This window comes from Arthrobacter sp. SIMBA_036 (assembly GCF_046535135.1).
In the GTDB taxonomy this organism is placed as follows: domain Bacteria; phylum Actinomycetota; class Actinomycetes; order Actinomycetales; family Micrococcaceae; genus Arthrobacter.
Genome location: NZ_JAWRXG010000006.1, coordinates 57672 through 173014 on the forward strand (window position 1 = coordinate 57672; position 115343 = coordinate 173014).

The 115343-nt window shown below is 62.8% G+C and carries 106 protein-coding genes, 3 tRNA genes and 1 riboswitch (2 of these 110 cut by a window edge); of the genes, 59 read left to right on the forward strand and 50 right to left on the reverse strand.

Annotation, left to right across the window (positions count from 1 at the left end):
- On the reverse strand, positions 1-172 hold the beginning of the coding sequence (locus SB659_RS09810) for a phosphoenolpyruvate carboxykinase (GTP) (RefSeq protein ID WP_284979087.1). The gene continues 1655 nt to the left of window position 1, outside the view; the window shows 172 of its 1827 coding nt (coding positions 1-172); the start codon lies at positions 170-172; its stop codon lies off the left edge, out of view.
- Positions 173-455: 283 nt separating this feature from the next.
- Between SB659_RS09810 and SB659_RS09815 the strand changes: the two genes are divergently transcribed.
- Positions 456-529, forward strand: a tRNA-Arg gene (locus tag SB659_RS09815).
- Positions 530-747: 218 nt separating this feature from the next.
- Here SB659_RS09815 and SB659_RS09820 read toward each other — a convergent pair.
- A complete protein-coding gene (locus tag SB659_RS09820; RefSeq protein ID WP_410550266.1) occupies positions 748-1476 on the reverse strand; it encodes a FadR/GntR family transcriptional regulator in 729 nt (242 codons plus the stop codon).
- Positions 1477-1868: 392 nt separating this feature from the next.
- On the opposite strand from SB659_RS09820, the gene SB659_RS09825 reads away from it, so the two are divergent.
- From SB659_RS09825 to SB659_RS09845, 5 genes are all read left to right on the forward strand, one after another.
- Complete coding sequence (locus tag SB659_RS09825) at positions 1869-3326, forward strand: dihydrolipoyl dehydrogenase family protein (protein ID WP_410550267.1); 1458 nt, start codon at positions 1869-1871, stop codon at positions 3324-3326.
- 91 nt (positions 3327-3417) lie between these two features.
- The gene (locus tag SB659_RS09830) at positions 3418-4149 is read left to right on the forward strand and encodes an ABC transporter ATP-binding protein (RefSeq protein WP_410550268.1); all 732 of its coding nucleotides are present in this window, start codon (positions 3418-3420) and stop codon (positions 4147-4149) included.
- On the forward strand, positions 4146-6182 hold the full coding sequence (locus tag SB659_RS09835) for a YhgE/Pip family protein (RefSeq protein ID WP_410550269.1): 2037 nt from the start codon (positions 4146-4148) through the stop codon (positions 6180-6182). The genes SB659_RS09830 and SB659_RS09835 overlap by 4 nt, the downstream gene beginning before the upstream one ends.
- Positions 6179-6841 (forward strand): TetR/AcrR family transcriptional regulator, encoded by a 663-nt coding sequence (locus tag SB659_RS09840; protein ID WP_410550270.1) that lies wholly within the window; start codon positions 6179-6181, stop codon positions 6839-6841. The genes SB659_RS09835 and SB659_RS09840 overlap by 4 nt, the downstream gene beginning before the upstream one ends.
- A gap of 147 nt (positions 6842-6988) precedes the next feature.
- Entirely contained in the window at positions 6989-7546 is a 558-nt protein-coding gene (locus SB659_RS09845; RefSeq protein WP_410550271.1) for a hypothetical protein, read from the forward strand.
- 50 nt (positions 7547-7596) lie between these two features.
- Here SB659_RS09845 and SB659_RS09850 read toward each other — a convergent pair whose 3' ends face one another.
- The gene (locus tag SB659_RS09850) at positions 7597-8559 is read right to left on the reverse strand and encodes an EamA family transporter (RefSeq protein WP_410550272.1); all 963 of its coding nucleotides are present in this window, start codon (positions 8557-8559) and stop codon (positions 7597-7599) included.
- Positions 8560-8580: 21 nt separating this feature from the next.
- Between SB659_RS09850 and SB659_RS09855 the strand changes: the two genes are divergently transcribed.
- Positions 8581-9468: a LysR family transcriptional regulator gene (locus SB659_RS09855; RefSeq protein ID WP_284979095.1), complete on the forward strand. Its 888-nt coding sequence runs from the start codon at positions 8581-8583 to the stop codon at positions 9466-9468.
- Here SB659_RS09855 and SB659_RS09860 read toward each other — a convergent pair.
- The 3 genes from SB659_RS09860 to SB659_RS09870 all read right to left on the reverse strand — a co-directional run bounded on the left by SB659_RS09860 (position 9465) and on the right by SB659_RS09870 (position 12505).
- Positions 9465-9989 carry a SixA phosphatase family protein gene (locus SB659_RS09860; protein ID WP_284975645.1) on the reverse strand — a complete coding sequence of 175 codons (525 nt, stop codon included), beginning with the start codon at positions 9987-9989 and terminating at the stop codon, positions 9465-9467. The two genes, SB659_RS09855 and SB659_RS09860, sit on opposite strands and share 4 nt — an antisense overlap.
- An 81-nt stretch (positions 9990-10070) precedes the next feature.
- Positions 10071-10937 carry a winged helix-turn-helix domain-containing protein gene (locus tag SB659_RS09865; protein WP_284979096.1) on the reverse strand — a complete coding sequence of 289 codons (867 nt, stop codon included), beginning with the start codon at positions 10935-10937 and terminating at the stop codon, positions 10071-10073.
- Between the two features lie 614 nt (positions 10938-11551).
- The gene (locus tag SB659_RS09870; RefSeq protein WP_410550273.1) at positions 11552-12505 is read right to left on the reverse strand and encodes a hypothetical protein; all 954 of its coding nucleotides are present in this window, start codon (positions 12503-12505) and stop codon (positions 11552-11554) included.
- Positions 12506-12706: 201 nt separating this feature from the next.
- On the opposite strand from SB659_RS09870, the gene SB659_RS09875 reads away from it, so the two are divergent.
- The 6 genes from SB659_RS09875 (at position 12707) to SB659_RS09900 (ending at position 21658) form a co-directional block, all read left to right on the forward strand.
- Positions 12707-13447, forward strand: a complete 741-nt coding sequence (locus tag SB659_RS09875; RefSeq protein ID WP_284975648.1) for a response regulator transcription factor — start codon at positions 12707-12709, stop codon at positions 13445-13447.
- A 3-nt stretch (positions 13448-13450) separates the two neighbouring features.
- Positions 13451-14944 (forward strand): ATP-binding protein, encoded by a 1494-nt coding sequence (locus SB659_RS09880; RefSeq protein WP_410550274.1) that lies wholly within the window; start codon positions 13451-13453, stop codon positions 14942-14944.
- 108 nt (positions 14945-15052) lie between these two features.
- A riboswitch (cyclic di-AMP (ydaO/yuaA leader) is annotated at positions 15053-15236 on the forward strand.
- 4 nt (positions 15237-15240) lie between these two features.
- The gene (locus SB659_RS09885; RefSeq protein ID WP_284979099.1) at positions 15241-16119 is read left to right on the forward strand and encodes a hypothetical protein; all 879 of its coding nucleotides are present in this window, start codon (positions 15241-15243) and stop codon (positions 16117-16119) included.
- 171 nt (positions 16120-16290) lie between these two features.
- Positions 16291-17619 carry a glycosyltransferase gene (locus SB659_RS09890; RefSeq protein ID WP_284979100.1) on the forward strand — a complete coding sequence of 443 codons (1329 nt, stop codon included), beginning with the start codon at positions 16291-16293 and terminating at the stop codon, positions 17617-17619.
- A complete protein-coding gene (locus SB659_RS09895) occupies positions 17616-19646 on the forward strand; it encodes a glycosyltransferase family 39 protein (RefSeq protein ID WP_410550275.1) in 2031 nt (676 codons plus the stop codon). Before SB659_RS09890 ends, SB659_RS09895 begins: the two co-directional genes overlap by 4 nt.
- A gap of 2 nt (positions 19647-19648) precedes the next feature.
- Entirely contained in the window at positions 19649-21658 is a 2010-nt protein-coding gene (locus SB659_RS09900) for an ArnT family glycosyltransferase (protein WP_410550276.1), read from the forward strand.
- A 17-nt stretch (positions 21659-21675) separates the two neighbouring features.
- On the opposite strand, the gene SB659_RS09905 is transcribed toward SB659_RS09900, so the two are convergent.
- From SB659_RS09905 to upp, 3 genes are read right to left on the reverse strand one after another with little or no spacing between them, the layout of a single operon-like run.
- On the reverse strand, positions 21676-22371 hold the full coding sequence (locus tag SB659_RS09905) for an HAD-IA family hydrolase (protein WP_284979103.1): 696 nt from the start codon (positions 22369-22371) through the stop codon (positions 21676-21678).
- A gap of 41 nt (positions 22372-22412) precedes the next feature.
- A complete protein-coding gene (locus tag SB659_RS09910; protein WP_284979104.1) occupies positions 22413-22790 on the reverse strand; it encodes a glyoxalase superfamily protein in 378 nt (125 codons plus the stop codon).
- Positions 22791-22850: 60 nt separating this feature from the next.
- Entirely contained in the window at positions 22851-23486 is a 636-nt protein-coding gene (upp, locus tag SB659_RS09915; protein ID WP_284975656.1) for a uracil phosphoribosyltransferase, read from the reverse strand.
- 22 nt (positions 23487-23508) lie between these two features.
- Between upp and SB659_RS09920 the strand changes: the two genes are divergently transcribed.
- The gene (locus tag SB659_RS09920; protein ID WP_410550277.1) at positions 23509-24057 is read left to right on the forward strand and encodes a nucleoside deaminase; all 549 of its coding nucleotides are present in this window, start codon (positions 23509-23511) and stop codon (positions 24055-24057) included.
- Here the strand turns inward: SB659_RS09920 and SB659_RS09925 are convergent.
- The 4 genes from SB659_RS09925 to SB659_RS09940 are packed head-to-tail and all read right to left on the reverse strand — an operon-like array spanning position 24004 to position 27718.
- On the reverse strand, positions 24004-25224 hold the full coding sequence (locus SB659_RS09925) for a DNA glycosylase AlkZ-like family protein (RefSeq protein WP_410550278.1): 1221 nt from the start codon (positions 25222-25224) through the stop codon (positions 24004-24006). The genes SB659_RS09920 and SB659_RS09925 overlap by 54 nt on opposite strands.
- Before the next feature lie 40 nt (positions 25225-25264).
- Positions 25265-26269: a glycosyltransferase family 4 protein gene (locus SB659_RS09930; RefSeq protein WP_410550279.1), complete on the reverse strand. Its 1005-nt coding sequence runs from the start codon at positions 26267-26269 to the stop codon at positions 25265-25267.
- The gene (locus SB659_RS09935) at positions 26270-26668 is read right to left on the reverse strand and encodes a 6-pyruvoyl trahydropterin synthase family protein (protein ID WP_284979108.1); all 399 of its coding nucleotides are present in this window, start codon (positions 26666-26668) and stop codon (positions 26270-26272) included.
- 3 nt (positions 26669-26671) lie between these two features.
- Positions 26672-27718 carry a zinc-dependent alcohol dehydrogenase gene (locus SB659_RS09940; protein WP_410550280.1) on the reverse strand — a complete coding sequence of 349 codons (1047 nt, stop codon included), beginning with the start codon at positions 27716-27718 and terminating at the stop codon, positions 26672-26674.
- A 107-nt stretch (positions 27719-27825) separates the two neighbouring features.
- Between SB659_RS09940 and SB659_RS09945 the strand changes: the two genes are divergently transcribed.
- Positions 27826-27915: transfer RNA gene (locus tag SB659_RS09945), tRNA-Ser, on the forward strand.
- Positions 27916-28018: 103 nt separating this feature from the next.
- Here SB659_RS09945 and SB659_RS09950 read toward each other — a convergent pair.
- Positions 28019-28222: a helix-turn-helix transcriptional regulator gene (locus SB659_RS09950; RefSeq protein WP_410550281.1), complete on the reverse strand. Its 204-nt coding sequence runs from the start codon at positions 28220-28222 to the stop codon at positions 28019-28021.
- Between the two features lie 148 nt (positions 28223-28370).
- Positions 28371-29150 carry a hypothetical protein gene (locus SB659_RS09955; RefSeq protein WP_284979113.1) on the reverse strand — a complete coding sequence of 260 codons (780 nt, stop codon included), beginning with the start codon at positions 29148-29150 and terminating at the stop codon, positions 28371-28373.
- A gap of 110 nt (positions 29151-29260) precedes the next feature.
- Between SB659_RS09955 and SB659_RS09960 the strand changes: the two genes are divergently transcribed.
- Genes SB659_RS09960 through SB659_RS09975 form a run of 4 tightly spaced genes read left to right on the forward strand, consistent with a single transcriptional unit; the run spans position 29261 to position 36889 of the window.
- Entirely contained in the window at positions 29261-30415 is a 1155-nt protein-coding gene (locus SB659_RS09960; RefSeq protein ID WP_284979114.1) for a cation:proton antiporter, read from the forward strand.
- Between the two features lie 47 nt (positions 30416-30462).
- Positions 30463-31128 (forward strand): DUF4232 domain-containing protein, encoded by a 666-nt coding sequence (locus SB659_RS09965; RefSeq protein WP_410550282.1) that lies wholly within the window; start codon positions 30463-30465, stop codon positions 31126-31128.
- 57 nt (positions 31129-31185) lie between these two features.
- Positions 31186-36066, forward strand: coding sequence for an ATP-dependent helicase (locus tag SB659_RS09970; RefSeq protein ID WP_410550283.1), 4881 nt, complete (start codon positions 31186-31188; stop codon positions 36064-36066).
- Positions 36059-36889 carry a DNA-formamidopyrimidine glycosylase family protein gene (locus tag SB659_RS09975; protein ID WP_410550284.1) on the forward strand — a complete coding sequence of 277 codons (831 nt, stop codon included), beginning with the start codon at positions 36059-36061 and terminating at the stop codon, positions 36887-36889. The genes SB659_RS09970 and SB659_RS09975 overlap by 8 nt, the downstream gene beginning before the upstream one ends.
- Here SB659_RS09975 and SB659_RS09980 read toward each other — a convergent pair.
- Entirely contained in the window at positions 36886-37500 is a 615-nt protein-coding gene (locus SB659_RS09980) for a YczE/YyaS/YitT family protein (RefSeq protein ID WP_410550285.1), read from the reverse strand. The genes SB659_RS09975 and SB659_RS09980 overlap by 4 nt on opposite strands.
- A 59-nt stretch (positions 37501-37559) precedes the next feature.
- Here SB659_RS09980 and SB659_RS09985 point away from each other — a divergent pair, with 59 nt between their 5' ends.
- Positions 37560-39023 (forward strand): PLP-dependent aminotransferase family protein, encoded by a 1464-nt coding sequence (locus SB659_RS09985; protein WP_410550286.1) that lies wholly within the window; start codon positions 37560-37562, stop codon positions 39021-39023.
- 17 nt (positions 39024-39040) lie between these two features.
- Here the strand turns inward: SB659_RS09985 and SB659_RS09990 are convergent, their stop codons facing one another.
- On the reverse strand, positions 39041-39547 hold the full coding sequence (locus SB659_RS09990) for a DUF4188 domain-containing protein (RefSeq protein WP_410550287.1): 507 nt from the start codon (positions 39545-39547) through the stop codon (positions 39041-39043).
- Positions 39548-39628: 81 nt separating this feature from the next.
- Here SB659_RS09990 and SB659_RS09995 point away from each other — a divergent pair, with 81 nt between their 5' ends.
- Positions 39629-40204, forward strand: coding sequence for a TetR-like C-terminal domain-containing protein (locus tag SB659_RS09995; protein WP_410550288.1), 576 nt, complete (start codon positions 39629-39631; stop codon positions 40202-40204).
- A gap of 12 nt (positions 40205-40216) precedes the next feature.
- Here the strand turns inward: SB659_RS09995 and SB659_RS10000 are convergent, their stop codons facing one another.
- Both SB659_RS10000 and SB659_RS10005 read right to left on the reverse strand, forming a co-directional pair.
- Entirely contained in the window at positions 40217-40909 is a 693-nt protein-coding gene (locus SB659_RS10000; RefSeq protein ID WP_410550289.1) for an SRPBCC family protein, read from the reverse strand.
- 42 nt (positions 40910-40951) lie between these two features.
- The gene (locus tag SB659_RS10005) at positions 40952-41554 is read right to left on the reverse strand and encodes an ArsR/SmtB family transcription factor (RefSeq protein WP_410550290.1); all 603 of its coding nucleotides are present in this window, start codon (positions 41552-41554) and stop codon (positions 40952-40954) included.
- Between the two features lie 149 nt (positions 41555-41703).
- Here SB659_RS10005 and SB659_RS10010 point away from each other — a divergent pair, with 149 nt between their 5' ends.
- Entirely contained in the window at positions 41704-42630 is a 927-nt protein-coding gene (locus SB659_RS10010; protein ID WP_410550388.1) for an RluA family pseudouridine synthase, read from the forward strand.
- Here SB659_RS10010 and SB659_RS10015 read toward each other — a convergent pair.
- Positions 42627-43169, reverse strand: coding sequence for an O-acetyl-ADP-ribose deacetylase (locus tag SB659_RS10015; protein WP_410550291.1), 543 nt, complete (start codon positions 43167-43169; stop codon positions 42627-42629). The genes SB659_RS10010 and SB659_RS10015 overlap by 4 nt on opposite strands.
- Positions 43170-43222: 53 nt before the next feature.
- Between SB659_RS10015 and SB659_RS10020 the strand changes: the two genes are divergently transcribed.
- Positions 43223-43855, forward strand: coding sequence for a DedA family protein (locus SB659_RS10020; protein ID WP_410550292.1), 633 nt, complete (start codon positions 43223-43225; stop codon positions 43853-43855).
- Between the two features lie 29 nt (positions 43856-43884).
- Here SB659_RS10020 and SB659_RS10025 read toward each other — a convergent pair whose 3' ends face one another.
- The 4 genes from SB659_RS10025 to SB659_RS10040 all read right to left on the reverse strand — a co-directional run bounded on the left by SB659_RS10025 (position 43885) and on the right by SB659_RS10040 (position 49755).
- Positions 43885-44190, reverse strand: coding sequence for a hypothetical protein (locus tag SB659_RS10025; protein WP_410550293.1), 306 nt, complete (start codon positions 44188-44190; stop codon positions 43885-43887).
- A gap of 17 nt (positions 44191-44207) precedes the next feature.
- Positions 44208-47006 carry a phosphoenolpyruvate carboxylase gene (gene ppc / locus SB659_RS10030; protein WP_410550294.1) on the reverse strand — a complete coding sequence of 933 codons (2799 nt, stop codon included), beginning with the start codon at positions 47004-47006 and terminating at the stop codon, positions 44208-44210.
- 136 nt (positions 47007-47142) lie between these two features.
- A complete protein-coding gene (locus SB659_RS10035; RefSeq protein WP_410550295.1) occupies positions 47143-48045 on the reverse strand; it encodes a hypothetical protein in 903 nt (300 codons plus the stop codon).
- A 138-nt stretch (positions 48046-48183) separates the two neighbouring features.
- Positions 48184-49755 carry a sigma-70 family RNA polymerase sigma factor gene (locus SB659_RS10040; protein ID WP_410550296.1) on the reverse strand — a complete coding sequence of 524 codons (1572 nt, stop codon included), beginning with the start codon at positions 49753-49755 and terminating at the stop codon, positions 48184-48186.
- A gap of 318 nt (positions 49756-50073) precedes the next feature.
- On the opposite strand from SB659_RS10040, the gene SB659_RS10045 reads away from it, so the two are divergent.
- The 3 genes from SB659_RS10045 to SB659_RS10055 all read left to right on the forward strand — a co-directional run bounded on the left by SB659_RS10045 (position 50074) and on the right by SB659_RS10055 (position 53167).
- Entirely contained in the window at positions 50074-50691 is a 618-nt protein-coding gene (locus SB659_RS10045) for a hypothetical protein (protein ID WP_284979130.1), read from the forward strand.
- Positions 50692-50784: 93 nt separating this feature from the next.
- The gene (locus SB659_RS10050; protein WP_410550297.1) at positions 50785-52071 is read left to right on the forward strand and encodes an Ig-like domain-containing protein; all 1287 of its coding nucleotides are present in this window, start codon (positions 50785-50787) and stop codon (positions 52069-52071) included.
- A 268-nt stretch (positions 52072-52339) separates the two neighbouring features.
- Positions 52340-53167: a DUF1684 domain-containing protein gene (locus tag SB659_RS10055; RefSeq protein WP_284979132.1), complete on the forward strand. Its 828-nt coding sequence runs from the start codon at positions 52340-52342 to the stop codon at positions 53165-53167.
- A gap of 18 nt (positions 53168-53185) precedes the next feature.
- Here the strand turns inward: SB659_RS10055 and SB659_RS10060 are convergent, their stop codons facing one another.
- Both SB659_RS10060 and SB659_RS10065 read right to left on the reverse strand, forming a co-directional pair.
- Complete coding sequence (locus tag SB659_RS10060; RefSeq protein WP_410550389.1) at positions 53186-54454, reverse strand: acyl-CoA dehydrogenase family protein; 1269 nt, start codon at positions 54452-54454, stop codon at positions 53186-53188.
- Positions 54454-55266: an SDR family NAD(P)-dependent oxidoreductase gene (locus tag SB659_RS10065; protein ID WP_410550299.1), complete on the reverse strand. Its 813-nt coding sequence runs from the start codon at positions 55264-55266 to the stop codon at positions 54454-54456. The genes SB659_RS10060 and SB659_RS10065 overlap by 1 nt, the downstream gene beginning before the upstream one ends.
- Positions 55267-55358: 92 nt before the next feature.
- Between SB659_RS10065 and SB659_RS10070 the strand changes: the two genes are divergently transcribed.
- Complete coding sequence (locus tag SB659_RS10070; RefSeq protein ID WP_284979135.1) at positions 55359-56534, forward strand: glycoside hydrolase family 76 protein; 1176 nt, start codon at positions 55359-55361, stop codon at positions 56532-56534.
- A 33-nt stretch (positions 56535-56567) separates the two neighbouring features.
- On the opposite strand, the gene SB659_RS10075 is transcribed toward SB659_RS10070, so the two are convergent.
- Positions 56568-57164 (reverse strand): YdeI/OmpD-associated family protein, encoded by a 597-nt coding sequence (locus SB659_RS10075; protein WP_410550300.1) that lies wholly within the window; start codon positions 57162-57164, stop codon positions 56568-56570.
- Between the two features lie 185 nt (positions 57165-57349).
- On the opposite strand from SB659_RS10075, the gene SB659_RS10080 reads away from it, so the two are divergent.
- From SB659_RS10080 to tgt, 5 genes are all read left to right on the forward strand, one after another.
- Complete coding sequence (locus SB659_RS10080) at positions 57350-58126, forward strand: hypothetical protein (protein WP_410550301.1); 777 nt, start codon at positions 57350-57352, stop codon at positions 58124-58126.
- Complete coding sequence (locus SB659_RS10085; protein ID WP_284975688.1) at positions 58107-58646, forward strand: NUDIX hydrolase family protein; 540 nt, start codon at positions 58107-58109, stop codon at positions 58644-58646. Before SB659_RS10080 ends, SB659_RS10085 begins: the two co-directional genes overlap by 20 nt.
- Before the next feature lie 73 nt (positions 58647-58719).
- On the forward strand, positions 58720-59664 hold the full coding sequence (locus SB659_RS10090) for a DUF6707 family protein (protein WP_410550302.1): 945 nt from the start codon (positions 58720-58722) through the stop codon (positions 59662-59664).
- 78 nt (positions 59665-59742) lie between these two features.
- A complete protein-coding gene (locus SB659_RS10095; protein WP_410550303.1) occupies positions 59743-60453 on the forward strand; it encodes an SRPBCC family protein in 711 nt (236 codons plus the stop codon).
- A 237-nt stretch (positions 60454-60690) separates the two neighbouring features.
- On the forward strand, positions 60691-61920 hold the full coding sequence (gene tgt / locus SB659_RS10100; RefSeq protein ID WP_410550390.1) for a tRNA guanosine(34) transglycosylase Tgt: 1230 nt from the start codon (positions 60691-60693) through the stop codon (positions 61918-61920).
- A gap of 1 nt (position 61921) precedes the next feature.
- Here the strand turns inward: tgt and SB659_RS10105 are convergent, their stop codons facing one another.
- Both SB659_RS10105 and SB659_RS10110 read right to left on the reverse strand, forming a co-directional pair.
- Positions 61922-62632, reverse strand: coding sequence for a queuosine precursor transporter (locus SB659_RS10105; protein ID WP_410550304.1), 711 nt, complete (start codon positions 62630-62632; stop codon positions 61922-61924).
- A 192-nt stretch (positions 62633-62824) separates the two neighbouring features.
- Complete coding sequence (locus SB659_RS10110) at positions 62825-63754, reverse strand: cytochrome b/b6 domain-containing protein (RefSeq protein ID WP_284979141.1); 930 nt, start codon at positions 63752-63754, stop codon at positions 62825-62827.
- 302 nt (positions 63755-64056) lie between these two features.
- On the opposite strand from SB659_RS10110, the gene SB659_RS10115 reads away from it, so the two are divergent.
- The gene (locus tag SB659_RS10115; RefSeq protein WP_284979142.1) at positions 64057-64674 is read left to right on the forward strand and encodes a TetR/AcrR family transcriptional regulator; all 618 of its coding nucleotides are present in this window, start codon (positions 64057-64059) and stop codon (positions 64672-64674) included.
- Between the two features lie 26 nt (positions 64675-64700).
- Here the strand turns inward: SB659_RS10115 and SB659_RS10120 are convergent, their stop codons facing one another.
- Positions 64701-66209 carry a helix-turn-helix domain-containing protein gene (locus SB659_RS10120; protein ID WP_410550305.1) on the reverse strand — a complete coding sequence of 503 codons (1509 nt, stop codon included), beginning with the start codon at positions 66207-66209 and terminating at the stop codon, positions 64701-64703.
- 154 nt (positions 66210-66363) lie between these two features.
- Between SB659_RS10120 and aceA the strand changes: the two genes are divergently transcribed.
- Together aceA and aceB are read left to right on the forward strand one after the other, a co-directional pair.
- A complete protein-coding gene (aceA, locus tag SB659_RS10125) occupies positions 66364-67695 on the forward strand; it encodes an isocitrate lyase (RefSeq protein ID WP_410550306.1) in 1332 nt (443 codons plus the stop codon).
- 207 nt (positions 67696-67902) lie between these two features.
- On the forward strand, positions 67903-69564 hold the full coding sequence (aceB, locus tag SB659_RS10130; protein ID WP_410550307.1) for a malate synthase A: 1662 nt from the start codon (positions 67903-67905) through the stop codon (positions 69562-69564).
- A gap of 148 nt (positions 69565-69712) precedes the next feature.
- Here the strand turns inward: aceB and SB659_RS10135 are convergent, their stop codons facing one another.
- From SB659_RS10135 to SB659_RS10155, 5 genes are all read right to left on the reverse strand, one after another.
- A complete protein-coding gene (locus SB659_RS10135) occupies positions 69713-70909 on the reverse strand; it encodes a CynX/NimT family MFS transporter (RefSeq protein WP_410550391.1) in 1197 nt (398 codons plus the stop codon).
- Between the two features lie 131 nt (positions 70910-71040).
- Positions 71041-71880, reverse strand: coding sequence for a carbohydrate ABC transporter permease (locus SB659_RS10140; RefSeq protein WP_284975696.1), 840 nt, complete (start codon positions 71878-71880; stop codon positions 71041-71043).
- Positions 71873-72847 (reverse strand): carbohydrate ABC transporter permease, encoded by a 975-nt coding sequence (locus SB659_RS10145; RefSeq protein WP_284975697.1) that lies wholly within the window; start codon positions 72845-72847, stop codon positions 71873-71875. The genes SB659_RS10140 and SB659_RS10145 overlap by 8 nt, the downstream gene beginning before the upstream one ends.
- A gap of 73 nt (positions 72848-72920) precedes the next feature.
- Positions 72921-74252 carry an extracellular solute-binding protein gene (locus tag SB659_RS10150; protein WP_284979146.1) on the reverse strand — a complete coding sequence of 444 codons (1332 nt, stop codon included), beginning with the start codon at positions 74250-74252 and terminating at the stop codon, positions 72921-72923.
- A 204-nt stretch (positions 74253-74456) separates the two neighbouring features.
- On the reverse strand, positions 74457-75692 hold the full coding sequence (locus SB659_RS10155; RefSeq protein ID WP_410550308.1) for an ROK family transcriptional regulator: 1236 nt from the start codon (positions 75690-75692) through the stop codon (positions 74457-74459).
- 195 nt (positions 75693-75887) lie between these two features.
- Between SB659_RS10155 and SB659_RS10160 the strand changes: the two genes are divergently transcribed.
- The 8 genes from SB659_RS10160 to SB659_RS10195 are packed head-to-tail and all read left to right on the forward strand — an operon-like array spanning position 75888 to position 83505.
- Positions 75888-76619 (forward strand): sugar phosphate isomerase/epimerase family protein, encoded by a 732-nt coding sequence (locus SB659_RS10160; RefSeq protein ID WP_410550309.1) that lies wholly within the window; start codon positions 75888-75890, stop codon positions 76617-76619.
- Entirely contained in the window at positions 76619-77740 is a 1122-nt protein-coding gene (locus SB659_RS10165; RefSeq protein ID WP_284979149.1) for a Gfo/Idh/MocA family protein, read from the forward strand. The genes SB659_RS10160 and SB659_RS10165 overlap by 1 nt, the downstream gene beginning before the upstream one ends.
- A gap of 10 nt (positions 77741-77750) precedes the next feature.
- Entirely contained in the window at positions 77751-78977 is a 1227-nt protein-coding gene (locus SB659_RS10170; RefSeq protein WP_284979150.1) for a Gfo/Idh/MocA family protein, read from the forward strand.
- A 1-nt stretch (position 78978) separates the two neighbouring features.
- Positions 78979-79980 carry a sugar phosphate isomerase/epimerase family protein gene (locus tag SB659_RS10175; RefSeq protein WP_284979151.1) on the forward strand — a complete coding sequence of 334 codons (1002 nt, stop codon included), beginning with the start codon at positions 78979-78981 and terminating at the stop codon, positions 79978-79980.
- Positions 79981-79987: 7 nt separating this feature from the next.
- Positions 79988-80860: a TolB family protein gene (locus tag SB659_RS10180; protein WP_284979152.1), complete on the forward strand. Its 873-nt coding sequence runs from the start codon at positions 79988-79990 to the stop codon at positions 80858-80860.
- 28 nt (positions 80861-80888) lie between these two features.
- Positions 80889-81899 carry a Gfo/Idh/MocA family protein gene (locus tag SB659_RS10185; RefSeq protein ID WP_410550310.1) on the forward strand — a complete coding sequence of 337 codons (1011 nt, stop codon included), beginning with the start codon at positions 80889-80891 and terminating at the stop codon, positions 81897-81899.
- Positions 81896-82483 (forward strand): TMEM175 family protein, encoded by a 588-nt coding sequence (locus tag SB659_RS10190; protein ID WP_284979154.1) that lies wholly within the window; start codon positions 81896-81898, stop codon positions 82481-82483. The genes SB659_RS10185 and SB659_RS10190 overlap by 4 nt, the downstream gene beginning before the upstream one ends.
- 53 nt (positions 82484-82536) lie before the next feature.
- A complete protein-coding gene (locus tag SB659_RS10195) occupies positions 82537-83505 on the forward strand; it encodes a magnesium transporter CorA family protein (protein WP_410550311.1) in 969 nt (322 codons plus the stop codon).
- A 38-nt stretch (positions 83506-83543) separates the two neighbouring features.
- Here SB659_RS10195 and SB659_RS10200 read toward each other — a convergent pair whose 3' ends face one another.
- Positions 83544-84701 carry a hypothetical protein gene (locus SB659_RS10200; protein WP_284979156.1) on the reverse strand — a complete coding sequence of 386 codons (1158 nt, stop codon included), beginning with the start codon at positions 84699-84701 and terminating at the stop codon, positions 83544-83546.
- A gap of 144 nt (positions 84702-84845) precedes the next feature.
- Here SB659_RS10200 and SB659_RS10205 point away from each other — a divergent pair, with 144 nt between their 5' ends.
- Positions 84846-85376, forward strand: coding sequence for a GNAT family N-acetyltransferase (locus SB659_RS10205; RefSeq protein WP_284979157.1), 531 nt, complete (start codon positions 84846-84848; stop codon positions 85374-85376).
- Here the strand turns inward: SB659_RS10205 and SB659_RS10210 are convergent.
- Positions 85320-87482, reverse strand: coding sequence for a glycogen debranching N-terminal domain-containing protein (locus SB659_RS10210; protein WP_410550312.1), 2163 nt, complete (start codon positions 87480-87482; stop codon positions 85320-85322). The genes SB659_RS10205 and SB659_RS10210 overlap by 57 nt on opposite strands.
- Positions 87483-87665: 183 nt before the next feature.
- On the opposite strand from SB659_RS10210, the gene SB659_RS10215 reads away from it, so the two are divergent.
- Entirely contained in the window at positions 87666-88364 is a 699-nt protein-coding gene (locus tag SB659_RS10215) for a DsbA family protein (RefSeq protein ID WP_410550313.1), read from the forward strand.
- 84 nt (positions 88365-88448) lie between these two features.
- Here the strand turns inward: SB659_RS10215 and SB659_RS10220 are convergent, their stop codons facing one another.
- From SB659_RS10220 to SB659_RS10240, 5 genes are all read right to left on the reverse strand, one after another.
- On the reverse strand, positions 88449-89987 hold the full coding sequence (locus SB659_RS10220) for an alpha-N-arabinofuranosidase (RefSeq protein ID WP_410550314.1): 1539 nt from the start codon (positions 89985-89987) through the stop codon (positions 88449-88451).
- A 54-nt stretch (positions 89988-90041) separates the two neighbouring features.
- Entirely contained in the window at positions 90042-90947 is a 906-nt protein-coding gene (locus tag SB659_RS10225) for a carbohydrate ABC transporter permease (RefSeq protein WP_410550315.1), read from the reverse strand.
- Between the two features lie 2 nt (positions 90948-90949).
- Positions 90950-91852 (reverse strand): carbohydrate ABC transporter permease, encoded by a 903-nt coding sequence (locus SB659_RS10230; protein WP_410550316.1) that lies wholly within the window; start codon positions 91850-91852, stop codon positions 90950-90952.
- Positions 91853-91886: 34 nt separating this feature from the next.
- Positions 91887-93221, reverse strand: coding sequence for an extracellular solute-binding protein (locus SB659_RS10235; protein WP_410550317.1), 1335 nt, complete (start codon positions 93219-93221; stop codon positions 91887-91889).
- Between the two features lie 236 nt (positions 93222-93457).
- Positions 93458-94459 carry a LacI family DNA-binding transcriptional regulator gene (locus tag SB659_RS10240; RefSeq protein ID WP_410550318.1) on the reverse strand — a complete coding sequence of 334 codons (1002 nt, stop codon included), beginning with the start codon at positions 94457-94459 and terminating at the stop codon, positions 93458-93460.
- A gap of 125 nt (positions 94460-94584) precedes the next feature.
- Here SB659_RS10240 and SB659_RS10245 point away from each other — a divergent pair, with 125 nt between their 5' ends.
- Positions 94585-95310 (forward strand): TetR/AcrR family transcriptional regulator, encoded by a 726-nt coding sequence (locus SB659_RS10245; RefSeq protein WP_410550319.1) that lies wholly within the window; start codon positions 94585-94587, stop codon positions 95308-95310.
- Here SB659_RS10245 and SB659_RS10250 read toward each other — a convergent pair.
- Together SB659_RS10250 and SB659_RS10255 are read right to left on the reverse strand one after the other, a co-directional pair.
- Positions 95270-95938 (reverse strand): LytR C-terminal domain-containing protein, encoded by a 669-nt coding sequence (locus SB659_RS10250; RefSeq protein ID WP_410550320.1) that lies wholly within the window; start codon positions 95936-95938, stop codon positions 95270-95272. The two genes, SB659_RS10245 and SB659_RS10250, sit on opposite strands and share 41 nt — an antisense overlap.
- The gene (locus SB659_RS10255) at positions 95931-96230 is read right to left on the reverse strand and encodes a type II toxin-antitoxin system VapB family antitoxin (RefSeq protein ID WP_144661451.1); all 300 of its coding nucleotides are present in this window, start codon (positions 96228-96230) and stop codon (positions 95931-95933) included. The genes SB659_RS10250 and SB659_RS10255 overlap by 8 nt, the downstream gene beginning before the upstream one ends.
- A 135-nt stretch (positions 96231-96365) precedes the next feature.
- On the opposite strand from SB659_RS10255, the gene SB659_RS10260 reads away from it, so the two are divergent.
- Together SB659_RS10260 and SB659_RS10265 are read left to right on the forward strand one after the other, a co-directional pair.
- Positions 96366-97286: a hypothetical protein gene (locus tag SB659_RS10260; protein ID WP_284979167.1), complete on the forward strand. Its 921-nt coding sequence runs from the start codon at positions 96366-96368 to the stop codon at positions 97284-97286.
- A gap of 106 nt (positions 97287-97392) precedes the next feature.
- Positions 97393-98937 carry a stealth family protein gene (locus tag SB659_RS10265; protein ID WP_410550321.1) on the forward strand — a complete coding sequence of 515 codons (1545 nt, stop codon included), beginning with the start codon at positions 97393-97395 and terminating at the stop codon, positions 98935-98937.
- Here SB659_RS10265 and SB659_RS10270 read toward each other — a convergent pair.
- Positions 98915-99844, reverse strand: coding sequence for a phosphodiesterase (locus SB659_RS10270; RefSeq protein WP_410550322.1), 930 nt, complete (start codon positions 99842-99844; stop codon positions 98915-98917). The two genes, SB659_RS10265 and SB659_RS10270, sit on opposite strands and share 23 nt — an antisense overlap.
- Before the next feature lie 151 nt (positions 99845-99995).
- The gene (locus SB659_RS10275; RefSeq protein ID WP_410550323.1) at positions 99996-101465 is read right to left on the reverse strand and encodes a M23 family metallopeptidase; all 1470 of its coding nucleotides are present in this window, start codon (positions 101463-101465) and stop codon (positions 99996-99998) included.
- Between the two features lie 185 nt (positions 101466-101650).
- On the opposite strand from SB659_RS10275, the gene SB659_RS10280 reads away from it, so the two are divergent.
- Positions 101651-102574: an oxygenase MpaB family protein gene (locus SB659_RS10280; RefSeq protein ID WP_410550324.1), complete on the forward strand. Its 924-nt coding sequence runs from the start codon at positions 101651-101653 to the stop codon at positions 102572-102574.
- 92 nt (positions 102575-102666) lie between these two features.
- On the opposite strand, the gene SB659_RS10285 is transcribed toward SB659_RS10280, so the two are convergent.
- A complete protein-coding gene (locus SB659_RS10285; RefSeq protein ID WP_410550325.1) occupies positions 102667-106140 on the reverse strand; it encodes a bifunctional proline dehydrogenase/L-glutamate gamma-semialdehyde dehydrogenase in 3474 nt (1157 codons plus the stop codon).
- A 123-nt stretch (positions 106141-106263) separates the two neighbouring features.
- Between SB659_RS10285 and SB659_RS10290 the strand changes: the two genes are divergently transcribed.
- Positions 106264-107178 (forward strand): LysR substrate-binding domain-containing protein, encoded by a 915-nt coding sequence (locus SB659_RS10290; protein WP_284979446.1) that lies wholly within the window; start codon positions 106264-106266, stop codon positions 107176-107178.
- Positions 107179-107206: 28 nt separating this feature from the next.
- Entirely contained in the window at positions 107207-107647 is a 441-nt protein-coding gene (locus SB659_RS10295; protein WP_284979173.1) for a VOC family protein, read from the forward strand.
- A 127-nt stretch (positions 107648-107774) separates the two neighbouring features.
- Here the strand turns inward: SB659_RS10295 and SB659_RS10300 are convergent.
- Both SB659_RS10300 and SB659_RS10305 read right to left on the reverse strand, forming a co-directional pair.
- Positions 107775-107839 (reverse strand) — tRNA-OTHER (locus SB659_RS10300).
- Between the two features lie 584 nt (positions 107840-108423).
- On the reverse strand, positions 108424-108948 hold the full coding sequence (locus tag SB659_RS10305; RefSeq protein WP_410550326.1) for a helix-turn-helix domain-containing protein: 525 nt from the start codon (positions 108946-108948) through the stop codon (positions 108424-108426).
- A gap of 123 nt (positions 108949-109071) precedes the next feature.
- Here SB659_RS10305 and SB659_RS10310 point away from each other — a divergent pair, with 123 nt between their 5' ends.
- From SB659_RS10310 to SB659_RS10345, 8 genes are all read left to right on the forward strand, one after another.
- Positions 109072-109314 carry a helix-turn-helix domain-containing protein gene (locus SB659_RS10310; protein ID WP_410550327.1) on the forward strand — a complete coding sequence of 81 codons (243 nt, stop codon included), beginning with the start codon at positions 109072-109074 and terminating at the stop codon, positions 109312-109314.
- 62 nt (positions 109315-109376) lie between these two features.
- On the forward strand, positions 109377-110177 hold the full coding sequence (locus tag SB659_RS10315) for a phage antirepressor (RefSeq protein WP_410550328.1): 801 nt from the start codon (positions 109377-109379) through the stop codon (positions 110175-110177).
- Positions 110174-110404, forward strand: a complete 231-nt coding sequence (locus tag SB659_RS10320) for a helix-turn-helix domain-containing protein (protein ID WP_410550329.1) — start codon at positions 110174-110176, stop codon at positions 110402-110404. The genes SB659_RS10315 and SB659_RS10320 overlap by 4 nt, the downstream gene beginning before the upstream one ends.
- Positions 110405-110480: 76 nt before the next feature.
- Complete coding sequence (locus tag SB659_RS10325) at positions 110481-110855, forward strand: hypothetical protein (RefSeq protein WP_410550330.1); 375 nt, start codon at positions 110481-110483, stop codon at positions 110853-110855.
- Positions 110852-111265 carry a hypothetical protein gene (locus SB659_RS10330; RefSeq protein WP_410550331.1) on the forward strand — a complete coding sequence of 138 codons (414 nt, stop codon included), beginning with the start codon at positions 110852-110854 and terminating at the stop codon, positions 111263-111265. Before SB659_RS10325 ends, SB659_RS10330 begins: the two co-directional genes overlap by 4 nt.
- Positions 111258-112334, forward strand: a complete 1077-nt coding sequence (locus SB659_RS10335; protein ID WP_410550332.1) for a hypothetical protein — start codon at positions 111258-111260, stop codon at positions 112332-112334. Before SB659_RS10330 ends, SB659_RS10335 begins: the two co-directional genes overlap by 8 nt.
- Positions 112331-113641, forward strand: a complete 1311-nt coding sequence (locus SB659_RS10340) for a replicative DNA helicase (protein ID WP_410550333.1) — start codon at positions 112331-112333, stop codon at positions 113639-113641. Before SB659_RS10335 ends, SB659_RS10340 begins: the two co-directional genes overlap by 4 nt.
- Positions 113638-114249 (forward strand): hypothetical protein, encoded by a 612-nt coding sequence (locus tag SB659_RS10345; RefSeq protein WP_410550334.1) that lies wholly within the window; start codon positions 113638-113640, stop codon positions 114247-114249. The genes SB659_RS10340 and SB659_RS10345 overlap by 4 nt, the downstream gene beginning before the upstream one ends.
- 596 nt (positions 114250-114845) lie before the next feature.
- Here the strand turns inward: SB659_RS10345 and SB659_RS10350 are convergent.
- Positions 114846-115343: the 3' portion of a hypothetical protein gene (locus SB659_RS10350; protein ID WP_410550335.1), read on the reverse strand. The gene runs 96 nt beyond the window's last position; only the last 498 of its 594 coding nucleotides appear in the window; its start codon lies beyond the right edge, outside the window — the gene reads right to left on this strand; its stop codon occupies positions 114846-114848.

Sequence of the window (115343 nt, forward strand, 5' to 3'; positions counted from 1 at the left end):
TCCCGGCTTCGACGAGTTCGTCCGTTAGTTTCTTGTTTTCTGCTTCACTACCGTCAACCCAGTGGATTCGCTCGGGCTGGGTCAGTTCGGCAACTTCCTCTACCCAAGCCAGAAGGCCAGCATGCGTAGTAGGTGCCTTCTCAAGCAGCGGCAGTCGCGCCAGATCGCCCATTGCGGTTCCCTTCCTCGGGTTCAGTGGTGTGTCCTAAACGATAGGGGCCGCGGACCAGACCAATCCGTTGTCAGACATATGACGTCCACCTACGCAAAAAGCAAAAACCTCTAGAAATCAAGGGAGCGGACGCAGAAACGCGACATTTAAGTGACTAAGGTCACGTAGACCGGTCTAGTCGGCTAGGTAACACCAGTTGGATTTGGAACTTCACATGAACTTCTGTAAAGTTTATTGAGGTTCGAGGGGGTCTGAGAAACAGACTGCCGCGAAACACGAAAATGCGCCCATAGCTCAGCTGGATAGAGCGTCTGTCTACGGAACAGAAGGTCAGGGGTTCGAATCCCTTTGGGCGCACAAATCAAGACCCGCATCGGTTAGCCGATGCGGGTCTTTTTGTTTCTCCACCAGGACAATTTCTCCCGGCCCGCGCAAGCCCGCCAGAGGCAATGCGCAAGCCTACCTAAGGCAATGAGCAGCAGCGCGCGTGGGCACCCCGGGCCTGCTCTGCGGCTACTCAGTAGGGCGCGGGAGGGAGACCTGCCCCCACTCGCGCCCCAATTAACCGTCCCCAACTAGTCGCGCACGGCCTCTCCGATACGGCGCCGAATACCGTCAAAATGCCGGTTAAGCAGCTCGGCGGCCAGGACTTTATTGCCCGCCGCCACTGCCGCGTAAATGCTGCGATGGTTCGCGGCGGTCTTGATCAAGTCCTCATTGCCGGGCCCGATCTCCAGATGGATCTTTCGGTACACCTTCCAGAACACGCCCATCAGGTTGATGAGGAGTTCATTGTTGAGGGGTTCGAATAGTCTGCGATGGAACTCGGCGTCGGCCATGACGAAGTTTTCCCCGGCACCCGCCAGCTCCTCCATCTGCTTGACCGACTCTTCAATGCTGGCCAGCTGTTCTTTGGTCATGACATCGATGGACGAGCCGATAAGTCCCGACTCAAGTGCTTGACGCACGTCAACCAGCTGCAACGCTTCGAGCCCCTGGTGACGAAGCGATAGTCTTCCCCGGAACGTGAGTCCGTCTGCGAGCGCGTCGAAGTTAGTGGGCGCCACGAACATGCCGAAACCGTGGCGGATCTCGATGACGCCGAGCGCCTGCAGGACTTTGAGGGATTCACGTAGCGTGTTGCGGCCGACGCCGAGTGCCACGGATAGCTCATTCTCTGTCGGCAAGGGATCGCCCGCCTCGAGCTCACGCTCCAGGATCAGTTCCATAATGTCCGACTGCAAGGCTCGCAGCCTGGTCTGTGCGCTGAACCGCGCTTGCGGGACCACACCGGAAGTTGTCATGGCGCTCTCCTTGCAAATGCACCAACCGGGAGTTCGGAGGGTTCGGATGCTCCAATTCCGGACGGTGCAGCGTTAATGTTGAGGCGAGCTTATTACCCGCCGCAGAATCGTGACAATATCGGATGTCCCACCTCCTTCATAGGTCATGTGGCCAAATCCGTCGAGATTTCGCCTGCCCGCACAGCCTCCGTTCTGCTGGATCATTCAAACGCGTCCACGCGGAAGGGCTGTCGTGAGGGGGTTCTGCACGGGTTGACCTGCCGATGATCCAGCAGAACGTAGCGATGCACGAGTAGCCCTTCGTTGCGGGGCCCGCTCTGCACCCCTAAACACGCTCAAACCCGGCAAAGCGGGCCCCGCAACGCAGGGGGAAGCGGCGGTAGGCTTTCCACATGACTGCCGAGAACTCCCGCGAATTTGATGTCATTGTGATCGGCGCCGGCGCCGTAGGAGAAAACGTTGCGGACCGGGTGGTTCGAGGCGGCCTGTCTGCCGTGATCATAGAGAACGAACTGGTGGGCGGCGAGTGTTCCTACTGGGCATGCATACCTTCGAAGGCACTCCTGAGGCCGGGCAGCGTGCTCCACGCAGCCCAGGGAATTCCCGGCGCAGCGGAAGCTGTCACCGGAACAATCGACGCCCACTCCGCGCTGCAGCACCGGGATTGGTTTACCAACAACTGGCAGGACAGCAGCCAAGCGGAGTGGTTGGACAGCGCACGCATCGAACTCATTCGCGGCCGGGCCCGCATCACCGGCCCGCGCGAGGTCCTTGTCGATGGGCTCGACGGCAACAGCTATGCGCTCAAAGCACACCACGCAGTGGTGGTGGCTACCGGCTCCACCCCCTCCATACCAGACATCGATGGCCTCAGCGACGTGCCCTTCTGGACCACGCGCGGAGCTACGGCAGCCAAGGAAGTTCCGAAGCGATTGGTGGTCCTCGGCGGTGGGGTCGCCGGCGTCGAACTGGGCCAGGCCTTCTCTCGACTCGGATCCGAGGTGGCCGTGGTGGCCCGGGGTCGGCTACTGAGCAGCTACCCGGAGGAGGCCGCCAGCCTGGTGTTGGCCGGGCTTCGGGCCGACGGCATCGACGTCCGCCTTCACACGGACGTCGCGAAAGTCGAGAAGAACGACGACGGTTCCATCACTGTGACCCTCGACGGCAAGAACCTCACAGCGGACCAACTCCTGGTCGCATCCGGACGCCACCCCGCGCTGGCCAATCTTGGCCTGGAAAACGTTGGCATTGAGGCCCCTGACGGCAAGCCCCTCCGGCTGACTACTGATCCCAGCGGGCTGGTGGATGGCCCTGCCAGCGACGGCACCAGCGGGCTCTGGCTCTACGCGGCCGGAGATGCCGCCGGCAAGGTCCTCCTGACCCACCAGGGAAAGTACGAGGCCCGCGCCACGGGTGATGCAATCGTCGCCAGGGCCAACGGCAAGCTCCACGGAGCACCGCAACCGTGGAGTCCCTGGGCCCACACGGCCAATGAACATGCGGTCCCCAGCGTTGTCTTCACCGACCCGGAGGTGGCCTCGGTGGGTCTCAGCCTGGAACAGGCGCTGTTGCAGGGCAGGAACGTCACCGGCGTGGAACTCCCCATTGATGTCTCCGGGGCGCAGCTGTACTCCCCCGATTACAAGGGCTGGGCCCAGATGGTGGTGGATGAGGACCGTAAAGTGATCATTGGGGCAACTTTCGTGGGCCCGGGCGTCGCCGAGTTGCTGCACTCCGCCACGATCGCGATCGTTGGCGAAGTGCCCTTGGACCGCCTCTGGCACGCGGTTCCTTCCTATCCCACTATCAGCGAGGTCTGGCTCCGCTTGTTGGAAAAGTACGGCCTCTAGGCACCCTGTCTCGAGCGCACCACCCTATTTGAACTGACCAGTCAGTTCAGTTAGACTTTCAGCAGACACCATTTCTGCGAAAGGCTTCATTGTGCTGTCCGTACAGCAACTCCAGATCACGGGCCGCCGGGGAGACCTCCTTCCAGCTACCTCCCTCCAAGTCCATCGTGGCGAACTCCTCCTCATCTCCGGCGAGGGGCAGGACCAGCGGACCGCGCTGGCACTGGCCCTGAGCGGCCGCATGAAGCCCAGCAACGGGGCGCTGAGCTGGGATAACAAGACCGCAACCAAGAAGATCCGGCTTGCAAGCGCACTGGTGGACTCTCCTGGCGTGAATGAGCCTGAGCAACACCTCAGCGTGCGGGACCTCGTGACCGAAGATCTCTCCCTGATACCCCGCCGCTACCGGGGCGCGCTGTTGAGCAAGCCGTGGTTGAAGGTCCACAGCTTCGAAGACATCGCAGGGCTCTGGATCGAACAAGTTCCGCCCGCGCGTCGGCTGGAGCTACTCACTGCCCTCGCACTGGCAGATCCCGCCACGGACCTCTTGGTGGTGGACTCCCCCGACCGGCACAGCGCCAACCCCACCACCTGGTTGCCCCGGCTTGAGGCTTTGGCGGCCGACGCCGGGCGGCCGCTCGCCGTCGTCGCCGTCGTCGCCTCCTTGCCCGAGAGCTGGGCCGGTGCAGCCGCGGTGATCGGCAACTCGGTGATCCACGCTCCTGAGCCGGAACCTGAGCCCGCCGAGATACCTGAAACCGAACCGGCAAACGAACGTTCAAATGAACGCGAATCCCAAGAACTCCAAAGGATTGAAAAGTGACTGTTCTGCGGCTGGCCCGCTCCGAACTCAAGCGTATGACCGGCGGGCTTTTGCCCAAGCTGACGATCCTTGCGCTGACCATGGTGCCGTTGTTGTACGGCGCCGTGTACCTCTACGCCAACTGGGACCCTTACGGCAACCTGGACCATATTGATGCCGCGCTGGTCGTCGAAGATTCCGGTGCCACGTCAGCGAACGGAACCCAACTCCAGGCGGGCAAGAAGGTAGCGGACAGCCTGGTTGAGGGCCACGTTTTCAATTGGAAGCAGGTCTCCAGCGCGGCCGAGGCCGACGCCGGCGTCCGTACCGGCGAATACGCCTTCGCCCTGCGCATTCCTAAGGACTTCTCGGCGAACCTCGTCTCCCCCGGTAGTTTCGACGCCGCCAACCAGGCCATGCTCCACGTGACCACCAACGATGCCAACAACTACCTGTTGAGCACCATCGTGGACAAGCTGACCACGGCCGTCCACTCAACCGTGGCCAAGGAAGTGGGCGAGGAAACAGCCAACCAGCTCCTCACGGGGTTTGGCACCATTCATTCCTCCATCGTCAAGGCCGCGGACGGGGCATCGGACCTGGCCACCGGCGTCGGGCAACTCAGCGATGGAGCGGCGACGCTGCACAACGGCACCAGCCAGCTTGTCACCGGAGCCGATCAGTTGGTGGCCGGCCAGACCCGGCTCCGTGACGGCGCCAACCAGCTCAACAGCGGTGCTGGCCAGTTGAGCTCCGGGCTCAACCAGCTCAAAAGCAAAACCGCTGCCCTCCCCGCACAGTCCCAACAGCTCGCAGCTGGAGCAGCCCAGGTTGCCGCCGGAAACGCCGAGTTGAACACCAAGGTCCAAGACGTTGCGGCGCAACTTGACGCTGCCGACAAGGGCCTGCGCGTGCGGCTGGTCCAGTCCAACGCGCAGCTCGTCGCCTCCGGCGTGTTGACCCAAGCTCAAGCCGACAAGGTGATGGCGGACTTCGATGCTGCCGCCGCCTCCACCCCGGTCACGGACGCCAAGGCGAAGCTTTCCGGTGACGCTGCCAAGATCCAGCAACTCTCGGACGGCTCAGCTGCCGTCAGCGCCGGAGCCGCCCAGCTCGCAGGTGCGACGCCGGCCCTGACCGATGCCATCTCGCAAGCCGCTGCCGGGGCCGGCCAAGTGAGCAGCGGAGCGGCCACCCTCGCTGCCGGCCAGCAGACAGCACTGGACGGCGCCGCCAAGCTCGACGACGGCGCCCACCAGCTCGATACCGGCGCTGCACAGCTGGCTTCCGGCGCTTCCACAGCGTCCGACGGCGCCCACACCTTGGCCTCGGAACTCGCCAAGGGCGCCGGCCAAGTCCCGAATCCCAACGATGCGCAGAAGAGCAGCGTCTCCAAGGTCATTGCCGATCCCGTAGCAGTGGATAACGTTTCGCAGGCCAAGGCTGGCTCCTATGGTGCCGGGCTTGCTCCCTTCTTCATGACGTTGGCACTCTGGATCGGCGTCTTCATGTTGGTCCAAGCCATGCGCCCCATCACCCAACGGGCACTTGCCTCGAACGCGGCGTCCTGGAAAATCGCCGTCGGAGGCTGGCTGCCGTTCTTCGTAGTGTCAGTCGTCCAGGCAAGCATCCTCACTCTTGTAGTGGACCTCGGCCTCGGCTTGAAGCCCTCGCATCCGATCGGGATGTGGCTCTTCATGCTGGCTGCAGTGATGGCCTTCAGCGCTATCATCCAAGGCATCGTGGCGCTCATGGGGACCCCCGGGAAGTTCGTGGTCCTGGTCCTGTTGGTCCTCCAGCTTGTGTCCTCCGGAGGCACCTTCCCTTGGCAGACCACACCGATGCCGCTCCACGTGGTGCATGAGGTCTTGCCTATGGGCTACGTGGTGACCGGCATGAGACACCTGATCTACGGCGGGGAGCTCAGCATGATCTGGCCCACCGTACTGGGCTTGGTTGGTTACACTTTGCTGGGAGCGGCGTTGTCAACGCTCGCAGTCCGCAAACATAAGGTGTGGACCCTCAAGACCCTGAAACCGGAGATCGCAGTATGAGCACCACCGAGCCGGTCGCTACGGATTCGACGTCGGATTCAACCGCCGGTTCCGCTTCCGGGAGCAAGAAGCTCCGGCCGGAACGAACCAATGCCACCAAGCAGCGCTTGTTCGAGGCCTCCATGGACCTTATTGGGGAGCGCGGCGCGGCCGGCGTTACCGTGGACGAAATCGCCGCAGCCGCTGGCGTATCCAAAGGCACCGTCTACTACAACTTCGGCAGCAAATCTGACCTGATCGCGCAGCTGCTGCGCCACGGGGTGGACATTATGCTCGCGCGACTCCAAGCCATTGAAGGCCAGACGAATGACCCCTTGGAATCGATGACGAACATGGTGGACCAAGCCATGGTCTTCATGGACAAGTATCCGTCCTTCGCCCGGCTTTGGGTGAGCGAGAACTGGCGTATGCCCGGCGAGTGGAGCTCCGTGTTCACAGAGCTACGGGCTGAGCTTTTGGCAGTCATTGGCGCGGCAGTGGAGCGCGTGGCAGCGGGATACCAGGTGGACACAAGCATCGCCCGGGGCAGCCTTGAAGCCGCGATTTTCGGAGCCATCTTCGTGGTGGGCCTGGACCGCCAGACCTACAACCCCGAAAGGTCGCGCGAGCAATGCGTCGCGGCGGTCATGACCATCATGCACGGGTACGTGATCAAGTAGCCCGCCCTACACTCACGTTGCGAGGCCCGCTCTGCGGGGTATCGGGCACTCCTAGCCTGCAGAGCGGGCCCCGCAACGGTATCCAACTGCAATCTACGACGGCGTGGCGCGGCGCCGCCGTCGTAGATGATTAACCTCATGCGTCACATGGGGAACAGCGGAAAGCTTGCGGTAGTGGCCGCGTTCGTGTCACTTGGTCTCCTGGCGCTGGCCGCCACTCTGCTCGAAGAAGTGCTCCTATACCTCTTCTTGGCCGCCGTTGCGGTCTGCTACCTGGCCTCGATGGTGCAGGTCTTCAACCGGCGGCGGTACGTCATCGTTTTTCTCGGCGCGGCCGGAACCAGCTTGTTCATCGGTTTCACCATTGCATTCCTGCGCATATGGGGGCTGGCCTTCAGGCAGGACGGGGACGCGATGGGGAGCGCCGTGAGCAGCACGGACTCCGACATCTACTTCTACTTGGCGGCCCTGGCAGGCTGCGGAACCCTGGCTCTGATGTTCCTTGGGGCCGTGCTGCCATCGTTCGGTTCGCGCGCCGCTGCTGCCCCCAAAAGGGCCGTCCCTGCGGCCAAGCGAACGCCCGCTGCCCGCAAGCCCGCCGCACGCTCGACGTCGGGCAAGTCAACGACGTCGGGCAAGTCCCCGACGTCGTCCAGGCCCACCAATCGGCCCGCAACTCCACGTAAGACAGCCTCCAAACGCTAACCGGCCTCCCCACCCACTTGCGGGGCCCGCTCTGCAGGCTTCGCGGGCTTCTATGGGTGCAAAGCGGGCCTCACAACGGGGGCGGCGGGCCGGTTTCGGGTGCCGCCCAGAACCGCGGTGGCTACGCCTAGAAGCAAAATCAGGCCGCCGGCGATTTCAGGCAGCGACGGAACTTCGTTGAGGACCAGCCACGCGGCAGTCATCCCCACCACCGGAACCAGCAGCGTGAAAGGCACGACGTCGGAGCTCGGGTAGAGCGTCAGAAGACGATTCCAAATCCCATAACCCACCAACGAGGCGAAAACGGCCGTGTAGACGGCGCTGAGAATAGTCGCAGGCTGCAGATCGGACACAGTTGCCCATACCGTGTCCGGCCCATCAACCATCAGCGACAGCCCAGCCAACGGAAGCGGCACTACGGCACCGGACCAGACCACCAAGCCCAGCCCGGAAGCTGCCTTGGTGCGGCGCGCGATCACATTACCCACAGCCCAGGACAATGCGGCAGCCAACACGATCATCAGCGGCACCACGGGAGCCACCGCGCTCCGCCCCAGCGCCACCACGCCCAGCCCCGCAATGCCGAGAACCACGCCGGTCAGTTGCTTGCGGCTTGGCCGTTCGTCGAGGACACGCGCGGCAAGGAGAACCGTGAAAAGCACCTGCGCCTGAAGCACCAAGGACGCGAGCCCGGCCGGCATGCCCAAAGCCATTCCCAGATACAACAGGCCAAATTGTCCGGCGCTCATGAAAAGTCCGACGCCGGCAATCGCCTTCCAGCCCACGTCGGGCTTCCTGACGAAAAAGATGAACGGGAAGACGACCAACAAGAAGCGCAGGGCAACGAACAACAGGGGCGGTACCTCATGGCCCTGCGGGTGCAGGCCAAGGTCGATGGCGACGAAGTTAGCGCCCCAGAGGACGGCGACTAGAACAGCGAGGAAAGAGTGGCGAATGGTCACGAGTCCACTCTGACGCGTTAGGCGATGAAGCACCAGCATTGAATTCAGCATCGAACAATGTAGATTTGCTTCATGATCGATATCATGGCGCTGCGCGCCCTTGTGGCCGTGGAGCAGCACGGCTCCGTGGTGGCCGCCTCGGAGGTGATGGGCTACAGCCCCTCGGCAGTGTCGCAGCAAATCAAGAAGCTGGAGAAGCAAGCCGGAGTTGCCGTTTTGGAACGGAACGGCCGCGGCGTCCTGCTCACGGAGAAGGGTGTTGCGTTGGCCGGATATGGCCGTCGCATCATGGGGGAACTGGAGGAATTGCAGGCAACGCTGCTCGCAGATCCAGCCAAGCCCGCAGGCCTTCTGCGGCTCGTCGCCTTCTCGACTGCATGCCGGGGTCTGGTAGGGCCCGTGCTCGGACGTATCGCAGAATCACATCCGGACTTGGAAGTCACCGTGCTTGCCGAAGATCCCCGCGAGGCCGTCCAACGGGTAGCCTCTGGCGAAGCAGAGCTTGCCGTAGTGCACAACTGGAATTCCGTACCCCTGGTGATTCCGGAGAACCTGGTCCACGAGGACCTCTGCGTAGACCAGGCCGATGTCATCGTGAACACCGCGCACGCACTCGCCGGCCGAACCGCCGTCGAGCCTGGAGACCTGCTGAACGAAACCTGGATCAGCACCCCCGCCGGTGCCATCTGCAACGAAGCGCTACTTCTGATTTTCGCTGGGCTTGGCCGTGTGCCTGACATTCGAATCTACGATCCCGACTTTTCCACCCATATCGCCATGGTGGAACAGGGTGTGGCCGTGGCGCTCGTTCCGCGGCTTGGCCGCCCGGCCCTGCCGTCCAACGTCGTCGCTGTTCCAGTGATCAACCCAGTCCAACAACGTTCCGTAGGCATCGTGTACAGGAAGACGATGGCACAGAGCCCGAATATCCGGCTGGCCATTGAGCTGCTGCGGGGCTAGGGACGTGGCACTTTGAAATGCGTCAGGCGAGCGTCCTGCCCGTCCAGTTCCGCCCAAGGCTTCTCGGTTTCCATGACCGTCAGCGCGCTCGTGGGGTAATGGGAAGCAGCATCCATGTAGGCGTCGTGATCTGATTCCCGGGACGCCAGGTGCATGGCCAAGTCCTGCACGCCGGGCATGTGCGAAATCACCATCAGGGTGGTCACCGTCTCCGGAACGTGGTTGAGTACCGCCAACATACGGTTCGCGGAGGCTGAGTACAGGCCATCCTCGAGTTTCGGCGTCGGAGCCTTATCGCCCAGTTCGCTGCACACCCACGTGCACGTTTGCCGGGTTCTGAGCGCCGAAGAGCAGAGAATGAAGTCCGGGACAACGCCGTGCTTGAGCAACCACTTCCCGGCCAGGGGCGCTTCCCGGTGGCCGCGCTCCTCCAAAGGACGGTCATGGTCGGGCACCCCTGTGGGCCAGTCCGCCTTCGCATGGCGCATGATCACCAAGCGCTTGATGTGGTGGTCGCTCATCCTCCAACCCTATAACCGCGAAGGCACAAGCAACGCAGAAGCGCCCGCCCCTTCTGGGGACGGGCGCTATCGCAGTGAAAGCTAGATGGAGTATTCCGGAGCAGCCCAGACAATGACTTCGGGGTGCTCGTAGAACCGGTAACCCTGGCCGCGGACGGTGCGCACAGTGTTTGCCAAACGTCCCAACTTGGAGCGGAGCCGGCGAATGTGAACGTCGATGGTGCGCTCGTTCGGCACCTCTTCGGCGTTGCGCCACAGGCCTTCAAGCAGTTCATCGCGGCCCACGGTGCGGGTCCCGTTTTCGACGAGGTAGTTAAGGAGTTCGAATTCCTTGAAGGTCAGATTCAGCGATTCGCCGTCCAAGTGCACTTCGCGGCGGGCAAGGTCGATCAGCACGCCGGACGGGCGGGCCTCCTGCTGCGGGGCCGGGCGGGATGCCTCCGAGCGCTGCCGGGTGGCCACGGTTGGGTCACCGAACGTGGAACGGACGACGTCGAGTGCGGACCCTGGCGCGCCGGCCGGGGCAACCGCGACGGCTGCGTAGCTTTCGGCTCCCGACACGAGGGACTGCGCGTAGGCCCGAATTTCCTGGGCGAGCTTGGCAATGGACGTCCCCGCTGCAGCGGCAGTCTCCTCGTCAATACCCATGTAGAGGACAAAGCCACGGGCCACGGTGTCGTTGGCAACCGGGCGCAGCCTGTCAGACTGAGCGATCACTGGAGTGGGCGCCGTCATGGGAGCGGGCTCACTTGCCGGGACGGCGCGCAGTTGTCCATACGAGTTGGGGTTGTAGCCCTGCGGAACGTAACCGGGGGCCTGCTGACCGGAGCCCTGCGGGGCGGGAGCGTAGGCCGGGCGGTTACCAAAACCGGGGCGAAGCCCTGCGTTCGATGCAGCCTTGTTGGCGTTACGGACGGAGATGTGGACGTATCCAGATGCAACTGACATGGAGTGCTTACCTCAAAGTGAATAGCCGTCATCGCGGCTTCGAATGCTGGTTTGTCCCCGCACTGATTCTGGGGATGGCGCCCATCGCTGGGCTGGGGGGCGAATGCCTGAAACTTTTTGGGGTGGAAAGTTAGGCTTGCATTCGACAACAGCGGGTCTCGTCGCCAGCGGGTGCGCTGGGCCAGATTGCTGCGGCTGCAGGTGCTGTTGAGTTCTTGTTCACATTGGAAGTGTGCAACGTAACAATGGCAACACGCAAGTAACAAAGCGTGAAAACGTCCACATTTTGAGACTCGGAGGTCTAGTGTGCTCTAAATCACCATTCAGCCAGACCGAAGATGAGCATCCTTACATTCGTCAGGTCGACCGATTCAGACTCCTTTTTCGAACATTATTCGGATCGCTAGCGTCTGTGCGGACATCCATTTGACTGCACCCGTTCAACTCTGAATCTCACGATCTGAAACAGATGCTGCCTAATCAACGTGGGAGGCCGGAGCGCATTTTTTGCACGAGTGGGGGTCACTTGGGCTATGTTCGCCCGGCCGAAGTCCTCGCTACTCCGCTGCTCGAGGTCGCGCCGACCTCCGCCGGCACGACGCCAACCTCACCCCCTAGGAGGTTCCTTGGCCCGACGTCGTGCCTTGCCCGGATGTTGTGGCGGTGGTCAGCCTCAGGGCCGTGGCCGTGTAGGTGTCTCCGTTTTTGGTGGCTGTCACCCGGAGGGTGGAACCTACTTTGACGTCAGCCAGTGTCAGGGTGCTGGTGGTGCCGCCACGTTGCCGCGTGGCCGCACCCACAGTGGTGCTCGAGTTGAGGACGTAGGCCTTGGTATAGCCGTCCGCGCTTTTGACCGTCACGGAGGTGGCAGAGACGTCGGTGACGTCGCCAAGCTGGTCGGCCATGGTCACATAGGTGGATCCGTTGAGGATCACGTACTCCGAATGGATGGACGCCGCGAGCCCGCCTCCCAGGCCCGCGCCGTTGCCCCCGCGCAACCCCGATCCTCCCCCGGCTTGGCCAGGTCCGCCCGGGACTTGGCCTCCTCCTGGCTGACCGTTGAGTCCCGAATTCCCGTTCTGGTTCTGTGCCACGTTTGCCGCGTCCGCCGTTCCCGCTCCCCCGCCGAGGGTGTAGATCCCTGCCGCCGTTCCGGCAGCGACCACCACTGCCACGCCGGCAACCACAAGGATTCGCCGGGGAGTCCACGGCTTTGCGTCCTTACCGAAACCCGGGCGCTGGGAACCGTAGCGTTGGGGGCCCGACGGCGGCGCACCCCACCCTGCAGACGGCGCGTTGGTCTGCTGTGGGACCTGTTGCGTGGTGTCTTGCGGCGCGCTCCCCCCAGCCGACGGCGGCGCACCCCACCCCGCGGACGGGGGGCTGTAAGGGGTGTTGTGGCCCTCTTCCGGGGATGACCACGCCCATCCCGAGCCTGCGTTGGACGACCCACCCGGCGCCGGGTTTGCCGGGCCCGGGTTAACCGGTGGCTGGTTTGCCGGGCCCGGGTTAACCGGTGGCTGGTTTGCCGGGCCCGGGTTAACCGGTGGCTGGTTCTGCTCGTTCATGGTGCTCTCCATCTAGCGTGTGATCAGGAACTACGCCCAGCATCGGACGTTTGGCTGTGCGGATCCTGTGTGGCACTGAAGGCTTCCCTGTGACCTGTGGATAAGAGTGCTTCGGGGTTCCCACCTCGCTAGTCTTGAGTTCACAGCGTCCTCACAGGGCGGGCAAAGCGCGGGCAAACCCGCAGACTGGAGAGTAGTCCCATGGCCACACCGCACTCCATGACCAATAACCTCCCCCAGTTGTCCCATCCGGACGGTTCCCCCATCCGCGCCTTGGTAGTGGATGACGAGCCCAGTTTGGCCGAACTTATGAGCATGGGGCTTCGGATGGCCGGCTGGTCAGTGGCCGTCGCCGTGGACGGTCCGGACGCTGTGAAAACCGCCAAGGAATTTCGTCCGGATGTACTGGTGTTGGATGTCATGCTTCCCGGATTCGACGGCGTCGAGGCCCTCGGCCGCATCCGTGCCTTTGCCCCTGAGGTGCCGGCGTTGTTCCTGACGGCCAAGGATGCGGTTCAGGACCGCATCGTGGGCCTAGCTGCCGGCGGGGACGATTACGTGACAAAGCCTTTCAGCATGGAAGAAGTTCTCCTTCGACTTCACCGACTGATCCAGCGTTCGGGGGTCGCGGCGATGGACACGGCGGAACTGGTGGTGGGAGACCTGCGGCTGAACGTTGACACCCGCGAGGTCACCCGTGGCGGCGAGGACATTCCCCTCACCGCAACGCAGTTCGACCTGTTGCGTTACCTCATGGAAAATCCCAAAAGGGTGGTCAGCAAAGCCCAAATCCTGGACAGGGTGTGGGACTACGATTTCGGTGGCCAAGCCAACATCGTGGAACTGTACATCTCCTACCTGCGCAAGAAAATCGAAGCAAACCATCCTCCAATGATTCACACCGTGCGTGGCGCGGGGTACGTCATCAAGCCCGCGGACTAAGAATTGACCACACTCTCAGGAGTAGCCAAGACCCCGCACCGTAGCTGGCTCAATCCATCGACCTGGCATTTGCGCACCCGCTTGGTCCTCGTAGCCATGGTCCTTTTGGTCGCCATTTGCGGTGCCGTGGGGCTGGTGAGCTACGCGTCCATGGACTTGGTTTTCAATAAGCAGCTCGACATGCAGCTGGCACAAGCCTCGGGCCGCGCGAACGACTTCGGAAGGGCGCCGTCGAACTTTCCCTCGTCCGGAAGGCCTGACCCGCTGGAAGCGCGTGGCCAAGGCGCAGGAACGCTCAACGCCCGCATCAGCGGAACCACGGTCAGCAGCTCCGGGCTCATCGATGCCGGCGGCAACCGGGTGGCGTTGTCCTCCGCGGATCAGCAAGTACTTTTGTCACTCCCCCGCGGGAACCTGCCCGTGGACCGTTCGCTCTCCAACGGCGACTACCGCCTGGTCGCCGTCGAAACCCCCTACGGAGACGTGATCGTGACAGGCCTGCCGCTGGCTGACAAACAAAGCACAGAGGCTTCGCTGGTATGGACCATGGTCCTTGTGTCGTTGGGTGGCCTTGTCTTGATTGGCCTCGCAGGCACCGTGGTCATTCGACGGACCATGCGTCCGCTCGAGCAACTGGCCGACGTCGCCACCAAAGTATCCCGTCTGCCGCTCGACGCCGGTGAGGTGGCACTGGGCGTACGGGTGCCGCCTTCGGCCGCGCATCCAGGGACGGAAGTGGGCAGCGTCGGCTATGCCCTGAATCAGATGCTGGACAACGTAGCGAACGCCTTGGAAGCCCGACAGCAAAGCGAAACCAAGGTCCGCCAATTCGTCGCGGACGCTTCCCACGAACTGCGCACGCCGCTCACTGCCATCCGTGGCTACACAGAGCTGCTGCGGATGACGGAAACTTTCACCGATGACGGCCGCAAATCGTTGGCCCGCGTCCAAAGCCAGTCGGAGCGCATGACCACGCTGGTAGAGGACCTGCTGCTGCTGGCCCGCTTGGATGAGGGACAACCCCTGCATGTCACCGATGTGGACCTCACGCAGTTGGTCATTGAGACCGTCAATGACGAGAAAGTCATGGCACCGGACCATCACTGGCAACTGCGGCTTCCCGATGAACCGATCTCCGTCCGGGGAGATGCGACGCAACTGCATCAGGTGATGGCCAATTTGCTCTCGAACGCCCGCAAACATACCGATCAGGGCACTACCGTGGTGACCGGTGTATCGCTTTCGGCAGACGGCAGCGCCGTGGTCTCCGTGACGGACAACGGCCCTGGCATACCCGAGGACTTTCAACGCCGCATCTTCTCGAGGTTTGCCCGTGCAGACGCTGCCAGGTCGGGGTCCGAAGGTACCTCGGGGCTGGGTCTGTCCATCGTCGAGTCCATAGTCCGAGCACATGGGGGGAACGTGGAAGTGACATCCCGTCCGGGACGGACGGAGTTCGCCTTGCGTCTTCCGTCAATGAACACCGGACTGACGTAACGAAACGAGCAAGCCGACTCTCCGCAATCGTGATCTCTGTTACCTAAATGTGACTTTGGGCGAAGGGTCCTGTACCGTCGAAAGGGTGGGTCGCTCCAACTGGCCCACTTCCGGGATGCGCCGAGCTCTGCCACTTCCCGGAGTCCGTTCTTCTTTGAGGCAGAGACGGGGGACCCAGAGTCTCCGGGCCAGGCCTAGTGCCGGCCCTTGGGGTGAAGCCGCAGCGTGATGCGCGGCCGGATGACCTCATCCGAACCCGACAGCTAACTCCGCAGGCGCTGAGAGGCAATCAAACCATGTCTGAATTTAACGATCAGGCGCGCCCTTCCGCGCGCCACCGTGACGAACACAGCACACCCCTGACCAAGTCGCAGTCCGTCCTAAAGAACGCTGCCCGCCGGGGTAAAAGCGGCTACCGCATGTCGGTAGTGGCCGGCGTTATCGCCGCAGGGCTGGGTGTTGCATCGCTGGGCCAGGCCGCGAATGCGGCGTTCACTCTTCCTGAAATGAGCAAGGCAGCGGAGACCCAGTCGTCCGCACAGTCTGACAGCAAGGCTAAGGACGCTGTGGCACAAGCTGTAGCAAAGGCCGACGCCGCCAGGCAGGCCGCTGCAGACAAGGCCGCTGCAGACAAGGCCGCTGCAGACAAGGCAGCAGCTGACAAGGCTGCGGCAGATAAGGCAGCAGCGGACAAAGCTGCTGCCGACCAAGCAGCAGCAGCGAAAGCAGCAGCTGACAAGGCCGCTGCGGACCAAGCCGCTGCCGCACAAAAAGCTGCTGCCGATGCTGCCGCCAAGCAGGCGGCTGACGCTGCCGCCGCCAAGACCGCTGCTGCCGCGCAGGCTGCCGCCACCCCCGTGGCTGTAGACGATCCTGCCGGCGCCAAGGCCTATGCAGCAAGCATTCTCTCCAGCTACGGCTGGAGCCAGGGCGAAATGACCGCCTTGGACGCCCTGTGGGAAAGGGAATCAGGATGGCGGACCACCGCGACCAACGCTTCCAGCGGTGCCTACGGCATTGTCCAGTCCCTTCCCGCTTCCAAGATGGCTACTGCCGGCGCTGACTGGCAGACCAACTACCAGACCCAAATCAAGTGGGGGCTGGACTACATCAAGCAACGCTACGGCTCCCCCTCGGCTGCCCTCGCGTTCCACTTGGCCAATAACTGGTACTAAACCACCACGGCTAACCATCGCCGCACTGGCCCTGATTGCCGCACTGTCCCTGCATGTCCACTACAGCATCCGCTGCAGTAGGCACTGGGGACGGTGCGGCAATTCCGGTTTCACAGTCACATCACAGCTTCCGCCTAAAGCACTCATACGAGGCTGCCCCACGCTGGATACATGACGCTCACAGATCCGGCAACAGGCGCACCACCAAGCCCACGTCAATGGGACCCGGCATCCTCCGCTGTACCGCTTGCGCAAGCGCGGCGCTCTCCGGTTGATACCCACACCGCCGTTCCGGTCCTTGACGTGACAATCCCGGTCCACAACGAGGAAAGCGACGTTGAAGCCTGCCTCCGCAGGCTGCACGCGCACCTTGCGGACACGTTCCCCCACAGCTTCCGCATCACCGTGGCCGATAACGCAAGCACGGACAACACCCTCCGGATCGCGGAAAGACTTGGCCGGGAAATCCCGGAAATCGCGGTGATGCGATTCGAGGAAAAAGGCCGTGGAAACGCGCTGCGGCAAGTATGGCTGGCTTCGCCCTCGCCGGTCTTGGCCTACATGGACGTCGACCTCTCCACCGACCTGGCCGCCCTTGCCCCGCTCCTTGCGCCCCTCATTTCGGGTCATTCAGACCTCGCCATCGGCACCCGCCTTGCCCGCAACTCCCGGGTGGTCCGCGGTCCCAAAAGGGAATTCGTCTCCCGCAGCTACAACATGCTGCTGCACACCTTGATGGGGGCCCGCTTCTCCGATGCGCAATGTGGCTTCAAAGCCATCCGCGCAGACGTTGCCCATCGGCTGCTCCCGCACACCTTGGATAACGCGTGGTTCTTCGACACCGAATTGCTGGTAGTAGCCGAGCGTTGCGGCCTCCGGGTCCATGAAGTCCCGGTTGACTGGACGGACGACCCCAACTCGAGTGTCGACGTCGTACGTACCGCTTTAGCCGACCTTCAAGGGATGGCGCGCCTCACGCGTGACCTGGTGACCGGGCGAATCCCGGTCCCCGAGCTCCGCGCCGCATTAGCCCGCGGCCCGCTCCCCGCTTCCTCGCGAACTGCCGAGCTGACGCCAAAAAGCAGCCTCTTCGGCCAACTGGTCCGGTTTGGCGCGATCGGCGCCGCTTCCACTGTGGCGTACTTGGCAATTTTCCTCTTTTGCCGAGGTTTCATGGACCCGCAGCTCGCCAACTTCCTGGCGCTCCTGATCACAGCGATCGCCAACACGGCCGCCAACCGGCGCTTCACCTTCGGCATCCAAGGCGGCAACCCTGCCCGGCATCACTTTGAAGGCCTGATTGTCTTTGGCATCGGGCTGGCCCTCACCTCCGGAGCGCTTGCCTTAGTGCACGGAACCACGACGCCGACCGCTTGGGTGGAGGTGGGCACCGTCGTGGCTGCCAACCTCCTCGCGACGGCCGCACGGTTCCTGCTGTTCCGCCTCTGGGTCTTCCGTAAGCCAACCACCGAATCAGTCGCCGAGGAGTCCGCATCATGAGCACCGCCCTGATTTCGCCGCAAGTCCAAGCCACTCCCGCTAAAGCCGGCGGCGACCACACCCGGTGGGAGCGTATCGCCTTTGGCGGTCAGCCCCGTTGGGTCCGGCCGTCCGCCGCAGGCCTGCTCGTAGCCACCGCGTTCCTGTACCTGTGGAACCTCGCCGCCAGCGGTTACGGCAACTCGTTCTACGCCGCAGCCGTACAAGCCGGTACCAAAAGCTGGACTGCGTTGCTTTTCGGTTCGCTCGACGCCGGCAATGCCATTACCGTGGACAAGCCGCCGGCGTCGTTATGGATCCCGGCACTGGTGGGTCGCGTCTTTGGCTTTTCCCCCGCAAGCATGTTGGTGCCGCAGGCACTCATGGGAGTTGCCGCCGTCGGCTTCCTTTATCTGGCCGTCAAACGCGTGACCGGGCCGGCAGCAGGGCTGATCGCAGGAGCCGCCTTGGCTCTGACACCGGTTGCAGCACTGATGTTCCGGTTCAACAATCCCGACGCCATGCTCACCCTTTGCTTGGTTCTGGCGGCCTACCTGACCACCCGGGCCATCGAAAAGGCCGGCTGGAAGTGGCTCGCGGCCGCTGGCGCCGTCATCGGCATGGCATTCCTGAGCAAGATGCTGCAGGGCTTCTTGATCGTTCCGGGCCTTGCTCTGGCGTACGTGTGGGCCGCTCCTACCACCCTGCGGAACAGAATCCTCCACTTACTCGGCGCAGCGGGCGGCATCGTGGTGGTCGCAGGGACTTACATCGCACTCTTCCAACTGACTCCAGCTTCCGCTCGGCCGTATATGGCGGGCTCTGAAACCAATAGCTTCCTGGAGCTCACATTTGGCTACAACGGCCTGGGCAGGATCACCGGCTCGGGCGACGGCGGCGCAGGCGGCGGTGCGGCAGGCGGCGGCCCCGGGGGCGGTGGTTTCGGCGCGGGCGCTGGCGGCGGGGGGAACACCGGTTTCGGTGGAGTTGCCGGCATAGGCCGCATGTTCGGCACGAGCTTTGGCGGCGAAGTCTCCTGGCTCCTGCCTGCTGCCCTGATCTTGCTGGCGGCTGGGTTTTGGTTCACCCGCCGCGAGCACAGGACATCACGCAGTAGGGCTGCCCTGTTGATGTGGGGCGGCTGGTTGCTGGTCACTGCAGGGATTTTCAGCTTCATGACGGGCATCATCCATCCGTACTATGCAGTGGCCTTGGCTCCAGCCATCGCCGCACTGATCGGCATAGGGAGCGTTGAACTCTGGCGTGGACGCTCCTTCTGGGCCGCCCGGATAACGCTGTCCGTTGTTTTGTTGGGCAGCGCCCTGTGGTCCGCAGTGCTGCTGGGTCGCGACGCTTCCTGGATGCCATGGCTGAGGGTTGCCGTGGTGGTGCTGGGCGTACTGGCTGCCGCGGGGCTCCTGCTCCGGGTGGATACGATGCGGCTACGCGGTGGAACCAACCGCTGGGCGCAACGGGTTCCGGCAGCCGCCGTCGTCATCATTTCGCTCCTGGCGGGCGGCCTGGGCACTACCGCCTGGACTCTTGCTACCGCCGCAACACCACACACGGGCTCAATCCCGATGTCCGGACCCTCCGGTGCCCAAAACGGCGCCTTCGGTGGCCGCGCCGGATTTGGTGGCATCGCCCGGGATGGTTTGGGCGACGCCGCCGCGTTCCCCGGCGGCCAGGCCGGCCCGGGTGGCGAAGGCACCGCCAACGCGGATCTGGCAACACTCTTGAAGTCCACCAACACCAAATGGTCGGCGATCGTTTCAGGAGCGAGCCAAGCAGCGAGCTTGGAACTGGCATCGGACACCAGCGTGATCGCACTGGGTGGTTGGAATGGCGGCGACCCCTACCCAACATTGGCCGAATTCCAGGACATGGTGAATAAAGGCCAAATCAGTTACTTCATCTCCGGCGGTGGCGCCGGTGGTGGTGGGGGCTTTGGCGGCCGTGGCGGCAACTCCGAGGTAGCGACTTGGGTAGCCGCGAACTACACCGCCCAAACTGTTGGCAACTCCACCGTTTACAAGTTGGTGGGCTAACTGTGACAGCATCCACCGCCCAGGGAACCGACCACTCCACTAATCCAGGCAACCGCGACCGGGACCGCATCCGGGACACGAACGGTAACGGAAGCGCCTTCCACAGGTTCGGTCAAGGATCCCTGCGGCAGCGGCTGGAGTTGGCCTCGCTGCTGGTGGGCACCGCACTTCTCTACTTATGGGGATTGGGAGCCTCGGGCTGGGCAAATGCCTTCTACTCGGCCGCTGCCCAAGCCGGTGCCCAGAACTGGACGGCCTGGTTCTTCGGCTCATCCGATGCTGCAAACTCCATCACCGTAGATAAGCCACCCGCCGCGCTCTGGGTGACCGGGCTGTCCGTTCGGCTGTTCGGGCTCAACTCGTGGAGCATCCTGGTACCTCAAGCGCTCATGGGGGTCGCCACAGCGTGGATCCTCTACTTGGCAGTCCGACGGGCCGCTTTTCCAGCCACGGGCAGTGATCGTTTGGCCCACCGCGCCGGCCTGTTGGCTGCTGCGGTCCTGGCGCTGACTCCGGTAGCCACGCTCATGTTCCGCTTCAACAATCCCGACGCCTTGCTGGTGCTCCTCATGACCGCAGCCGCATACGGCGTACTGAGGGCTATCCAGGAGCAGCGGATGCGCTGGCTCGTGCTGGCAGGTGTCTTCTTGGGATTGGGATTCCTGACGAAACAACTGCAAGTCCTCTTGGTTGTCCCTGGCTTTGCGTTCGCTTACCTCATCGCAGCCCAACCCAAAGTGGGCAAACGTGTGATGCACCTGCTTGCCGCGGGCGGTGCCATGGCGGTATCCGCTGGTTGGTGGCTTGCCGCCGTCGAGCTTGTACCGGCCCAGCTACGGCCCTACATAGGCGGGTCGCAGGACAACTCGATCATGGATTTGACCTTCGGTTACAACGGATTCGGCCGCCTGAACGGTGACGAGACCGGCAGCGTCGGGGGCGGTAACGGTTGGGGCCAACCAGGGCTGTTCCGCATGTTCGGGGCAGAGTTCGGCGGTCAGATCGCTTGGTTGATTCCGTCGGCCCTGATCCTCGGCGGGGCCCTCCTTTGGCTCGGTCGCAGGGCGCCCCGCACGGATGTCGTCCGCGCTTCGGTGCTGGTGTGGGGTTCTTGGTTGCTGGTGACGGGATTGGTCTTTAGTTTCATGGCGGGGATCATCCACCCCTATTACGCGGTGGCGCTGGCGCCTGGAATCGCCGGGCTGACCGGTTTGGGTGGTGTCCTCCTCTGGCAGCGCCGATCCCAAGTGACCACCGCCGCGGTTCTGGCCCTGGCTGTCGTGGCCGCCGGGCTGACGGCAAACTCCGTTCTGGCCAGCGCCCCGACTTTCCTGCCCTGGCTGCGCTGGATCATTCTGCTTGGATCAATCGCCGCCGGGGCGGCCTTGCTCGTCCCGGGCGGCTGGAGTTCAGTGCTGGTGACCCGCACGACGGCGGGGCTCGCCATCGCAGCGTCCCTCACCGGGCCATTCGCCTACTCTGTAGCCACAGCCTCGGTTCCGCATACCGGCGCGATCGTGAGCGCCGGTCCTGCAGTCACTGCTGGATTCGGTCCGGGGTTCGGCGGTAATCGGCCCCCGCGAGGGATCACACGGCCCAACGCAGCGCTTGGCGGGACCGGAGCGGGTCCAGCTGCTGGTCCCGGCGGTGGCATGGGCGGCCTGCTCGACACGGCGGCGCCATCGTCCGACGTGGTGGCTGCCCTCCAAACCAACGCCGGCAGCTGTACGTGGGCCGCCGCCGTCGTGGGTTCAAACAACGCGGCCGGCTACCAACTGGCCACGGGCCTGCCGGTGATGGCCGTGGGCGGCTTCAACGGCACGGATCCGTCTCCCACGCTCGCCCAATTCCAGCAAGATGTGACGGATGGAAAGATCCATTACTTCATCGCCAGCCAGATGATGCGCGGTGATAGCGGATCCGATACCGCGACACAGATCGCTGCCTGGGTGGCGGCAAACTATGAAGCCCAAACGATCGGCAACACCACGGTGTACAGCCTCCACGGCTGAGGACGGCTGAGGGCTGCTCAGCCTAGCGCGAGGCTGAGCAGGTGGCCGCCGTCGTCGTGGGTTTGGGCGGTGACCGTCACTGCCCGATAGTCAGGGATGCGCCACATCCCTTCTTCGAGCTCGACGCCGGCCCCGCCCACCACCACCGTCCGCATTCCGGCGGCACGCGCGGCAGCGATACCTGCGGGGGCATCCTCGAAAACCACGACGTCGGCCGGCCCCACTCCCAGCAACGCTGCGGCTTTCAGGTACCCTTCGGGGTGCGGTTTACCTCGAGTAACCGCCTCCGACGTAACGGCCGTAGCGGGCATGGCCAGCCCGGCTGCCCTCATGCGGATCTCGGCCAGCACAAGGTCCGCCGACGTGACCAGGGCGACTGCTTCCGGTGGAAGCGCCGAAAGCAGTGCAGCGGCGCCAGGCAGCGCCACAACCCCATCAATTCGACTCCGCTCCATCTCCCCAAGCTCGGCAGTCAACGCGGCGATGTCTGCCCCGGCAGGTGCGTAACGGCGCACGGTATCCCCCGCTTGGACGCCATGGGACGTTCGCAAGATGTCCTCGAAGTCCAAACCGTAGCGGTCAGCGAACTCGGACCAAACCTGCTCCACGATGGCAGTTGAATCAACCAGCGTGCCGTCCATGTCGAAGAGGACGGCACGGACGGTCAGTTGCGGCGACCCGGCAGGTACGGCGTTTGCGGCAGGAAGGCTCATGCTTCCATCCTGCCGCACGTCAAGCCGGCCGTGGTCACGCCCTAGCCATTGGGCCGCTGGGGCAGGTACTGGACGGCCCACTTGTTGCCGTCCGGATCGGCGAAGTAGACAAAATGGCCCCACTCCTGGATGTCGATATCGCTCACGTCCACGCCGTTGGCTTTGAGCTGTTGATGTGCCTCGTTGATGTCGCTGACCACCATTTGTAGCGAGGGCGCGGTCCCCGGCGGGGCATCATTGAGTCCCTCGCCGATGCAGATGGAACATGCCGAGCCCGGCGGGGTGAGCTGCACGAAGCGGATACTGTCCGAGGGACGGGCATCGTAATCAGCGTTGAAACCGACTTTGTTGACGTAGAAGTCCTTGGCACGGTCGACGTCGGACACAGGGACAAACACCAGTTCAAGTTTCCAGTCCATGGGCTCAGGCTAGCTGCGTGGCCCTTGGACGGGTAGAGGAACGGCGTCGAAACCCTGAAGCTAGCCTGCCACGCCGTAGAGGCGATCGCCGGCGTCGCCCAAGCCCGGAACGATGTACGACTTCTCATTGAGCTTTTCGTCAATGGAAGCCAGGACAATGTTCACGTTGGCATCTGCCAGCTCTTCTTCCAGCTTGGCCAAGCCCTCCGGAGCGGCCAACAGGCAGATGCAGGTGACGTCCGAGGCGCCGCGCTTGAAGAGGAACTTGATGGCCTCGCGCAGCGTGCCGCCGGTGGCAAGCATGGGATCCAAGACGAAGATCTGCCGGCCCGTGAGGTCCTCCGGCAGGCGCTCAGCGTAGGTGATGATGTCCAGTGTTTCTTCGTCCCGGGCCATCCCCAGGAAGCCAACCTCAGCGGTGGGGACCAGTTTGGTCATGCCTTCGAGCATGCCCAAACCGGCGCGCAGGATGGGCACCACCAGCGGAGTAGGTTTGGTGAACGCGGTGCCGATGGTCTTGGTGACAGGTGTCTCGATCTCGACCGGCTGAGTCTTGACCTCTCGCGTGGCTTCGTAGGCCAGGAGGGTGACGAGTTCTTCGGTGAGCTGCCGGAAGACCGGTGAAGGGGTGTTCTTATCCCGCAGTACGGTGAGCTTGTGGGCGACCAGCGGGTGGTCCACGACGAATGTGCGCATCCCCCAAAACTATCATTGAGCTATGAGCCCCACCGAGCCGTATCACGCAGACCACCTGGCGTGGATGGGCCTCGCCCTGGACCAAGCCCGCTTGGCGTTGACCACGGAGGACGTGCCCATTGGCGCAGTGGTGTTGGGACCCGACGGCGTCGTGCTGGGTTCGGGGCGCAACGAACGCGAGGCGCACGGCGACCCGACGGCCCATGCCGAGGTGGTCGCGATCCGGCAAGCAGCTGCGATGTTGCAGCAGCGCGCGCTCGACGCCGGCGGTCACGGCGACGGCTGGCGGCTTGAAGACTGCACCCTTGTGGTCACCCTTGAGCCGTGCGCGATGTGCGCCGGGGCCATTATCCTGGCACGCATCCCGCGCGTGGTGTTTGGGGCATGGGACGAGAAAGCCGGGGCTGTGGGGTCAGTGTTCGACATCCTCCGCGAGCGCCGCCTCAATCACTGGGTGGAAGTTTATGCCGGGGTCCGCGAGGAAGAATGTTCTGCCCTGCTCCGGGAGTTCTTTGCTTCACATCGACTGCTTGGCAGCGGCGTCCAATGCGTCAATCCGCCGCTGGCGTGAAGCCGGCGCGTCCAGGCTGAAGGACCGGAAGTCACCGAGTTGCTGCCCGATCCACTGCTCCACCTCGCCGATCCGTTCCTTCACCGCGGCCGTAGCAGCAGCGAACGTCCAAGCTGCGATCCGTTCGGCACCGGGATCGTATTGCCAGAGCCCAATGATCCGGCCGCGGTCGAAGATGGGATGGTCCGGGAGGTCGGCTTGGAGCGCGAGCGTGGAACCGAGCACGCTCTTGCCCTTGTCCTCATCAGCGAACATGTCCGCCGAGTTCCTCCGTAGGAGCACCAGCGAATCTGTTCCCGCCAGCAGTTGGATCTGTTCTTCTTCGGGCTGTTCGAAAGCGGCCAGCTGTTCGACGTCGTCCGCCAGCATCCATAGCACGTCACCGTTCGCGGTTGGCACTTCCACCGCGCCGACGGCGGTCAACGCAGCTTTGCTCTGGGCGACAGTGAAGGCCGTGAACCACTGGCTCTGTTTCAGCGTCGCTCCCCCGGTCCAGCCAAGGTAGCGCTTCATCAGCAGGCGGCGAGCGTCGTCGTCGTCGAGGTGGCTCGCCGGCAGGCCCCATGAGGTGTAGGCATAACGTTGCTGGTCGAGGCGGCCGTTGACGGGGACGCGGCGGATGCGGCCGTCTGCCTGGAGCAGCCCGAGGGCGGTGGGTAGCGTGGTGGAGGCGCCCTTCTTCTTGCCCTCCTCGCCGAGATTGCGGACCGAGTCCCCGAGCACGTCCCGCAGTTGTTTGGGGTCCATGGGTTCTCCGGACTCTTTGAGCGCATGCTCCACTTGGTCCTCCAGGAGGGTGATCTCGCCACGGTCCACGCCGAGCCTGGCCAGGACTTTGAAAGTGGCGTTTGCGGCGTCCGCTCCAAGCTGCAGGCCCCATGCAAAGTCGTGGTGGGGCAGGACGTAGGTGCAGCCGCGGGCGGTGGGGAGTTCGTGGATCTTGAGTGCCTGTACATCCCGGTCCACCTGCTCGCGATTAATGCCCGCCCGAGCATAGAGCGTCAGGTAAGGGTTGGCGCCGCCCACGGATCGGGCCCAGCCGGCGTGGCCCAGGACGTCCTCGGACGTCTTGCCTTCCAATGAACCGTCCAGGCCTTGTTTGTGCCATGCCCACGCGCGGAGGCGCTCCGGGGTCAGGGTTTCTGCGGCTGGGATGCTGGTGGTCATGGCCCTATTGTGCACCTTGGGTCAGCTTCTGCAGCTTGCGTCACCTCGCGAGGGCCATGACGGCTTTGGCGACGACGGCGCCAGTTGCGTCCCAGCCCTGGAGTTCCTGCCGGGCGGTGCGCGCTGCGTTTCGCCAGTTTTGTTGGAGGGATGGGTCCGTGAGCCAAGCCCTGATGGCAGTGGGGAGGGCCTTTTCGCCGCTGAGATCGAGAGCAGCACCGGCCCCCGTGGTGCCGAGCGCTTCGACCGCACCGGTCCCTTGACGGACCAGGACCGGAACGCCGTGCGCCAAGGACTCGGTGACCACCATGCCATAGGCCTCCGACTTCGAGATCAAAAGGCTGAGGTTCGCTCGGTGCCATTGCTCTTCCAACGGTTCGCCGCTCAGCTCGCCGGTGATGGTCACGCGGTCCTGCAGTCCGTAATGCTCGACGGCGGCCGCCACCTCTGCCGCGTACTCCGGGTCCGCATCCAGTGAGCCGACCAAGGCTGCGGTCCAGGGTAGGTCTTGGAGTTCGCTCAAGGCTTGAACGATGCCCGTTTGGCTCTTGTTGGGCAGTAACGCAGCGACGGCGAGGAGGTGCGGAGGTTCAGATCCGGCCGAGATATCGGCGCTATCTGCACCCGGTTTGGCCACCACTATGTGAAGCGGGCCGTGCTTGCCCCGTAGCCCAGCGGCGGCATGATCGCTCGGGCAAATGATGCCAGTGGCGGCGGCAAGCGCCTTCGCTTCGAGTTCGTGGTGGTCTGCCAACGCCATGTGCGAGAGGATCCACACGTTGGTTCCGGCTTTCACTGCGCGGGCGATCTCCTCCGGCGCGCCGCTGGCGACCAAGCCGTCGGCAATGACTGTGGCTCCGCCGTCGTCGAGCAAGTCTGCCAACCGACGCCGATCCGCTACCCTGCCCACCGGCCAATCGCCGTCGGCCGTCACGGTTTGCACGTCCGCCCCCAAGGCAGCGAGGTGCTCGGCGAGCTTGGCGTTGTACTTGTTCCCGCCGGAACCGTGCCGCACGTTTCCGGGGACGATTAGGCGAATGCCCACTTACTGGCCTTGGAGCTCCAGCGAGTAACCCGCCCACGCGTCGGGGTTTTCGCGGAGCACCACGTCGATGCCCGTGAGCGCCGGGCCGTCTGCCGTGTCTTGGATGCGGGCAGCCATGGCGTCTGCGATGTGCTTGGCGAGTGCCTCGGTGGTGGAAAGTTTGCCCTTGAAGGCAGGATGTTCATCGAGGTTCTTGTAGTTCAGGTCCCCGAGTACTTCCTCAAGGAAGCCGCTCGCAGCGCCGATGTCCAGGACAATTGCGTCGTCGTTGAGATCCCGACGGCGGAAGGTGACTTCGGCGACGAAGGTGGCCCCGTGCAGGCCCTGCGCCGGGCCGAAAGCCTCGCGAGGCAGGCTGTGGGCGATCATGAAATGACGTCGGACGGTCAGGCTAAACATGTACTAATCCTCCGGGTTTGGATACGCAACCACATGGCAAAAGCCGCCGGGCTGTTCGAACAACTTAACGAGTGTGGTGGGCAGGTTCTGGAATTGGCATTCGCTGGTCAGGAACGTGTCGAAGACCGGGTCCTTGAGTTGGCTTGCCGCCAGTTGCAGCCGTTGGGCGTTGGTCCTCCGATGCCTTCTCGGCAGCGCGACCGCACCAACCTGGCTGGAACGGATGTTCAGCCGGCGGGCGTGGAAGTCTTCGCCGAGGGGCAGCGTGACTTCCTTGTCCGCGAACCAGGAAAGCTCGATCACGTCCGAATCATCGCCGGCAAGCTGCAGGCTCAGTTTGAGGCCCTCGTTGGACGCCGAACAATGGAAAACGATGTCGCAGTCCGCCTTGGCGTCCTCGGTGCTTGCAAACTCAATGCCGAGCTTTTTCGCGAGCTTTCTCTTCTCCGGATCGGCCTCCACCAGCTGGAGCCGTCCGAGTGGATACTTCCGCAGGAGCGTCGCCAAGACGCCGCCCACCAAGCCACCTCCGACGACGGCGACCCGGTCGCCCAGCTTCGGCCCGGCTTCCCAGAGTGCATTGATGGCAACTTCCACGATGCCGGTCAGGACGGCACGGCGGGCAGGAACGTCCTCGGGAACAGCAGTGAGCTGGTTGGCGGGGATGACGTAGAAATCCTGGTGCGGGTGGAGGCTGAAAACTGTTTTGCCGATCCACTCCTGCGGGCCTTGCTCCACTACGCCGACGTTCAGGTAGCCGTATTTCACCGGGCCCGGGAAGTCGCCCTCCTGGTGCGGGGCTTGCATTCGTTCTGCCACGCGTTCGGGGACTCGCCCTTCGTGGACCACCCGCTCCGTGCCGCGGCTGACGCCCGAGTACAGGGTCCTGATAAGAGCCTCTCCGGGGCCGGGAGTGGGCATGGACTCACCGCGCAGCTCGCCGCCCCCCGACTCTGTGACCCAGTAGGCCTGGGCTTCGCCGGGCAGGTGAGTGTGGTGCTTGCCTTGGGGCGCTGGGGGCTGTTTGTCGTGCTGCTGGGAGATCGTCATGATACTTATGAATCTATCGCTGGGGCGCTTCAGACGGAAGTTGACGCCGTTGGACCGACGAGGGCGTTTTGGGGAACACGACCTAACTCCGGTACCCTATTTCAGTTGGTGACGTGTCCGAGCGGCCGAAGGTGCAACACTCGAAATGTTGTTTGGTGTAAAAGCCAACGTGGGTTCAAATCCCACCGTCACCGCCAACGAAAACCCCCGGGAAACCGGGGGTTTTCTGCATTTTTCAGGAGCTTCGTGGTGCATTTTCGAGGGGTTACGGCCACATCTAACTTCAGCTGTGCCAGATCCTCAGCCATCAATCGTCCCCAGGCGCAGGCCAACAGCATTGGCAGCCGCGACAACCGTACGGAGTGACGGGTTCCCTGTTCCGGTTTCGATGGCGTGGATAGTGCGTGCGGACGTGCCGATCAGATCGGCGAGAGTGCCCTGCGTTATACCGGCAGCCCGCCGGGCATGCCTTATGCCCACACCGATAGCCTTGACGTCATTCATAGACAGACCCGTTTCTGAAATATGTTGCCGAATTCATCACCTTGCTAGGTCGTAGGCGGCGCCCAGTGGGAAATCGGCAAAATACTTCCGGTTTACTAAGCCCCGGGCCTCCACCGCGTACGGCGAGTCCAAGCACCCGCCGTACGCATCAGTCGAAGGGCCGTTGGCAGTTGCACCACCGCAAGGATGCAGCGCCGGACGGATGACCGTAAACAGCGTTCGCCACCGGCAGCGGGGTAAGGGTGATCCTCGTGAGCCCGGGCGCCCCTCCCCGCAGGTACTCCAGGCGCCCGTAGACGTGGAGGAGCGCAGCATAGCCCTGCTCCGAACGTGGCATAAGGATGTAAAGGTGTTGCCTGTGAACAGCAGCGGCAGCCTCAACATCCATGAATTCGACGCCGACAATCGCCCCGATCTCCGCCAGCAAAGGCATGGTCATGGTGTGATGGCAAGGCGCCCATTCCAGGTGCAGCGTCGCAATCCTGAGGCTCGATTGCCTCTCCGTGGAACTGTGCGAAAGGTCATGCACCAGCTTCTTCAAGTGTTCTATGGTGCACAGCCCTGTTGAAACGTCGGTGCAACTCAACGGAGTGACCAGTTCATGCTCTTCCGCCCACGCCTCTGCCAGGTCGAGCACCGCCTCGAAGTCCACAGGCATACCCATCGCAACGAAGTAGGCGCTGAGGTCCCGAAGGGTCTCCCTGATCCCCACTCCGCCATAAGCCCGGGCCGCACCTAAGCGTCTCAGCGCCTCGTGATAGCGCGCGAGGTCGGCGTCGCCCCCGAAGTGGACGAGGTCGGTGACCTCCGGCACGAACCAGTCGGCCGGAAACCTCCATCCAGCTTGATAGCTGCATCGTTGCCAGTCACCTACGTGGCGCAGGTCGTCGCCGTCGTCGGAAAATGCAGGACCCTTGTTATCCCCCATGTCGGTTCAGTACCAATGGCGTCCATTTTGTGACGGACTTTGGGGAGAAAAATGTTCCGCGAACGCGAGTACATTAATCTCGAGCCCGCCAACCGTGGAAGTGAGCACTCGTGACGTTCTTGCAGCTTTCCCTGATCTCGGCGGTGGCCCTCCTGGGTCCGCTCATGGCGTTGCCGCGCAAGTGGCACTTGCCCGTGGTTCTGGGCGAACTCCTTGCGGGGCTCGTCATCGGACGCTCGGGTTTCAGGCTGGTGGACTCAGGTGATCCCACGTTCACTTTGTTGGCCGATGTTGGCTTTGCGCTCATCATGTTCGTTGCCGGAACCCACGTGCCCATGCGCGACAGGAAAATTCGGGCAGCACTGGGAAGCGGTCTGGCCAAGGCATCGGCAACGGCCCTTCTGGCCGTGGGCCTGGGCGTTGGCATCGCCTACGCTTTTGGTTCTGCCCATGCTCCGTTGTATATAGTTCTCCTTTCCTCGTCCTCGGCAGCACTGGTCCTGCCGATCATCGATTCGCTTCGGCTTTCGGGACCAAAAGTGTTGGCCATGACGGCGCAGGTAGCCATCGCTGACATCGCGTGCATCGTGGCCCTTCCCCTCGCCGTCGACCCGCCGCACGCGGGTCGGGCCGCGTTGGGCGGTGCCGCCGTCGCATTGTGCGCAGCGGCGCTGTTCCTGGCCCTGCGAAAGCTGGAACGGGACGGAACGCGCAGTAAGCTGCACGACGTCTCGGAGGACCGCAAATTTGCCCTGGAACTGAGGATCCAACTTACGTTGCTGTTCGCCCTGGCGGCACTGGCCGCGTTCACGCACGTGTCGATCATGTTGGCGGGTTTTGCTTTCGGGCTGGCGGTGGCCGCTGTTGGAGAACCGCGGCGCCTGGCCCACCAGTTGTTCGCTGTCAGCGACGGATTCCTCGGCCCGGTCTTCTTTGTGTGGCTCGGGGCGTCGCTGGACCTGAGCGAGTTGGGGAGCCATCCGCAGATGATTGCCTTGGGCGTGTCTTTGGGCGTCGGGACTCTCCTGATCCACGGGGCCATGCGTTTCCTGGGCCAGCCAGGGGCTTTGGCGGTTCTCTCTGCCTCCCAATTGGGCGTCCCCGTGGCCGCGGCAACCATTGGTTCCCAGCTGAAACTCCTCGAACCCGGCGAAGGGTCGGCACTGATCCTGGGCGCACTCATCACCATCGCGGCAAGCGCCGTGGCAGGCGCGCGGGCAGCCCGCGCCAAACATCACGATCCGGCCGCCAATCCGAGTTCTTGACCGTGGCTCAATTGACTCCCGTCACGGCCGCCGCAAGGCTAGTGCGCATGTGGACTCAGCGCATTAAAACCGGCCTTCTTACGACGACGGCGGCCGCCTCGCTGCTGCTTATTGCGGCGTGCGGGGCAAGCCCCAGCCCATCCGGGACGAGCAGTGCCCCGCCCAGCTCCCCGAACTCCGCAACGCCATCGGCCTCGATGTCGACGCCCGCGACCGCCCCGGAAAACACCCCGATGGCAGAGTCTCCATCCACCACCGCGACCTCGGTGCCGACCGTACCGGCAGCCGGCGGGGCTACGAGCTGCAAGGCGGCATCCCTCAGTGCGTCCACCGATCCCACTGGAGGGGGCGCGGCCGGCAGCGTTTACGAAAAGCTGATCGTGACCAACACCGGAACCACCGCGTGCACCATCGAAGGGTTCGCGGGCGTCTCCTTGACGGCCGATGCGAACGGGGCACCGATCGGGGAAGCTGCAACACGCGAGACCACCACCCCGGTCACCACCGTCAACCTCGCTCCGGGCAAGTCCGCGTGGGCCCAAATCCGTTATACCCAGGCCGGGAACTACGGTGACTGCACCAAGGTCGCTGCAGCGGGGTTCCGCATCTACCCGCCCAACGACACAGCCTCGTTGTTCGTGGCCGAGCCCCATGGCGCATGTAGCAATGCCGGAATCAAGCTCCTGACAATCACGGCGTTCCAAGCCGTCTAATCTCTCCATCCCACGGTCCCGTCTTATTCTGTCGGGGCCGTGGGGCATGATGGAGGAATGCAGGAGCAGCAGGCGCAGGCGGGCGCCATGGGCCGTTTCAGCCAGGCAACCAGGGAATGGTTCCTCGGCGCTTTTTCGGCGCCCACCCCAGCTCAGGACGGCGCATGGAACGCAATCTCGTCCGGCTCCCACGCCTTGGTGGTGGCGCCAACAGGATCGGGCAAAACGCTCGCTGCCTTCCTCTGGGCGTTGGACAGGCTGCACTCCACCCCCTCGGACACGCTCCCAGGGCTTGAAACTGTTCCAGCCAACGGCAAGGGCCGCGCCAAGCGTCCAAAAACCAAGACCCGCGTCCTCTACATCTCGCCCCTGAAGGCACTCGGCGTCGACGTTGAACGCAACCTCCGCGCACCCTTAATCGGCATTACCCAAACCGCCAAACGCCTGGGCTTGCCCGCACCCTTGGTGACGGTCGGCGTCCGTTCAGGGGATACGACGGCGGCTGATCGCCGCACGCTGTTGACTTCCCCGCCAGACATCCTCATCACCACCCCCGAATCCTTGTTCCTCATGCTGACCTCCCGGGCGCGGGAGACCCTCAGTGAAGTGGACACCATCATCATCGATGAGGTCCACGCCGTCGCGGGCACCAAACGCGGTGCGCACTTGGCCGTTTCCCTTGAGCGCCTGGATGCACTGCTGCCAAAGCCTGCCCAGCGTATTGGGCTGTCCGCAACCGTCCAACCACGCGAGCTTGTGGCCCAGTTCCTTGCCGGACAAGCGCCCGTGGAAATCGTGGCCCCTCCGTCCAAGAAGAACTGGAACCTCACGGTCACGGTCCCTGTGGAGGACATGTCCGACCTGCAGGGTGCTGCCGGGGCGTTCGATTCGGGCCCGGCTTCAGGGTTGCAGCCGCAAGCCTCCATTTGGCCCCATGTGGAGGAACAGATTGTGGATCTGGTCCTGTCCAAACAGTCCACCATCGTGTTCGCCAACTCCCGCCGGCTATCAGAGCGCCTCACCGCCAGGCTGAACGAGATCTATGCCGAACGCCAATTGATGGCAGTAGGTGGAGGTGCATGGGCGGCCCCGGAGGAGAACCCTGGAGTTCCGGCGTCCACGGCCACCCCGGCGCACATGATGGCGCAGGCCGGGAGCACCACGGGCGCCGATCCTGTGCTGGCCCGGGCCCACCACGGCTCCGTGTCCAAAGACCAACGGGCCATGATCGAGGACGACCTCAAATCCGGCAGGCTGCGCTGCGTTGTTGCCACATCGTCGCTGGAACTCGGCATCGACATGGGCGCCGTGGACCTGGTGATCCAAGTCGAGTCGCCACCTTCAGTGGCCAGCGGACTCCAGCGGGTGGGGCGTGCCGGGCACCAGGTGGGTGAAATCTCCGAGGGCGTCTTGTTCCCCAAGCACCGCGCGGACCTCCTGCACACCAGCGTTACGGTGGAACGGATGCTCAGTGGCCAGATCGAACGGCTCAGCATCCCCACTAATCCTTTGGACATCCTCGCCCAGCAAACGGTGGCCGCCACAGCATTGGGAAGTATCGACGTCGAGAAGTGGTTCAGCACCGTACGGCGGTCGGCTCCGTTCGCCAGCCTGCCGCGCTCCGCGTTCGAGGCCACGCTGGACCTTTTGGCAGGGCGTTACCCTTCCGACGAATTCGCTGAGCTACGGCCCCGCATCATCTGGGACAGGCATGCCGGGACCATCGAAGGCAGGCCGGGGGCCCAGCGCCTTGCCGTTACGTCCGGTGGCACCATTCCGGACCGAGGCCTGTTCGGCGTCTACATCATCGGCACTGAGGTGGAGGGTTCCGCCTCTCCCGGAGCAGCGGCGGGCGGCGAACCCACCGCTTCCGCGCGAGCGGCAAAAGGTGGTCGCCGCGTCGGCGAGCTCGATGAAGAAATGGTCTACGAGTCGCGCGTGGGCGATGTCTTCGCCCTCGGAGCCACCAGTTGGAAGATCGAGGACATCACCCATGATCGGGTCCTTGTCTCCCCTGCTTTCGGCCAGCCCGGCAAGCTTCCTTTTTGGAAGGGCGACTCACTGGGCCGTCCCGTGGATCTGGGCCGCGCCCTGGGTGCCTTCATCCGGGAACTCTCCGCTGCCGACGACGCACCAGCCATGGAACGCTGCCAAGCCAGCGGCCTGGACGCTTTCGCCGCCAGCAACCTGCTCCAGTACCTCAGGGAGCAAAAGGAAGCCACGGAGATTGTGCCCAGTGACCGAACCTTGGTGGTTGAACGGTTCCATGACGAACTCGGCGACTGGCGGGTGGTCCTCCACAGCCCGTTCGGCATGCCGGTCCACGCGCCTTGGGCCTTGGCCGTCGGCCAGCGGCTCCAACAGCGTTACGGCTTGGACGGATCGGCCATGGCCGCGGACGATGGCATCGTCCTGCGCGTCCCCATGATGGAGGACGAGCCGCCCGGTGCGGAGCTGTTCCTCTTTGAACCGGATGAACTTGAGCAGATCGTCACAGCCGAAGTAGGCGGCAGCGCCCTCTTTGCGTCCAGATTCAGGGAGTGTGCTGCCCGGGCGTTGTTGCTGCCACGGCAGAACCCGGCCAAACGCCAACCATTGTGGCAGCAGCGCCAACGTTCAGCGCAACTGCTGGATGTCGCCCGTAAGTATCCCTCGTTCCCCATCGTGCTCGAGACCGTTCGCGAATGCCTGCAGGATGTTTACGATCTGCCTGCCCTCAAGGACATCGCGGCATCCGTGGAGCGGCGTGAGTTGCGGATCGTCGAAACTACAACGCAACAGCCCTCCCCTTTCGCGAAGTCCCTGCTGTTCGGCTACGTTGCGCAGTTCCTTTACGAAGGCGACTCCCCGCTCGCAGAACGCCGGGCAGCCGCCCTCGCCCTGGACTCGACCCTCCTCAACGAACTCTTGGGCCGCGTGGAGCTCCGGGAACTGCTCGACGCCGCCGTCATCGATTCCACCGAGCGGGAGTTGCAACGGCTTGCCCCGGACCGCAAGGTCCGCGGAATGGAAGGAGTCGCGGACCTGTTGCGCTTGCTGGGTCCCCTGACTGTCGCCGAGGTAGCGGAGCGGCTTGAGGAAACGCCCGACGCCGGGACGCCCGACGCCGGCGCCCACTTGGCGTCGCTACAGAAAGCCAACCGGGCGCTCAAAGTGACCATTGGCGGCGTCGTGCGCTTCGCGGCTGTTGAAGATGCTGCCCGGCTCCGTGATGCCCTTGGAGTCCCGCTTCCCATGGGCGTTCCCCTCGCTTTCATCGAGCCCGTCCATGATCCTTTGGGTGACCTTGTTTCACGGTACGCACGCACCCACGGACCCTTCACTGCCGCGGAAGCGGCCTCCCGGCTTGGGCTTGGGGTCGCCGTGGTCAACACCGCGCTGAAACGCCTAGCCGGTGACGGCCGCGTGGTGGAAGGCGAATTCCGGCCGCACGCCGTCGCGGAACCGGCGGCCACCGATGCCGTTGACGTGGAGGTCATGAGCGTTGACGCTCCGCCATCCAGTGAATGGTGCGACGCCGAGGTCCTGCGGAAACTGCGGCGTCGCTCCCTGGCCGCTCTCCGGGCTGAAGTGGAACCGGTGGACACAGCAGCCTATGGTCGTTTCCTGCCCGCGTGGCAAAACGTCACGGCGCCGGGCACGTCCCGGAGCCAGGCGTTGCGCGGGCTGGACGGCATTATCACCGCTGTGGACCAGCTATCCGGCGTTCCGGTTCCGGCGTCAGCGTGGGAACCCTTGGTGCTCGCCAGCCGTGTCGCTGACTACAAACCTGCCATGCTCGATGAGCTGATGGCCGCCGGCGAACTTCTGTGGTCCGGAGCCGGCTCCTTGCCCGGCAACGATGGGTGGATCAGCCTCCACGTCGCCGATTCTGCCGAACTGACACTCAACCCTGCACCCGACTTTGAGCCCGTCGACGCCCAACAACGGCTGTTGGATCACTTCAGCGCTGGGGGCGGCTACTTCTTCAGGCAATTGACAGACGTGGCAGGCGGCATGGACGCCGTGCTCAGCGACGAGGCCGTGGTCACCGCGCTGTGGGATCTGGTCTGGGCCGGGCGGGTCACGGGCGATACGTTCGCGCCGGTCCGTGCCATGATTTCCGGTGGTAAAACCGCCCACCGGCAAGTGGCCAAGGCTCCCCGGGCGCGGGCACCGCGCATGAGCAGGCTGGGCCGCTCCCATGGCACTGGACTTCTCGGATCACCCGGCCTCACGGGAGGACGGTTCGGCTCCGCCGCGGGCGCTGCGGCCGTGCCGCCGTCGGCCGTGGGACGCTGGGCAGCGCTACCAGCACCCGAGCTCGACCCCACCATCCACGCACGCGGCACCGCCGAGTTGCTGCTGGACCGCTACGGAGTGGTGACCCGCGGTTCCGTCATGGCAGAGAACATCATCGGCGGTTTCGGCCTCATGTACAAGGTACTGGCCCGGCTTGAAGAGGCCGGCCGCTGCCGCCGTGGCTACTTCATCGAACACCTCGGGGCGGCACAGTTCGCTGTTCCTGCCACAGTTGACCGGCTGCGGTCCTTCACTGAGGACGCCCGTGTTGCCAACGCCGAACCGGTCGCGTTGGCCCTGGCCGCTACTGATCCCGCCAACCCCTACGGGGCTGCGCTCCCCTGGCCGGCTGTATCGGTGGACGCCGGTTCGGGCCATCGTCCGGGGAGGAAGGCCGGGGCGCTGGTGGTGATGGTCGACGGCGCACTGGTCCTCTATGTGGAACGCGGCGGCAAGACGCTGCTCACTTTCAGTAACGACGACGCCGCGTTGGGAGTCGCCGCCGAGGCGCTCGTCGGGGTGGTCCGCCGCGGCGCGGTGGACAAGCTCTTCATGGAGAAGGTCAACGGACACGACCTCTTGGACACGCCCATTGCCGCGGCGCTGACGTCAGCCGGCGCTTACTCAACTCCGAAGGGACTCCGGATCCGTGCCTGAAGGCGATTCCATCTGGCGGGCCGCCGACCGGCTCAACCAGGTACTGGCAGGGCAAAAAATCACCGCCTCGGACTTCCGCGTGCCCCGTTTCGCCACGCTCAATCTGTCGGGCTGGACCATGACAGAGGTGGTTCCACGGGGAAAGCACCTGCTCATGCGGCTCACTGGGCCTGCCGACGAAGAAGCCGGTGCCAGCAGGAAGCCCCGCGCCTTGACCATCCATTCGCACCTCAAAATGGAGGGGAACTGGATGATTTATCCCCCGGGGGGCCGGTGGACCAAGCCCGGCCACACCGCTCGTTGTGTTCTCCGGACCGTCTCAGCAGATGCCGTCGGCTTTTCCTTAGGCATCCTGGAAGTGGTTCCGACCGCCGATGAGGACAAGATCGTCGGCCACCTAGGGCCGGACTTGCTCGGCCCGGATTGGGACGAGGCAGAAGCCTTGCGCAGGCTCCAGGCCGAACCGGACGTCCCGGTGGGGTTCGCTCTGTTGGACCAACGCAAGCTGGCAGGGATCGGCAACATCTACCGTTGTGAGGCCTGCTTCCTTTCCGGTGTCCATCCCACCTTGCCTGTGGGGTCGGTCCCGGATCTGGCCAAAATCGTCAACGATGCCAAGCGGCTCCTCGGCGAAAACCTTGGTCCTGGCCGACGGACCACGCTTGGGCCGCGGGCGATGCGGCCCGGCTACTGGGTGTATGGCCGGGAACGCCAGCCCTGCAGGCGCTGCGGCACCATGGTCAGGCGCGCACTTCTCGCGGCTCCCGACGGGACGGAGGAGCGGGACATCTACTTCTGCCCCCGCTGCCAACCGGTTCCCTAAGCCGCAGCAGACGTAACCTCAGCTGGCACGCGGGCCACCTCCGGCACCATGAACCTCGGCAGCAGCAATTGCACAATCGGGCCGATTGCCAGCGCGTAGACCACGGTCCCTACACCCACAGAGCCGCCCAGCAGCCACCCAATGGCAAGGACCGCCACTTCAATTCCTGTTCGCACCAACCGGACGGACCACCCGGTTCGCCGGACCAGGCCGGTCATCAATCCATCACGCGCTCCCGGGCCCAAGCGTGCCCCGATGTAGCAGGCCGAGGCGATTCCGTTGAGGATCACTGCTCCGGCGAGCATGGCGATCTGGCCGCCGAGGTGCGAAAACGCAGGAATGGCCCACAGGCCAAGGTCCGCGAAAACGCCTACAAGGACGGCGTTGGCAATGGTCCCGATGCCGGGCATCTGCCGCAAAGGAATCCACAGCAGGAGGACAACGAAGCTGACCGCGATAACGACGACGCCGATGCTGAAGCCGGTCTTTTGGGAAATGCCCTGGTGGAACACGTCCCAGGGATCAAGGCCCAGCCCGGCGCGGATAAACATCGCCAAGGAGATGCCATACATGGCGAGGCCTATCAGGAGTTGCGTAAGTCGTCGTGTCATTGAACAATCATCGTAAAAACTGGCCTTGTATTCCATAGCCAGTTTGGAATACTGGTCTTATGGTTGGCTCCTTGAATCCCACCGCGCTCGTTCGCCTCTTGGGGCCATGGAACTCCGGCGCCCTTCCCGCCTACCGCGAGCTCGCCGACGTCGTCCGCTTGCTGGTGATGGACGGGCGCATCCCGTTGGACGTTGCGCTGCCCAGCGAGCGGGCTCTTGCCCAAGCGCTTGACCTCAGCCGCACCACTGTCACCGCGGCGTATGCCGCCCTTCGCGAGCAGGGCTTTCTCACCGCTGGCCAAGGCAGTCGGGGCCGGACGTGCATCCCCCACCGGACGTCACCGGTCAGCGCGCCAGGCCTGGCCATACCGGAGGGGCTTACGGACTTTGCCTACGCCTCGCTCCCCGCGGCGGGCGAAGTGGTCCATCGGGCGTTCGCGGACGCCCTGACCGACCTACCGGCACTGCTTCCCGGCTTCGGATACGACGCCGTGGGGGTCGTGGCCCTGAGGAAGGCGATCGCGGAGAAGTACTGCGCCGAGGGCGTGCCGACCACAGAGGAGCAAATCCTTGTGACCTCGGGAGCGCAGCATGCATTGAACATCGTGCTGCGGACCCTCGCCGGCAAACAGGACAAAGTGCTCGTGGAACACCCCACCTATCCCAACGCCCTGGACGCCATTCGCGCCGCAGGCTGTAAACCGTCGCCCGTGGGACTTCCCGGGATCACTTCCAGGACTTCGCCGGGCTGGGACATGGACGCCATGATGACCACCATGAGGCAACAACGCCCGGCGATGGCCTACCTCGTCCCCGATTTCCATAACCCCACCGGGCGGGTCATGTCCGACCTGCAGCGCCGGGTCTTGGTGCGCGCCGCCGCTGCTGCCGGTACGGTGCTTGTGGTCGACGAGACACTGCGCGCCCTGAATCTCGACGACGTCCGCACAGCCCCGATGGCCTCTTTCGGGCCGGGTGTGGTGTCCATTGGTTCACTGAGCAAGTCCCACTGGGCCGGCCTGAGGACCGGGTGGATCCGGGCAGAGGAAGATCTGATCGCCCGGTTCGTTTCGGTCAGGGCCATCATGGATCTGGGCGGACCCGTTGTGGAGCAGTTGGCCGCGGCCCGCCTGGTCAGGTCTTTTGACGAGCCCCTGAATGAGCGCCTGTCGGCACTGAGGGAAAACCGGGAATACTTGCTGGGCTTGTTGGGCGAACATTTGCCCAGCTGGGAGGCGGAACGGCCGCGCGGCGGGCTCACCGTCTGGTGCCGGTTGCCGACGCCGTCCAGCACTGCCCTTACGGTACTGGCCCCGGACTTTGGAGTGCGGTTGGCCGCCGGTCCGCGATTTGGGGTGGGAGGCGCTTTCGAGCAATACCTCCGCGTTCCATTCACCCTTCCGCCGGCTAAGTTGGAGGCCGCGATTCTTGCGATCCGAGCCGCCCAGGACAAGCTCGACGCCGCGCCCCACCTTCGCCGCGACCTCGCGACGGGGCAACCGCCCGCCGTCGCCGTCGCTTAAGCGCGAGCCGCCGTCGCTTAGGCGCCCGGGACCGGCACGGTCTTGGCTGTGGAGCCCATGCGTTGCTTCGCGGTGTTGCTTCGCGGCCCTACGGGGACATGGGACGTGGCTTTCGCCAGACCGAACAGTGGCATGCCGTTGTACACAACTTCAATTCCCGACGCCGGCACCTGGTACGTCTCGTGCCATACGCCCACGTCGCCGCTGCCGGCAACCTGCTTCATGAACGTGCGCCAAGGGCCAAGATGCGGCGAGTCCTTATCGGCCGCAAACCGCCTCAGATGCTCAGGACTTTCCCAGTAGCTCAGCAGGATGGTGGTCCTCCCGAACCACTGTTCGCTACCCAACAATCCCGAGCCCGGGTGAGTGGCCAGATGGCGCATCATCACGGTCATGGACGAGGCCACTCTTGTAATGCGGCGCGCTTTCCACCACCTGTTGGCCCGCATGCCGATAAGGAAAACAGTGACAGACTCGCGCCCAATGTCCGCCGTGAACCGCCCTGGGAAGACCTCCTGTGCCATGCCACATCCTTCGTTCGGGGAAGTTATGTAACACTGTTATGTAACGGTGTTACGGAACGATGTTATGAAATACTTTGTCTCATGGCAAGACCCATCGTTCATGACCAGCGCGTGCGGGAACAGTTACTGGCGGTCACGGCGGAACTCGTGGACCGTGAAGGACCCGCTCGAGTGACCCTCCGCGACGTGGCAGCCGCGGCGGAAACCTCCACCACGGCGATCTACTCCTTGTTCGGCGGGAAATCGCAGCTGCTGACGGCCGCCGTCGACGACGGTTTCCGCTCCTTCGGCGAGTCACAACGACGCGCGGCCGGCGATGGGCTCCGGGGACTAGGACTGGCGTACCGCACGTGGGCGTTGGCGCATCCGGCCCTTTACCGGCTCATGTTCGGCGGCGCGTTGACCGCCTACGTGGGGTGCAGCCCGACGCCGGAAGTCGCCGGGGATGCCATCCTCCCCCTCGTGGAGGCGGTAACCGGCGCACAAACGGCGGGGCGGCTACGCACCGCCAGCCCGGAAATGGTGGCGACGGCCATCTGGGGGCAAGTCCACGGGCTGGTCAGCCTTGAGCTTGCCCAGATGAACCACCCGGATACCGACTGGGACGCGATATATGACGCAGCACTCGAGTCCATGGCTCGAGCTTGGACGCCATAGCCCACCCAGCCCTTACGCGTACACCTTTTCCAGGAACGCGCCCCACGTCTTCGCGGTGAGCTCGGCGTCGCTGGACCCCGAGAAGTCGTGGACGGTCATCCCCACCGGAGCGCCGAACGCGTTCCTGCCGAAGAACCGGTACAGGGCATCGGCAGTTCGCAGGCCGAGGAAGTTCTCGTTGGAATAGTCCACCTCCCCGCTCAACCGCCCGACGCCGTCAAGCTCCACATCAAAAGACGCCCCTTCGCTCAGCCCGTCCACTCGCAGCGCGTTCTTCAACTGGAGAAATCCATCGGGAACTTGCGACGCACCGGGTCCTTGGACGTCGGTAAAGACCACCGCTTTGCCATCAAAGTGCTGCAGATATTGACCCAGCGTGTGGAGGTAGAACGCGGTGTGCTTGCTGGCGCCGTCATATTGCTCGTCCCAGTTATCGGCGAAGATCCCGCTATGGACGTAGTGCAGTTGGGCACGGCCACCATCCAGCGGCTCAAGGACGTGTTCCAACTGGTTGAACCAACCGTCAGGACCTTCCATACGCGTCACCAGATGGCTCGGGTACTCCTCCACGGTCTTCACGGCCGGCCACTGATCCGTGGGGAACATCCAGGCCGCGGTGTCCTGGGTGACTGCCTGCCACACGCGCTCCGGGGTGCCGGGCAGCGCAGTGTCGGCGACGATTTCAAATTTCCTATCCTCAGTCATTGCTGTGGTCCTTTTCTGTTGCATGTTCCCTGAGGAACTTGTTCAGCGCGTGGTCGATTTGAGTGTTGGGTGAAGTACGACGACGAGCCGGTGCTTGCGCGCGCCGCTGGCCAGTGCGTCAGCACCGCCGTCGTGATACTTATCCACGAGACCCGTCACCGCCACCCCGAGTTCTTCAGCGAAGGCCGCGCGTTCGGCGGCCGAGCGAAAAGTGATCTCGCCGTCGATCGCGAAGCTGGCCAATTTCTTCTTTGCCGCGGCGGCACCGGCGATGAGCTTGCCCATCTCCTGCACCGTGCGCGCAGCCAAGGCCAGGAGCCAGAATGCGGAGAACCTGTCTGCAAAGCGGGCCGGATTAGGGGCTACCGACGCCAACGCAACCGGCGAGATCAGGTAGGAAGCCGCCGTAGCGCGCAACACCCGCTCGGTCACGTTGCCCTTCTTGCGCTCCTCCACCAGCTCCACCAGCCCGTGCCCCTCCAGGGCCTTGAGGTGATAGTTCACCTTCTGGCGCGGAAGTCCGATCCGGGCAGCCAACTGAGTGGCCGACGCAGGCTCGGTGAGCTCTTGAAGGATGCGCGTACGGATCGGGTCCAACGAGGCTTCCGCCGCCGCGGGATCCTCGATCACTTCGATGTCCAACATGCTTCCAGTATGCCAACCGACAATTTTTATTGTCAAGAAGTTTTTTATGTTCGGTTTCATGCCCTTGCCAGGCCCGCTCTACCCGCTCAGTCGAGCCCAATCCATGGAGAGCGGGCCCCACAACGCGGGGCCGATAGAATTGACCGGTGATGCAATCCCCCCTTCCTGTGCGCGACGGCGTGAACGCTACCCGCCTGCGCCTGCCTGCCGAGGGTCCGTGGGACACTGCGATGGACTACATGATGCATCGCTGGGGCCACATCGACCCCCAAGGCATTGAGGACCGGTTCGACGCCGGCGAGATCGTGGGCGAGGGCGGCGTACGGCTGGACCGGAGCACCAAGCTCGAGGACCACACCTTCATCTGGTACTACCGGACGTTGCCCCAAGAGACCCGGCTCCCGGTGGAAATCTCCATCCTCCACCAGGACGAACACATCCTCGTGGTGGACAAGCCGCATTTCCTCCCCACCACCCCCGGCGGAACGTACATCCAGGAATCGGCGCTGGTAAGGCTCCGGAACCAACTCGGCCTTCCCGACCTAATTCCCATGCACCGCCTGGACCGCATGACCGCCGGCCTCCTGCTGCTCTCCACCAACCCTGAGACGCGGGGCAAATACCAGGTGCTGTTTGAAAAGCGGCAGGTCCGGAAGGAATACGAGTGTGTGTCCGCCGCCGCGCCCGCCGCAGGATATCCCGCCGTCGAGTTCCCTGCTGTGGTCCGCAACCGGATGACCAAGTCCCGCAGCTACCTGCTCGCTGAAGTCATCGACGGCGAACCGAACGCGGAAACCCGCATCGAACAGACAAGGACGTTCGACGCCGGAACGCACCAGCGCGCGCTCTACCGCCTTGAGCCCCACACCGGAAAGACCCACCAATTACGGGTGCACATGGCCTCGCTCGGGCTGGGAATCGTCAACGATGCGTTCTACCCTGACCTGCTGGACAAGGCGCCGGACGACTACAGCAAACCCCTTCAATTGTTGGCACGCGGTATCTCCTTTGTGGACCCCATCAGCAACCACCCCGTGGAATACCGCAGCCAGTTGGAGCTCAGCGAAGCACGCTAGGCGCCGGCCTCGAACACTGCGCGGAAGGCCGCCGCGGTCCTCTCCGAAAAGAGCACGAACTCCACAACATCGAGCTGACTGCCTGACATGGCAGCCGCTGAGGGCGACCCGAAGGACGTGACGGCGTCGAACGCTATCCTTGCAACTTGTTCGGCGTCCCAGCCATAGATCCCCGCACTAATCGCGGGGAACGCGATGGATCGGGCGCCGAGCCCGGACGCGGCCCTCAAGCTCTCCACGAAACAGGACGCCAACAGGGCCGGATCGGTTTGGCCGGCATGACGGTTGGGCCCCACGGTGTGCACCACCCAGCGGGCCGGAAGCCTGAACGCCGGAGTCGCGACGGCCGAGCCCACCGGCAGTCCGCCGGGCAGTTCCGTTCTGCGCAGCTCGCGGCAGGCTGCCAGCAGTTCCGGTCCGGCTGCGCTGTGGATGGCACCGTCCACTCCCCCTCCACCGAGTAGGGAGGAGTTGGCAGCATTGACGATCACATCGACGTCGCGCTTGGTGATATCGCCCTGCAGGAGTTCGATTCGCATGCCGTCAGTCTTTCGCCGCAGCGTCCGGGCGGCAAGTGCGGTACCTTGTGCGCATGGACATCACCGCCCCGGATACGTGGGGATCCGCAATCTACCTGTGGATCGTACCCATGGTGATGGCCGACGCCATTTTCCCGCCAATCCCTTCAGAAATGATGGTCATCACCGGCGGAGCTTTGGCGGCCGACAACCATGTCAACGTGTGGCTCTTGCTCCTCCTGGCCGCGATCGCTTCCTGGCTCGGGGATATGGCCGTTTTCATGCTGTTCAAGCGACGCATCAGCCACGTCCTGGACAGATGGACGTGGGGCCGCCGCCTGCATATTGGAGTCCACCGAGCCATCGCAAAGGCCGGAAGATCCTCAACGTATGGCGCGATTATCGGTGGGCGGTTCATCCCGGCGGGACGGCTGGCGACGTCGGCCGCCTCCGGCATCGCAAACGTATCCGTGCGCGGGTTCAGCCTTTGTGCCGGGCTCGGCGCCGTGTTCTGGTCTGTGTGGCAGGTAGGTCTGGGCTACTTCACCGGTTCAGCGACCAAGCTGCCGTTCTGGGCAAGCTCGATGATCGGAGCCGCGGCCGGCTTGCTCATCGGTGTGGTGGTGGGACTCATCGCGACACGCCGCCGAGGCAGCCGTTCCCCAGTGGAAGAAGGGTTCGACGGCGAGGCCCCCAGCCCCGAGTGACGCCCGGCAGCGCCGGCCCCTGCCGGAGGCTAGACAGGGGCCCAGCGACCACGGTTGCGGCGCAAGACGTAGAGGTTCCCGGTCAGCGCAACGCGTTCGACGGCGTCGCGCATCATCGCGGCCGATGTCCGGGCGTCGTCGTTCTCGCCAATGTAATCACGCGCATCGACCAGGAAACGGAGGGTGAGCTGCGGCACTCCCCCAACGATATCGAGTTGGTTGGCCTCCACATGGTGGCGGGTTTCCAAGGCTTCCACCGCTGCTGCCATCACGGACTCGGGCGCGTTCCCTGGCTTGAGGCCCGTGATCTTCAACTTGGTCTGGAACGACGGCATCCCACCACCCTAACCGGCTACCCGGTGTTTCGCAGGCCGGCGGCCACGCCGTTGACGGTGATGAGCATGGCCCGTTGAAGCCGCTCGTCTATCTCGTTGCCGGACACCGACTCTTCACGGACCCGGCGGAGGAGCTCCACCTGCAGGTAGCTGATCGGATCCAGGTACTGGTCACGGATCTCCAGCGACCTTTTCAGCATGGGCTGGGCGTCCAGCAGTTCGGCCTCACCGGTGAGCCGTTCGATCTCTGCCACGGTGAGCTCGTACTCGTCCCGGATCAGGTGGAAAAGGCGGTGCAGCTCCTCAGGAACCAAGGAAGAAACGTAGTGGCCCGCGATCTCCATGTCTGTCTTGGCCAGCGTCATCTCCACGTTGGAGATCACCGAACGGAAGAAGTGCCAGCGCTCCGTCATTTCCATCAGCTGTTCCGTGTTCCCTGCTTCCCGTGCCGCCTTCAGGCCCGAGCCCACACCGAACCAGCCAGGGACGATCTGGCGGGACTGGGTCCAGCCGAAGACCCAAGGAATGGCGCGGAGGCCACCCAATCCGGCGCCGGAGTCAGGGCGCTTGGAAGGCCGTGAGCCGATGTTCAGCGACCCCAGTTGTTCCACAGGCGTCGAGGCAAGGAAGTAGGCGGGCAGCTCGGGATCGTCTATCAAGGAGCGGTACCGGGCGAACGCGGCGTCGGAAATGATTTCCATGACGCTGCCGTAACGCTCCCGCTCATCGTCGGAGGTTCGCGGGGTCCGGTGCAGCGCCGAACCCTGCATGACTGCGGCCAAGGAGAGCTCAAGGTTTTCCCGGGCAAGCTCCGGGAGGGAGTACTTATCGGAGATAACCTCGCCTTGCTCCGTGAACTTGATTTCCCCTTCAAGAACGCCGTTCGGCTGGGCCATGATGGCATCGTAGGTGGGTCCCCCGCCGCGTCCTACTGAGCCACCGCGGCCGTGGAAGAGACGGACCCGCACCCCGTGTTTTGCCGCGATGTCCCGCAGCTTGCGCTGGGTTTTGTGGATTTCCCACTGGCTGGTCATCACACCGGATTCCTTATTGGAGTCGGAATACCCGAGCATGACTTCCTGGATATCGCCGCGGAGACGTACCAATTCCCGGTAGGACGGATCGGAGAGTAGCTGGTCAACGATCTCGGCGGAAGCACGTAGCTCTTCAACGGTCTCCAGCAGGGGCGCGAAGCCGATTTTGGCGTAGGGCGTTGCTCCAAAGAGGTCGATCAAGCCCGCTTCACGGGCCAGCACGGCTGCTGCCAAGACGTCGTCGGCGCCACGGGTCATGGAAATGATGTATGTTTCCACGACGTCGGGCCCGTAGGTGTGCAGGGCATGGCGGATGCTGCGGAACACGTCGTAGGTTCCGTCTGCCGTGCCTTGGAGCGTGATCGGGTGGCCGGACAATGGCCGCCGGGAAGCCAACTCAGCGCCCAGGAACTCAAAACGCTCGGCCCGGGACAGGGAACCGTAGGGCTTCTCGCCGCCCAGTCGATCGACCAGCTGCCCGACGGCGTCGTGGTGGTAGTCGGCATGTTCGCGGATATCGAGGGTGGCCAGATGCAAACCAAAAGCTGCCAATGCGCGGCGAACCCTTGCCAATGCGCCGTCGGCAACCAGTCCGGCGGAGTGGTTACGCAGCGAGTCCTCAAGCAACGCGAACTCGGCCAAGAGCTCCGACGTGGTGGCGTAATCGCGTCCGGGTTCGTGATGGGTGGACGCCGCGACGCGGCGGCCCGTGTTCATCATCTTGGCCTTGATGCACGTCAGCTTGAGCCGGTAGGGCTCTTGGGCGTTGAGTTCAAGAACCCGCTTATCCAGGCCGGGCAGGTTCTTCACATCCACTGCGATGGAATCCAGGAGGGCTTGGTCCGCCTCGAAGAGAGCAGTGGAGTTGGAGAGCACCGAGATGAGTTCATCGATCAGGGCAATGCTGATCCGCACGGCGTTCTGGTTGTGCAGTTGCAGGATTTCCCGGGTGACGGCTGCCGTAACGTTCGGATTCCCGTCCCTGTCGCCGCCGATCCAAGACCCGAACCGTAGCGGCGCGGCACCGGCAGGCAGCGCCACACCGTGCTCGGCCAAGAGTTCCGCCAGGTCAGTGAGCATCTCCGGCATGGCATCGGTCAGGATGTTGTTCAAGTAGTAGATCGCGTTGCGGGCTTCATCCACGGGAGTGGGGCGCACTTGGCGGAGCTCATCTGTTTGCCACATCTGGTCGATGATCTCTGCGAGCTGGCGGTCCTGGCGCCGTCGCAGGGAAGTCCCCTCCGCGGTCGGTTCAGCGAGGACGTCCGAGAGCTTCCGGATCTTGTCCAGCACCGATCGCCGTGAAGCCTCGGTGGGATGTGCCGTAAAAATCGGGCGAACATCGAGTTCGTTGATGACATCCTGCAGGACATCGGATCCGGCTTTGTTGGCGATCTCCGAGACTGCCTTTGCCAGCCAACCATCCTTTTCCTGGCGGGTCCGGAGGCCGCGAACACGATGAACCTGTTCGGCAGCGTTGCTGAGGTGGAAGTAGAACGCAAAAGCACGGACCAAGTCGGTCGCTTGGTCAAGTGGCAGGGAGGCGAGGAGTTCGCGGACCTGGGCTACGACGTCGTGCGCGCTCCAGGGACCGGTGGCATCGGCACCGCCTCGTGCGGCTTCCTTGGATTCCTTGGTCAGCAAGCGAACCTGTTCCACCAGGGCAAGGAGCCCGGGGCCATGCTGCCGGACCAGGGACTCACCCAGAAGGGTGGAGAGCCGGCGAACGTCGGCGCGAAGTTCGGCAGCGAGATCGGTGTCTTGATGGGCAGTGTGAACCATAGATACTTACCTTCGGGATCTGGTTTGACTCGTACACTGCGCTGGATACTGTGAGCCGGGTTACTTGTTTCCTAGGGGATATTACCCTCAAAAAACCCGTCCGCCGCAACGCGTCTCACATTCCGGCGCCATGGCATCAACGAGCCATCCGGGACCCTTCTGTCGCATACGGCCGCATGACTCCGTCGACCAGCTCCGGCGCCCAAGCACTATGCGCACCAAACCCGGCCTCAATCCCCAGCACCACCGGGCTTCCATCCGGCCTGCGCCGGATCGCGAGACCGACCGGTCCAGACAACTGCGATGCCGCGGCTGCCGCGCCCGCCAGCCGGGCCACATCCGGCAGGTCCACACGACGGATGGAATCGCGGTAGGCTCTCCGGATTCCCCTACTGCCAACCTGCCCGGTCTTCTCCAAGACAACCACGACGTCGGCGACACCTCCGCTGAGGGCGTGGCGCAGGACCGTAGGGAGGTAGGCAGGGCCGGGAGTAAATCTTTGCACCATCCAGGAATCATCCAAGGCTGACCAGTTCACGGCTGCGTGCCCCGCAATGCTTCTCCTTTTCAGGACCCGTGCACCCAGTCCACCCTTGGAAACCCTTGGCCTCACCACCAGCGTCCCGCCGAGCTGGACCATCGCCTCATTGATCGACCCGAATTCTCCCGGCAATCCGAACCCCACCACGGGGATGCCGGCAGCCACCAGTCGCTGCATGGCCAGATACTTGTCATGCACTACCCGAAGAGGTGCCGGATCGGCGATGAGCACGTCCACACCAGGGGCGAAATGATTCTTGGCCGCGGACACCACCAGGAGCTCATCACGGGCAGTGGGAACAACCACCTCGATGTCATGGATCGCGGCGAGCCCGCGTAGTTCCCAGAGGTAGCCGGGGACATGTGGCTGCGATACGACTGACACTGCGTGGGCGACGGAAGCCTCCACCGGGTGCGCATCGACGCCGAGTACCCAATGGCCACGATCCATCAATTGGCGGGCCAAGGAGTTGCCTGCAGGTCTTCCGACGCCAGTCACCAGAACCCGAACCATTACTTTGCCGCCGTTGTCATACGTCCCTTATTCGCCTACGTGCTGCCTCCTCAGTCAAGGCCAGCACGACATCAGTGCTTCGAACCGTGATTTCGTGACGCGGCAGGGGCAAGGAATTTGAGGTCAGTACTTATGCACAAAGTCACCGGGGGCGATTCCCTGGCCACTGAGCGAATACGTCAGGACACCGCCTTGACTTCGCCGTTGGCTCACTGCGGTCACCTGAAAGTGCAGTTCCCTTCGCTGGATGGATGGAGTAGTGCAAGTAACCACGTTCGAGGCCTGCACTGAGCAGGACCAACCTTCCGGGGCATCGACGAGCTTCATGGGGATCGACTCCGCCCTTCCCACCGAGAAGACCACCTTGCCCGGTCCCAAAGCTTGTGATCCCCCAACGGTGAAAGTGACTCCCATGGTGACAGTCCGTGGGCCGGCACTTATGTCCTTGACCGAGGCGTCAACCGGCGCGGGCACATCGACCCGGGGCGGTGACGGCCGAGAGGAACTCGGTGAGGGGACCGGCGTCGGAATCGGCGTAGAGGTGGGCCTCACGACGGCGGGGGGCGGCGCTGCGGGAGGGACGGCCGGGACGACGACGGGCGGAGCCGCCGCGGTGGGAACCTTGGCCGGGGGAACTGTGGCTGAAGGAGTCTGCGGGTTGGGTGGTGGGGCTGAAGCTGAGGGTTTGACGCTCTGTAATTGCTGGGACGTACTGGCTTGGGCCGCCCGCTGCTCCATGTAATCCGGCGTCAAGAGGTCCACCAAACCGACCGCACCGAGGGCAAGCCCTAAGCCCGCAGCAGCAACTACTGCCATTACTGCTGGTTGAGCAATCGTCGGGACTGCCACTGCGGCCTTGATCGGCGCCAAGCCGCCGATGATGCCCAGTCCTGCGCCCTTCCCGGCCCATGCCGCAGCTGGAATGCCAGTGATCATCGGGAGAAGTACAGCCCGCATGGTGCTCTGGACGTCCTTGAGTTCGCCCAAGGCGGCGGTACATTTCGAGCAACCGTTCAGGTGCGCCCGCACCTTGCGTTCCGCGGCTGTGGAAAGCCCACCCCGAATGAAGCTGCCCAGTTTGCCGGCATATTCGGCACAACCAGCATTCTTCTCTTCCGCAATGTGGGCCTGAAGGTACTCCCTCCTGAGGCCCTCACGGGCCCGTAGCGCCAACGCGGACACGGCGTTAGGGCTCAGGCCAAGTATTGGTGCCACCGCAGCGGGCTTCATCCGCTCAACGTCGAGGTACCAAAGAACGGCCTGCCACCGTTCCGGGAGTGAACGAAATGCCTTGGCGACAGTTTGGGATTCGAAGGCTTTGATTGCCACATCCGGTTCTGCCGACGCACGGTCCAAAAGGGAATCGTCTCCACTCGGCAAAGTCTTCCCCGCTTTGCGGTTCCGGTGATGCGAGAGCCGGGTCACGGTGGACAGCAGGTAGGCACGGAAGAAGTTGTCCGGGCCTTTCCCGGCCATGAGGCTCTGCAGGACGGACTGAAATGCCTCAGCCACCACGTCCTCGGCGTCGCTGGGGTTATCCACGTTGCGTCGCGCAACGGCGGATGCGATGGAGAGGTGGCGTTCGTAGAGGTCGTCGAACGCTGACATGTCTCCGCTGCGAACCAGCTCAATGAGGTGCCCATCACTGTCCAGGCTGCCGTGTACGTTGCCGCCTGTACCCGTCGACTGCGCCATCTAGGACAGCCCTCCACCATGAAATATCGCACCCATGTTTTTTTAGTGGCCACGGGCCCTCAGTCATGACGCGAATTTCTAAAGAGTCTTGATCAAAGCTTGCCCGCAATCCGGTCAAGGGTCGGTATCGCGCTTCCGCTTGCCGCATCGTCATGAAACGACCTCCAGCGGCACTAGTCGCATATGACATCGTTCCGGACAAGATCATTCGCCGAACGTACTTTTGCGCGTCAACTGCTCATGCAGAGGTGGCAGGCAACAAGTTATCGGCAGGGTTGGCGGTTTCAGGCGGACTGGTTTCTCCCGGAAGTCCGGGTCGTGGCCACGTACTTGGCTTCACGGTCCTCGGTACCGGAACCAATCGCCAGGTCGCTGGGGGCCGCCCGGGCCAGGAATGGCGTCAGCATCGGCGAAACGATGTCGGACTTCCGGGCACTCTTCGCCGCAGTGGACCGAAACCTGGACGCTGATGCACTCCAATCGTTGGTTGAAGGCTGGACGGAGGAAACCCAAGCGGCCCTACCCATCTCGTGCACCGACGTCTATACCGGGCTGGCCACACAAGCGCACTTCCAGCGGCGGGTGCACGAGTTGACAGTGTTCGGGCCGGATTCGTGCTGCCCGCATGTCCTCACGATCATCTCGCTACCAAAGTCCCGGGCCGGGGCGGGTCATTCGTGGACCCACTTGGCCCGGCTGGGAGAAACCGTCCTCTACCAGCTCCGAAGGACCGGTGCGCTGGCTATGTACATGAACTGCGCGGTGCACGTGCTGTTGCCCCTAAATGAAAGCAACCTTGCCCGGGTGATGGAGTGCAAGATGGCGATCGAAATCCTGGCAGAGGGGGCTTTCAGTCCCGTTCGAGTGAATTTCCACCCGCTTGTCCCTGCCGCCGAGGAACCCACTACCCCATGCCACATCCCGGAGACGTCATGACGGAGGGGGACGAGGGCCCGTCACGAACCCCGGCCAGCAACCACTCATCTTTCGACGGAACACTTCGCACGGATTCTAAGGACCACCATCACCATGATGAACCACTTCCATCTCAAGGCCGCCTCTGTGGTGGCAGCACTCTTGGCTGCCGCAATGACGGTTTTGGGGATCGGCCTGTTAGCGACGCCGGCGAATGCCGCCGACATTCCGGGCGCCCGCATCAGTATCAGCACCACCTCCGCAGTGACCCAGCAATGGGACCAGGTAGACCTGACCTGTGAGTGGTCGGTCCCCGATAATTCGAAGCCCGGCGATACTTTCAGCCTGCAACTTCCTGCCGAACTTCGATGGTTCGGAAGTTCCACCTTTGACCTCAACAACAAAACCGGGCAAACCGTTGCCACCGCCGTGGCGAATCCCCAGGGCCTGGTGGTCTTCACTCTGACGGACTTCGTCGCCACTCATCCCTTGAACGTCGGTGGAGCGTGCAACTTCACCACCCAGTACGCAGTGCAACCGGGAGCTGGTGGTTCAACCCAATTGAATTTCTATGTGGGATCCACGGTGGTGCGTGTTCCCGTTGCGGTTAATGGCCCGTGCACAGTCAACTGCGATCCAGCGGGCCCGACGTCAGTCGGTAAAGCCATGTGGTGGTCAGATCCAGCGCAGACCGAATTGGAATCCATCTTCTACATGCCTGCCATGACTTCCCGTACCAACGACGTCGTCATTACTGATACCCCTGCTGCAGGAATGGCTATCGACTGCAGCCGCGTTACACCGCGCGTGGGCAAGAACCTGAACGCAGACGGCAAAGTGAGCGAACCCTACGACGACGCCCAGTATCCAGCCACGGTTGATTGTTCCCCACAAAAAGTCACGGTTTCTTGGAAAGGCCTCCCGAAGGGCGAGCACGTTGAGCTTTTCGTCGTAACGCCCGTCACTGATGCTTCGCTGGATGTGTACCAAAACAACGGCACGGTCAGCATTCAGGGACGGGAAAGCATCGTGGGCGCCCAAACGCGCCGGACCAACGCAGGGGGCAGCGGAGACGGCACCGCGGCACCCACCCCAACGCCAACGCCGAGCACCGCCACCCCGACGCCAGCTCCGAGCACGGCGACGCCCACTTCAACCCCAAGCACGTCCACCCCAACCCCAACGCCGAGCACCGCAACGCCTGCTCCCAGCACCATGGCGGCAGTTGCAGTGACCACCAAGCAGCCGTCCGCGCAGGCGCCGGCTCCCACCGTATCGGGGCAATTGGCCAGTACAGGCGCTCAGGGACCCGGTGTTCTCCTCGTCGCGGCAGGCCTCCTCGCCGTCGGATCGCTCCTGGCATATGCAGGTGCGCGCCGGGCCCGGCGGCGCTCGCACTAGGAGCCCGTTGAACAAGGAATTCCCCGACATGACTGAAGAGTGCGCCGGAACATGCTTGCACATGTCCGGCGCACTCTTAGTCCCTTAATCACGGCTCGCGCTGACATGGGTTGGGGGTCAGCGCGAGCCGTCACCACCCACAACATCTCTGGCACTACCTCCTGCCCCGCAGGGGAGCAACGCTAGGCTGGTGGGAATGCAGGAAGCGGGCAAATGGTTGATCAAACTGCAACCGCTGCGCACTACCTGACTTGGCCCAAGGAGAACAATGAGCTCGCCCAGCACAACCATCGATGCCCAAATTGCACGTTGGCAGCGATTCCGTGCGGGCCGAAACGCAGCCCTCGCTGCGGGCCACGGATGGCTGACGCTCACGTCCTTCCAGTGGCTGCCGGATGAGCCCACCACGCTCGACCTTGTCCCTGGGCTATGGTCCACTGACGGCACAACCGCATTCCTCACCGCGAGCGCAGGGGACGGCCTCACGTTCGTAGAGAACGGCGATGCCGTCGAGGGGACCGCGAGTGCAACCCTGAAGGACGAAGAATCGCTCCTCTGGGTCCAGTACGGAGGCGCGGACGGTAAGCAAGTAGTTGTTGAACTTGCCATGCGTGCGGACAAGTACGCTATTCGCACCCGGGACAACGGCTCTCCGGTCCTGACCGGGTTCTCTGCCGTGCCCACGTACGACTACAACCCGGGCTGGGTCATCGGAGGTCGCTTCGAGGCCTACGCAGAGCCGCTGGATGTCCCCATTGGCACCGCCAACCCCTTGGTTGACGGCATCCACCGTTCCGTAGGAGAAGTCGTGTTCCGTGCACCGGGCATCGACCACGATATTCGGCTGCACGCTGAAGAGGAGAAGTTGGGCGCCCTGACGGTCACCTTCCACGATGAGACCAACGGCGACACTACGGACGAGTGGCGAAAGGTGTCCATCCCCCGCCCGCGGCCTGACGGGTCGGTGGTCATCGACTTCAACCGCTCCATCAACTATCCCAGCGCCTTCACGCCCTACGGGACCTGCCCGATGCCTGTCCGGGGGAATTCCATCGATGTGAGGGTCGAAGCGGGCGAAAAAATCCCGGCGGAGTAGGCCCCGCCCACTTCGCGGCTAGACGATGGCCGAGACCCCTGTCACCGCGCGGCCCACGATGAGCGAGTTGATCTCGTAGGAGCCCTCGTAGGTGTATATGGCCTCGGCATCGGCAAAGATCTTTGCGATCCCGTAGTCGGTGACTATCCCGTTGCCACCCAACACACCCCTCCCCAGGGCGACCGTTTCGCGCATACGGGCACTGCAATAGGCTTTGGCCAGCGCTACCTGCGCCATCGCGGCCCCTCCATGCCGTGTGCCTTGGGCATCGGTGTAAATATCCTCTTGGAGTTGTGCGATCCGCACCATCATCCCCATGCTGGCCACGGCGTTTCCCAGCATGTCCACCAGGTGCTGCTGGATGAGCTGGAACTTCGCGAGCGGCTTGCCGAACTGCATACGTTCGACGGCGTATCGCCGGGCAACGTCGAAGGCGGCCAATTGTTGGCCCACGGCCTGCCAGGCCACCATGATCCGAGAGCCCCGGAGGAGATGGTTGGTATCGGCAAAACTGCTGATTCCGGCGAAACGGTCTGCTTCTGCAACCTCGACATCGCGGAAAACAATGTCGGCGTTCTGGACGGTGCGGAGGGCAATCTTGTTCTCAATGCGGCTGCGTGTGATCCCCGGCAGCGAAGCGTCCACGATGAAGGCCCGGATCGATGAATCAGCCTCGTCCTTGGCCCACACCAGCATGTAGTTGCAAAACGTCCCATTGCCGATCCAGCGTTTGGCGCCGTTAAGCACCCAGTAGTCCCCGCCGTCGGACTCTGCGCGCTCAACACGGCGGGCGGTGGTCTGCATGCCCCCGGCCACGTCAGAACCATGGTCCGGTTCGGTCAGTGCGAAGGCGCCCGTGGTGCGCAGGTTTGAGGCGTCGTCAAGGTAGCGGTCTTGCTGTGCGTCACTGCCGAAGTCGTACAGCGATTCGACGAAGAGATCGTGGTGGACCATGAAGAAGGTGGCAATGGATGTATCCACCCGCGTCATTTCGGCGATCACGAGGCCTGCGAAGAGGTGCGTGTATCCCCGCTGGGCCGGAGCACTGAGGCGCAGTGCGGCCAGTTTGGGAAGTATGTGATCCGGGAACTCGGCTTTATCCCACCACTGGCCCGCGTATGGGGCGATCTCGGTGGCCAGGAAGGCGCGGAGTTCGTTGAGTTTGCGTTGCTCTTGGACGCTGAGCAGAGATTCGAAGTCGAAGAAGTCCGCCGTGGGCAGGTCGGCCAAAGACGGGGCTGATCCGAAGGAACCCGGCGAAGCTGCAGGAGCCTTCTGAAGACCCATCATTTCAGTCCCATCCGGATGGCGCCGTCGAGCCGGATGGTCTCACCGTTAAGCATGGCGTTCTCCACGATGTGAGCGGCCAGGTTGGCGTATTCGGCGGCACGGCCCAGGCGCGCCGGGTGTGGGACCTGCTGGCCCAGGGAGTCTTGCGCGGCTTGTGGCAGGCCGGCCATCATCGGCGTCTCAAAGATGCCAGGTGCGATCGTGGCAACCCGGATCAGCGACCTCGCAAACTCCCGCGCCAGAGGTAGGGTCATGGCCGCCACAGCTCCCTTCGAGGCAGCATAGGCGGGCTGGCCGATTTGGCCTTCGAACGCCGCAACGGAGGCAGTGTTGACGATGACCCCGCGTTCGGGACCACCCAACTCGGTGGAAACGGGTTCGGTCTCCACCATGACCGCGGCTGCGAGGCGGATGACGTTGAATGTCCCCACGAGATTGATCTGGATGACCCTATTGAACGTTTCCAACGGCAGGACCCCGTCGCGTCCCAGGACTTTTCCGGGAGTGGCTATGCCTGCACAGTTGACCACGATGCGGAGCGGCCCCAAGGAGGTCGCGGCGTCGACGGCTGCCTGCACTTGGGCTTCGTTGGTGACATCCGCGGGTGCGAAGACTGCCTTGGGCCCGGTGCCGCTCGGCTCGCCGGCGCCCGCCCCGCCGTTGAGCTCCTCGGCGTATGCTTGACCGCCCGACTGCGGCAGGTCCACCAGCACCACGGAGGCACCGGCGTCGAACAATCGCTTGGCTGTTGCGGCTCCCAAGCCGGATGCCCCTCCGGTAATCAACGCGACAGTGCCCTTGATGTCCATTCATCCTCCTTGATGCAGACCCAAATCTGTTAATGCATGTTAACTGAAATCCGGCTGACGCGCACCCGGTGACCTGCCGCTAGGCTGGTTCCATGTCTGAACACGAGCAGCCAGACCACGTCCCGGCGTCGAACGTCGGCCCCACCGGGTTGGCATCGGACTGGGCATCCCGTGCTGACGACGCCGCGCGTGCCGTCACGAGGAGCTTTGGACACCGGCTGCTGTTCCTGCCAGGCACCCACATCGGCTCGGTGGCGCTTCCGTCAAATCGCCTGTGGGGACTCGTGGGTCCGTGGCATTACTGGTGGCAGGCGCATTACGTGGACTGCTTGGTGGATGCCGGGCGCCGCGAACTCGCCACCGGAGTGAGGTTCGACGGCGGTTCCCGCCCCAGTGCGGGCAGCCTGGCGTCACAGCTGGTTGGCACTATCCGTATGCGCAACTTTTTCCGGTTCGTCAATTCCTACTATGACGACATGGCGTGGCTGGCCCTTTCTGCACTAAGGCTTGAAAAACTTGCCAAGGATGCAGGGAAACCGGGCCAAAAGCGTTACGAAACCGTCCGGCGTTCCTTGACGCCCCAGCTCGAGTCGGCCTCAACGGATGACCTCGGCGGGGGAACATTCTGGAGCACCAAACGTGACTTCAAGAACACCCCGGCAACCGCACCGGTAGCCCTGTATTTCGCCCGAACGGCCCACCGGCCCAAGGCCCAGTCCTTGGTGGATTGGCTGAACGCCAACCTCATGGATCCGCAACTCGGCCTCTATCAGGACGGGCTGCACCTTAAAAAGGGCCAAACCACACTGGAGGACCGGATCTACACCTATAACCAAGGACCTGTCCTGGGCGCCTTGTTGGAACTCGGTGGCGAGCACAATCTCCACCGGGCACGCCACCTGGTTGAGGCGGTTAATCGGGAATTGACCGTCCCGGGCTCACACGTGATCCGCGGCGAAGGCAGCGGCGATGGAGGACTTTTCACCGGAATCCTGCTGCGCTATCTGGCATTGGCTGCCCGCGACGAAAGGCTTGGAGCAGCTACCCGTAGCATCGCCCGGACTCTGGTCCACGATACGGCCGAGGCGTTCTGGGATGGCCGCAATGACGCCGCGGACCGCCCACAAGGCCATAAGCATGTCCCGTCGCTGGTCTTCTCCCCCGATCCCCTGCGCCCGGCACAGCAGACGTATCCGGACGGCGTCGCCGTCGAACTTTCCACCCAGCTGCAAGCCTGGATGGCGTTCGAAGCCGCGGCAACCTTGTGAGCCCCGGCCCATATAGAGGGCGGCAGGGCCAGGTCAGGGGGCCGGACGCTTCTTCTGCGGATACGGGGCTTCGTGGCGGGCGAGCATCTCGACGAACCCGGCAATCTTCCGCGCTCGCGTCTCCGGCCTCTTAACCAAGTTGGTGCGGTGGACCAGTGCGAACCGGTTCTGGGACGTCAGGACATCGAACATCGCTTGCGCTTCAGGAACAACAGCAATGGCAGCTGCGAGATCCTCCGGAACCACCAAGTCGGCAGACCCCGAGTAGGCAGCCTCCCAACGGCCGTTGGCTTTCGCGGCCTCGACGGCGGCCCGGCCTGCCTCGGTCATTTTGCCCTCGGATTCGAGCCGCGCAATGTGCCCGACATTTCGCGCCGACCAGATACTCCTCGGTCCACGGGGGGTCATTCGCTGGACGAAGCTCTCGGCATCCCGGCCCTTCACTTGGCCATCGATCCAACCGAAGCACAGTGCCTCGTCCAGCGCCGCGTCGTAGTCCAAGTCCGTGACGTTCCCGCCCTTCTTGTGCAAAACAAGCCACACTCCAGGACTCGTGGCCGCGTTCGCGGAGAGCCAAGCGCGCCATTCGGCGGCGTCTTTGACCAGAAGTTCTTCAAGCTCAACGGGCATGGGACCATTCTGCAGTGAGCCGCGCCTGATGTGAAAAGTGCCGTGCTGTGAACCGCGCCTACTGGGATCAGCCGCCACGGCATAGTCTGGAAACGCGCAGTCCGGAAACGCGCAGTCCGGAAACAGCGCACCCATCACCAGGAGGACCAATGCTGCGAGCCCGGCCAATCCATTTCACCTCCCGCATGAAGCCCTGGACCGAACTCCTCTCTGCCTTGGGTTTGGTGAGCGTCGGTAACCACCCTGAGTGGCATGAGTTCGACGCCGGGTCCGGCCGCTTGGTGCTGCGTGCCGCGGAACCCGGCTCGCCGGAGGACGGCACCACTGTCTTTGGTGTGGAGGTAGGCGGCCTCGACGAGTTCGCGCGCCGCACCCGCGAGGACGGAACCCGGGCCGAGCTGACGGAGGCGTCCCATGGCGCGGCGGTACGGATCTCCGCCAAGGATGGCTTCACGTTCCTGGCGGAGCAGGCCGAACGCGCTGCCGATGGCACCTGGGCAACATCGGGCGAAGCCGATCAGGCACTCACCGTGGTTGCCGTCTGGGTGAGTCCCGACGTCGACGGGTCCGCCCAAGAGCTGCGCAACATCGGTGCCCGTCCCCGCGACTCGGACGACGCATCAGCGACCTTCACCACCAAGAATGGCGGTATCCTCCGGGTGCTGCACGGCACTGAAGCGACCTCGGGCGACCTCGCCTTCGAGTACGACGCCGATCCGGAACCACTGCTGCGCAGGCTCACTGAAGCTGGTGTTGAGGCGCGAATCAGCGACGACGTTTTGTACGTGGCCAACCCGGACGCCGCCGGTGGCTCAGCACCCGCGTCAATCGTGGTGGAACGGGCACCGGAGGTAACGCCCCCTAATGTCGCCGAGAGCGTAACCAGTGTGGCGCCGTGCGGCCACCACCGAACTTCGGGTGCGCATGCGGTAGAACTTAACCATGAGCGTTCGTACACCTGACCCGTATCCAGGCTGGCTTTCCGATGAAGACCTCTTCGAAGCCCGCGGCCGCCTCCCCATGGTTTATGTGGAGGCCGTTCCGGTCAGGCTGGATCCGCTCGGCTACGTCAATGAAGTCGGCACCCTCCTGCAAGGGGACGCCGATGGAAACATGGTCCGGTACCTCGTTTCCGGCCGCGTGCTGTACCGCGAGACCATCCGCGGAGCCCTCCTGAGGCACATGGAGAAGGACCTCGGGCCCTTGGCTTTCCCCCAATTGCCCATCAGCCCTGTCCCGTTCACAGTGGCAGAGTACTTCCCCGCGCCTTCCCAGACGGGCTTCACCGACGACCGCCAACACGCCGTCTCGTTGGTGTACGTCATTCCCGTCACGGGCGAATGCGAGCCCCGCCAAGACGCCCTGGAACTGACGTGGATGACCCCGCAGGAGGTGCTAAGCGACGATGTTCAGCAGGAATTCGAAGGTGGCCGCGGAAACCTGGTACGGCAAGCCCTGGCATTCTCGGGCGTCGCCATCTAGCGGGTCCCGCCCCTGAACTCGGCTGGTCTTTGTAGACTGGACGGCGGACCCCAAGAGAACCAAAGGACATCCGATGACTCACAGCCCAGCCTCACAGCAATACAAAGAAAAGCAGGCTGGGGACCTGCAGCCCGGAGATTTCGTCTTCCCGCCCGGAGACGGTCCCGCCGAGGAAATCCGCGGCGTGGAGGTGCAGAATGACGATTACGGGGTGCCCGCTCTGGTGCTTGTCACAACAGTCGACGGCGGAACGGTGCGGATCGCGGTCGGCTCCAATGTGCCGGTAGGTGACCCGGACTCCAGCACCTCTGCCGGACCGGAGACGGGCACTCGCGCAGCAGCCGCCGTCGCGGTGCCTCCCCGCCCGGAAGCACCGCCCGCGCACACCGGGCCTACCGCCGAAGAAATGGCCCTCATCCCGCAACCGGACGGAACACCGGAAGCTGTGGTTCGCGCTGCTGCTGCGGGGCATCAAGGCAAGAGCGGCGTGCAAGTCCTGGCCGAGCGGCTCGCGAAGGGCATCAACACCAAATCCGGCAGCTGCCTGCGGGACCTCAGCGATCTGGCGTTCGACCTCTGCATCGTGCACCGGGACCCGGACCATGCGTTGGCTGTAGCGGACCTGTTGAACGTGCTGCCCTTCGACGGGAACCTGGACCGCTGGGCCTCGATCGAACGCGCCCTCGCTTTATCGAGCTTCATCTGCCGGGAGGCCGGCCAGGGCGACCGGGCATCGGTCTACGAAAAGCTGCTGCGTGCTCCGGAGTCCCAGGAAGAGGACCCGTTCAAGGCCCTCATCAACGCCCGCGTCCGGCAGCGGGGTCTGAACGAACCAAATCTGTACGACAAAGAGATTTCCCGCGCCATCGACAGCGGCAATTCGGAGGCCGAGCGCGAGTGGCGTTTCCTAAGGCTCGAGTCGCTGCTGTTCCTGCGCGCCCATGGCGGTTCCAAGACGATCGATGAGGGAGAGTTGAGTCGGCGCATCGGTAATGAGTTGGAAGCCGTCCGCGCCTGAGGCGCCGTCCTATGCCGAGTACCGTCGCGTGCTGTCAAGACCTGTTCCGCGCGCCCGAACGGCTGTAGATTCGGGGCCATGACGAACAATCTGAGCGTTGTGGTTAATGCTGACGCGCGGCAGGTTTGGGCCATGTTGCGCGAACCGTCATTGGTGGCTCAATGGCACGGTTGGGAAGCCGATGACCTCGCTGACGAAATCAAGCACATCTATTTCTCCCCCGACGTTGTGGAGGGGCCGGATCACACCAGCCTGACCGTCAATGGCGGGGATGTTTTCGAACTGCATCCTGTCTCCGGGGGCACCGAAGTGTCGGTGACCAGGGCTGCCCTGGACCACAATTCGGAGTGGGCGGAATGGGATGAGGACATCACCCAGGGCTGGCTGACCTTCCTGCAGCAACTGCGGTTCGCTGTGGAACGTCATCCCCACGGCCAGAGGCGTACGCACTTCCTTTCGGTCCCGGGCAGCGGCGGTCCGGCAATCGAACAACTGGGCCTTGGCGATCTGCCGCCTATTGGTGACGAATACTCGCTCACACTACCCACCGGTGAGTCCTTGTCCGGCCGTGTTTGGTTCAAGAGTCGGCATCAAGTCGGGGTCACCGTACATAGCTACGCCGAGCACGGCGACGGGCTGCTCATCGTCGCCGAACAACTACCCATTCCGGATAAGAGGCCCGACGGCGGGTCAATGGTGATTGCCTCAACGTACGATCTTGGCGCCCACGCGTTGGCGGACATCCGGTCATCGTGGGACAACTGGAAGGCGGAGAAGTACAGCTCCTGAGTTTGGGGAGCGCCGCCCTAAGCCTGTTCGCTGCGGGCCGATGCAGGCTGGCTATTGCCGGGTTCGGTGCGTAAAGCTGGCAGACTGGGAAGCGTGCCAAGTTCCGTTCCCGCTCCAGGCGTGTCCGCTGCGGCCTCCGCCCAGCCCAGCCCATCAGTCGTATCCTCCCGAGCAGCCGCAACGGGGCCGCTCGAGCAGTCACTTCTGCCTGGCCGGCAATCCGGGTTCTCCTTCTCCGTGGGCCAGCGCCTTGCCGAAACGTGTTCGCCGTCGGACGCCCTGGTGGACGCCAACGGCGGCGCCTTCCTGGGCAGGACCGGGACCATCACAACGCCGCACGGAACCATCCAGACGCCCGCGTTCATCGCCGTCGGGACTAAAGCGACGGTCAAGGCCGTCCTCCCGGAGTCCATCGCACAACTGGGCGCGCAGGCAGTGCTCGCCAACGCGTACCACCTGTACCTTCAGCCTGGACCGGAGATTCTCGACGCCGCGGGTGGTTTGGGTGCTTTCATGAACTGGTCCGGTCCCACCTTTACGGACTCGGGCGGATTCCAGGTGATGAGCTTGGGCTCGGGGTTCAAGAAGGTCATCGACATGAAGAACGTGGACAACTCAGGCCCGGATGACGCGGTGGCCCCGGGCAAGGAACGCTTGGCGCACATCGACGACGACGGCGTCTGGTTCAAGTCGCACTTGAACGGGGACCTGCACCGCTTCTCACCGGAGATCTCCATGCAGGTCCAGCATCAAATCGGCGCCGATATCATGTTCGCGTTCGATGAGCTCACAACGTTGCAGAACTCGCGGGGTTACCAGGAAGAGTCCCTTGAACGGACACGGCTGTGGGCTCTTCGGTGCCTGGCCGAGCATGAGCGGCTGACGTCCGGGCGGGTCGGCAAACCGTATCAGGCGTTATTCGGCGTCATTCAGGGCGCCCAGTACGAGGACCTTCGGCGCAAAGCGTGCCAGGACCTGGGCAGCATGCCTTTTGACGGGTACGGAATCGGCGGGGCGTTGGAGAAGGAAAACCTCGGCACGATCGTCCGGTGGTGTAACGAGGAACTTCCCGAGGACAAGCCCCGGCACCTGCTGGGAATTTCCGAGCCGGACGATATCTTCACGGCCATCGAAAACGGAGCAGACACTTTCGATTGCGTCTCCCCCACTCGTGTTGCCCGGAATTCCGCGTTCTACACACCCTCTGGCCGCTTCAACCTGTCCGGGGCGCGTTACAAGAAAGACTTTGGGCCGCTGCAGGACAGCTGTGACTGCTACGCCTGCGCCAACTACTCCCGCGCCTACATCCACCACCTGTACAAGGCCAAGGAGATGCTCTCTGCCACCCTCATCTCAATCCACAATGAACGTTTCGTGGTGAAAATGGTCGATGATGCCCGGCTTGCCATCGAGTCAGGGGACTTCTTCGAGTTCAAGGCGGAGACCCTTGGTAGGTACTACTCGTAGGCTACGCCGCAACCAAGCCGTAGCTCGGCTCCCGCTTCTTGATCCAACGCACCACCAGGACAGTCACCGGAACCAACAGGTACTGCACGCCGGTCTTGTACAGGAAGCCTGCAAGGACGTAATTGACGAACGAACCGACGTCTGTGATGCCGATGACCGAGGCCGCGATGCTGCAAAAGATCAGTGTGTCCACGAATTCGCCCACGCCGGAGGAGCCCATGAGGCGGGCCCACAGGGATTTTTCACCCGACCGCGCCTTCATCTTCACGAGTATCCATGAGTTGATGGTCTGACCCGTGAGGAATGCAAGGAGCGAGGCAAGGACAATCTGGGGAACCGGGCCCAAAGCGCCCTCGATGGCTGCTTGCTTGGCGGTTCCGAAATCGTCGTTGAAGCCGGGGAGCGCGATGATGACCCAGTAGCAGAGCGAGGCGAACACCGAGAGGGTGAACGTGGTGAAGATGGCCTTGCGGTTGGCCCTGAAACCATAGACCTCGCTCATGACGTCACCGAGGATGTAGGCCAAGGGAAAGAGGAAGAACCCACCGTCGGTGATGATCGGGCCGATGACAACGCCCTTGGAAGCCCCGATGTTGGACAGGATCAGCACTACAGCCATGATGGCCAGAAGGATGCCAAAGTTGGGCGATCCGATCGAGGCGAAGCGCGGCGCTGGCCTGCTCAGGGTACTGGAGCCGGAAGGCGTGGTCATGGGTCATCCGTTCATAGTGGTTTGCGCAGGCGCCCTGGTGAGGAGGAAGCCCCGCTGTATTAGCACTGGTCGGTGGGGCATCACGCCCGGCACCGACTTTCATTCTCCCACCCCGGCACCTCCAAACCAGCACCCCCAAACCAACTCCGTAGAGAAAGCATTGACGGGTGCGTTGCGGCTGGGTGGTGCGTCCTAGCGGGAGACCTTACCCATCAGGGACGCCACGGGCCGGAGGAACAACGGGCTGGCCAGGAACCAAGCAGCGGCGGTAACGACGATGGACGCGGCAAAGATACCGAAACCCCACCAGTTGTCGTCGTTGCTTGAGGCGTACATATGGTTCAGGTTGTTCAGCGCTCCGGTGGCCAGTACCAAGGTCACGTGAACGATCACGAAAGCCACAAAGTAGATCATCACCGGGAAGTGGATCCTTCGCGCCACTTCAATGGGGTAGACCTTGTTGACCGCTGCCTTCTTGGGCCAGGCCCCGGACATCCGGATACCGGTGATGATGGCCAGCGGCGCGGCAATGAAGACGGTAAGGAAATAGGTCAGCAGCTGCAGGCTGTTGTAGTTGTTCCAGCCATTCTCCAGCGGCCAGTTCAACGAGGCATACTGCAGCCCGGCCGAGAGCGCGTTCGGGAAGACGTCCCAGTTGGTGGGAACGATCCTCAACCACTGGCCTGTGGCGAAGAGCAACACGATGAAGATGAGGCCGTTCAGCATCCAGAGGGCGTCCAAAGTCAGGTGGAACCACAGGTCCAAACTGATCTTGGTAGGCGGATTCTTGGTCTTGATCAGCCCTTTGTTGTTCCTGGTCCAGTACGCCGGAGGGCGCGTAGTGGTTCGGACCTGCCACCCCGAACGGATGATCAGGACAATGAAGAACATGTTGAGGAAGTGTTGCCAGCCGAGCCACGCCGGGAAGCCCGTGGGTGTTCCTTCAGGAATGGCGGAGTGCCCCGGGTAGTCCCTGAGGAACTGCTGGACCGGTTGAAGGGTCCTGAGCCATTGGGCAACCAACACCAGGATGAGCGCTACCACGAGGGCCCCTACCGTAACGACGACGGGTTTGAACCACCTGTTCGACGTAATCCCGGACGACTTGCTTGAAACGGACATCAGGCCGCGTTCCTCTCTGGCTTGTTGGCGTGCGACCAGTTGGCGCTCTCGTAGAGATTCAACCAGTTGCAGCCCGACGGGGAAAACGTCCACCGGGGTTTCGGGGCGTTCGACGTCAAAAATCGCAGCATTCGGGGATAAGCCGGAACATGTCTTTCTAGAACCGACTTCCAGAATTATTTCCTGCCGCTTCAGCATGCGTCAAGGTTTGGGGTTGGCTATGTGGAATTCTTGGAAGGTAGGATTCCAGGAAGTAACCGGTCAAAGATTTCGGCTTGTCCGCTGCCCTGTGAGGAGTCGCGATGATGGTCCGCAAAACATCGGAGGTAGCCACCAGCGTGGCGTCCTGGCAATGGACCCGGACGGCGGCCACCCGCAGGAACCTTTTGGAGGCGGCCCGCCAAGTGTTCGTCGAGCACGGTTTCACGGACGCCAGCATCTCGGATATCGTGGCCCGCGCCGGGTCCAGCGTGGGCAGCCTTTACCACCATTTCGGGGGGAAGACCGAGCTTTTCCTGGCACTCTGGGATGACTACCAAAACGAGCACGAGAGGATTGTCGCTGCCGCGGTAGCCAAGGAGCGCCGGGCCGGGGAGGCCGATCCCCTCGCGTTGTTCAACGTGGGGAGCCGGAGCTACTTCGACTACACCTGGAAGCACCGTGCACTTGAACGGGTCTTCATCGAAGGCGACACTCCCCCGGGATTCGAGGTGCTGCGCCGCGAACGCGGACGGGAATGGGTACGGCAAAACTCGGTGCTCCTCGGCGCCAACAACGACACTTTGGGCCGGCTCACGGTCGCCGTCATCACGGACATCGTGACTGTTGGAGGCCGCGAGGTGGCGTTTAGCTCGTCCAAAAGGGCAGCAGACGAGGTTGTCGAGGCCGCAGCCGTGCTGGTGGAGCGGCTGCTTCGCTAGCTGGGCAACCCTCCGGCGTCGCGCATTTAAGCGTGAGCGGCCAGGAACGAGTACACCTCGGTCTCATCCACGCCGGGAAAGGCACCCGGAGGCATGGCTGCCAACAAGTGCGAATGTGCCCTCGCGGAAGGCCACGCATTACCGGCCCACTCGTTTGCGAGTGATTCCGGCGGACGTTTGCAGCAGTTCGGGTCCGGACAGGTAGAGGTCGCCCGCGCCGTGGTTTCCCGCCCCCGGAACCATTTCACGTGCTGATACGGCACTCCGATGCTCAACGAGAACTCACCCGCGGCAGATCGCTCGGTGCGGGCCGTGCACCAGTAAGTGCCGGAAGGGGTGTCCGTGTACTGGCTGTAAGCGCTGAACTTATCCGGTACGTCAAACACTGCACGAGAGGTCCAGGCCTTGCACGATGGCTGGCCCTCGATGGCCCCCGTGTGATCCTGGGGGAAGGTCACGCCGTCGTTCTCGTAAGCCTTGTAGATGATGCCCGACTGGTGGGTCTTCTGGAAGTGCGTGGTGATACCCAGATGCTTGGTGGCGAGGTTCGTAAAGCGGTGCGCCGCCGTCTCGTAAGACACCGCGAACGCATCCCGGATGTCCTCAACGGCGATTTCCTTGGCGGCCTTGGCCTTCTGCAGGAACTCGACCGCTGCCTGCTCCGGCAACAACAATGCAGCAGCGAAGTAGTTGGTGGCCACCCGCTGCGCCAGGAAATCACCGTAATTCCGCGGTGTCTCATGGCCCAAGACGTAATGGCCCAGCGCTTGGAGAAGCACTGACCGAGGGTCGTGGTCCTGCCGCTGGTTCTGTGTGAGATAAATTCTGCGGTTCTTCAAATCCGTCACGGACCGCGTGGAATGCGGCAGGTCACTGACGTGATGCAGCGAAAACCCAAGGTTCTCAGCGATGTCCGCGATGACGTGCTGGCTGAGCGGACCCGAGGTGTAACCGACCCCTTTAAGGACCTTCTGCGCTTCGGCTTCATACTCGGGAAAATAGTTACCGCGCTCGCGCATCATGGCACGCAACTCGCCGTTCGCACGGCGGGCCTCTTCCGGCGTCGCGACCTGCTCATTAAGCTTGCGTTCGAGCTCCTGGAGCAGCCCCACCTGGGACTCCAGCACATCGAGCGGAAGCCGCGAGCTGATGCGGATTTTCGGCAGGTTCAGCGACTCGTACAGCGGGCCACGCTGGTACCGTTCGAGCTCGATTTCCAAGGCAGCGCGGCGACTGGGCGGTTCGGCCCCGAGCAACTGGTCGATGCCCACATTCAGTGATGCCGCGAGCTGCTGCAGCAGGCCCAATTTGGGCTCCCGCTTTCCATTCTCAATCAGGCTCAACTGACTTGGCGCGGTCCCGACGGCGGCACTCAAGTCATCAAGGGTCAGCCCGGCTTGCTTGCGCAAATGGCGCACGCGGCGGCCAAGGCTGATGACGTCCAACTCAGGGGACGACGGGGACGACGACGGCGACGCGACGTCACGATTCCAGCTCACAGGCGACATTTCTTGAGAATACGCGAAGAAGTGCATTTCTTTCCATAGCTTTCCCCTAGAAAGGCTTGTGGAAATGCTGAAAAGTAGGCCTTACGAAAAAGAAACACAAACCCGGGAAAGCCGGCCGAAGCTGCAAAGACGCAGCGGAGGCCGGCCCGGGGAGCCCCGCTTGGATATTAGGAGACATGCAATGACCGCATCGTTTGAACCAGCAGACCAGACGTCCGCTCAGGAGACCGCAAGCGAGCAGGCCGCAGCGCTGGAACTTGAGTGGTCCGCCAACCCGCGGTGGGAAGGCGCCACCCGCGATTACTCGGCGTCCGACGTCGTCCGTCTCCGTGGGCGGGTTTCCGAGGAGCACACGTTGGCCCGCCGCGGTTCGGAGAAGCTGTGGAAGCAGCTCACCGAGGAAGCATCCACCGGTGGTTACACCAACGCCCTCGGCGCCCTGACCGGCAACCAGGCCGTGCAGCAGGTCAAGGCCGGGCTCCGCGCTATCTACCTCTCGGGTTGGCAGGTCGCCGCCGACGCGAACCTTTCAGGCCAGACGTACCCGGACCAGTCCCTGTACCCGGCCAACTCGGTCCCCCAGGTTGTCCGCCGGATCAACAACGCCCTGCTCCGCGCGGACCAGATCGAGTACGCCGAGGGAGTCCAGAGCGTGGAGGATTGGCTGGTGCCGATCGTGGCCGACGCCGAAGCCGGGTTCGGCGGCCCCCTGAACGCTTACGAGCTCATGAAGTCCATGATCACCGCGGGTGCCTCGGGCGTTCACTGGGAAGACCAACTCGCATCGGAGAAGAAGTGCGGTCACCTTGGCGGGAAGGTACTGATTCCCACCCAGCAACACATCCGCACCCTGAACGCGGCACGTTTGGCAGCCGACGTCGCCGATACCCCTACCGTTATCATCGCCCGCACCGACGCTGAAGCGGCGACCCTGATCACCTCGGACGTTGACGAACGCGACCAGGAATTCGTCACGGGTGAACGCACCGCGGAGGGCTTCTACAAGGTCCGCAACGGGATCGAACCGTGCATCGCCCGGGCCAAGGCCTACGCCCCGTACTCGGACCTGATCTGGATGGAAACCGGTACCCCGGACCTGGAACTTGCCCGCAAGTTCGCCGAATCCGTCAAGGCCGAGTTCCCTGACCAGATGCTCTCCTACAACTGCTCGCCGTCGTTCAACTGGCGCAAGCACTTGGACGACGCCACGATCGCGAAGTTCCAGCGCGAGCTCGGCGCCATGGGCTTCACGTTCCAATTCATCACTTTGGCTGGTTTCCACGCCCTGAACTACTCGATGTTCGATCTCGCCCACGGTTACGCCCGTGAAGGCATGAGCGCCTACGTCGAGCTCCAGGAAAAGGAATTCGACTCCGAGTCCCGCGGCTACACCGCCACCAAACACCAGCGCGAAGTCGGCACCGGATACTTCGACGACATCGCCACCGCGCTCAACCCGAACGCGTCCACCCTCGCCTTGGTCGGATCGACCGAAGAGGGCCAATTCCACTAACCACTCCCGACGGCGGCACTCGGCCGCGGCTTGCGGAGGCGTAATGCTCTGCGTGCTATTGCCCACGTTCCGGTTCCGGCCTCCCGAGCGAGGACGGACCGGGACGCAGAGCCCCTTTTTACGCAGGCTGCCGAATCATCCCTCCCTCGGCCTCGTGGGCACCTCACCAAAGTGCCGCCCTCGAACATTTTCTTAGGAGTCTTTGAAATGAACAGCTTCACTGACAGCGTCACCATCAATGGCATCACCCTGACCGCGCAGCCTATCTGCCGGCAGAACGAGGTCCTCACTCCGGATGCGCTCGAGTTCATTGGCCAACTCCACCGGGCGACGGCGGATCGGCGTCAGGAGCTGATGCAGGCCCGGCACACCCGCCGCAACCAGATTTCCTCCGGCCAGGACCCTCGCTTCCTCCCGGAAACCGAGGGCATCCGCAACGACCCGACCTGGCGCGTCGCTCCTCCGGCGCCGGGCCTGGAGGACCGCCGCGTGGAGATCACGGGTCCGGTGGATAAGAAGATGACCATCAACGCCTTGAACTCCGGCGCCAAAGTGTGGCTGGCGGACATGGAAGATTCCTCCACCCCGACGTGGCGCAACGTGATCCAGGGCCAGTTGAACCTGACGGATGCTTTGGAGCGCAGGATCGACTTCACCTCCACCGCCGACGGACGCACTAAGGAATACAAGCTCCGCCCGGCCGAGGACCTGCCCACCATCGTGGTCCGCCCGCGCGGCTGGCACCTGCCCGAGAAGCACATGCTGATCGACGGCAAACCAATCGCCGGCGGCGTGGTGGACTTCGGGCTGTTCTTCTTCCACAACGCACGGCGGCTGCTCGCCCAGGGCAAGGGCCCGTACTTCTACCTGCCCAAGATCGAGAACCACCTCGAAGCACGGCTATGGAATGACATCTTCGTCCTGGCCCAGGATCTCCTCGGCATCCCGCAGGGCACCATCCGCGCCACCGTGTTGATTGAAACCATCACCGCAGCGTTCGAAATGGAAGAAATCCTCTATGAACTCCGCGACCACGCCGCGGGCTTGAACGCCGGCCGGTGGGACTACATCTTCTCCCTGATCAAGAACTTCCGTACCCGGGGACCGCGTTTCGTGCTCCCGGACCGTGGCCAGGTCACCATGACCCAGCCGTTCATGCGCGCCTACACCGAACAACTGGTCCGGGCCTGCCACCGCCGTGGAGCCATGGCCATCGGCGGCATGGCGGCAGCTGTCCCCAACCGCAAGGACGAAGCCGCCAACACGGCGTCGTTCGAGAAAGTGCGTGCCGACAAGACCCGTGAAGCCAACGACGGCTTCGACGGCTCGTGGGTGGCCCACCCGGACCTGGTGCCCGTGTGCCGGGAAGTGTTCGACTCAGTCCTGGGAGAAAAGCCCAACCAGCTGGACCGCTCCCGCGAGGACGTCACCCCCGATGACCGTGCCCTGATCGACATTGCCAGCACCCAAGGCACCATCACCGAGGCCGGGATCAGGATCAACATCGAGGTAGGCATCCGCTACATCGAGTCCTGGCTCCGCGGCAACGGCGCCGTCGCCATCCATAACCTCATGGAAGACGCCGCCACCGCCGAGATCTCCCGCTCCCAACTCTGGCAATGGATCCACTCGCACGCCATCACGGACCACGGCGACATCATCACCCGTGAATGGGTCGAGGAGATGCTCGATGAAGAATTCGCCCGCCTGGAACGCTTCGATGATGACCGCTTCGCGGATGCACGCGCCATCTTCGAAGAAGTCACCCTCGCCGAAGAATTCCCCACCTTCCTCACCATCCCCGCATACGCCCGCTACCTGAGCGAAGCACGCGAGGAAGCAACCAAAGAGGAACTTGTGGCCGCGTAGCTGTTGGCCTCAAGCCGGGACATCCCGGAACACCGAGCCCCGAAGCTGGGCTGCCTGCACTCTTCGCAACAAGTGACCCCGACCGTCGGGGAGGCAGCCCAGCAGCGGGGCTTCTCCATGCCCGGGTGGGGCGGCGGCGGGACTGTACCTACCTTTGGCGGGCCGCCCAGCGCACGGACAGCGTAGTGCACACACAAAACGCGAGGACCGAGAAGAGGATAACCAAGAGGGGCACCGTCCAACCACCGGAGACGCTGTGGACGTACCCCACCACGGTGGGTGCCAACGCCGCGAAGCAGTATCCAACGCCCTGCACCACGGCAGACATCTTTCCCGCCGAGGCCTGGTCCCGGGCAAACTTGATGATCGCGATGAAGATGACGGTGATACCGCCGCCCTGGGCAACGCCGCCGAGGGAAGACCACAGCCACCACCATCCCGGCGCCAGCAATAGGCCCACGGGGACGGTAAGCCATAGCGCACTCAGGGTGACCGCCACCGTCGTCGTACTGGCGAACCGGGCCAGGAGGGGCACCCCGAGGCCTCCCACAATGGCGAAAATCTGGAAAAGGGACGAGCCCGCACCAGCTTGGGCGGTGCCCATGGCGAGCTCATCGGAAAGGAAGCTGGGCAGCCAAGCCGTGACGCCATAGTAGGAAAACGCCTGCCCGGCAAAACCCAGTGTCAGTCCGGCGGTCAGCCAGCGGACGCCCGCAACCTGGGCACCGCCGGCACGTTCCACCGCGGGAACCGGGGCCGGAACAAACGCCCGGTGTGCACCAACAGTGGGGATCCAAAATACGATCGCCGCCAAGGCCAGCAGGGCACTCGCCGCCAGGGCCAGCCGCCAGCCAACGAGTTCCGCGAGAGGCGCGGTGGCCACGGACGTGAGGAAGGAGCCGATGTTGAGCGCCGCCGTGTAGATGCCCATGGCGCCCGCCTGCCGCCGCGGCTCGAAGTCGCGACGAATAATGAGCGGGACGGCGATGTTCCCGATGGTGATCGCCACCCCGATCACCACGGTGCCGGCCATCACCATGGCACCACCGGCAACAGAGCGGAGTACGACGCCGGCCAGCACGCCGATCAGGGTCAGCATCACGGCGAACTCAGCACCAAGCCGGCGTCCGGCCATCGATGCCAGTGGGGATGCGAGGGAGAAGCAGAGAACCGGAATCCCGGTCAACAAACCGAGTTCAACGGGCGAAAGACCGAGATCCCGCCGCAGGAGACCCACGACGGGAGCCACGGACACAAAAGGGCCGCGCATGTTGAGTGCGATGAGCGCAATCGAGACCAGCAGGATCCAGGCGCTCGGCGCCTTCGCGTGCACCTTGGCGCTCATGGGAGTTGCGGTTCGGTCAGCGGACATAAATACGATTTCATCAGTTCCATTGCTATCACAGGCCTCCAGCGCGGACGCAGTGTGACAGAAACTCTGAAACTCCTCCGGTTGGTATGCCCGCGTGTGGTCCTTTACTTCACGGCGCCGGCTGTGAGGCCCGCCACGAAGTTTCGCTGCAGCAATAGGAAGCCGACGACGACCGGGACGCTGACCACCAGCGACGCTGCCATGATCTGGTTCCAATAGACGTTGGTCTGCGTGGAGTACAGCTGCAAACCGACGGCCAAGGTCCGGTTGGCATCCGTTGTCATGACGGATGCAAAGAGGACTTCGCCCCACGAGGTCATGAAACTGTAGATAGCAACAGCCACCAGTCCCGGACGCGCCGCCGGAAGCACCACCCGCCAAAGGGCGCCCATCGGCCCGCAGCCGTCCACCTTGGCGGCCTCATCCAGGTCCCGGGGAATACCGTCCAGGTAGCCCGCGAGCATCCAGATGGAGAACGGCAAGGAGAACGTCAAGTAAGTGATGACCAAGCCTGCACGGGTCCCGACAAGTTGGATCCCCACCGATGAGTTGATGTTCACGAAGATCAGGAACAGCGGCAGCAGGAAGAGCACACCCGGGAACATCTGGGTGGACAGCACGGCGGTGGAGAAGATGTTTCGCCCGAGGAAACGGTAACGGGAAATCGCGTAGGCGGCGAAGACGGCGATGATCAAGCTCAGGATGGTCGCGGCTCCGGCCACGATGACGCTGTTGCCGAAATACGATGCCAGCGGCACCGTCTGCCACATGTCAATGAACGGGGCGATGGTTACCGACGTCGGCCACCAGGTGAAGGCGCCCTGAACGTCCGACAGGGGCTTCAGCGCCGAGGTGATCATGACGTAGACAGGTACCACCGTGAAAATCGTCAGAAGCGCGATGACGATAACTCGGAATACTTTAATTCCACTGGTTTCACGCACGCTGGGACCTCCGGTTCAAAACAAGCAAGTAGATTCCACTGACCAGCAGCAGGAACAAGAGCAGCATCACGGACATGGCCGCACCCGAGCCGAAGTTCCACGTGAGGAACGACGCGTTGTAGATGTGGAAGGAGATCAGGTCCCCGGCAGGTGGTTGGGCATTGCCGAACAGGACGAACGGCGTGTTGAAATCATTGAATGTCCACAGGAACATCACCAGCAGGAGCACCATGTTCACGGGCCGAACCATGGGGAGCGTGATGGACCGCCACTGCCGGAAGGGCTTGGCCCCGTCAACGGCGGACGCCTCATAGACGTCAGTGGGGATGGACTGAAGCCCTGCCATCAGCATCAGGAAGGCGAAGGGCCAAAGCCGCCAAATGGCTACCACCACGATGGAGACAAAGGAGTTATCGCCGATCAGCCAGAACGGCTTGTCCCCGCCCAAGTGGAGGTTGTCATAAAGGAAGTGATTGACCGCGCCGGTGTCCTTCTGCAGCATGAACTTCCAGGCGATGATGCCGGCGTACATCGGCAACGCATAGGGAACCAGGAAGAGTGTCCGGAAGAAGCCTTGGCCGCGGAATTTCCCTTGGAGGGCCACGGCAGCCGCCATGCCCAGCGCCCATGAGATCCCGACCACCAAGAGAGTGAAGGCGCACGTAACCAGGAAGGACTGAAGCAAAGCCGATCCGACCGCTCCATTGAAGTCCAGGGCAACTTCATAGTTCTTGGTGCCGATGACGGGCGCGTTGCCCCAATTCGAAATGAAAGCCTTGGTCAATTTGAGGAAGCTCATCCAGATTCCCGTGACCATGGGAATGATGTGGATGACCACTTCGAAAACGATGGCAGGCGCCAGCAGGGCGTAGGGCAACCACCAGCCCGATGGGCGTGGGCGGCGCTGTTTAAGCTCGGACTTCGGAGGGGCCTCGGTAGTGCTAGGGGGTGCCGTTGCAGCAGCCACGGAACTGACCTTTCTGTAGGGCGGGCGGGCCGGGCAGGTGGTGCCGGGGTTTCCGGCACCACCCGAGTTGGCGCTAGCCGGCGGCTGCGACCTGCTGCTCCGCCGTCTTCATGGCGGTGCGGATGTCATCGGTGCTGACGGTTCCACCGGAGGCAATTTTGGCGAACATCTGGTTCATCGCCTTGCCAACGGTGCTCTCGAACTGGTCCTCTGCCGGTACCAACGGAAGCGGCTTGGACTTGGTGGAGTAAATGTCCGCGAACGTCTTCGCTTCAGCGGCGTTGTCCGTGAAGTTGGGCGTGGCTCCATTGAGTACGGGCAGGGCCGAGAACGGCTTGTCGAGTGCCGTCTGAGTCTCGGCGCTGGTCATGAAGTTGACGAACTTCAGTGCAGCGTCCTTGTTCTTGGTGTTCTTGAAGATGGACAAGTTGATGCCTGCAACGTGGCTGGCAACCTGGGACTTGGCATCCGAAGGTGCCGGGAACGGAACGACGCCGTACTTGTCGCTGGTCATGCCGTTGGCGACGATGGAGTTATCGGCATTGTTCTGGTTCAGGATCATGGCTACCTTGCCGGTGGCAAAGTCGTTGACTGCCTTGGTCCCGTTGTCATACTGCGCGTTGGCGACGTTGACGACCTTGTCCTTCTGCATCAGGTCCAGGAAGCGCTGGATCCCGTTGACTACTCCATCGGAGGAGAAGGTCGGCTTGCCGTCCTTGTCGAAGAGGTCGGCACCGTTCTGGGCCGCGTTGATGAAGGCGAAGTGTGCATTTTCCGTGTAGCTGCCCGCGGCCAGCGCAAAGCCGTACTTGCCGCCGGTGGTCAGCTTCTGGGCATCCGTAACGAGGTCTTCCCAGTTGTTCGGCGGGGTCAAACCAGCAGCGGAGAACATCGCCTTGTTGTAGTAGAGGCCGTAGGCCAGACCGTAAACGGGAACCGAGGTCGGATCCTGGCCGGCCACTCCGCCCGTATCCATGGCGGTCTTGACGAACTTGTCCTTGCCACCAATGGCTTTGAACGCCGCATCATCGAAGGGCATGAAGGCCCCGGTGGACTGCAGCGAAGCCGCCCACGTGTTACCGATGTTTACGACGTCGGGCGCCTGGCCTGAGGTGACGGCCGTCTGGATGCGGGTCTGGAGGTCATTCCAGCCGATGACTTCCAGGTTGACCTTGATACCGGTCTGCTGGGTGAACTTCTCCAGTTGGGGAGTCAGGACCTGCTTGTCATTGTCCAAGCTGGTGCCCTGGTTACTGGCCCAGTATGTGAGCGTTCCGCCCGATCCTGAAGAGTCGGAGGATCCCGCGGAAGAAGGGGAAGAAGAGTTGTTGTTACCGCCACAGGCGGCTGTCGTAAGTGCTAGCGCCGCAATGGCAGCAGTAGCAGCAAGGGTACGAAATTTCACTTCATGACTTCCTTGTCTGAGATTCGCAGATGCGCATCGAGAGTCCGGCCTCCGGACTTTCCACAAAGCTAATTGAACTTATGTCGTTAGTCAATCAAAAGTTTTGAATCAGATGGCAAAGAATTTTTGGTGCAGTGAGAGCGCGACGGGAAATGGGCACGCAAGTGCTAAGGCGGACGCCGGACAAGGGCAACGCCCGAGAGGCTAGGCCTTTTCCAGGAGGGCTTCGATGCTCGCTGGCGACAGGACGTCGTCGACAACCATCCGGCTGGCGCCGAGCACGCCGGCCTCGTCCGCCGCCATCGACTGGACGATCCGAAGCCGGGCAGTGGCGAGCGGCAAGGAACGCTGGTAGACCACCTCGCGCACGCCAGCCAGGAGGTACTCTCCGCCGGCAGCCAAGCCGCCGCCGATAACAATCACCGAGGGGTTGAGCAAGCTGACGCAGGTTGCGAGTACGTCTCCCACGTCGCGGCCCGCTTGGCGCACAGCTTGGATGGCTTTGAGGTTGCCTCGACGGGCAAGCTCGAGGACGTCCTCACCGGTTGCCGCCGGCACTCCGTCAGCGGTGAGCGCGACGGCCACGGCAGGTCCGGAGGCCAGCGCTTCCAGGCAACCGTAGTTGCCGCATCGGCAGAGGACACCGTCCCCGCGGGGCACCCGCACATGGCCGATGTCGCCCGCGGTACCGTCAGCACCTCGTTGCAGCAGGCCGCCGCCGATGATGCCCGCGCCAATGCCCGTGGCAACTTTGATGAAGAGGAGGCTGTCCACGTCAGGCCAAAAGAAAGCCCGCTCCCCCAATGCCATGATGTTTACGTCGTTATCCACCACAACGTGGGTATCGAAACTGCGCTGGATGTAGTGGGGCACGTCGAAGCCGTCCCAGCCAGGCATGATCGGAGGGTTGGCAGGCTTCCCGCTGGAATGTTCCACCGGGCCCGGCAAACCGATTCCAATCCCGGCCAGCTCGCGCGCGTCCCGTCCCGTCTGGGCCAGCAGCGTGCGGCAGAGCCCGACGACGAGGTCAAGCACCGCTTCCGGTCCGGCCGACACCTCCATTTCCACCCGTGACTCAGCCAGGACACGGCCGCTGAGATCGGTCGCGGCAACCAGGATGTGCGTGGCTCCGACGTCGACGGCGATCACCACACGTGCGGAGGGCTGGAAAGCAAAACGCGACGGCGGTCGGCCGCCTGAGGAGAACGCCTCACCGGCCGGCGCTATGAGGCCCAGCGACGTTAAGGCGTCAACACGGGCTGCGACAGTCGACCTTGCCAGTCCGGTCATTTCCGCGAGCTCAGCGCGCGTGCGTGCACGGCCGTCACGCAGTAGTTGGAAAAGTTCTCCCGTCCGGGACTGTCCGGGCGCCGACGCGACAGAAGCGGCAGACGCGGGAATACGGGCGGACTGCAGCTCAGTGACCGGCGGATTGGACATGGATCAATAAAAGCACGGGGGCTTATTCCTGTCACAATCACCGTTGCGCCAAAGTAGCCATAACTTTTGCTTGACTGTCGGCAAAAGCTGTTCTAGCTTTACTGATGCGGCGGTCCGCAATAAGGAATCGCTGCGCAAGAGCCAGCAACTGCCGGGATCGGCCTTGGGCCGAAAGCATCTATGCCAGGAGAACCTGTGACTTACTCCCTACAGCTTTACACCGTCCGCGGCCCCTTGGAAGAAGATCTGGAAGGCACCGTTAAGCGGGTGGCCGAGCTGGGCTTCACCGCGGTGGAACCCTACAACTTCGTGGCCAACGCCGACGCATTGGCCACCGCCTTGAGCATGAACGGGCTCACTGCACCGTCGGGACATGCGCCACTGCTCCGCGCCAACCAGGAGGAAATCTTCCAGGCCGCGCAGAAGCTCGGCATCGGAACGGTCATCGATCCGCACGTCGACGCCGCCCAGTGGACCACAGAGGCGGATATCAAAGAAACGGCCAAGGCACTGAATGCAGCTGCGGCCAAGGGTGCCGAATACGGCATCGCTGTCGGCTACCACAACCACGAGTTCGAGCTCGAAAACCGGATCAACGGCCGGTCCGCACTCGAGGTTCTGGCTGAGAACCTAGATCCCCGGGTGGTGCTCGAAGTTGACACCTACTGGGCCGCCGTCGGCGGAGAAGAGCCTGTTGCCTTGCTGGAACGGCTCGGGGACAGGGTCCGCTTTATCCACATCAAGGACGGACCGCTCACCAAGGTGGACAAAGACCAGGTTGCCGTGGGCTCCGGCCAGATGCCCATCTGGGACGTTATCGAGGCCGCAAAGAACCTCGAGGCCGGCGTCGTGGAGCTGGATGATTTTAACGGAGACATTTTCGACGCCGTCAGCGATTCATTGGCGTACCTGAAGGCAGGCAAGTAATGGAAAAGACAACTACCCCGCGCACGGGTCCCGTCGGCATCGGCATCATCGGCGCCGGCGTGATCAGCAAGGAATACCTCACCAACCTCACCAGCTTCCCTGACGTGAAAGTCCACGTCGTGGCAGACATGTTCGAGGACGCTGCCGCAGCCCGCGCCGCCGAGTTCGGCATCGCTGCCTCCGGCGGCGTCGAGGCAGCCCTGACGCATCCCGACGTCGAAATCGTGGTCAACTTGACCACCCCGGCAGCCCACGTGGAGGTTGCTACCGCTGCCGCCAATGCCGGGAAGCACGTTTGGAGCGAAAAGCCGTTCTCGCTGGACCGTGAAAGCGGCCTCGCGCTGCTCAAAGCCGCTGATGCGGCAGGCGTCCGCCTCGGTTGTGCGCCTGACACGTTCCTGGGCGCTGGCCTGCAGACCGCACAGCGCATCATCGCCGAAGGCGGGATCGGCGTCCCGCTGACCGCGTTGACGCTGATGCAGTCCCCCGGGCCGGAATCCTGGCACCCGAATCCTGCGTTCTTGTTCCAAGAGGGCGCCGGACCATTGTTCGACATCGGCCCTTACTACCTGACCACGCTCATCCAGACTTTTGGTCCCATCGCCAAGGTGGCGGCCCTCGGGTCCGTCTCCCGGCAGAAGCGGGTTATTGGTTCCGGGCCCAAGGCCGGCGAGGAATTCGACGTCACGGTGCCCAGCCACGTGAGCGCGATTGCCCAGTTTGAGGGAGGCGAGTCCTCCCAGAGCATCTTCAGCTTTGACTCGAACCTGCAGCGGACTGGTTTTGTCGAGGTGAACGGGACCGAAGCCACCATCGCCTTCCCGGATCCGAACATGTTCGACGGCGATATCCTGCTGACCCGCCGTGGCGCGTCGGAGCCGGAGGTCATTTCCGCCGTCGGATCGACGTCCTCCCGTGGTACCGGCGTCTTGGAAATGGCCCGCGCTATCCGAGCCGGTGTTCCGCACCGGGCCCAGGGACAGCTGGCCTACCACGTACTCGATGCCATGGTTTCGATCGCCGAATCCATCGAGACCGGAACCTTCATCGATTTGGCCAGTACTGCGGTCGCAGCTCCTCCGCTGCCCGCTGACTGGGACCCGACCGCCGCTACCCTCTAGGACGCACCTGATGCTGGATCACGAAGCCGCCCCGTCCGAACCTCCGGCGTCCCGCCCCGCTAACAGCCAGGTTTCCGGCCCGTTGGGTGTGGCTGCCATTGGATACGCCTTTATGGGGAAGGCTCATTCGAATGCGTGGCGGAACGTGGCCAGCTTCTTTGATGTCCCGGCCTTCGAGCAGAAAGTGCTCGTGGGCCGGGACGCCACGGCCGTGGCGGAAGCCGCGGCCAGGTATGGTTGGGCCGAGTCCGCCACGGACTGGCGCTCGGTCATCGAACGGGACGATATCCATATCATCGATATCTGCGCCCCGGGCTGGATGCATGCCGAGATCGCCGTCGCGGCACTGGCAGCCGGCAAGCACGTGCTGGTGGAAAAACCCTTGGCCAATACCCTGGCCGAAGCCGAACTCATGACCGCGGCCGCGGCCAAAGCCCGGACCAAAGGCGTGCAGTCCATGATCGGCTTCAATTACCGCCGCGTCCCGGCCCTGGCGCTGGCACGCGAACTGATCGCTGAAGGCCGCCTCGGCACCGTCCGGCACGTCCGGGCAGCGTACCTGCAGGACTGGCTCACCGACACCGAAGCCCCCATGACCTGGCGGCTGCGCAAAGAAACCGCCGGCTCGGGAGCTCTCGGGGACATCGCCTCCCACGCCATCGACCAAGTGCTTTTCCTCCTCGGGGACGCCGTCACGGAGGTCACCGGCCGGCTCCACACTTTCGTGGACCGGCGCCCCGGCCCGGACAGCCCTGCCGGCGGGTTGGAAGATGTCACGGTCGACGACGCCGCCTGGGCCACGCTGACCCTGGCCTCCGGAGCGATCGCCTCGGTGGAAGTCTCCCGGGTGGCCACGGGCCGGAAAAACTCCCTCGCCCTGGAAATCTACGGCGAGAAAGGCACCATCCTCTTTGACCTCGAGAACCTGAACGAACTCGGGTTCCTGGACGCCACCCTCCCTGTCCGGGAACAGGGTTTCCGCCGGATCCTCGTCAACGAACCCGACCACCCCTACCTCCAAGCCTGGTGGCCCCAAGGCCACATCATCGGCTGGGAACACACGTTCACCCACCAAATCCGGGACTTCCTGACCGCCATCGCTTCCGGGGAAACGCCGTCGCCGTCGTTCGAAGAAGGCCTGAACGTCCAACACATCCTGGCCGCCATCGAAGAATCCGCCGCGGCTAAAAGCTCGCTGATCCAACTGTCCAGCAGCAGCACCGCCGAAGGAGTCTGACATGTCCCGCCCGTATACCTTGTTTACCGGTCAGTGGGCCGATCTGCCTTTCGAGGAAGTCGCGCGCCTGGCCTCGGGCTGGGGTTATGACGGCCTGGAGATCGCCGTCTCCGGAGATCACCTGGACGCCTGGCGCTGGGACGAACCCGGCTACGTCGAATCCAAACTCGCGATCCTGGAAAAGTACAACCTGAAGGTCTGGGCCATCTCCAACCACCTCAAAGGCCAAGCCGTCTGCGATGACCCGATCGACTTCCGCCACGAAGCGATCGTCGGATCCCGCGTGTGGGGCGACGGGGAACCCGAAGGCGTCCGCCAACGCGCCGCCGAAGAAATGAAACACACCGCCCGCCTCGCCCGCGCCCTGGGCGTGGATACCGTGGTCGGGTTCACCGGTTCCGCGATCTGGCAGTACGTCGCCATGTTCCCGCCCGTCCCCGAAAAAGTCATCGACGCCGGCTACCAGGACTTCGCCGACCGCTGGAACCCCATCCTGGACGTCTTCGACGAAAACGGGGTCCGCTTTGCCCACGAAGTCCACCCCAGCGAGATCGCCTACGACTACTGGACCACCGTCCGGACCCTCGAAGCGATCGGCCACCGGGAAGCGTTCGGCCTGAACTGGGACCCCTCCCACATGATGTGGCAAGGCATCGACCCCGTCTCCTTCATCTGGGACTTCAAAGACCGGATTTACCACGTGGACTGCAAAGACACCAAGCTCCGCCCCACCGGCCGCAACACCGTCCTGGGCTCCCACCTGCCCTGGGGCGACCCCCGCCGCGGCTGGGACTTCGTCTCCGCCGGACGCGGCGACGTCCCCTGGGAATCCTCCTTCCGCGCCCTCACCGCGATCGGCTACAACGGGCCGATCAGCATCGAATGGGAAGACGCCGGCATGGACCGCCTCCACGGAGCACCCGAAGCCCTCGCCGCCCTCAAAAAATTCGACTTCCCCGCCTCACAAACCAGCTTCGACGCCGCCTTCAACACCAAGGACTAACACCAACGTGATCCGCACCCTTCAAGCAAGTCAGCGCTGCGAGGTGTGGATCGCGTCGGTGACCGGAGAGTCCCATCTCGTGTACAGCACCGACGAGCTTCTCCTCGAAGCCCCGAACTGGACCCTCGACGGTGCAGCACTTGTCCTCAACGGGGGCGGGAAGTTGTGGACGCTGGACGTTTCAGGTGGTGAACCCGCAGAAGTTCCGCTGACGGGCGTCCAGGACCTCAACAACGACCACGTCCTGGCACCGGCCGGCGAACGCATCTTCCTCTCCGCCAACGATGGTCACATCTACAGGGCTTCCCTGCAGGGAGGGGCCGCCACGCGCATCACAGGCGACGACGGCTCCTTCCACTTCCTCCACGGTGTCAGTCCCGACGGCAAGGCGCTTGCCTATGTGGGGATCGAGGCGGGAGACTTCACGAAGCCCGGGCGGCTCATGACCATGAACTCCGACGGCGGCCCCGCCACCATGGTAGACGTCGGCACCGGCCACTGCGACGGTCCCGAATACTCACCAGACGGACAATGGCTCTACTTGAACACCGAGTCCTTCTCGACGGCGGCCGGCCATGCCCAGTTGGCCCGGCTCCGGACCGATGGAACGGGCTTCGAACGTCTCCTTGAAAGCACCACTGTGGACTGGTTCCCGCACCTCTCCCCTGATGGGCACTACGCTTCTTACATCCGGTTCCCCAGCGGAACCAAGGGCCATCCCGCGGACTTGCGTGTCGACGTCGTACTTGTTTCAACAGGTGACTGGAAGACTCCGCTGCACGAATGGCCACTTTTCGGCGGCCAAGGTACCCTCAACGTCAACAGCTGGTCGCCGGATTCGGAGCGCTTCGCGTTCGTGGCATACCCGCTGGCTGAATGAAGCTGCCGGCCCAACAGAGGAATAACACGTGAGAATTCCATCCGAGACTCCCATCCGTTGGGGAATCCTTGGCACCGGTTTCATTGCAGGGGCACAAACGCGGGATCTCGTGGAGAACGGTTTCACCGTGCAGGCTGTGGGCTCGCGCTCTGTGGAATCCAGCAGGGCGTTCGCCGACAGGTTCCGTATTGCCACCGCGCACCAGAGCTACGAGGACCTGGCGGCGGACCCCGAAGTGGATGTCATCTACGTGGCCACTCCGCACCCCTTCCATCGCGACAACGCGCTTTTGGCCCTCAACGCCGGAAAGCATGTCTTGGTGGAAAAGTCCTTCACCATGAATGCCCGGGAGGCCCGCGAGATCACTGACCTCGCTGAGTCCAAGGGCCTGGTGGCCCTGGAAGCAATGTGGACGCGGTTCCTCCCCCACATGATCCGCATCCGCGAAATCATCCGCGAAGGCACCATCGGGGAGATCCGGAAAGTGGTCGCCAGCCACAACCAGCGCCTGCCCAAGGACCCACTGCACAGGTTGAACAATCCTGCCTTGGGCGGAGGTGCGCTGCTGGACCTGGGCGTCTATCCGATTTCCTTTGCCTTCGACATCCTCGGCGCCCCGGAAACCATCGATGCCAGTGCCTCCATGACGGCCACCGGCGTCGACCGTCAAACTGCGGCGGTCTTCAACTACGCCAACGGTGCCCAAGCGATCGTGGATTGCGATCTCGACGCAGCCAGCGCCAACCGCGCCATGGTGGTGGGCACCGAAGGCTATATCGACATCGAGCACACGTGGTACATGCCCGTTCCCTTTACGGTTTTCTCCGGGGACGGGGAGGTGCTGGAACGCTACGACCAGCCGGTCACCGGCCGGGGCATGCAGTACCAGGCCGCGGAGTTGGAACGGCTGGTCCGGGCCGGAGAAACGGCCGGTTCCATGCTGCCCCCGGAAGAAACGGTCGGGATCATGGCCGCGATGGACGAAATCCGCCGTCAAATCGGCCTGGCTTACGCGGCCGACACGGAAGTTGTTGCGTGAACAAGAACCGCCTTGAAGCCTTCAGTGATGGTGTCTTGGCCATCGTCATCACCATCATGGTCCTGGAACTCCGGGTGCCGGATGAACCGACCTGGCACGGCCTCTTGGGGGTCCTCCCCACGTTCCTCAGCTACCTGCTGAGCTTCGGTTACGTCGGAATCTACTGGAACAACCATCACCACCTGATCCAACTGGCTGACCGCGTCAACGGCAGGATTTTGTGGGCCAACCTGCACTTGTTGTTCTGGATATCCCTGTTCCCGTTCACCACCCGGTGGATGGACGAGTCCGGCTTCTTACAGGTACCGGTTCTGGTGTACGGGCTCAACCTTCTCTGCGCGGCCATTGCGTTCTACGTCCTGCAGCAGTCGCTCATCCGGCAGCAGGGCCGGGACGGCGCACTGGCCCAAGCAGTCGGTAAGGACTGGAAAGGCAAAGCGTCCCCGTTCATCTATTTGTCCGGCATCGCGCTCACTTTCCTGCACCCACTGCTCGGAGTCGCGGTCTACACTGTGGTGGCGTTGATCTGGCTGGTACCGGACAGGCGCTTGGAACACTTCGTCACGCAGTTACACCAAGGCTGACACTCGCGCCCTCGCGGACACAAGCCCATGGTTGGTGGCCTACCATGAGGACCATGATGCGCACGAGGCTGTACCGCGATGGACGTATTGAGCGCGAAGATCTCCGGATCGAGGAACTGGACGACCTGATCCAGGAAGAGGGAGCCACCGTCTGGGTTGACTACACCTCGCCGTCGGCCGAGGATCTGGAAGCCATTGAAAAGGCGCTCGGACTGCACCGCCTCGCGGTGGAAGACGCCGTCCACGAGCACCAGCGTTCCAAGCTCGACCGCTACCCGGGACACCTTTTCCTCGCTACGTATCACGCTGAACTGGATACTCAATCCAGCAAACTCAAGGTCTCGGAGATCAAGGCGTTCATCAGCAAGCGTGCCCTGGTGACGGTGCATGGTCCGGACATGGACCCCGGAGTGCTCACGGCACACTGGGACGCCGAACCCGATCTGGCCTTGCATGGAACCGCATTCCTGCTGTGGGGCCTTCTGGACCTCATTGTTGACGGTCATTTCGAAACAGTGCAGGAGTTGGATTCCCGGATTGATTCGCTGGAGGAAGTCCTCTTTGACGACCACGCGGCCGATCATGACCTGCAGCGCCGCTCTTTCGAACTTCGCAAGTCCTTGGTGCAGCTCCGGCGCGCAGTCCTGCCAATGCGTGAAGTACTGAACACCATCCTCCGGCGGGACTTGGACGTCCTTGAGCCCGAGATGCAGCCCTTCTTCCAAGACGTCTACGACCACGTCCTCAGGGTCTCGGAGTGGACAGAGTCCCTGCGGGACCTGGTGACAACAATCCTTGAAACCCACATCAGCATTCAGGGCAACAAGATGAACCTTGTCATGAAAAAGGTCACCAGCTGGGCCGCAATCATCGCCGTCCCCACCGCCGTCACCGGTTTCTTCGGGCAAAACGTCCCGTTCCTTGGCTTCCAGTCCCCCCTTGGCCTGGGGCTGTCACTGACCCTCATTGTTCTTGCTTCGGCCGCGCTCTACATGACCTTCAAGCGCAAGGAATGGATCTGACCAAGTGACGCAGGCGAGCAGCCCGACGATGGTGAAGGTCAGGTGATGGGGCCGCGAAGGTCCCGCTGAGGATCCTCCGGCCGGGCATCGCTGGCTATCCGGTTGGCGGGGCGCTTCGGCGGTATCTGGGCGGTCGCCAGCCTTCGGGGCCCGCTCCAGAGGGCCGGCGGAGCGTCGATGGCATAGGCGAGCCGGTAGGCGACGGATTCATAGTTCAACCGCCACCCACGAAAATGTGGCCAGGCCCGTTCCGTACTGTGTTCCACTGGGTAGCCGACGTCGCGGAGCATCTGAACCGCGTCGCTGAACTCCTCGAACGTCAGCTCGGTATCGTCGTCCGGGTTCACGTCCTCCACTACAGGGATGGACAGGGCTCCGGCGATCTGGTTCAGGCACGAAAAGCCCATGCGCAGCATCAATCGTGCCCGCAGTGTTGGTGCGGTACCCGGGCTCAAGGAGAGTTGGAGGGCAGCGCTGTCCATGACACTGAGCAAGGCGGTCAACCAGTTCGACTCGGGCAGCGGCGAACGGAGCATGCAAAGGGTCAGGTACGTGGTGTGGGACTCAGCGACATCCGCGGCCCATCGCTCCCACGTCCCGTAGAGCGTGCCCAGTTCCGCTGTGCTGTCCACGGTTGAAAGCCCGAACCTGGTCCGGATCAGCAACTCCGGCCCCCATGCCGGAGAACCAGCGCGTGATAGCAAAAGGGAGACTTCAGATTCACGGCGGTTGAATGCCGAGTAAAGGGTGGGGAGGTAGCCGACCTGGAGTGCGATGACCACCAAACCGGTAAAAGCCCCGGAGTACACCAATGCTGTGTTGCCCAGTTGGTCCGGCGCTGCGTAGCCGAGGGTAAACAATGCCGAACCGGCCTCGCTGAAGGCCCGGTACGGATCGGTCTGGACAAACGGCAGTAGCATCAGCGCGAAGGAAAGATACAACAACATCATCCACATGCCCAGCCTGATGAACAACTGCATCGGCGCTTGCCATGCCAGAAGCCTGTCCAGCTTCCTGTACGTTTTGATGGGCCTGCGGGCAACAGAAAAAATTGCCTCGGCGATAACGGCCGCTGCGGCCGAGAGTTTGTGTTTGTGCTGACGGGGCACGATCAAAGCGCCGATCACGCTTGTCCACGTCCAAATCAACAGGAGCAACCCAACCGGGAAGCTGATCCACCCAACTACTACGGCCACCCAAGATTCCTAACCCGTGCGTGATAAGCGTTGCTGCCTACAAGCATGCTAGACCTCACAGCAACATAGGGGTCAGCGCACAGCCACTTCCCTTAGGATGCGGTGAGGCGCATTGCCCGCAGAAACACTCCAAGGGGGAACCACATGGCTGAAACCGTCCGCACCGCAACGGCGCACGACGCCGGGAAGCTGGCTGAGTTGGCAGCCATCACCTTTCCGCTGGCGTGCCCGCCCGGTGCGTCGCCGGAGGACATCGAGGCCCACGTCGAGGGGAACCTCAGCGAAGGCAACTTCAAGGAGTACCTCGCCGACGCGAACATCACCGTCCTGGTACTCGACGACGCCGGAGACTTCCGGGGTTACACCATGCTCGTAGCCAAACGGACCAGCGACCACGACGTCGCGTCGGTCCTCACGGCACACCCCGCTACGGAACTGAGCAAATGCTACGTCCACCCCGACCATCACGGTAAAGGGGCTGCGGCACGGCTCATGCGGGCGTCCTTGGCTAATGCTGCAGACAAGGGCGCCTCCGTGGTGTGGCTCGGAGTGAACAGCGAGAACGCCAAGGCCATCCGGTTTTACGAGAAGAGCGGCTTCCGGAAGGTAGGGACCAAGTCATTCAGGCTCGGAAATACCGTGGAGCACGACTTCGTCATGGAGCACGAGCTCTAGCCAAGGTTCCGTGCGCAGATCCAGGCCATTCGGAAGCCCTGCCACGCTGCCGTTCACACCCGACGCCCGGACGCTGATTCGGGACGATCCGAGCAGCACGTTATCAGCCTGGAACTCGCCAACTTCCTCGGGCAGGATCGGAGCCAGGTGGAGGACGTTTCGGGTGAAATCCGGGTCCAGTCGAAGCAGGACCCGGGCCAGCTGGATCGGCGTGGCCGCTGCCCATGCCTGTGGGGAACACGCCGTCGGGTACGGAACGGGCTCCGAGAAGTCGTCACGGCCAAAGCCGCAAAACAGCTCCGGAAGCTGACCGCCGAAGTGCTTGGCGGCGTCGAACAATCCGAGCGCCAGCTGACCAGCCTCCTTCACGAAGCCGTAGCGCATCAGGCCGGTGGCCACGAGCGCAGTATCGTGCGGCCATACCGAGCCATTGTGGTAGCTGACGGGGTTATAAGCGCCCATGTCCGAGGCGAGGGTGCGGATCCCCCAGCCGGTGAACATTTCGGCGGACATCAGCCGCTCGGCAACCAGGGAAGCCTTGTCCTCATCGACGATCCCGGCCCACAGGCAGTGCCCCATGTTGGAAGTACAGGAATCCACGGGCTGCTTGTTCTTGTCCAGTGCGAGCGCGAAATAGCCCTTTTCCGACAGCCAGAACTTTTCGTTGAAGGCTTGCTTCAGTGCCGCTGCCCGCTCGGCACAGCGGCGCTCGACGGCGGCGTCCCCCGCTTCCCTCGCGAGCAATGAGCGTGCCACGTAAGCCGCGTAGGCGTAGGCCTGTACTTCCGCCAGGGCAATGGGGGCCTCAGCCATCCGGCCGTCAGCGAAGTTGATCCCGTCCGGGGAGTCTTTCCACCCTTGGTTGACCAGGCCGTGTTCGTTTGGCCGTTGGTACTCGATGAACCCGTCGCCGTCGCGATCCCCGTACTTCTCCATCCACTCAATGGCGCGGTCCGCATGGGGCAGCAACGAATTAACGACCTCCGGATCCGCTCCCCACCGGCTCAGCTCGCCTACCAGGACCACGAAGAGCGGGGTGGCATCGGCTGTTCCGTAGTATGCGGTCCCGCCGAGCGACTGCCCAGCGGTGGTGCCAAGGCGGACCTCATGGGGAATTCGGCCGGGTTCTTCTTCGCAGTCAGTATCGACCTTGCTGCCTTGGAGTCCGGCCAGGGTTTGGAGTGTTCCCGCCGCCAGCCCGGGGTCCACCATGAGGGACATGTAGGACGCCAAGAGGGAATCGCGTCCAAACAGCGCCATGAACCAGGGCGCCCCGGCTGCGACGGCCACGCGGCCGGGATGGTGGGGGTCGAAGATACGGAGCGAGCCGAGATCCTGTTGGCTGTGGACCAAAGTCTGTTGAACATTGGTGTCCGTCACGGATATCCGCGGCACGTGCTCTTCCCAGGCGCGGTGTCGGCGGACTCCCACGCTGCCATCCGGCGGTGCTGTTGCGGAAAACGGCTCGTCCGGGCTTTCGCCGTTGGTAAGGGGCGTAGCGATGACGCTGGTGGTCCAGGTACCGCGGGCCGGGATGCTGACGTGGAACGTGAGTCCCTCATCGGTTGGCGTGCTGCCCGCCGCCTGGAAGGTCACTCCGCGCCGTTGCCCGTCGGAATCTTCAGAGGTGAAACTCAGTACCTCATGGCCGATGCTGCGTTTCGGCGGTTCGGCTTTGCCCGTGTTCCCGCCCTTGATATCGAAGAGGTCCTCCAGATCGGCGTCGAGCGCTAAGTCGATGCGGCAGGTGGCAGGCTGTGCCGAGTAGTTCCGGATGACGATGTCGTCTCGAAGTCCTGGCCCCACATGCCGTTCATGCTGAACCACCAAGGGGGTATCGAATTTCCCATCGGCTGACCGGCCCCGCCCGATAAACTCTGCGTGGTAGGCAGCCTGGTTTCGCCCGGTTAATGGTTCACGGGGCGCGCCGTTCACGGTCAGGACCCAGCGCGACACGACCCGCGTGTCCTGATAGTAGGCACCTTGCGCACCGCCTCCGTGGATGTCACCGGAAGGCCCCGAGATACAGAAGGAAGTACCCTCGACGACGGTTACGGCACCGGGCACGGAAGCCTGGGCCACCGGGTCTTCGTTCCAAGCTGTCATGGCGGGTGGGTCTCCTTCGCAGTGGGGCTGGCCCATGGTCTGGTCCAAATCTGGTCCTGGTCTGGTCCAAGTCTGATCCTGGTCTGATTCCAACGGGGTTGCGCCCTTCCACTTTGCCGTGCCGGTGAGGAAAATAACACCCACCCTGGGAATGCTGTACCGGCTGGACGGGTTGTAGATGCCATGAAGATTGAGATCTGGTCAGACGTCGCGTGCCCGTGGTGCTACATCGGCAAGCGTCGCTTTGAGACCGCATTGGCCCGGTTCCCGCACCGCGATTCCGTGGAAGTCCAGTGGAGGAGCTATCAACTGGACCCATCAGTCCCGGAGCATTACGACGGCACCGAGCTGGACTATCTGAGCAAGCGCAAAGGCATGGCCCCTGAGCAAGTCAAGCAGATGTTTGGCCACGTCACGGAGACCGCCAAGGGTGAGGGCTTGGACTACCGTTTTGACACTGTTGTGGTTGCCAACAGCTTCACGGCCCACCGCCTCATCCATCTCGCTGCCTCCCATGGCCGCCAGGACGCTGCCAAGGAACGCCTGCTCAGTGACCACTTCGAGCACGGCAAGGACATCGGCAGCGAGGAGTACCTCACTGCGCTTGGTGCGGTATTGGAACTGCCCGCCGACGAGGTTGCGGAACTGTTCACCACGGACAAGTTCACCGACGCCGTCAACGAGGACATCAATGAGGCCCGGGCCATCGGCGTCACGGGCGTCCCGTTCTTCGTGATCGACCGCAAGTTCGGCATTTCCGGCGCCCAGCCCGCTGAACTCTTCGCCCAAGCATTGAACCAGGCGTGGCAGGAAGCCAATCCTTTGATCCCTGTCGGCGCTTCGGACGGCGAGGCTTGCGGCCCCGACGGCTGCAGCATCTAAGTAGCCCCGCCGTCGTGCTTTAAACCGACCAGGGGACAGCAAGCCTTCATTGCGACGTTTGCTGTCCCCCAGTTGGGTGCGGGGCTAGCCTTTCACCACATTAAGCTCGACGACGGCCCAGGACAGGGCGGGCAGCGTCAGGCGCAGCTCTGAACCGTGCGCCTTCACGCCTTCCAGCGGCGTCAAGCCCACCCGGCCCGGCTGGTCCTGGGCGTTGGTCGTGAAGCGGTCGCCGCCGTCGGGAATCTCGAGGACCTCGGCGCGTACCACCTGCTGGGCGTCAAAACCGCGAAGCGCCACCTCGACGTCGGCGGCTTCTTCCAACCCGCGGTTGGCGAAGAACAAAGCCACCCGCCCCGTTTCCTCGTTCCACGTCGCGCTGACGTCCACTAGGTCCGTGTCACCGAAGCGGGCATTGGTGTACTTGTCCGAGTCCACGGAGAGCCGCAGGATCTGGCCTTTGGCGAGCTCTGCCATCCGTGCGAAGGGGTGGAAAATGGTCTGCTTCCACGCCGGCCCGTTTTCCTCGGACAGGATGGGCGCGATCACGTTGACCAGCTGCGCCTGGTTGGCGATCTTGACGCGGTTCCCATGCCGGAGCAGCGAGTTGAGCAACGTTCCCACCACGACGGCGTCCGTGACGTTGTACTTGTCCTCGATGATCCGGGGGTGCTCGCGCCATCCGGCCTTGATCACGTTGTGCGGCTGGTCCTCGGTGTCCAAACCGCGCTGGTACCAGACGTTCCACTCATCGAAGGACAGGTTGATGTGCTTCTTGTGCTTTCCCTTCGCGCGCACCGCGTCCGCCGTGGCGACGACGGACTCGATGAAGTAATCGGTGTCGACGGCGGACGCGAGGAAACTGCCGACGTCGCCTTCTTCCTCGAAGTAGTACGCGTGGAGGGAAACGTAATCGACCTCTTCATATGCTTGCGTGAGCACGGTCTGCTCCCAAGCGCCAAAGGTGGGCATCCGTGAATTGGAGCTGCCGCAAGCCACCAGCTCGATGTCCGGGTCCACGAACCGCATGGCCTTGGCGGCTTCCTGGGCGAGGCGGCCGTATTCCTCAGCGGTCTTGTGGCCGATCTGCCATGGCCCGTCCATTTCATTGCCCAAGCACCACAGCTTGATGCCAAAGGGGTCCTTGTGGCCGTTCTTTGCGCGAAGGTCTGACCAATAGCTCCCGCCGGGATGGTTGGCATACTCCACGATTTCACGGGCGGCTTCCACTCCCCTGGTGCCCAGGTTGATGGCCTCCATGATTTCGGTGCCGGCCTGTTTGGACCAGTCCACGAACTCGTGCAAACCGAAGGCGTTGGTCTCCACGGTGTGCCAGGCACCATCCAGCCGCCGCGGCCTGTTCTCGCGCGGTCCAATGCCGTCTTCCCAGTTGTAACCGGAAACAAAATTACCGCCGGGGTACCGGATAACGGTGGCCCCCAGTTCCTTGACGAGCTTGAGGACATCTTGGCGGAAGCCGTTCTCATCGGCTTCAGGATGTCCGGGTTCGTAAATGCCGGTATAGACACAGCGGCCCATGTGCTCCACGAAGGAGCCGAAAAGGCGGCGGGGTACTTCGCCGATCGTGAAGTCGCGATCGAGGGTGATCCGTGCGCGTGACATGTGCAGTATCTCCTTGGTTGTGTTCTGAAACTGGTGGTAAGCGTGTGGTGCCGGTCAGGTTCCGGCGAGTCCCGTCGTCGCAATGCCTTTGATGATCTGGCGTTGAAAGAACAGGAAGACCACGATCAGGGGGAGCGCCGCCAATAACGCGGACGCCATGTTTTGCGCGTACTGGATGCCGTAGGCGCTCTTGATGGTTTGCAGGCCAACGGGGAGCGTGAGCAGGTTGCTGTCGTTGGTCGCGATGAACGGCCACAGGAAGTTGTTCCACGCGCCGATGAAAACAAAGATTGCGACGGCGGCCAGGATGGGCCGGGACAACGGCAGGATGATCTGGGTGAAGATCCGCAAGCGGCTTGCACCGTCCATGACTGCAGCTTCCTCGAGTTCGCGCGGGATCTGGTCGAAGAACCTCTTCAGCACGAACACCATGGCCGGGTGGATGACCTGCGGCAGGATGATGGCCCAGGATGTATCGATCAGGTTCAGCGACAACATCTGGTAGAAGAGCGGGATGATCAGCACGGGCGGCGGAACGATGATGGAGGCAATGATGACCGTCATCAGCATCCTCTTACCTTTGAAGTCGATCCTCGACAGCGCGTAGGCAACCAGCGCCGAGATCACCAGCGTTATCGCCGTGATGGCCGCCGAGGTATAGAGCGAATTCCAGGTCCAGAGGGGAATGTTGCCGTCCTGGAAGACTTTGGCGAACGCGTCGAAGGTAAAGCCCGACGGCGGAACCCAGCTGATCTTTGAAGCCGCCGCATCCGTCTCGCTCTTGAACGCGGTGACGGTGGCCCAGGCGAAAGGGATCAGCCACAGGACGGCGATCACTGCGGCCAGGGCGACGGCGGCTATCCGGCCGATGGTGGGTTTCTTGCGGACGGGACGGAGCTTGTGGTTGCCAAGGCTCTGCGCGGAGCCGGCGGCCGTGCGGGTGAGTGTAGGTGTGGCCATGATTACGCACTCCTGCGGCGGGTGATGACGAACTGCATGATGGAGACCACCAGGATCAGTCCGAAGAAGATGTAGGAAATGGCTGCGGAGTAACCCAGCCGGTAACCGGTGAAGCCGGTCTCAAAGATGTACTGCACTACGGGCCGGGTTGATCCCGCGGGACCGCCCGCCGTCATTTGGTAGACCTGATCAAAGATCTTGAGCGATGCCAGGATCTGGAGGAGCACGATCATGACCGTAGTGGGTGCCAACTGGGGCAACGTGATGGAAAAGAACTGTCGCCAAGCACCCGCGCCGTCCAAGGAAGCCGCTTCATAATGCTGGGCCGGAATGTTCTGCATGGCCGCCAGATAGAGCAGGAAATTGAAACCAACAGTCCACCACAGGGTGGCGATGACGATTGCCCACATGGCCACGTTGGGATCGTTGAGCCACGCAACTTTGGGTAGACCGACCTTGGAGAGCATGTCGTTGAAGAGCCCTAGTTGGGGGTTGTACATCCATGTAAAGAACAGGGACACCACCGTGGACGCCAAGAGGTACGGCGCAAAGTAGGACAGGCGCCACAGCCATTGGGCCGGAAGCCCGATGTTGAGCAGCGCGGCCATCACCAGCGCCACGAGGACCAGCGGAACTGTGCTGATCACGGTGAAGTAGAGCGTGTTGCCCAGCGAATGCCACATGTCGGCGTCGCCGAACGCTTCGGTGTAGTTCGAAAAGCCGATAAGCCCGTTGTTGGCTCCGGTCAACGACTTGCCGGTGAGGCTCATGTAGAAGCCGTAAAGAATGGGCCAGACCAGAAAAACCAGGAAGAAGAGCAGGAAGGGGGCGGCGAATCCCCATCCACTGATGTTGCTTTGCGTCCTGCTCACGGATCTCCGGCGGGACAGGGTAGTTGAACTCATGAAGGACTCCTTTGTCGCTCGGTACGCGAACCGGTTAGACCGGGTTGGGACGGGAAAGAAGGGTATTGGTCCTGCGTTCGAAGGCATCCCAGCCCACGGAGGCCTTGTCCCGCCCCAACAGCACGTTCTGGATGTTCTCCCCGAAGTACGTCTGCCAGTCCGAGCCGGAGCCACTGAACCAGGACTCGGGATCATAGGCGATGATGTCCGCTGCGTTGGCGTAATGGATTTGCGGGGTCAGTTCCCGGTATTCGGGGGTCTTGACCACGGGCTGGAAGGCAGGAATGTGCCCTGCTTCCGCCCAGGACAGGGAACCCTTGAGGACATCGGTGACGAACTTGTAGACGTCCCGACGCTTCTCGTCATTGACCGTGAGCTGGCGTGGCAGCACAAACGAATGGGAGTCCGCGTAGGAAGCCGGAGTTCCGTAGAGAGTGGGAATGGTAGCCGCGTCAAAGGGCAAGCCGGCCTTCTTCATGGTGGGGATTTCCCAGACTCCGCTGAACAGCATGCCTGAGTCACCGCGCGCGAACTCGGCGATGGCGGTATTGATGTCACCGCTGCTGGCGGCAATGGTGTCATCCAGGAGCGATGCCATGAACTCCAAGGACTCAATGGCCGGATCCCGGTCCACCTTCATGGGCTGACCGGGCGTCAATTCGATGTCCGCTCCATGTTGCTTGTAGAGGGTGTAGAACAACCGCCACATTTGGGATCCAAGCGCCAGGTATCCAAAGGACAAGCCGTGCGCCTTGGTCACTTTCTGCATCTCCTTGGCCATGGCGACGAACTCCTGGGGCGAGTTGACCGCCTGGAGCTGGCCGTTACTGCCAAGAAGCCCTGCTTTTCCGGCGATGTCGGTGTTGTAAAACATCACGAACGGATGCGAATCAAGGGCAAGGGAGAAGACCTTGCCGTTTTGCTGGCTCTTCTCCCATATCCGCGGCGCGAAATCTGCGCTTGTGACACCGTGTTCTTCAAGAAGGCCTAGGTCCCATGGCTCGATCAGCCCACCCGGCGCGTACCCGGGGACTCGGCTGGCGTGCATGATAGCCACCTCGGGTGGCCGCCCGCCTGCCGAAGCCATAGCCAGCTTCGTGTAATACGGCGGCCCCCATGCAAGCACAGTGGGATGGACCTTGAAGCCAGGGTTAGCTTGGTTGGCTTTGTCGACCATGCCTTGCATCTTGATGCCGTCTCCGCCGGAGAGCAGATGCCAAAAATCGATGTTTTGGACCGCCGAAGCTTGGGCTGGTCCACCGCAACCGGCCAGGCTACCGGCGAGTGCCAGCCCTCCGAGGGCTGCTGATCCTGTCAATAACTGTCTCCGCGACAACTGTTTCCCGGCAAGGGATTCATACTGCTTCACCCGTCACTCCTTTGGATGGGTCCGCTGAAAACGTCCAGCTTCCTTGCGTGAACTCAGTGCGAAATTCACTGCGAAAGCTCATTGCGAAATCTCAGTGCATAGTCCGGTTCCGGTGCGCCTGCGTTCGGAGGAAGGTGGCCCGACGGGTGACGCAGCACTCACATTACATCGATGTAATCGGCAGGGCAAGAGAAATTGTTAGCGCAAACATGATGAATTTAGCGAGTTGGCTGGCCTCAGGCCCGGCTGCTTTCCCTCTCCACAATGGAGAAGTCCACCGTGACTACGCGTTGGGCATGGCTCCTGTCCGCCATGCGCTCCGTGAGCAGCCGTAGGGCTTCCGTTGCGATCCTCCGCTTATCGAAGGAGACCGTGGTCAGCGAAGGGACCGCGTAGCGGCCATCGGCAATGTCATCGAAGCCGGCAACCGCAATGTCTTCCGGAACGCGCACACCACGCTTCCACAGAACACTCAGGGCGCCGATCGCCATGGAGTCCGTGAAGCAGAAGAGCGCTTCGGGAACCGGATGACCCTCCAGGTATTGGCTCAAGGCCTCGGCAGCAGCCCAAGGATGCCAACTCTCGCACGAAATCGTCAGCGACTCGTCCTGAGATATCCCCAAGGATTCAAGGGCGGCCTCGTAACCGGCCCTTCGCTGGACGGCGGTGGCTGAGTTCCGCCCGCGGTTCACACCCAGGACCGCAATGCGCCGCCGCCCCGGCTTGGCAAGGGCCAAGGTCATGTCCCTGGCCGCGGCAAAACTGTCCACGAACACCCTGTCAGCCAATTGCTGCGTCACTTCCCCCAGCAAGACCACCGGCGGCAACGCCACGCCCACCCGCACTGCGCTCTCATCAAGGACAACCGGGTTCAGTATGAGCCCATCGATGAGGTTGGAGCGGGCCCGGGTCAGCAGCTCCTCCTCGCGGTGCGGGTCCGAGCCGGTTTCCTCTATCTGGACACTCCAGCCTTGCTGGTGCGCAACCTCAACAATGTGGTGGGCGATCTCGGCGGAGAACGGGGTAGCGAGATCCGGAAGGGCCAACGCTATGACTCCCGACCTGCCGTTGCGAAGGCCGCGGGCAGAGAGGTTGGGCACGTAATCGAGCTCCTGCATGGCCTGCTCAACCCGCAGACGCGTTGGGCCACTGACCGGCACGATTCCATTCATCACGTTCGAGACCGTTTTTGGTGACACCCCTGCCCGCAGGGCCACATCCTTAACCGTTGCCCGCAACAGTTCCCCTCGTGAAGTTATTGTCCGATTCCCCTGATGGTACGCGAATTCGGGCAGGTCCGCGCCCGGAAAGCGGCAGCAGGAACATGACGACTCTTAGTGACAGATAACGGTAAAGTGTCTACATGCCTAGGATCACGGCCGCCACCAATGCAGCCCAACGCGCCGCGACCCAACGCCGCATCTTGAAGGCTTTCGGCGAACTTCTCTTCACCCATGGACTGCCCGGCTTGACCATGACCGACGTCGCCCGCCACGCCGAGGTGGGGCGTACCGCCGTCTACAACTACTACGCCGACATGGAGCAGTTGCTCATTGCGTACGCCTTGGATGAGACGGAGCGGTTCATCGTGGATCTCAGGGAATCGCTTGAGGCGCTCGATAACCCCGTAGACAGACTTGCCCTGTACGTTCGTGCCCAAGTGGAGGACCTCAGCCGCCGCCACCTGCCGCCCGGGCCCGCGATGGCCGCCGTCCTGTCCCCTGACTCGTTCGCCAAGCTCGCGAACCATGTGGGAGATCTCAACGTCCTCCTCCAGGACATCCTCCGTGATGGTGTGCAGCAGGGCTATCTCCCGGACATTGATATTGCCCAACTGGCCCGGCTTATTCACGGGACGTTATCGGCCAGCGCCGCCCGCCGCAATCGGCCGGCGGAGGAATCAAGCGCAGCCATCGAATCCCCAACACCGCTCGAGACATATACCGCCCAGACGGTGCGCTTCATCCAATTGGGGGCCGGCGCACGGTTCGATGCAGCCGGACATGCCGTACGCCTGGACGAAGCGCGGCTTCTTTGTTCCGCGGGTGCTAGTGTCCCGCCGGGAGTGTCGGGACCACCGGCCATTTAGCGTTGTCCGCGATCCGCAGGTCCTCCCGCGGGCATTGCAGTTTGCCGGGACTCTGGTCCACGAGTTGAGGCTCCACCAAACGCTCGTAGCCGGCTGTAAGGATGACATCCACGGAACCGTCAGCGCGGTTGTCCTGGAAATAATCGGTGCCGGCAAGATTCCGTTGGACGTTGAAGGCAGCCGCCTGCCCCTTGACGCCAGAGACCACCACGCCAATACCTGTGTAGGCGGTGCTGCTGTTACTTACTTCGCCCACTTTGTAGCCGCGTGCCACAAACAGATCGGCCACGGTCTTCGCCAATCCGCCCCGGGTGGTGGCGTTGAAGACATTCAGGTTCACCGTTGCGTTGGGGACGTAGTCAAAGGTGGTGGTGGGGCACAGGCTGGTGGGCGCTTTGCTGGCCACCGCGGAGGGCACCTTGATCACTCCGTTCATGACGGCCCAAGCCCCTACAGCTCCGGCGCAGATCACGCCAACCAAAAGGACCAGGACAATGCCGTGCAGGAGCCGGCGGCCAAAACTACCGCGCCGCGCCTCCTCATCCTCGGCAAAAGTTGCCCGGAGCTCCTGGCCGGACACAACCCTGTGCCCGTGAAGCTGGGTGACGTCCCGAGGACGCCTAGCCATCGATCACCAACACACGGGCATGGATGGCAGTGCGTTGATGCAGCGCGGTGCGCACGGCCCGGTGGAGGCCATCTTCGAGGTACATGACGCCTTGGTACTGGACGACGTGCGGGAAAAGGTCACCGAAGAACGTGGAATCTTCGGCCAACAAGGCCTCCAAGTCCAGGGTCCTCTTAGTGGTCACCAAGTCATCGAGGCGGACCGGCCGCGGAGGCAGGGCCGCCCAGTCGCGTGGCGCGGTGTATCCATGGTCAGGGTACGGGCGTCCCTCGCCCACAGCTTTGAAGATCACCCTGCAAGCCTAGGGAAGAAGAGGCCGTAACGGAACTTTTGACCCCGGGCACGGACAGGTTGTAGCCAAAAGGTGATTATCGTGGTGGGGCGTCATAGCTGGGATCTACCTCCTTGGGACTGACAGAATAGGGACATGACCCAACCGTTCCAAGGTACTGGCCGGACCGCTGCCCGCACCACGCCCCCGCTGGCGTTGCTGCTCGACGTCGACGGCCCCATCGCCAGTCCCGTGACGCGTGACGTCAAGCCGGACATCATCACCGATCTTGTGGCACTTGCCTCGGCGGGCATCCCCGTTATCTTCAATACCGGCCGCTCAGATACGTTCATCCGTGAGCAGGTCATGGGGCCCATGATCGCTGCCGGAATACCCACCGACACGGTGATCCACGCTGTTTGCGAAAAAGGCGCAGTGTGGTTCAGCTACACCGCCCAAGGGGCAGGCCCCATCCATGTGGATAACGGGCTGGCTGTTCCGACGGCGTATGGAGACGACGTTCGCAGGCTCGTGGCCGAGGACTACTCGACCCATATGTTCTTCGACGAGACCAAGCGTGCCATGGTCTCGGTGGAGCAGCGCCTGGACGTCGCCAACGAGGATTACCTGGCGGAACAGAAGCTCTTCGACTCCGACGCCTTGGACCTCATGGGCCGGCACGGCCTCGACGCCGCGATCCTGGACCACCACGCTCCCGAATCCGACGACGCCGCGGACTACAGGCTGGACCCCACCATCATCTCCACGGACATTGAATCGGTTCGGCTCGGCAAGGACCTGGGAGCCAGTAGGGCCGTGGAGCTCTTGGCGGCACACGGCATCACACCCCTCTCGTGGCGGACGGTAGGTGATTCCCGTACGGACTACGCCATGGCAGACTGGCTTCACCACAATGACCATGACGTCAAGCATGTGGACGTGAGACCCGCCGACGGTGTACCGGTGAAGCCCTACCCCATCCTCACGGCAACTGACCTGGGCCTCGCGGAGGACGTCATCCATGATGACGCCGGCGCTGCCTTCCTTCGCGGTTGGCGTGAAGCGCTGTCCATCTAGGCCGACACCCCGCAGATGCCCCCCAAAGCTACCCGCCCCACAGATTCCGGAGAAAAACGCCATCACGCAAGCACCAGTTGATCCGATTTACCATGGCAGCCCCACCGTGGAAGAGGAGGCCGTTGCCGAGGCAGTCTCCCCTGCCGTCGTCGCGCACCTCAAGCACAGGTCCGACGTCGTCCGCCACCGCGGGCGGTACGCCATGGTCATCAGCGACCTGACCCCGCAGCAGGCCATGGTGTCCGATCTTCTGGCGGTCAGGGCAGCCTTGGAAGCAGCCGACGTCGACTTCATCCTGGTCAGGGGCAACGACGAACGTCCGGTCATTGCCGTGGACTGGGAGGCCCGCCGAGAGGTCCGGGAGGCACTGGTCCGGGCATTCCATGACGAGCCGTTTTATTCCATGACCGTTGACGCCAAACGGAAAGCCTCGGTCCTGGTTGCTGACGGTGAGTTGTCCGCAAACCGCAAAGCGAGGATCTTCCGGTTGTACCGGCCCAGGGTGGAACCGGGCGGTGGCCTCTGGTACGGACCGGCTTTGGGCGTGCAGCTTGAGTTGTGGAGGTTCGAGGGCGACCATCTGGAGCTTCCCGTGGAGAATTCCTTGACCCGCCGCACAATGCTCCGGCAGGACGCGGTGCGCGGCACAGTCCAACGGCACGGCCTGGCGTGGCCCACCATCGAGAACATGTTTGCCGACCACGCCAGCGACATCGACTTCGATATCGACATCGTCTTTTCCTGGGTGGACGGCAGCGACCCGGCCTACATTGCAGCACGACGCGCCCAGCAGGCCGGAGCGGTCCTCGGTGAAGGCGACGACCATGAGGCACGCTTCCGGCAGATCGATGAGCTCAAATACGCGCTCCGGTCCGTGCACATGTTCGCACCGTGGATCCGCCGGATCTTCATCGCCACCGATTCCCCGGCGCCGAAATGGCTCGCGGACCACCCATCTGTCACGATCGTCCGCAGCGAGGAATTCTTTGCCGACCCGTCGGTGCTGCCCACGCACAATTCCCAAGCAGTGGAATGCCAGCTGCACCACATTGAGGGATTGTCAGAGCATTTCCTCTACTCCAACGACGACATGTTCTTTGGCCGCCCGGTGGGACCGGACATGTTCTTCACACCGGGCGGCATCACCAAGTTCATCGAGGCCGACACCCGGATCGGCCTCGGTGAGAACGATGCCGAACGCAGCGGTTTCGAGAACGCAGCGCGGGTTAACCGCAAACTGCTGTGGGAAAGGTTCGGCCGGATCACCACCCGCCACCTCGAGCACACCGCTGCACCGCTACGCCGCAGCGTGGTGGCCAAGATGGAGAAGGAGTTCCCTGCGGAATTCACCAAGACCGCGGCCAGCCGTTTCAGGGCGGCCGACAACATCTCAGTGACCAATTCCTTCTACCATTACTACGCCCTGCTGACGGGCCGCGCGGTCACCCAGACCGCTGCGAAAGTCCGGTATGTGGATACCACCATGTGGGCCGGGCTCCATTATCTGCCGAAGCTTCTGGCCAAGCGTCACATGGACTTTTTCTGCCTCAACGACGGCAGCTTTCCTGAGGTCGAGGCCGATGAGCGTGCCGAAGTGGTGACGGACTTCCTGGAGAAGTACTTCCCCGTCAAGGCACCCTGGGAGAAATAAGGGTTCCGCGGCGCGAGTGCTTGGGAATCCGGACACCGGCTTCGGCGAGCCTCCGCTGCACCTCAGCGGCGTCCAAGGGTTCGCCCACTGTCTCTCCGCCGGACATCGGGACCACCGAGTGCACAATCGTGTGCTCGTAAACGTGGACCATGTTGTAGGACTGGGCACCGTCGCGACCGCGCTGGCCGCCTGCCCGCACGCCCAGGTCCTGCGTGTAGCACGTGGCAGAGGCGACCGACACCGGAATGCCGGCGAAGTCCGCCGTCGTCGAGTAATGCAGGTGGCCGCCGAGGATGGCGCGGACGTCCGTACCCCGGACGACGGCGGCCAGGTCGGCTTGGCCGCGAAGCTCCACCAAAACGGCCATATCCTGGACGCAGGGCACAGGCGGGTGATGCATCGCCAGGATAGTGCCGTCCGGCGCTGGTGTGGCCAATTCCGAAGCCAACCAGTCCAGCTGCGACTCGGACAACTGCCCGTAGTGGTAGCCCGGAACCGTGGTGTCCAGAGTGATGATGCGTAGGCCGTTCACAAAGTAGCTGCGATCCACCGGATCCTGGGGCCGGCTGGCTTCGGAAGCGTTGTGGAAAGCTGCCCGGAAATTGGCCCTGTTGTCGTGGTTGCCCATGGCCCAGATGGCCCGGGCACCCAATGAGCGGCACACAGGCTCGATCATGGTGCGCAAGCGCAGGTACGCCTCGGTTTCACCCTTGTCCGCCAAATCCCCGGTAAAGACGATGGCCTCGGGCCTGATACGGGAGGCCACGATCTGATCGCAGATCTCCTGAAGCCTGGCTGCGCTGTCCACCGAGCCATGAAGCTCGTTCGGTCCCCCCACCAAGTGAAGATCGCTCAAGTGCAAAAGCACATGACCTGGTTTGGGGTGTTCGGCCTCGATGAGCTCCATAGCTGCCTTAGCGTTTGGTGGGAGACGGCGTCTCCCGTGTCAATCCAGTTGCCTTAATCCAACCAGACAGAAAGCCAACAACAAGCTAATTCGGGGCGGAATGTTGGAAAATTACTTTCTTTCAACAGGGTCCGCGGCGTAGGAACAGGGTCTAGGGGGTTGGGACCAGCAGTGAGGAAAGCTGCACGATCACGCCATCAGGGCGTCGCACGAGGCCCGGTGCGACCAAGACATAACCGGGCGGCAGGACCACCGCGGTGAGCGTGCCGGGGATGATCGCCACGGGAGAGGTGGGCGATGGTGCTTGAACCGGCGGGGCTGTGGGGGTCACTGCGGGCGGCAGCACTGTCGGGGTCAGCAGCGGAGGTGTCACGGCCGGCGCCTTGGAGGACGGGACCGGAGCCGGAGCTTTGGGCACGGGGGCGGGGGTGACGACAGCGGTCGGAGTCGGCGCCGGCGTCTGGATTGGCGTCGCAGCTGGCGTCGGTGTGGCAGTCGCCGTCGGGGTGGCAGTCGGCGTCGGCGTCGGCGTCGGTGTGGCAGTCGCCGTCGGCGTCGGCGTAACAGCTGGGGCAGGCGTGGTGGCCTGGGTGGGTGTGGTCGATCCCGAGGATGCGGGCGGAACAGTTGACGGCGGAGCAGCGACGGATGGATTAGGTGCCGCGACGGCGGGCTGGCCAGCCGCTGGCGCAGTGACCACTGGGGGTGCCACGGCCACTTCCTGGTCGCCGCCAATGACCGCGCGGTTGCTGGCGTCGGCGATCGGGACGGCCCACTGCGGTGCGGTGGATACTCCCGTGCCTACGCCTGGTTCATAACTCACCATGGTGATGTTCTGCAGCTGATCCACTTGGCGGGTAGGCAGGTAGATCCAGCCGTTGGGGTTGGTGTGGAGACCGTTGACAATCGTCTCGAAGTGGAGGTGGCAACCGGTGGACCATCCCGTCGTTCCCACCTCGGCGATGACTTGGCCCACCTGAATCGACTGCCCCAGAGTCACGCCAATGCCCTGCAGGTGGTTGTACGTGGTGACAAGGCCGTTTCCATGATCAATTTCCACACGGTTTCCGCCGCCCCAAGGGTGCCACCCTACTGCTCGGACCACCCCGGCGTCGGCGGCGTAAACCCGGGTACCGCAGGCTGCGGCATAATCTTGGCCCCAGTGGAAATCATTGGGCAGGCCGGTGATCGGACTGATGCGCCACCCGTAGGGCGAACTCGGATTCAGGACCTCCAGGGGCGCGTACAGGCTTCCGGCCGGAGGCCTCGCCAAGCCGGCGGAAGCAACATTCAGCGCACCGGATCCGTCCTTGCCCACAGCGCGGACCACGGCACGGTCGAAGGAGAGCATCGGCGTCCCAGGCATTTGTGCCGGAGGGTCAGGATTGGGATCGATCACGGCGGTCTGCGCGTCCGGGGGCACGAGGGTCCCCAGGGCCAGAGCTCCTGCCAAGGCCTGCGTCGAGGGTCCATCGGCCGAACCAACCGTCACGGAGTTCAGTGGCTGGAAACCGAAAGCGAAGAACGCGGAGACGGCAATGAAAAACGCCAGCGCGACTCGCCCGAAGCGGCCCATACGCACGAGCTGGAGGACCTTGCTTGAATCATGATGCTTGCCCACAAAACACTCCCCAAAGCCAGCGGCACCAAACCCCAGCCTGGCGTGCAATCCCCATTGTGGCCGCAATCACACCAGAAATAAAGGGCTCCCCATGGCAGGTACTGGAAAGGTTCGCTCAGTTTTTGCTCAAGACGTCCTGAGGTTCTCCGGCGCTTGTCTGTACAGCTCAGGCAAAGCGCGGTCGAATGGACTACATGAGGAATTACCTCACTGAGTACAGGCACGAACTGCAGCGCACCTTCACGGGAACCTCAGGCACGCCACCGGAGTGGGTGCCGCGCCTCGCGGAAGGGAACGACGCCGGTTATTACCTGCCCGGCTCAGCCGTCTGGGCAGTTCACGGCCAAGTGGCCACCATCATTGCCGGCATCAGGGTGTTGTTGATGCAGGCGCTGCACCCTGGCGCACTTGCCGGCGTCTACGAGCACTCCGGCTTCCAAAAGGATCCCCTCGGCCGCCTGGCCAACACCATCCGCTGGATCTTCACTGTGACCTACGGTTCAAAGGACGCGGCCGAGGCAGCCACTCTCCGCGTGCGAAAGATCCACGAGCGCGTCCGTGGCACCTATGTGGATGGCACGGGCGCCCGGCGTGATTACGCCGCCAACGATCCCGAACTCCTTCGCTGGGTCCACGTCACCTATGCTGACTCGTTTATTACGGCCAACCGCATCTGGGGGCAGGCCATCCCAGGAGGCCCGGATGCCTACGTCCGTGAGTGGGCGGTGGCGGGCCAACTGATGGGGGTGCAAGACCCACCCGTCACCTATGCACAGGTCCGTGACGAATTGGAGAGGTGGTATTCCTCGGGAGTGCTGCGTGCAGATGAACGCCTCGCCGAGACAGTATCCTTCATACGAACGCCGCCGCTCAGCCCGCTCCTCAGGCCCGGATACCGCATCCTGTTCGCGGCCGCCGTCGCAAGCTTGGAACCAAAGTACCGCGCCATACTGGGGATCGGCCCTGCCCGGCTTGGCCCCATCCCGCTGCCCGTCATCACCGCAGCGAGGGCCGTGCTGGGAATGGTTCGCTTGGCACTGGGATCGCATGGTCCAAGTGAGCTCGCTGCCCGCCGCAGGTTGCAGCGGCTGGGCTACGCGCAGGTGTGACACCCCCGCACTGACGAGGGGTTAGCTCTCGCGGCTTTGATGTTTCCAAAGCCCCAAAAGCTAACCCCTCGGCGTCATGCCGGGCGTGCCGCCTAGATCAGGTGGTCGGACAAGTGGTTCGGGGTGCCGAACCGGTGCGCCGTGATGGAGATAGCCTGCTCGCGCAGGAACGGCAGCATCTCGATCCGGCCGGCTTGGGTCACAGCGCCGTGGTAAACCGCGACGTCGGGACGGCCACCCATGGCTGCGCTCAGCGCGGCGAAGTCGCCACCGATGAGGCGGATGCGGCCGGCGTCGAAGTTCGCTGCACGGGCCAGCCACGCGGCGTCGTCCTCGATCCGAACGCTGACGCCCAGGTCCGCGAACACGGATACCACAGCGTCAGGAAGCACGACGGCGGAGCTGACCTTGAGCGCCGAACCCGCCACTGCACCGGCTGCTACTACGCGGATCAGTTCAGCGAGTGTCTCCCCTTCGGAGAGGCGGATGGTGACAGGCAGCGAGCGATAGCGGAAGACGTTGCGCTCTGCGGTCAGCGCAGACACGTCCTTGACCGTGCCGAACTCGGTTTCCCAAGCTGTGGCATCGCTGAAGAGGGCCTGCTGGAGGGTCTGGATTTCCTCAGCGGAGACGCCGGCGGACTTGGCAGCAGCGAGCAGTCGGGCCGCCGCACCTTGAAGGACGGTGCCGCGCTTGGGCTTGGCTTCTGCGGGAAGCCAGGAGCCCAAACCGATGAGGTAGTTCGGGCCACCGGCCTTGGTTCCGGCCCCAACCGCGGACTTCTTCCAGCCACCGAAGGGCTGGCGCTGGACGATCGCACCGGTGATGCCGCGGTTGACGTACAGGTTCCCGGCCTGGATGTTCTCCAGCCAGACACCCATCTCAGCGGAATCCAGGGAGTGAAGCCCTGCCGTGAGGCCGTACTCGATCTCGTTCTGGATGGCGATGGCTTCTTCAAGGGTGTCAGCGGTCATGACGCCGAGCACGGGGCCAAAGAACTCCGTCAGGTGGAAGTAGGAACCGCGCTTCACACCCGAACGGATGCCTGGGGACCACAAACGGCCGGTCTCGTCGAGGCGTTCGGGCTTGATGGCCCACGTTTCGCCGTCGCCCAGTGTGGTGAGGGCGTTGAGGAGCTTGCCGTTGGCCGGTTCGATGATCGGCCCCATCTGGGACGTGGCGTTATCCGGGTAGCCCACCGTCAGGGATCGGGCAGCATCGATCAGCTGGTTGTGGAAGCGCGCGCTCTTTGCCACCGAGCCCACCAGGATCACCAGTGATGCGGCAGAGCACTTCTGGCCAGCATGTCCGAACGCCGAGTGCACGACGTCCTTGGCAGCGAGGTCCAGGTCGGCACTCGGGGTGACGATGATGGCGTTCTTACCCGACGTTTCCGCGAGCAGCGGCAGGTCATGACGGAACGAACGGAACAACTCGGCAGTTTCGTAGCCACCAGTGAGGATGACGCGGTCCACACTCGGGTGCGAAACGAGGTGGGTGCCCAGCTCGCGCTCTTCAAGCTGAACCAGTGCCAACACTTCGCGGGGCACACCGGCTTCCCAGAGGGCGTCGACCATCACCGAACCAGAGCGGCGGGCCTGCTTTGCGGGCTTGATCACGACGGCGGAACCTGACGCCAACGCTGCGAGCGTGGAGCCCGCAGGAATCGCAACCGGGAAGTTCCACGGCGGGGTCACCACGGTGAGGTTCGCCGGGACGAACGTGGCGCCGTCGACCGTTTCCAGGTCCTTGGCGCGCTCGGCGTAGTAGTGCGCGAAGTCGATCGCTTCACTGACCTCGGGGTCGCCTTGGTCGATGGTCTTGCCGGTTTCGGAAGCCATGACCTCAAGGAGTTCGGCGCGGCGGGACTCGAGGACTTCGCCGGCACGGTGCAGGATGGCTGCGCGTTCGGCTGCGGGGCGGGCACCCCAGTCCTTGCCGTGGTCCACGGCGGTGGCGATGATGCGGTCGAGCTCCGCGGCGTCGGAAACCTTGGTGGATTCCACGATCTTGTTGCCGGCCGTGGAACCGGGGATGCGGGCCAGGATGTCGCGGCCCCAGGCACGGTTCGCCGGGAGGGCCGGGTCGGTGTCAGGGGTGTTGCGGAAGCCTTCGAGCGGGGCGGGCTCGGCCGGGAGGCGGCGGTCCTGCTTGCGGTTCGGGCCCGGGACCTCGTCCTTCATATTGGCCAAGGAAGCGAGGAAGCGCTCCTGTTCGCGCTTAAAGAGGCCCTCGTTTTCGCTGAGCTCAAACACGGCCGACATGAAGTTTTCCTGGCTGGCACCCTCTTCGAGGCGGCGGATCAAGTAGGCGATGGCGACGTCGAACTCACCCGGGTGGACCACGGGCGTGTAGAGGAGGAGGCTGCCGACATCCTTGCGGACAGCGGTGGCTTGGCCCGTTGCCATGCCCAGGAGCATTTCGAACTCGATCGCTTTCTGTCCCTGCCCGGCAATCCCGCGCTGCTTGGACAGAAGCCAGGCAAACGCGACGTCGAAGAGGTTGTGGCCCGCGACGCCGATGCGGACCGCGTCAATGCGCTCGGGGGTAAGGGCGTAGTTGATGACGTTCTTGTAGCTGGTGTCCGAGTCCTGCTTGGAGCCCCAAGTGGCCAGCGGCCAATCGTGCAGGGAAGCTTCAACCTGTTCCATGGGAAGGTTGGCGCCCTTGACCACGCGGACCTTGATGGGAGCCCCACCCTTGGCCCGGCGTGCAGCGGCCCACTCCTGCAATTCCTGCATGGCGCCGAGGGCGTCCGGGAGGTAGGCCTGGAGGACGATCCCGGCTTCCAGGTTCTTGAACTCGGGCATATCCAGGATGCGCTTGAACACCGCGATGGTCATGCTGAGGTCCTTGTACTCCTCCATGTCCAGGTTGATGAACTTGGGCTTGGGGAAGGACGCTGCGAGGCGGTAAAGCGGGGTGAGCTTCTCCACCACGTGATCGACCGCTTCGTCGAAAGCCCATGGGGAGTGCGGAGCCACGGTGGAGGATTCCTTGATGGAAACGTAGTCCACGTCCTCGCGGGCCAGCAACTTCAGGGTGCCTTCCAGGCGGCGCTGCGCCTCGTGCTCGCCGAGGACGGCTTCGCCGAGGAGGTTCACGTTCAGGTGTACGCCGTCCTGCCGGATCTTCGCGATTGCGGGACCAAGCTTGGCATCGGTGGCGTCAACGATCAGGTGGCCCACCATTTCGCGGAGCACGCGGCGGGCGATCGGGATAACCACCTGCGGCATGATCGGCGCCATGACACCGCCGACGCGGACAGCGCTGCGCATGTACCAAGGAAGGAACTTGGGCACCTTCGGTGCAAGCTCGGCGAGTTTGCGGCCGGCGACAGACAGATCCTCCGGGCGGATGACGCCGTCGACGAACCCAACGGTGAACTCCAAGCCGTTCGGATCCTTGAGGACACCTGCGAGGCGCTGGGCGGACACATCCACCGGGATCTTGCTGGCTTCGGTCAACCAGTGACGAACCAACGCGATGGCTTCTTGGGCCAAGGCATCAAATTGGCCTGAATCCTCGGTGCTCGGTGTGCTGGCATCCGGGAGGGTGCTGGTCATGGAGGCTCCTTCTGGGGCGGAGAAGTTTGTTTGTTTCCATCAGTATGGATCTACAATTCCATTAGGAAAAGCGATCTTTTCTGACGAATATTCATTATCCAATCCGATCTTTTGGAGGCCGCGTTGCTGGATGTCCGCAGGCTGCGTTTACTGCACGAATTGAAGATCCGCGGAACCCTGGCCGAGGTGGCCGACGCGATGCAGTACAGCCCCTCGTCGGTCTCCCAGCAATTGACCCTCCTGGAGAAGGAAGCCGGGGTGGAATTGCTCCGCAAAGCCGGCAGGCGTGTACAACTGACCCCGCAAGCCGAGATCCTCGTGGCCCATACAGCTGCGCTCCTGGAAACCCTCGAACGGGCCGAGACCGAGCTGGCGGCATCACTGTCCATGGTGACAGGAACGGTTCGCTTGGCCGTCTTCCAATCCGCCGCGTTGGCACTGCTGCCGGACTTTCTCAGTATCATGCGTCACGAGTACCCGGAGGTGCGCGTGGAGATGACCCAGCGTGAACCCGAGACCGCTCTGTATGAAACCTGGGCGCGCGACTTTGACCTGGTGGTAGCGGAGCAATACCCCGGCCACGCAGCACCCCATCACAGCGGCCTCGATCGGGCGATCCTCACCAGTGACGCTATCCGCTTAGCCACTCCCCCGGTTGGCCTCGGTGGCGAGTCGGTATCTTCCTTGGCGGACACGGCCACCATGCCATGGGTCATGGAACCCCGTGGTGCAGCGTCACGCCATTGGGCTGAGCAGGCCTGCCGGTCGGCAGGGTTTGAACCCGATGTCCGTTACGAAACCGCGGACCTCCAAGCCCAGATCCGCCTCATCGAATCCGGAAATGCGGTAGCCCTCATGCCGGATCTCGTATGGACCGGCCGAACCCGCCCGGTCAAACTCATAGACCTGCCGGGTCTACCCAACCGCACAGTTTTTACGTCCACCCGAACCGCTGGCCGCGTCCACCCCGCCATCCTCGCCTGCCGCGAAGTCCTCGAACGCGTCGCGGCGGCCCAGCAGGAGGATACTGCCGGTTAGGCTGCGCTGAGAGGACAGGAGAGTCGCCATGTCATTTGTTCGCCGGTTCGATCACGTCGGAATCACGGTAACCAACCTTGAGGCCGCGCTGGCCTTTTTCACCACCCTGGGGCTGGAGGTGGAGGGACGGATGTTCATGGAAGGCGAATTCGTGGACACTGTGATCGGAATTCCAGGCTCCCGGAGTGAGATTGCCACGCTGCGAACGCCCGACGGCGGGACCGCCGTCGAGCTGTCCAGCTTCACCTATCCGCCCCATGGCCCCGGCTCGCCCCAAGCGATGTCGACTGAACCGGGATTGCGGAACGTCACCTTCGAGGTGGACGACCTCGACGGCGCCCTCGCCCGGCTTTCGCGGGACGGCTACGGGCTGGTTGGCGGCGTCGGAGAATACGAAGGCGTATGGCGCATGGCTTACGTCCGAGGGCCGGACGGGATCATCGTGTCCTTGGCCGAGCGTCGACGTTAGTTCCGGAACGCAGCCCGCGGCTACCAACCCAGAGAATCCGGACAAAGAAAAACACCCCGGTCCGAAGACCGGGGTGTAACCGATGAATCGACTCATCCGTGAAGGATGTCCCGACTCATCACAAACGCGGAGAATGGGGGATTTGAACCCCCGCGTAATATCGCGTCACAGAGCGATTTTCGCCTAGATTCCGGGGCTTCCAGTTACTTTTGACGAACCGATCGGAAGGCGTTTTTGCGGGTTTCGTTGACGCCGTCAACACCCGGGCTTCTGCCCGGTTGTGTTTTCGCGAGTGTTCGAATAGCTTAACGAAGCACCCCGATGTAGGTTGTCGGGAGATCAACCCTTGGGTTCGTCCCTCGGAGAAGACAGATAACCCGGCTGGTCTTTCGAGACCGGTTGGCCCCCCGACTAGAGGTTCGCCACTAGCGGCCCCATCCTGTGGCTTTTCGCAGATGTGGAGGTCCAAGGGGATAAGTGTTTCCAAGTCCGTCGCTTGACAGCAGGCCTACAAGGTCGCAGACCTGATATCCCTCCTTCTTTTCGAAGACTGAGTTTGTAGAACATCGCCACGCCCGAATCTCACTTGGAGACTAAGGGCTTTTTTACACTCAAGACCCCAGTAGCGCCCTGACACGCACGTGTTGGGGCTTTTCCGTTTAAATGGAGGTTCTTATGACGGCAGGTGCTGCCCTGTCAAGCTGTGCAAACTGCACTCCACTCAGGCCACCCAGCCGCCATTGCGCAGCGGCCTAGGGTTCTTGCCCAAGTCTGTCCTAACTCGCGTCTTCCTCGCCCTTACGCGCAGCCGAGTCAAAAGCGTCCGCCTCAGAACTGTTCGGCGGTTTCGGATCCTCCCACTTTGGAGCAACAAATTGCTGATATCGCTCGAATCTCGCTGCATCCCACGTGGATTCCCTGTCACCACGCCTCAGCGCTCGTGAGCGAAGCTCCGCTAAGAGATCCGAATCCGTGAACGCCTGCAACAGATTCGCTCTCCGCCGATCTGGATGCAGACCTGGGCGCGAATCCTCAACCTCAGCATCCGCCGACATGTAGCCCGGCGGCACCTCCGGGACAGGCATATTCGCCACTGACTCGCGGTACCACTCTTCTTGCTTCGCTTCCTCAAGATCGTGCTGGAGCACCGAGAGGACACGTGCAGCCTTGGAGTCTGGAACGCCGCTCGTCTCCCAATTGACAATTGTCCGGGGAGAAATGCCCAAATGAGAGGCCATCTCCGCCTGCGTCAGGTCCATGTGCGACCGCACCAAGCGAAGTTCGTCTGCGCTGATCTTCATGACAACGACACTAGCGCAACTTCTCGCAACTTCACAACGCAGATTCCCGCAGAAGCGAGAAGTAATTCAAGAAAGTGGTTGCATAACTTGCGTAAGTTGCGAGAAGTTGCGTACGCTCGTTGCATGGAAGCAAAACCTATGAAACTTCGGGTCAACGGTGCAGCCGTCCGTGTAATTCGAGAGGCCTTGGGGATCCGGCAGACCGATTTGGCGGCGCGAGCGGACATAGCTAAGAGCACCCTTTCTCATGTTGAGAAGGGAGCCCGGCAGGTTTCTCCCGCAACTCTCCGCAAACTTGCTATCGGCATGGGAATCCCAAGCGAAGCAATCAGCTATCCGGACTTCACCAACTCGATCGCTGCATGACAGAGCCGCCCGCGCTGCAACGGGGGCGGCTTCGGAAATCTCACAACAAAGGAAACGATTCGATGACCACTTTACAGCTCTTCAACTACGGCGGACGGCCAGTACGTACCGTTCTGCTCGAAGGCGAACCCCACTTCGTCGCTGGTGATGTCTGCGACTACTTCGGGGTGACAAATCGAAATCGCGCCATGCAGTCCGTAGACCAGGAAGACAAGGGGGGTACGCAGATTGACACCCCTGGCGGGCGGCAGACCCTCACGGTTATCAACGAGTCAGGCCTCTACTCGCTCCTCTTCTCGTTGCAACCACAGAAAGCACGCGGGCTTGATCCATCGGTCATCGAAAGCAAGATGGAGCACGTACGCAAGTTCAAACGCTGGGTGACGCATGAGGTACTGCCATCCATCCGAAGAACGGGAGCCTTCGGAGGGCCGGCTACTCCGCAGACATACGCGGAAGCGCTCCGGGAATTGGCGAGCTCTGTGGAGGCCCAGGCCGCGCTTGAGGCCAAGATCGCGGCTGACGCGCCTAAGGTTCTGTTCGCTGACTCGGTGGCGACGTCAGAAACAACGATTCTCGTTGGCGACCTGGCGAAGATCTTACGAGGCAATGGCGTCGGAGTGGGGGCTAACCGCCTCTTCGCGCAGCTCCGCGAAGACGGCTACCTCATCCGCCGCCCTGGAACGGACTGGAATATGCCGACGCAGAAGGCAATGGAGCTTGAACTGTTCAAGGTCAAAGAAACCGCAGTCACCCACTCGGACGGCCACGTGACCGTATCGAAGACGCCCAAGGTCACTGGTAAAGGTCAGGCCTACTTCATCAACCGCTACTCCCCCGCATCGAAGGAGCTTGCCGCGTGACAGATGACGAACTTATGACTGTCTCTGAAGTCGCGCAGGGGCTGCGGATGGACGAACACTACGTCTACCGGTGCATCAATTCCGGAAAGCTTCCGGCAACCAAGCATGGGAACCGTTACCGCATTCGTGCATCTGACTTCCAAGCCTTCATCACTCCGGCGCCAAAGGTTCTCGAAAGCCCGAAGACCCAACGCAGCAATATTCGCCGCCTCATGAAGAGTGCATGACGTCAACAAAAGCCGTGACGCTCTCGCCAAAGTCCGTCACGGCACAAGAACCAACCCAAATCAACTAGGAGATCCTGTGAACAACACTATCAAGCGTCCGGCAACTGTGCGAGAGCTCGGAGAATGGTGCGATCAAAACGAGAAGACCATTCTGGAAGGTCTCGAGTTCTTCTCGCCGTGGCTGACCGCCCCGGAAGGCTACACTCTGGACCCAAAGTCGGAAGACCGGTGGCTGGGCCCCGAGCAGTATCACGAGAAGTGGATCATCACGCCCGTTTGGAATGCGACGACTGATGCGCACTCATTCGACGTGTGGCTGGCGGATCACCAGCCGCCTCATTACGCAGAGATCTCCCCGGAGCAGGCCCGCGAGCTCGGTCAGACACTCATGAACATCGCGAATGCCAGCCGTTCCACCGCAGCAACAACCGGAGAGGATGCGGGCAAATGATGGAGTCATCTGAACTCCGCCAAGCGCTGGCCAAGCTCGAGGTGATTGAGGGCAGGACTTTCGCGGACGCGGAATTGGATGCCTGGCGCGCTGTTCTTGGCACCCACGCGAGTGAGGACATAGCAGCCGCTGTTGTGGCTTTTCACTCCAAGCCATTCAAGCGTCCCGCCTATCCGGGAGACATCAAGGCGCTGATTGTGGAGGTGGAGGGCGTCCGTCTCCGTCGCTGCGGCACGGTGGAGGCCAATGAAGCCGACCTTGAAGAAGCCGGTCGAAGTGCGGCAAACGCCCGTCTTCGCGCCCTGATCGCCACTGGTCAGTGGTCGGCCTCGGATTATCGGGAGTATCGCAGATCCAAGCTTTCTATTGACGCGTTCACATCAGCGAGAGGAGCCGTGTCCGTTGGGTAGGGACCGCGCAAACATTCGTGTGGATCTGTGGGCGGACGGTGACTGGCGCGGCCTTTCAATGGGCGCTCAGCACCTCTACCAGCAGATCCTTACACACCCGACGTTGAACTATGCCGGCGTCGCTGACTGGCGGCCTGGGCGGCTTGCGGCACTCACTAAGGATCGGACGGCTGCCGATGTGCAGCGGGATGCTTGTGAGCTTACCGAAGCCCACTTTATCCACGCTGACGACACCACTGAGGAGGTGCTTGTGCGCTCCTTTGCCCGCCACGACGGAGTAATTAGGCACCCGCGGCTTCACGTCACTATGGCGAACGACTTCGCTGGGATCGCCTCAACTGACATCAAGGAGTTCTTCGCTTTCGAGATCCAGAAGCTCAATCAGGAGCAACCGGAATTGGCTCTCTGGAACCATCCGAAAGTGCAGACGATCCTCAAAGCCAAGGCAAGGGATATGAAAGAGGTAACCCAAAGGGTTAGGCAAGAAGAAGCCATGACCTTTGGAAGCGCTACGGCTAAACCTATGGCAAAGGATCCGAATAGCGTTTCCATGCGAACAGCTACTGCTACTGCTACATCTTCTAAAGAAGATATTCCTTCGTCGGAGATTTCTGACGAAATCCCGCGACCAGACGTTGATGAACTTCTTGATCTCCTCGATTCCTGCTTGTTAGCGAACGGGACCAGGAAGCCATCGAGGAACAAAAAGAACCGAGAAGCAGCCCGGCTGCTTCTCGACCGGGATGGTTACAAGGTCGAGCAGGTTGCTTGGATGATCCGATGGGCTACGGCTGATGAGTTCTGGCGGGCCAACATCCTGTCCATGTCCAAGCTCCGCGAGAAGTTCGATCAGCTCAAGGCCAAGGCCGGAGTCGCCACAAAGACACCATCGGCTGGCTTCCACGGAGAAATCGACGTCGAAGCAGTCTTGGGCCGAGACGTGTGGACTCCCGGCACTCCTCCTGAGGGCCTGGACGTCGCTGGCGAGATCGCTTGGAAAAAGGAGCAGCGGAACATCCACAACGCCGAACGGCTGGCCGAGGCCAAGCAGAAGCTGGGGATCTCATGACAACCGATCTGAAGCTGCGTCAGGACATCGACGCCGAACGTGCCGTCATCGGCGCCGTGCTACTGGATCAACGAACGCTGGATGAGGTCGAGCTGAAGGCTGAGGATTTCTACCTTCCTCAGCATGAGCAGCTGTGGCACATGATCCTGACCGAGGCGAGGGGTGGGCGGCCTGCTTCGGCACTGGCCATGTCGCAAAAGCTGGTGTCCTGCCCGATCGTCGGGATGGAGCCGGCGTACCTTCATCAGTGTCTGGAAGCCGCGCCCGTCCGCTCGGCGGCGGCTCACTACGCCAGCATCATCACAGGGACTGCCAGACTCAGGAGGCTGGCAGAGGTTGGCCGGAAGCTGCAGCAGATGTCCGACACTGCGGGCTGGGACGAGACGGAGGCCGTTCTGGACCAAGCCCGCGTGACTTTGGACGCCACAGCGAACGAAGCAACAGGTATCCGGGTCAGGACGTTCTCGGCGGCGCTGGAGGATGCAGTGAACCTCTGGTCGGCGCCGAAGGGCAAGAGCTACCCCACAGGCTGGTCTGAGCTCGATCACAAGTTCAACGGCGGATGGCACCCAGGGCAACTGACCGTCATGGGCGCCCGCCCGGCAGTCGGGAAATCGTTGGTGGCGGGCTGCGCCGCAGTGGCAGCATCTAAGTACGGGGTTGGGTTCTTCTCGCTCGAAATGAAAGAGCACGAAGTTGTTGGCCGTATGGCTGCCGCGTCCGAGGGGATTGACCTCCACAAGATCAACTCCCACAACCTTGGCGAGGCTGAGTGGGCGAAGATCGCACGCCTCACACAGAAGGCTGCGGACTGGCCGGTCTACATCGAAGAGGCATCCCGCATCACCATGGCCCAAATCCGGGCAACAGTCCGCACATGGGCTCGCCGGCGACCGGTCCCGCTGATCATCATCGACTACCTGCAGCTATGCGCGCCGGCCGACCCGAGGGACATGCGAGAGCGACAGGTATCTCGGATCGCTGAGGACTGCAAGCACCTCGCAAAGGAATTCGATACCCACGTGCTGGCCCTAGCCCAGGTCAACCGCGGGTCCACGCAACGAACGGACACCCGCCCTACGATGGCTGACCTCCGAGAGTCCGGAGGTATCGAAGCTCACGCGGACAACATCATCCTTCTCCACCGGGACGACCAGGAAATGGAGGGCGAGCTCGAACTCATCATCGAAAAGAACCGCCACGGCCAAACGGGCAAGATCCGGCTCGCTTGGCGTCCGCACTTCGCCTCAGTCAACAGCATGTCCATCGGCCCCAACGACTACCGCTACGGAATGGAAGCATCTTGAACATCGACACTCTCAACGACAACGTTCATCGCCTAACCCGTGAACACCGCGCCATCCACATTGATAGCGAGACCGGCGCGAAGTCATTCCCGACCGAGCTAAGCCTCTTCGACCAACTTCGGCAGGAAATCCAATCTGGCCGGCGCTCAAACGTCGGTGGTGGGGGCTCAGGCTCACGCTCACCTATTGCAATCCCCGCGTTCAGCCTCTGGGCCGAAATCCGCGAAACGCTCGCAACCATGCATATCACCATCACCGGTAGGGATGAACCCCAGCTCAGTGCGGAGAGCAAACTACAGAAATGGGCAGTGTCGACCCAAAGCGACAACAGTGGACAGGCCGCCCGCAAATGCCTCGAGAACACCACGAAATGGATGCTCGCTATTCAGCAGATGCTGAACCCCGTCCGCCGAACGGAAATTGTCGGGGCCTGCCCACAGGCTGACTGTGGGGCCACTCACGCGTGGACCTGGGACGAAGACGAATACGTCCGCAATACCGCCCTCACCGCAACTGGAATTGAAGCCCAGTGCGGTGCATGCGGGGCCACCTGGGTGGGGTCAGAACTCCACACGCTGGCGCTTGAACTCAGGAAGGAAGCGGCATGACCCCGAATCTCCCGGAACCAATCTACAAAGCGGGCCTAACCCGATGGGAGACGCCTCGCGACCTACATGCCGGTGCGAGAGCACCCCGGGTGCCTGATGACCCTGGGCCAATCCATGCCGTTCGCCCCACCACCCGGGAACTAACAATGCTTGGTCCTTCCTTTCTGGAAGACACCTACAACTACCGGGCAGCCCTCTGCGGCGCCAAAGTTAAAGTCGTCATGCCAAACTCCTTCAAACCCACCGAAACGGGAGCCTGCCAGGATTGCATTGACGAGGCAAGCAAACCGGTACCAAGCAAATTCCTACACCCCAAGGGCGGGATCACCACCGCGTTCACCGACCGCTGGAACCCTGCGCGGTGGCGCCGTCTCAGCCGAAAACGACAGGGGAAATGACACGCTTGTAAGTATGTCGATTATTTAATACACTGGTGCCACAGCCCACAGCTGTAACCAAAACCTTTCAGAAGCCCCCGCAGTGAAGTTGCTTCGGGGGCTTCCACGTCTGGGTTGTCAGCAGCATTGCACAGTCGCATTACTTGGGACCACGCTGACCCTTGCGTTTTCCGAGCAAATGCCTAGCGGGGCACGCACTTAGTTGAAGATGGAAGCCAAAATCTCTGTTCTCGTGATCGAATTTTTGTCCGAGGATGCGAGATCCTTCCGCATGGATTCAAGGGCACGAGCAAATTTATCTTCGAGCTGCCGGGTCTCCTCCTTTGTCGCTTGGAATTTGCCGAGTCCCCCGCGTAGCTTGATCATCCTGCCAAGAAGCTGCTGGAAATTGCCAAGTGCGACAATCGTAGCTGCGCTACCCCACAATGTAGCCTTGGCGCGTAGTTGGCCGTCGCGTTGGACGTCGTACTGAATGCCAATGTCGGTGATGCAGCTAAGCATGAAGATGATCAGCTCTTCATAAACCTTTTCGCGTTGCGCATATTCGGACTTTTGGCGATCTTGCTCCCGCTGCTCCGTCCACTTCAATACTGCCCGAGAAGTGGCCCACCCGGTCAAAGCCACGGTCACCAAGGTTGCGCCTGGGGCAAATAAGTCTTTGCCCCATCCAGTGCCCCATACGGTAACCAAGCCGAG

Bases quoted from the DNA above. Each gene is read 5' to 3' on its own strand.
- SB659_RS09990 (WP_410550287.1), bottom strand. From the start codon at position 39,547: ATGGCACAGGAGGTCTTCCCAGGGCGGTTCACGGCGGACATTGGGCGC.
- SB659_RS09970 (WP_410550283.1), top strand. From the start codon at position 31,186: ATGCAGGAGCAGCAGGCGCAGGCGGGCGCCATGGGCCGTTTCAGCCAG.
- SB659_RS09985 (WP_410550286.1), top strand. From the start codon at position 37,560: ATGGTTGGCTCCTTGAATCCCACCGCGCTCGTTCGCCTCTTGGGGCCA.
- SB659_RS09955 (WP_284979113.1), bottom strand. From the start codon at position 29,150: ATGGGGGATAACAAGGGTCCTGCATTTTCCGACGACGGCGACGACCTG.
- SB659_RS10260 (WP_284979167.1), top strand. From the start codon at position 96,366: ATGACCCAACCGTTCCAAGGTACTGGCCGGACCGCTGCCCGCACCACG.
- SB659_RS10310 (WP_410550327.1), top strand. From the start codon at position 109,072: ATGGAAGCAAAACCTATGAAACTTCGGGTCAACGGTGCAGCCGTCCGT.
- SB659_RS10250 (WP_410550320.1), bottom strand. From the start codon at position 95,938: ATGGCTAGGCGTCCTCGGGACGTCACCCAGCTTCACGGGCACAGGGTT.
- SB659_RS09905 (WP_284979103.1), bottom strand. From the start codon at position 22,371: ATGAGCCTTCCTGCCGCAAACGCCGTACCTGCCGGGTCGCCGCAACTG.
- SB659_RS10295 (WP_284979173.1), top strand. From the start codon at position 107,207: ATGTCATTTGTTCGCCGGTTCGATCACGTCGGAATCACGGTAACCAAC.
- SB659_RS10095 (WP_410550303.1), top strand. From the start codon at position 59,743: ATGACGAACAATCTGAGCGTTGTGGTTAATGCTGACGCGCGGCAGGTT.
- SB659_RS10220 (WP_410550314.1), bottom strand. From the start codon at position 89,987: ATGTCACGCGCACGGATCACCCTCGATCGCGACTTCACGATCGGCGAA.
- SB659_RS09925 (WP_410550278.1), bottom strand. From the start codon at position 25,224: ATGACCACCAGCATCCCAGCCGCAGAAACCCTGACCCCGGAGCGCCTC.
- SB659_RS10040 (WP_410550296.1), bottom strand. From the start codon at position 49,755: ATGGCGCAGTCGACGGGTACAGGCGGCAACGTACACGGCAGCCTGGAC.
- SB659_RS10025 (WP_410550293.1), bottom strand. From the start codon at position 44,190: ATGCCGTCGTTCCAGACCAAGTTGAAGATCACGGGCCTCAAGCCAGGG.
- SB659_RS10165 (WP_284979149.1), top strand. From the start codon at position 76,619: ATGGAAAAGACAACTACCCCGCGCACGGGTCCCGTCGGCATCGGCATC.
- SB659_RS10330 (WP_410550331.1), top strand. From the start codon at position 110,852: ATGATGGAGTCATCTGAACTCCGCCAAGCGCTGGCCAAGCTCGAGGTG.
- SB659_RS09840 (WP_410550270.1), top strand. From the start codon at position 6,179: ATGAGCACCACCGAGCCGGTCGCTACGGATTCGACGTCGGATTCAACC.
- SB659_RS10065 (WP_410550299.1), bottom strand. From the start codon at position 55,266: ATGGACATCAAGGGCACTGTCGCGTTGATTACCGGAGGGGCATCCGGC.
- SB659_RS10080 (WP_410550301.1), top strand. From the start codon at position 57,350: ATGAAGCCCTGGACCGAACTCCTCTCTGCCTTGGGTTTGGTGAGCGTC.
- SB659_RS09845 (WP_410550271.1), top strand. From the start codon at position 6,989: ATGGGGAACAGCGGAAAGCTTGCGGTAGTGGCCGCGTTCGTGTCACTT.
- SB659_RS10225 (WP_410550315.1), bottom strand. From the start codon at position 90,947: ATGGCCACACCTACACTCACCCGCACGGCCGCCGGCTCCGCGCAGAGC.
- SB659_RS10155 (WP_410550308.1), bottom strand. From the start codon at position 75,692: ATGTCCAATCCGCCGGTCACTGAGCTGCAGTCCGCCCGTATTCCCGCG.
- SB659_RS09935 (WP_284979108.1), bottom strand. From the start codon at position 26,668: ATGTTTAGCCTGACCGTCCGACGTCATTTCATGATCGCCCACAGCCTG.
- SB659_RS09870 (WP_410550273.1), bottom strand. From the start codon at position 12,505: ATGAACGAGCAGAACCAGCCACCGGTTAACCCGGGCCCGGCAAACCAG.
- SB659_RS09890 (WP_284979100.1), top strand. From the start codon at position 16,291: ATGACGCTCACAGATCCGGCAACAGGCGCACCACCAAGCCCACGTCAA.
- ppc (WP_410550294.1), bottom strand. From the start codon at position 47,006: ATGGTTCACACTGCCCATCAAGACACCGATCTCGCTGCCGAACTTCGC.
- SB659_RS10270 (WP_410550322.1), bottom strand. From the start codon at position 99,844: ATGGAGCTCATCGAGGCCGAACACCCCAAACCAGGTCATGTGCTTTTG.
- SB659_RS10115 (WP_284979142.1), top strand. From the start codon at position 64,057: ATGATGGTCCGCAAAACATCGGAGGTAGCCACCAGCGTGGCGTCCTGG.
- SB659_RS10175 (WP_284979151.1), top strand. From the start codon at position 78,979: ATGTCCCGCCCGTATACCTTGTTTACCGGTCAGTGGGCCGATCTGCCT.
- SB659_RS10170 (WP_284979150.1), top strand. From the start codon at position 77,751: ATGCTGGATCACGAAGCCGCCCCGTCCGAACCTCCGGCGTCCCGCCCC.
- SB659_RS09940 (WP_410550280.1), bottom strand. From the start codon at position 27,718: ATGACGATCTCCCAGCAGCACGACAAACAGCCCCCAGCGCCCCAAGGC.
- SB659_RS10210 (WP_410550312.1), bottom strand. From the start codon at position 87,482: ATGACAGCTTGGAACGAAGACCCGGTGGCCCAGGCTTCCGTGCCCGGT.
- SB659_RS10280 (WP_410550324.1), top strand. From the start codon at position 101,651: ATGGACTACATGAGGAATTACCTCACTGAGTACAGGCACGAACTGCAG.
- SB659_RS10230 (WP_410550316.1), bottom strand. From the start codon at position 91,852: ATGAGTTCAACTACCCTGTCCCGCCGGAGATCCGTGAGCAGGACGCAA.
- aceB (WP_410550307.1), top strand. From the start codon at position 67,903: ATGAACAGCTTCACTGACAGCGTCACCATCAATGGCATCACCCTGACC.
- SB659_RS10070 (WP_284979135.1), top strand. From the start codon at position 55,359: ATGTCTGAACACGAGCAGCCAGACCACGTCCCGGCGTCGAACGTCGGC.
- aceA (WP_410550306.1), top strand. From the start codon at position 66,364: ATGACCGCATCGTTTGAACCAGCAGACCAGACGTCCGCTCAGGAGACC.
- SB659_RS09995 (WP_410550288.1), top strand. From the start codon at position 39,629: ATGGCAAGACCCATCGTTCATGACCAGCGCGTGCGGGAACAGTTACTG.
- SB659_RS10050 (WP_410550297.1), top strand. From the start codon at position 50,785: ATGATGAACCACTTCCATCTCAAGGCCGCCTCTGTGGTGGCAGCACTC.
- SB659_RS10015 (WP_410550291.1), bottom strand. From the start codon at position 43,169: ATGCGAATCGAACTCCTGCAGGGCGATATCACCAAGCGCGACGTCGAT.
- SB659_RS09875 (WP_284975648.1), top strand. From the start codon at position 12,707: ATGGCCACACCGCACTCCATGACCAATAACCTCCCCCAGTTGTCCCAT.
- SB659_RS10110 (WP_284979141.1), bottom strand. From the start codon at position 63,754: ATGTCCGTTTCAAGCAAGTCGTCCGGGATTACGTCGAACAGGTGGTTC.
- SB659_RS10215 (WP_410550313.1), top strand. From the start codon at position 87,666: ATGAAGATTGAGATCTGGTCAGACGTCGCGTGCCCGTGGTGCTACATC.
- SB659_RS10005 (WP_410550290.1), bottom strand. From the start codon at position 41,554: ATGTTGGACATCGAAGTGATCGAGGATCCCGCGGCGGCGGAAGCCTCG.
- SB659_RS09920 (WP_410550277.1), top strand. From the start codon at position 23,509: ATGAGCCCCACCGAGCCGTATCACGCAGACCACCTGGCGTGGATGGGC.
- SB659_RS10195 (WP_410550311.1), top strand. From the start codon at position 82,537: ATGATGCGCACGAGGCTGTACCGCGATGGACGTATTGAGCGCGAAGAT.
- SB659_RS10315 (WP_410550328.1), top strand. From the start codon at position 109,377: ATGACCACTTTACAGCTCTTCAACTACGGCGGACGGCCAGTACGTACC.
- SB659_RS09950 (WP_410550281.1), bottom strand. From the start codon at position 28,222: ATGAATGACGTCAAGGCTATCGGTGTGGGCATAAGGCATGCCCGGCGG.
- SB659_RS09980 (WP_410550285.1), bottom strand. From the start codon at position 37,500: ATGACACGACGACTTACGCAACTCCTGATAGGCCTCGCCATGTATGGC.
- SB659_RS10340 (WP_410550333.1), top strand. From the start codon at position 112,331: ATGACAACCGATCTGAAGCTGCGTCAGGACATCGACGCCGAACGTGCC.
- SB659_RS10055 (WP_284979132.1), top strand. From the start codon at position 52,340: ATGAGCTCGCCCAGCACAACCATCGATGCCCAAATTGCACGTTGGCAG.
- SB659_RS10060 (WP_410550389.1), bottom strand. From the start codon at position 54,454: ATGGGTCTTCAGAAGGCTCCTGCAGCTTCGCCGGGTTCCTTCGGATCA.
- SB659_RS10010 (WP_410550388.1), top strand. From the start codon at position 41,704: ATGCAATCCCCCCTTCCTGTGCGCGACGGCGTGAACGCTACCCGCCTG.
- SB659_RS10120 (WP_410550305.1), bottom strand. From the start codon at position 66,209: ATGCACTTCTTCGCGTATTCTCAAGAAATGTCGCCTGTGAGCTGGAAT.
- SB659_RS10105 (WP_410550304.1), bottom strand. From the start codon at position 62,632: ATGACCACGCCTTCCGGCTCCAGTACCCTGAGCAGGCCAGCGCCGCGC.
- SB659_RS10285 (WP_410550325.1), bottom strand. From the start codon at position 106,140: ATGACCAGCACCCTCCCGGATGCCAGCACACCGAGCACCGAGGATTCA.
- SB659_RS10090 (WP_410550302.1), top strand. From the start codon at position 58,720: ATGACTCACAGCCCAGCCTCACAGCAATACAAAGAAAAGCAGGCTGGG.
- SB659_RS10135 (WP_410550391.1), bottom strand. From the start codon at position 70,909: ATGAGCGCCAAGGTGCACGCGAAGGCGCCGAGCGCCTGGATCCTGCTG.
- SB659_RS10085 (WP_284975688.1), top strand. From the start codon at position 58,107: ATGAGCGTTCGTACACCTGACCCGTATCCAGGCTGGCTTTCCGATGAA.
- SB659_RS10075 (WP_410550300.1), bottom strand. From the start codon at position 57,164: ATGCCCGTTGAGCTTGAAGAACTTCTGGTCAAAGACGCCGCCGAATGG.
- SB659_RS10305 (WP_410550326.1), bottom strand. From the start codon at position 108,948: ATGAAGATCAGCGCAGACGAACTTCGCTTGGTGCGGTCGCACATGGAC.
- SB659_RS10020 (WP_410550292.1), top strand. From the start codon at position 43,223: ATGGACATCACCGCCCCGGATACGTGGGGATCCGCAATCTACCTGTGG.
- SB659_RS09895 (WP_410550275.1), top strand. From the start codon at position 17,616: ATGAGCACCGCCCTGATTTCGCCGCAAGTCCAAGCCACTCCCGCTAAA.
- SB659_RS09910 (WP_284979104.1), bottom strand. From the start codon at position 22,790: ATGGACTGGAAACTTGAACTGGTGTTTGTCCCTGTGTCCGACGTCGAC.
- SB659_RS09850 (WP_410550272.1), bottom strand. From the start codon at position 8,559: ATGCTGAATTCAATGCTGGTGCTTCATCGCCTAACGCGTCAGAGTGGA.
- SB659_RS09855 (WP_284979095.1), top strand. From the start codon at position 8,581: ATGATCGATATCATGGCGCTGCGCGCCCTTGTGGCCGTGGAGCAGCAC.
- SB659_RS09965 (WP_410550282.1), top strand. From the start codon at position 30,463: ATGTGGACTCAGCGCATTAAAACCGGCCTTCTTACGACGACGGCGGCC.
- SB659_RS09885 (WP_284979099.1), top strand. From the start codon at position 15,241: ATGTCTGAATTTAACGATCAGGCGCGCCCTTCCGCGCGCCACCGTGAC.
- upp (WP_284975656.1), bottom strand. From the start codon at position 23,486: ATGCGCACATTCGTCGTGGACCACCCGCTGGTCGCCCACAAGCTCACC.
- SB659_RS10000 (WP_410550289.1), bottom strand. From the start codon at position 40,909: ATGACTGAGGATAGGAAATTTGAAATCGTCGCCGACACTGCGCTGCCC.
- SB659_RS09820 (WP_410550266.1), bottom strand. From the start codon at position 1,476: ATGACAACTTCCGGTGTGGTCCCGCAAGCGCGGTTCAGCGCACAGACC.
- SB659_RS09865 (WP_284979096.1), bottom strand. From the start codon at position 10,937: ATGTCAGTTGCATCTGGATACGTCCACATCTCCGTCCGTAACGCCAAC.
- SB659_RS09825 (WP_410550267.1), top strand. From the start codon at position 1,869: ATGACTGCCGAGAACTCCCGCGAATTTGATGTCATTGTGATCGGCGCC.
- SB659_RS10245 (WP_410550319.1), top strand. From the start codon at position 94,585: ATGCCTAGGATCACGGCCGCCACCAATGCAGCCCAACGCGCCGCGACC.
- SB659_RS10205 (WP_284979157.1), top strand. From the start codon at position 84,846: ATGGCTGAAACCGTCCGCACCGCAACGGCGCACGACGCCGGGAAGCTG.
- SB659_RS09860 (WP_284975645.1), bottom strand. From the start codon at position 9,989: ATGAGCGACCACCACATCAAGCGCTTGGTGATCATGCGCCATGCGAAG.